Below are 115,343 nucleotides of genomic sequence, written 5' to 3' on the forward strand. Positions count from 1 at the left end.
TCCGCATCGAACTGGGTGAAATCGAAGCGCGTTTGCTGGCCCACAACAGCGTGCGCGACGGCGTGGTGCTGGCCGTGGATGGCCCGAGCGGTCAGCAACTGGTCGCGTACGCGGTACCGAGCGACAGCAGCCTGAGCCTCGAAGAGCAGGACGCTCTGAGCCAGGCGTTGCAGGACGTGCTCAAGGCGAATCTGCCGGAGTACATGGTGCCGGCGCAGTGGCTGTTCCTCGAGCAGTTGCCGCTGACCCCGAACGGTAAACTCGACCGCAAGGCATTGCCGGCACCGGACGCCAGCCAGTCGCAGCGCGATTACGTGGCGCCGTCGACGCCGCTGGAGCAACAACTGGCTGAAGTCTGGCAGGACATTCTCAAAATCGAACGCGTCGGCGTCACCGACAACTTCTTTGCCTTGGGCGGCGATTCGATCATCTCGATTCAACTGGTCAGCCGCGCGCGTCAGCAGGGGATTCGTTTCACCCCGAAAGATTTGTTCCAGCAGCAGACCGTGCAGAAACTCGCCAAGGTGGTCTCGGTCGATCACGCCGACTCCCTCAGCGACACCCCGGCGGACTATCCGTTGGCCCAACTGGATCAAGCGCAGCTCGATGCATTGCCGATGTCGGCTGACATGATCGAGGACGTCTACCCGCTGTCGCCGATGCAGGAAGGCATGCTCTTCCACACGCTGTCGGATAACGGCAGCAGCCTTTACATGCAACAGGTCAGCCTGCCGATCAAGGGCCTGGACGTGGAGCGTTTCCGCAAGGCCTGGGAGTTCGTGATCGTGCGTCAGGCGATTCTGCGCACCAGTTTTCATTGGCAGGATGGCTTGGCCAAACCGTTGCAGGTGGTGCATCGCCACGCGCCGTTGCAAATGCAGGTGCTCGACTGGCGCGAGCGCGACTTCAGCGAAGCGGCTATCGCCGAGTTCGCCAGCGATGACCGCGCCCTGGGCTTCGACCTGGCCGATGCGCGCTTGCAACGGATCACCCTGCTGCGCCTGAGCGACGATCAGTATCAAATGATCTGGACCAGCCACCACATCCTGATGGATGGCTGGAGCAGCTCGCGCCTGTTCGGCGAGGTTTTGCAGTACTACGCCAAGGGCGAAATCATCGGCGAGAACGGTCGTTACCGCGACTTCATCGCCTGGTTGCAGGCGCAGGATCAGGACGCTCAGGAGCTGTTCTGGAAGGCGCGTCTGGCCGTGGTCAACGAGCCGACGGCCCTGAGCCAGGCGATGCATCCGCGCCACAGCGTCGATGTCGCCGGCCACGATGCGATCTATTCCAATTGGGACAAAGCGCAAACCGCGGGCCTGTTGCAGTTCTGCCGCGATCTGCGCATCACCCCCAACACGCTGATTCAGGGCGCATGGCTGCTGCTGCTGCAGCGCTACACCGGCCAGCAGACGGTGACCTTCGGTGCCACAGTGTCGGGACGTCCGGAAAGCCTGGCGAATGTCGGCAACATGCTGGGTCTGTTCATCAACACCTTGCCGATCATTCAGACGCCGCAAGCGGATCAGCGTCTGGCGGACTGGCTGGGCGAAGTGCAGGCCTACAACCTCGACATTCGCGATTATTCCCAGGCGCCGCTGGCCGATGTACAACGCTGGTCCAACCTCGGTGGGCAGGCGCTGTTCGACAGCATCGTGGTGTTCGAAAACTTCCCGATCGACGACCGTTTGCAGGAAGAAAACGACACCGACCTGACCTTCGGCAAATCCATCGGCCATGGCGTGACCAACGTGCCGATGGACCTCGCGGTGATGCTCGGCGACGAGTTGTCGATCGAGTATCTGTACCTGCGCAGCCACTTCAGTGCCGACGCCGTTGTCGGTATTCGCCAGACCATGGAGAACACGATTGCCGCGATGTTGGCGGCACCGTACGAGCGCCTCGGCAACTTGCAGCGCCTGAGCAACGAGCAATGGCAAGCAGCACAGGCCTGGAGCGCCGAACCGGCTCACTCGCATCAAACGACCCTGTTGCCGGAACTGATCAGCCGTCACGCGCAACAGCAGCCGCAGGCGATTGCCTTGCAATGCGCGGGGATGAGCCTGAGCTACGGCGAACTCGAACAGCGGGCCAATCGTCTGGCTAACTGTCTGATCGAACACGGTGCCGGGCCGGAAGTAGTGATCGGCGTGGCCTTGCCGCGTTCGCTGGAGATGGTGGTGAGCTTCCTCGCCGTCCTCAAGAGCGGTGCGGCGTACGTGCCGCTGGATATTGAGTATCCGCCGGAGCGTCTGGCATACATGATCGAAGATTCGGGCATGGCACTGCTGCTGACCCAGAGCAGCCTGCGCGCGACGCTGCCGGCGCCGGAAGGTCTGCTGCGCCTGGAAATCGATCACCTTGATGAAAGCCGCTACGCCGACCACGTTCCCGACTGCCGCGTTCACGAGCAGGGTCTGGCGTATCTGGTCTACACCTCCGGTTCCACCGGGCGTCCAAAAGGCGTCGCGGTCACCCAAGGCCCGCTGAGCATGCACTGTCAGGCGATTGCCGAATTGTACGAAATGGACGCCAGCAGTTGCGAGCTGCACTTCATGTCGTTCGCCTTCGACGGCGCCCATGAACGCTGGCTGAGCACGTTGTACAGCGGTGGCCGTCTGGTGATTCGTGACGGCTGCCTGTGGACGCCGGAGCAAACCTACGAGGCCCTGCACGATTACGGCATCACCATCGCCTGCTTCCCGCCGGCCTACCTCAAACAACTAGCTGAATATGCGGCGGCCAGCGGCATTGCGCCGCCGCCCGTGCGGATCTATTGCTTCGGCGGTGATGCGGTGCCGGATCAGACTTTCGAGCAGGTCAAGGCTGCGCTGCGTCCCGAGTACTTCACCAACGGCTACGGCCCGACCGAAACCGTGGTCACGCCGATGCTCTGGAAAGTCCCGGTCAGCCAGCATTGCGAAGCGGCCTATGCACCGATCGGCCGCGCCGTCGGCGCGCGTTCGTTGTACGTGCTGGACGAGGATTTGAACCCGTTGCCGCCCGGTTTTGCCGGTGAGCTGTACATCGGCGGGTACGGTGTCGCTCGGGGTTATCACGGGCGTGCGGACCTGACCTGCGAGCGCTTTGTACCGAACCCGTTCGCGGCGGGCGAGCGCTTGTATCGCAGCGGCGATCTGGTGCGTTTGCGTACCGACGGTGTGGTCGATTACGTCGGCCGTATCGACCATCAGGTCAAGGTGCGCGGCTTCCGCATCGAACTGGGCGAAGTCGAAGCCAGTCTGCGCCAATTGCCATCGGTCACCGATGCACTGGTGATCGCCCGTGACAATGCCTCTGGCAAGCAACTGATCGGTTATGTGGTCACCGCAACTGGCGAAGACATCGGCGATGAACTCAAGGCTGGCCTGCGTGCTTCGTTACCGGAATACATGGTGCCGGCGCAGATCGTCTGCCTGGATGCTTTCCCCGTCACGCCAAATGGCAAGCTCGATCGCAAGGCGTTGCCGGAACCGGAATTCAAAACCGAGGAATACATCGCGCCGCGCAACGAGCAGGAAAGCTTGCTCGCGGACATCTGGGCGCAGGTGCTGCAGGTCGAGCAGGTGGGTATCAGCGATAACTTCTTCGAACTGGGCGGCGACTCGATTCTGAGTTTGCAGGTGATCTCCCGCGTCAGAAACCACCCGACGTTGCAGATGGATCTCAAGCTGCGCGACCTGATGCGTTATCAGACCATCGCCGGCATCGTCGAGCAGGAAGTGGCGAAGGAGGGCACGGCCCAGCCACAGACGGACGTCACGCAAGTGGCCACCGAGGGGCTGTTCAATCTCTTGCCGATTCAGGAGTGGTTCTTTGCCGAAGGCATGGCCGAGGCGCATCACTACAATCAGTCGCTGCTGCTGAGCGCGCGCCAGCCGCTGGATCTGGACGCACTGGAGCAAGCGCTGAGCTGGGTCGAGCAACATCACGACTCGTTGCGTCTGCGTTTCAGCCACGAAGGCGGACGCTGGTTGCAACGCTACTGTGACCTCAACGAACAGGGCGAAGTGTTGCTCTGGCGTCGCGAAGCGGACAACAGCGAGCAGGTCGAAGCGCTGGCCAACCTCGCCCAGCGCAGCCTGAAACTCGACGACGGGCCGGTCTGGCGGGTGATGCACGTCGCCTTGCCCGATGGCCAGGCGCGATTGCTGGTGTTGATTCATCACTTGGTGGTCGACACCGTGTCCTGGCGGATTCTGCTCGACGATTTGAAAGTGGCCTACGAGGCGTGCGTGCAGGGGCAGGAGCCGAAACTGCCGATTCGCACCAGCAGTTATCGTTCGTTCGCCGAGGCGTTACAGACCCAGGCGCCGGTGATCGCCGAGCAGGAACTGTCGTATTGGCTGGAGCAACTGGATCAGCCGGGCGTCGATCTGCCGTGCGACAACCCGCGCGGCAAAAACCTCGTGCGCCAACAAGCGCAGGCGCGGCTCAAACTGTCACGCGAACACACCGAACAACTGCTCAAACAGGCCCCGGCGGTGTACGGCACGCAGATCAACGATCTGCTGCTGTCGGCACTCAGTCGCGCGCTGTGCCGCTGGAGTCGACAACCGTCGGCGCTGATCCTGCTCGAAGGCCATGGTCGCGAAGACCTGTTCGAGACCATTGATCTGAGCCGCAGTCTGGGCTGGTTTACCAGCATGTTTCCGGTGCGTTTGCGTCCGGACAGCGATGACATCGGCCGTTCGATCGTCAACGTGCAGGCGCAATTGGCAGCGGTGCCGCAGAAGGGCATCGGCTACGGCGTGTTGCGTCATCTGGCGGGGGCCGAGGTGTCCCGGCAACTGGCCGAGCTGCCGCAAGCGCGGGTCACGTTCAACTACCTGGGCCAGTTCGACCAGAGCTTCGACGAGCAGGCGTTGCTGGTGCCGGCGCTGGAAGAAACCGGTGACAACTACAGCCTCAAAGCCAACCTGGGCAACTGGCTGGAAATTGTCGGCCAGGTCTATGACGGTCAGTTGGCCATGCGCTGCATCTACAGCAGCCAGCGGTATCGCGCCGGCACCATGGATGCCTTGATGAACGATTTCCAGCGTGAGCTGGAGGCGTTGGTCGAGCATTGCATGGCACGCGTGGGCTGATCGGCAATTGCACTGACTCTTGTGGGGGGCGTCGCCCGTGCGCGCCCCTTGTTTGCTCATACAAGGACCTTATCGATGTCGTTACACCCTGATCTGGAAGCCTTCCTCGACCTCGCTCAAGACAGCCAGGACGCCGGCCTGCCGGCCATGCACCAATTGACCCCGAGCGAAGCCCGGGCGACTTTCGAGCAGACCACGGCGCAGTTGCGCTGGCCTGTGCCCGAAGATCTGCACGTTACACCGGTCGACACCCTGGCTCGCGACGGTGCGCCATTGGCGTTGCGTCTATACCGGCCCAATGGTGCGTCTGCGCCGATGCCGGTGCTGGTGTATTTTCACGGCGGCGGTTTCGTCGTCGGCAGCCTCGACTCCCATGATGGTGTGTGTCGTGAATTCTGCCGACGTACGCCCTGTGCGGTGCTTTCGGTTGGTTATCGGCTGGCACCGGAGCATCGCTTTCCTACGGCGCTGGAAGATGGCGAGGATGCCTTGTCGTGGCTGGCGGAAAACGCTGCGGGCCTGGGTCTCGACACCTCGCGCGTAGCGTTTGGCGGCGACAGTGCCGGTGCTACCCTGGCCACCGTGCTGGCTGTACAAGCGGTGGTACAGCCGTCGACGGTGGCCATCGCGCCCAAGGTGCAGTTGTTGTGTTATCCGGTTACCGATGCGTCGCGCACTCATGATTCACGCTTGCTGTTCGGCGAGGGTTATCTGCTGGAGAACGATACGCTGGACTGGTTCTATCAGCACTATGCCCGCAGCCCGCAGGACTATTTAGACTGGCGCTTTTCGCCATTGCTGGCGGAGGACTTGCGTGGTGTGGCTCCGGCGATTGTGCTGTTGGCCGGGTTTGATCCCTTGCTGGATGAGGGGCAGGCTTATGCGGATAAATTGCGTGAGCACGGTGTGAGTGTTGAGCTTGAGCATTGTTCGGGGTTGACCCATGACTTGCTGCGTATGGCTTGCGTTATGCCTGATGTTTTGCAGGTGCATGAACGCCTGAGCCGGGTTTTGGCGCGGGCTTTGGGTTGATTGTGGTTTGGTGGTTTGGTGGTTTGGTTGGGGGGAATATCCGTTGCTGCGGGTGTTGCTGATTAGGGTTCCGCCCTTACGGCGGGTCACTTTTGGCAAACGCCCGGAATGCCGGCCCAGCCAAAAGTAACCAAAAGGTCTGTGCCCTGACGTTCGGCCCCTCGCTGAGGCTCGGGGTCCCTTCGTTCCGGGATTGATCCGGGGGCATCGCTTCCGGTTTGCTTCGCTGCACCTCCTTTCGATGTGTTTGGCTTCGCCAAACGGTCGCTGCGCTCCCACCCCCGGATCAACCCCTCCACTCAGCCTGCCGACGGGCTCCGAGATCAAGATCAAGAGCGGTACTCGAGCTTGCGCTCATTGTGTTGAGTGGGGCGGCATGCGCCGCGTGCGGGTTGTACTTGTTTTCTTGTGGGAGCTGGCTTGCCAGCGATGGCGGCCTGACAGCCGACCAAGTTTTGACAGATGTACTCAACCCCCTTGTAGGAGTTGCCGAAGGCTGCGATCTTTTGATCTGCTTGGCTTTGGCTTTGGCTTTGGCTTTGGCTTTGGCTTTGGCTTTGGCTTTGGCTTTGGCTTTGGCTTTGGCTCTGGCTCTGGCTTTTGACGTTGCTTTTGATCTCCAGACCCATCGGCAGGCTGAGTGGAGGGGTTGATCCGGGGGGGGGGAGCGTAGCGACCGTACGACGCAGTCGTATACAGCGGAAGGAGGTGCAGCGAAGCAAACCGGAAACGCTGCGCCCGGATCAATCCCGTAGCGAAGGAACCCGAGCCTTAGCGAGGGCCGTACGTCAGGGTAAAGCCTTTTTGGTTACTTTTTCGGCGTCTGGAAAAAGTGACCCGCCGTAAGGGCGGAACCCTAATCAGCAACACCCGCAGCAACGGATATTCACCCAACCCCCAAGAACATGGTCGGCCCAAAGGCCGCCAAAAAAAGCCAAAAAAAAGCCAAAAAAAAGCCCCACCAAGGCAGGGCTTTCTTAAAAGCGAAAAATCAGAAGTCAGCCTTCACCGACATCACGAAATTACGCGGATCACCATAAAAGTTACCGAACCCTTCGGTACCAATGGTCGAGTAGTAACGCTTGTCAAACAGGTTATTCCCGTTCAACGCAACCGACCAGGTGTCATCGATACGGTAGCCAATGCGACCGTTCCACACGGCATACCCGGCACCATCAATGTTGTCACCGCCCAAGGGCGAAGTCCGGTAGTTGCCCGTCTGCGCATTAACGCCAGCACCAATCGTCACGCGATCCAGCGGCCCGCTCAGGCTGTAGTCACCCCACACACGCAACAGATGACGCGGCACGTAGGAGTTATAGATCACGCCGTCTTGGGTGGCGTCAGCATCCTCCAGCACTTTGGTCTGGGTATAGGTATAGCCAGCCAACAATTGCAGGCGATCAATCACCTCACCGCTGACTTCAGCCTCGAAGCCCTGCGCGCGCACCTTGCCGGAGTTGATCGAGCAAGAGCTGTCTTCGCAGCGAGGGTCATCCTGAGCCGCATCTTTCTGAAGGGTGCGGAACAGGTTGAAGGAGCTGTTCAGACGTCCGTCGAACCACTCACCCTTGATCCCCAACTCGTAGCTCTGGCCAACCAATGGCTTGAGGGTGCTGCCATCGATAGTCTTGTAGGCGCCTTGCGGGGTAAAGATGTCGGTGTAGCTGGCATACGCAGTCAGGTTGTCGTTGAGGTCGAACAGCACACCGGCGAACGGCGTGACCTGCCCGGTTTCCGTGGACTTGGTGTTGACCTGGGTGCCCTCACCGCGGAAGTACTGCACCGAGTCGGTGTCGGACTTGTACCAGCTCACACGGCTGCCCAGTACGAGGGTCAGCGGATCGGCGAGTTTCAGGCGGGCGATGGAGTAAGCGCCGTACTGCTTGATGTGCATGTCCACCGGGCCGCCACGGGAGGCATTGGCCAGGTAGTAGCTTTCGTCCGGTTGCGGGATGTGGTGGTTGGGGTTGAGCACGTTCTGCCGTTGGGGCAGGGCGGCTACCGCGTAGAAGTCATCCTTGTGCGAGCGGCTGGCGTTGGCGCCGACCGTCAGTTCGTGTTGCTGGCCGAAGGCGTCGAATTTGCCATCCACGTAGGCATCGAAGCCGTAGTCGCGCTGGTCGTAGTCGTAAATGCTGCCCAGCATCAGCGTGTTGGAGGCGGTGGCACCGATCGGTACTGCGCCGCTCGGGAACGCGTATTCCATGTCCTGAGTGTTGCGCGAGTAGACGCCGGCGACCTTGAGCGACCAATCGTCGTTGAATTGGTGTTTCAGGTCGGCGAAGTAAGTGGCGCGTTTGCTGCGCTGGTTGTTCCACGCGGTGTTCAGGCACGTGGAGCGCTTGAGGTGCAGGTCGGAGCCGTCGGCGTAACGCGGCAGACCGCCCCAGCACGGCGTGGCATCGACGTCTTCCCAGGCGAAGCCCAGGCCCAGGGTAGTGTCGGGGCTGAGGTCGAAGTCTAGGGCGCCGTAGTAGATCTGGTCCTTGCGGCTGGCCACGTCATAGAAGTACTGACGGGTCTGTTCGGTGACCACGGCGCGACCACGGATGGTGCCAGCGTCGTTCAGCGGGCCGCCAGTATCGACCTGACCGCGATAGTTGTCCCACGTCCCTGCCGACAGCGACAGTTGCGTGTGCGCGGTGTCCTGGCCGCGCTTGCGCACGAAGTTGACGCCACCGGCTGTGCCGCCTGCGCCTTTCATCATGCCCGCCGCACCGCGCAGGATTTCCACGCGGTCATAGATGGCCATGTCGCTGTTGAAACTGTCGGCCTGTACGTAGCTGCTGCCCATATCCAGCGGCACGCCGTCGTACTGATATTGACCGGTCATGCGGAAACCGCGGGAGTAGAAATACTTGCCGCCCATTGGCGAGTCGTAAACGGTGATGCCCGGCGTCTTTTCCATCACCTGTTCGATGGTGTTGAGGTTCTGGTCGTCGAGCATTTTGCGGGTCATCACCGTGACCGATTGCGGTGTTTCCTTCAGCGAGTGCACACCCTTGCCGATGGTCACTGCGCCTGTAGTGTAGGAGTTGCTGCCCTCGGTGGTGGCGGTCAGGTGCTGGGCGTTGACGTTGGTCGGTGCCAACTCCATCGCATCGCCTGTGGTCGGGCCGAGTACCGTGACGGTATTGCCGTCGCGCTGATAGCTGATGCCAGTGCCCTTGAGGATGGCTTTGAGCGAGTCGTCATCCTGATACCGGCCGCTGAGCGGGCTGGAGCGCAGACCTTGCAGGTTTTCCGGGCTGTAGATGATTTGCAGGCTGGTCTGCTGGCCCAGCGCCTGGAGCGCCTGCGCGAGTGGCTGAGCCGGAATGTTCAGGGTCCATTCCTGCGCCTGGACGTAAGGGGCGGCAGCGACAGTCAGTGCCAGACCCAGACCGGTGCTGGCCAGTCGGGAGCTTGTCGCGCCGTGCATCAGCAGGGCTCGAGTCAGAGGGCGAAGCATGAAACGGGATGCGGACATGAGGTTAAGACCTTGGCAGGTATAGTTGTTAATGGTTCTTATTCATCTCATTAAGACGAGGAAGCCGCGGCAAACCGGAAAATTATTTTTTCCAGCCTGGCCACGGCCTCTTCAATCAAGCAGTTTGCAGTTCGCTTTTGACCTTGCCGGCCTCCATGCGCACAAGCTGATCGGCAACGTCGAAGTAACGGTCATCATGGGAAATCACGATGATGGTTTTGCCCAGACGTTTCAGGTCGGGCAACAGTTCGGTGTAGAAAATGCGCCGGAACGTCGGATCCTGATCCGCCGCCCATTCATCGAACACCAGCACCGGACGCTCTTCGAGCCAAGCGTTGACCAGCGCCAGTCGCTTGCGTTGGCCGGTGGACAAATCGGTGGTGCTGAAGGCGCCGTCGCGCACGCTGACCTTGTGCGCAATCTCCAGACGCTCCAGGTAGCGCGTGGCGTCCTGCGGGACTTCGCGGTCGCCCTGAATCAGATCATCGAACAGGTAATAGTCGGCAAAGATGGTGGTGAAGTTCTGCCGGTAATCATCGCGGTTGAGCGCGGTGATCGGTTGATCGTTGACGCGGATTTCGCCCTCGGTCGGTGCATAGAGACCCAGCAACAGTTTGATCAACGTGGTTTTGCCACAACCGTTTTCGCCGACAATGAACACGATGTCACCCTGTTCGATGCGCAGGTTGACTGGCCCCAGACGGAACGGTTCGCTGCCTTCCACTGGTGGGAAGGCGTAGCGCACATTGTTCAGTTCCAGACTGTTGACGACGCCGGGTTTCTTGCCCTGATCCTCCAGCAACAGATGCGGTTCGGGCGAGGAAAACTGCTCGCTCAGCTCGGCGATGCGGCGGAAGGCAATTTGTGCGCGGCTGATGATCGGCAAGGTGCTGACCAGATGTTCCAGCGGCCCCTTCATGTACAGCAGCACCAGGACAAAACCGCTCATCACCGCTTTATCGCCGCTAGGCCAGAAGGATTGCAGGGCCAGCGCCAGGCCGATCACCACGAAGAACAGCATCGAACCGAACGACTTGGCGATGACGAAGGTGTTGATCGATTTGATCTGGGTGTCGCAGATTTTTTCTGCGGTTTTCTGAATCCCGGCGACAAACATGCGCTGACGCCGTGGACGATGAATGCGCAGTTCCTTGGCACCCTCGGCAATCGCGTTGTAGTGCTTTTGCAGTTCATCTTCGCAATCACGGGCGGCGTAGAAACCGCGCATGCCCTTGGCCCGGGCAATCGCCTGAATGGTCGTGCCGATGGCGATGGCCACCAGCATCATCAGGAACATCGGCCACGACAGCATCGCCAGATAACCGAGGCAGCCGAGGGTGACGGTCATCGAAATCGCCAACGGCGCAAAGGCGAAGGCGAAGTCACTGATGGTGTCGACGTCGTGAGTCAATACCGGGATCAGGCGATGGCTGCGATAGCGTTCGATCTGGTCGATCGGCGCCGACAGCACTTTTTCCCCCAGTTCCTTGCGCAGCTTGGCAATGATGTGTTGGCCGACATAGTTGGTGCCGATGTCGGACAGAATCGTCGTCAGCAGCGCCAGTGCACACAGGCCGGCGAAGATCATGACTACGGTGCGGGTCAGGCCGTCGTCGGAGTGCAGGGCATTGTTGATGGTCGCCAGCAGCACAGTGACACTCAGGCCGCCGATCATGCCAAGCACGATGGACGCAGAGACGATCAGGCGGAAGGGCTTGAGCAGGGCGAACAATTCGTTGATCGCCCCACGCGTAGGCTTGGTCATGGAGGATTCCTGCTTCGATGCGGAGGGAGTGCCGGTACTTAAGGAAAACGAATGGTCACGGACTTTCTTTAAACGACCGCAGGTGGGCTGCGGTCGCGTGAGGCGGGATCAGAGGTCGCGCACTACTCGAAACCCGAGCCAGTCGCCCTTGCTGGTTGGCCAGCTGCTGTTGCGGTTGCCGGAACGGGAGAACACCGGCGCTTCGCCCCAGTCGTTACCGCGCATGACCTGGCGCTCGCAATTTTCCTGCGTCCATGGGCGACCGTCGCTCGGTACGTCGGAATAATCCTTGTGATAACAGTCGGCGGTCCATTCGTAGACGTTGCCGTGGGCGTCATAAACGCCAAACGCGTTGGCCGGGAAGGTGCCGGCCGGTGAGGTGAAGTTGTAGCCGTCGGCGGCGCCATAGGTGTTGGCGTGTTTGGATATCTGGTAGTTGTTGCCTTCATCGAACGGGAACGGGAAGGGCCCGGTGCTGCCACCGCGGGCGGCGTATTCGCGGATCGATTCGCTTTGCAGGCGATAAGCGTTGCCGGTCTTCTTCGACAGCCAGTCGATGTAGCCTTGGGCTTCAGCGACGTTCATGCACACGGCCGGATCGCGCGCCGTCTGTTTGAATTCGGGTTTGCCGGCCGTGCAGCGACGACCCGGACGATCATCGAAGTCATAAGGTTTGTTGCCGGTTTCGCGCACATACGCGTCCCATTCGCCCACCAGCACCTGGAAGCGGCTGATGGCGAACGGTTTGCTGAAGGTCACTTCGTGGCGTGGGCCTTCGTCCGGTTCGCGACCGACTTCGTCGTCCGGGGTGCCCATGGTGTAACTGCCGGTCGGCAACACCACCATTTCCGGGCAGTCCTTGCAGTCTTTGAACACTTTTCCGGGTGCCGGCGGGGTGGCAGCTTGAGCGGCGCCGGGCAACAGGCCGGCGCACAGCGCAGTCAGAGCCAGGGCGGGGAGCGCCTTGAAAGTGAAGCGGGTGTGAGGCTTTTTCATGAGTCGTCTCTGTGAAAGGAAAACTGGAGTCGAGGAATCAGGCGCGCAGTTTTTTACCGAGGATGTCCATGAACCGGTCGACTTCGGTTTCGTTGTTCAGCAGCCCTGGCGACGTACGAATCACCGGACCGACATCGCGGCTGACGGCATCGCAGATCACCCGGTTGTTCATCAGGTAAGCGGCCACTTCATCACTGTCCTGGCCCTTGACCCGGAAAAAGCTGAAACCGGCGGAAAACTTCGGATCGAGCGGGGTTACCAGTTCGATGTTCGACTGTTCGCGCAGGCGCTGTTTCAGGTAGCTGTTGAGCTGATGGATGCGGGCCTGCACGTCGGCCTTGCCCAGTTGCAGGTGCAACTTGAAGGCTTCGTCCAGCGCCCAGCGATGTTCGAAGGCGTGGTAACCGCCCGGGGTCATGGTGTTGGCGAACGTCGTGGCTTCGGAAAATGTCGGTACGCTGGGGCTGATGTACTTGAGCTCTTCGCTGCGGCTGCAAACGATGCCGGTGCCGCGGGGGCCGAACATCCACTTGTGGGTGCCGGCAATGAAAAAATCGCAGTTCATCTTCGCGAAGCTCAGGTCATCGACACCGAAGCCGTGCACCCCGTCGACCACGTAAATCAGCCGATCCTTGTCGTCGCGTCCGCGATTGTGTTCATCGACCAGACGCGAGATGTCGGCGATCGGCAATTTCACTCCGCTGCCCGAATGCACCCAGGTCATACCCAGCACACGGGTTTCGGGGCGGATGTTGCGGTTGATGGTGTCGAGTACCTGATCCAGCGAAATGCTTTGCGAAGTGTCGAACAGCTTGAGTTTGCGAACTTGTGTGCCGTCGCGCCGGCTACGGAATTCGAGAATGTTGCGGGTTGAGTAATGCTCGTGAACCGTGGTCAGGATCTCCTGATCCGGGCGAACATGTACGCCGCCATAAATCATCGCCAGGCCTTCGGTGGTGCTGCCGGTGAGAGCGATCTGGCTCGGTTTGGCTTGCAGGTACTTGCCGGCCCAGACCCGCACGTTTTCTTCGCGCTGCTCGGTGACGCCCAGGTCCCAGTCCATCGCCAGTCCCGGATTCAGATCCAGCGCTGCGCGATGGCGTTCGATGGCCTCGCGCACGGGGCGGGGATGTGAAGTGACCAGAAAGTTGGCGAAGTGAATGGCCTGCGGATCCTGATCGAACAACTGGCGCAATTGCGTCCATTTGTTGCCCGGCAGCGCAGGGTGAGGGGTGGCAGCGGTCGCGCACGCAAGGCTCGAACCCAGGGGCAGGGCAGCGGCGAGTACGCCGGCCTGTTTCAGGAATGTACGACGGTCAGTCATGGCTTGGCCGCATCCTGACGGGAAATCAGCGTGGGTTTTGCAGCCTTTTGCACTTGATCCCAAACGCGCAGGAAGTTGCCGCCCCACAGCTTGGCGATGTCCGCTTCGGAATAGCCACGCTGGATCAGCTCGGCGGTGACGTTGCGGATTTCGCCGACGTTTTCCCAGCCCTTGATGCCGCCGCCATCGTTGAAGTCCGAAGCGATGCCGACGTGGTCGATGCCGATCTTGCGCACGGTGTAATCGATGGCGTCGCCGAGATCCTTGAGGGTCGCTTTCGGCTCTTCTTCAAGAATGCCGTAGAGGCCGCTGGCGTATTGCCCGAGTTTCTGTTCGGACCAGGCGGTGATGATCGGATCGCCCGGCATCAGGGCCATGGCCAGGTTCGGCAGTGGCGGCAGGTCGAAGCGTGCGCGCAGGGCGTTGAGTTTGTCCTGGGTGCCTTGAGTCAGCGGTTTGAGGTACTGCGAAAAGCCGACCACCTGCACTACGCCGCCATTGTTTTTGATCAGTTGCAGCTCTTTGTCGCTGAGGTTGCGTGGAATATCCACCGCCGCTCGCGGCGCTGAGTGCGAGGCGACAATCGGCGTACGACTCAACTGCACGACTTGCTCCAGACCTTTGGTCGACATCTGCGAGACGTCGATGATCACCCCCAGGTCGTTCAAGCGATGCACGGCTTGTTTGCCGATGTCGGAGAGACCGTCGAGCGCGTCGGGAGAGTCATTGAAAAAGGGCAGCGGGCGCGAAGAGTCGGCCCAGCTGTTGTTACCGATATAGCTGAAGCCGAACATGCGCATGCCGCGTCCGGCCCACAAGTCCAGTTTGCTCAGGTCGTTGCCCAGTGGATAGGCGTTGAGCATGCTGATGAAAATCGCAAATTTGCCTTCACCGTGCAGACGGCGGAAATCATCCGGGGTATAGGCGATGCCGACCTGATTGGGGAAGTCGCGCACCATCCCGGAAATGATCTTGTAGCGCACTTCCTGCTGGTTGCGCGCTTCCTCGACAAAACCTTCGGTCGGGCGGTGCGGTGCATTCGGGCCGTTCCACATTTCCGGCCAGCCAAATACGGTCAGTGCCGCGCCGGACAGCCGTCCACGGTTGGCCTTGATCAGGTCGAACTGCCCCGAGCCATCCTTGTCGGCTTCGTTGCCGTGAGTGCCGAAGCTCAACGGCACGGTGATGTGGCTGTCGAAAGACAGGATGCGGTCCTGCAGTTCGGTCGCCTGCTTCATCACTTTGACCGGATAGCCGGTGTTGTCCCGAAACCAGTAATCCCAAGCCAGAAACCCTGCGCCGGCGCTGATCGCCAAGGCCAGCGGCAGGCCGATAAATAGAGCCTTTTTCGAACGCGGTTTTGTCATTGCCATCTCATTCAGGTTCGCCGTCGAGGTTCAGGCGCAGGGGCCTTTGCTATCTGGGAGGAACGAGCGGCGGAGCGGGTAATTTAGGGACGGAAGGTGAAAAGGCGACGGCGAATGCCGGGATCTTTCGCCGCGGCCATAAATTTCCTCGGCGAGCAAACGTTCTAGCTTGGATAAAGCCTGCTTCATGGCTGACACAGGTAGGGCAATGACGATCTCTCGACGCTGGTTCATGGCGGGCATGGCACTCACGGGCGCCGCGCTGCCTGCCGCTTTTTATGCACATCGTGAACTGACCCGTGAGGAGTTTCCGATCACCCCGGGAGAGGCCACGGTCGACCTGGCGGACACGGCCGGTCAGCAGTTGGCGGACAGTTTGCGCGGCGTTTGGGACATTCGTTTCACTGGTGCTGCCGCTGGACTGGATGGCTTGCCCAATGAAGGTCTGGAGCTGTTTCTCGACATTGCCCACCGTGGCCGCGGTTTGCGCGGTTATCTCGACACGGGGGCTAACCTGCGTTCCGAGGCGCCAGTGCGTTATCAAGTCATCGGCGATCTGGCGCCGGGTAATGGCGCCGAGATGTTCTGGCGTCTGATGCGCAGCGATGCGCCGCAAGCGCCGGCGGTGTACGAATTTAAAGTAAAACTGGACGAAGTCTGGGCCGCGTTCGGCAACGCTGGCAGCGGCACGTTTACCGGGCAAGTGCTGCGACTGGATCGCGCGCTGGGTCTACCAGAACTCGACAATCACTTCATCGCGATCAAGCGACGGTTTCCCGAAGCCCGAGAAAGAGTCGGGTTGAATCCGGCGTTTCTGGCGTGGCTGGTAGCGCCCGAACATCGGCTGTTCCATCAGCTCTGGCACGCGTCGCGGGACAAGTGGCACAAACTCTCCGAAAAAAAACGTGATGCGTTACGTGGTATCGGCTGGCAACCTGGCCCACGGGACAAGGAGCGTGATGCCCGTGGGCCGCGTAAGGATCGCAACGGCTCGGGCATCGATTTTTTCTTCATGCATCGACACATGCTGGGCAAAGCCCGTTCGATGCAAGACTTGCCGTCATGGCAGGCATTCCCCATGCCGCAGCCGGAGCTGGAGCGTGACCGTCAGGGCTTCGCCCGCTACTTCGACAATCACGACGGCAACGCATTGCCGCCAACGTGGCTGACCGAAGGCGACGACGAGTACACCAAGTGGGTCAGCGACATCAAAGCGGCCGAAACCTATCACAGTAATTTTCAGGTGTGGGAGTCGCAGTACCGCGATCCGCGCTACTTGTCGAAACTCACCCTCGGCCAGTTCGGCTCGGAAGTCGAACTGGGCCTGCACGACTGGTTGCATATGCGCTGGGCATCGGTGGCCCGCGACCCGTCCAACAACATTCCAGTGCCGATGGCGCGGGATCAGGCGGATTTCGCCGCGCGTTGGTATGCCCCGGAAAACGACTTTCTCGGCGATCCGTTTTCCTCCCATGTGAACCCGGTGTTCTGGCGTTTTCATGGCTGGATCGATGATCGGCTTGAAGACTGGTTCCGCGCCCACGAGCGTTTTCACCCGGGGGAAGTCAGTCGCCTCGAGGTCAACGGCGTGCCGTGGTTTGCGCCGGGGCGCTGGGTTGAGGTCGATGACCCCTGGCTGGGCCCCGACACTCACGGCTGCAGCAGCGTGCCCGGCCTGCAAGTCGGGCGCTCGGTAGAGATGGACCCGGAAACCATGAAGCTCGCCCTGCGCATCACCTTCGGTGACGAAGACAACATGGCCGACCTGTTCCGTAAGGTGCCGCAGCGGCCGTGGTACGCCAGGCATTTGAAGGTGAAAGGCCGGCAACTTTAAGCGTCACCCATCCGACACAACGCAATACCCCCTGTAGGAGCTGCGGCACGCTGCGATCTTTTGATCTTGTTTTTCTAGATCAAAAGATCGCAGCGTGCCGCAGCTCCTACAGGTTTTTGGTTCGGTAAAAGAGAGTGTGAGTGTTCGCTGTCAGATAACTTGCCAGCCACCACCCAGCGCCTTGTACAAGGCAATGCTCGCCTGCAGTCGCGACAGGCGCAGTTGCACGTTCATGTCCTGCGCCGCATACAAGGTGCGCTGGGTTTGCAGCACGGTGAGCAAGTCTTCGGCACCCGCCTGATAACGGCTTTGCGCGATGTCGAACGCGGTTTGCGCCTGACTCAATTCTTCGCTTTGCCACTGCCGTTGCTCATCGAGGCCACGGATGGTGCTCAGGGCTTTTTCGACATCGGCGAAGCCATTGATGATCGCCCCGCGATAGGTCTCCAGCAATTCATCCTGACGGGCCTTGGCCTTGTCGCGTTCGGCGCTCAAGCGCCCGTTGTTGAAGATCGGCGCCGTCAATCCGGATGACAGGTTGTAGAACGTTGTGCGCAGCAGATCCGCCGCCAGATCGGCACCGGTGCCGAGGCTGGCGGTGAGGGTGATTTTTGGCAGCATGGCCGCGCGGGCTGCGGTGACATCAGCCTGGGCCGCCGCCAGTCTGGCTTCTGCGCTGGCGATGTCCGGACGTCGACTCAGCAGATCGCTGGGCACGCCACTGGCGATGTTTGGCCACTGCAATTGCGCGAATGCCTGCTGAGGCGAGGACAGCGCCTGCACCGGTTGACCGAGCAGGGCGGCGAGGGTGATCAGCGCTTCGCGGGCCTGTTGCTGCACCAGCGGCAATTTACGCTGTTGCTCGGCCACCAGACTTTTTTGCTGGGCCAGTTCCAGCGCGGTGGCGCTGCCTGCGTCGAAGCGGGTTTGCACCAGGTGCAGCACGTTCTGCGCGTTGGCCAGATTGAGTTCGGCAATGCGCGCCTGCTCACGCAAGGCGAGCGCCTGGGTGTAGCTGTTGGCGACGCCGCTTTGCAAGGTCAGCTCGACCGTGGCGCGATCAAACTCACTGGCCTGCACACCGAACACGGCGCTGTCACGGGCGGCTCGTTTACCCCCCCAGAAATCGATTTCGTAACTGGCGCTCAGCTCGGCGTCGTAGTAATCCAGCGAGCGATTGTCCGGGCTGACATCCAGTTGGCTGTAGCCTTTGCCGTGCAGAAGCTTCTGCCGATTGGCATTGATTCCGGCCTTGAGTTCGGGCAGCAGCGGGGCCCCGGCAATCGTCGCGCTGGCCTGCGCCTGTCTGACGCGGGCAACGGCCGCGCCGAGGTCATGGCTGCCCAGTCGTGCCTGTTCGACCAGTTGATCGAGTTCGCGACTGCCGAACTGCGTCCACCATTGGCGATTGCTTTGCACCGCGCCGGGATGGTCTGGCGATTGCCAGGCGGGCGGTGATTGCACGCCGCTGTCAGGGCGTGGCGCAGGGCTGCTGCAGGCCGCCAGTAACAGGCTGGCGGCAAGGAATGTCAGTTGCGCTTTCATAGGTTGATCATTCACTGGTAAGGGCTGTGACCGGGTCGAGCCGGGCGGCTTTGCGGGCAGGCATGAAGCCGAAGATGACACCGGTGACCAGGGCGCAGGCGAAGGCGCCGATTACGGCCATCCATTGAAATGCGATTGCTACGCCGCTGAACGACAGAACGCCGCCGACCAGCATCGCCAGGCTGATGCCGGCAATGCCACCGACCACGGAGAGCATCACCGCTTCGGTCAGGAACTGGCGCAGGATGTCGCGCTGACGGGCGCCGGTGGCCATGCGAATGCCGATCTCGCGGGTGCGTTCACGCACGGTCATGAGCATGATGTTCATCACGCCGATGCCGCCGACCAGCAAGGAAATGGCGGCGATGGCGCCGAGCATCAGTGACAGCGTGCCCTGGGTGCGAGCCTCGGCCTGGATCATGGCGGCGTTGTTGGTCAGCTCGAAATCCTTTTTGCCGTTGTGCCGGCGTAGCATCGATTGCTCGATGGCCTGTTCGGCGTCTTTGACCTTGCGTGCGTCCCTGGCGGCGATCACGACATATTCCGGGTTGCGACTGCCGAACAGGCGCGTACTGGCCGCCGAGTACGGCACGGCAATCCGGTTGTCGCTGTCCGAGTCGCCGGAGCTTGAGCCTTTTTCCGCCAGCACGCCGAGCACCTGGAACGGAGCGTTTTCAATCAGGATGTATTGACCGATCGGGTCAGCCACGTCCTTGAGCAATTTGTCGCGAACCTTGGTGCCGATCACCGCGACTGCGGCGGCGCTGTCTTCATCGGCCTGAGTGAAGTAGCTGCCCTGTACCACCGGCCAATTGAAGATGATCGGGAAATTGGTGTCGTTGCCACCGACGTAGCTGGAGTGGTCGGCGTTGCCGAAGCGCACGCCGGCGGTCGAGCCGTTGACCGGCATGATTCGTTCCACCTGGGGCAGGGTTGCAAGTTCGGCAACGTCATCGAGGGTGATGATGCCCGGTGGCGTGCGCGGGTTGGGTGCCGCGCCGCTGAGGTAAATGATGTTGGAGCCGAACGCCCCCATTTGCGCCATCACCTGGCGTTTACTGCCTTCGCCGACCGCCAGCATCACCACCACTGACGCGACACCGATGACAATCCCCAGCAGCGTCAGCGCGGTGCGGAAACGGTTGATCCACATCACCCGCCAGGCCGCTTGCACGGCATCCAGCAGTTCGCCCTTCCAGGCACTGGTCTCGGTGCTGCCGGCGCTCAGGCGCTGGCGCAGATCCACTGCCTGCAAGGCGCCGGAATTGGCGGTACGGGCAGGGGCACCTGGTTGCTCGGCGGTATCGCTGATGATCAGGCCGTCACGAATTTCGATAATGCGCTTGGCACGTTGCGCCACTTCGCGATCATGAGTGATGAGAATCACCACATGGCCCTGGCTGGCGAGCTCGTCGAGCAGGGCCATGACTTCTTTGCCGCTGTGGCTGTCGAGGGCGCCGGTAGGTTCGTCGGCGAGAATGATGTGGCCGCCGTTCATCAGTGCTCGGGCAATTGATACGCGTTGTTGTTGACCGCCGGAGAGCTGGTGCGGGCGATTGCCGGTGCGGCTGCCCAGCCCCAGGCGTTCCAGCAATGCGCTGGCCCGGGCGTGTCGTTCGGCCGCAGGCGTGCCAGCGTAGATGGCCGGCATCTCGACGTTTTCCTGTGCGGAGCCGGACGGGATCAGGTGATAACCCTGAAACACAAAGCCGAATGCCTCGCGACGCAGCCACGCCAGTTCGTCGGTGTCCAGTTGCGCAACGTCTTCACCGGCAAAGCGGTATTCGCCGCTGGTCGGGCGATCGAGGCAACCGAGGATGTTCATCAGCGTCGACTTGCCGGAGCCGGAGGCGCCGACGATTGCCACGAATTCGCCGGCGTGAATCGACAGATCGATGCCGCGCAATACCTCCACCAGCGGGCTGTCGTTGCCGCCGTAGGCTTTGCGGATCTGGCGCAAGTCAATCAGGGGCGTTTGCATTCAGCCTCCGTTGCCGACAGCGGGAGCGCTGAGAATGTGATCGCCTTCGGCCAGGCCCTCGAGGACTTGTGTACGTAACCGGTCGCTGATGCCGGTGCGGACTTCGCGCGACTGGATTTCCCCGTTGGCTGCGACGATCTGCGCCAGTTGCCATTGCGGGCGCGAGCCCGGTTGCAAGGCAGTGCTCGGCACTGTCAGGGTGTCCTGCGCGTGTTGTGCGACGAAGAACACCTGAGCGGTCATGTCGGTCATGAGGGCGTTGTCTGTGTTGTCGACGTCGAGCAGTACGGTGTAGAGCACCACTCGCTCACTGCCACTGCGACCGCCGGTGGGGCTGCCGCCCTGATTTTGCTCAAGAGGGCGCGGGGGCACCGGCAGAATCTGCCGCACCGTGCTGCTCCAGCGCCGGCTGCCACCGCTGAGGGTGGTGAAGTAGGCGGTCATACCGGGTTTGACGTGGCCGATGTCCGCTTCGGAAACTTCGGCCCACACCGTCATTGGCGACAACCGCGCGATGCGCAGGATCAGTGGCGTCTGTTGTTGCGCGTTGAGTGTCTGGCCTTCGCGCGCGCCCACAGCGACGACGGTGCCGCTCATTGGTGCAAAGATGCGCGTGTAGCCGAGCTCCGCTTCGTCGCTGCGCAGGCTTGCCTGGGCCTGACGAATCTGTGCCTGAAACATGTCAATGCGTGCCTGGGTGGCGCGGACTTCGGCACGGGCGGTCTGCACGTCCTCCTCGCGGGTGGCGCCGCCGGCGGCGAGTTTCTGTTGGCGCTGGTATTTCTGCTGCGCCAGGTCGTGCTGAGCGCGCTGTTCCTGTAATTGGGCCTTGAGGTTTTCGATGGAGAAACGACCTGCGTCGAGTTTGGCTTTTTGCGTCGACGGATCGATTTCCACCAGCAGTTGGCCTTCCTTGACCGCATCACCTGCCTCGACGTGGATCTTCTGGATTTGCCCCGAGGCCTGCGCGCCGACGTCTACATAGCGTCGCGGCTGCAAAGTGCCCAGTGCTGTCACGCTGTTTTCGATATTGCTGCGGGTCACTTGTACGGTCGCCAGGTTGTCGCGTCCCGGCGGCAGGACTTGCCATGCGGCGACGGCGATCACGGGAATCAGACAAAGGGCGGCGAACAAGGCGCGTCGGGCGGGGCGGGGACGTTTCATGCAGGGTTCCGGCCAGTGGGTTCGGCCCGACGTTCAGCAGGTGCACGGAATGTTCGGGCACTTGAACGCTGTCGCAAGGCACGACAGAAACGGGGAGCTGTCATGTAAACGATGAATGTACGAGGGAATTTAAGCGCTAACACATCAGGTAACACGTGCCCGTCCGACACTATTCGGCAGGTATGTGGAAACAAGACTTTAAATCTATATGAGAATTACTATAAATTACGCACCTAAGTTGCCACTATCTTGCTACTGCCTGTCAGCGCAGGGCGGATGGGTGAGCCCAAGGACAAAAACCGCGTCGTTGCGGCCAGGAGTCATGTTGGAAAACTACTATCGCGAGCTGGTGTGTTTCCTGAACGCCAAGCTGGGCAACCGTCAGGTTGCCGAAGATGTGGTGCATGACGCCTATCTGCGGGTGCTGGAACGCTCCAGCGACACGCCGATCGAACAACCCCGGGCGTTTCTTTATCGCACCGCGCTGAATCTGGTCATCGACGATCATCGACGCAATGCCTTGCGGCAGGTCGAATCCCTTGAAGTGCTCGACAATGAAGAGCGTTATTTCACCCCGTCTCCCCACGGCACCCTCGATCACGGTCAACGCCTGGAGATGCTCCAGCGAGCGCTGGCAGAATTGTCACCGCTGTGTCGTGACAGTTTTCTGCTGCGCAAGATCGAAGGTCTGTCCCACAACGAAATTGCCGAGAGCCTCGGTATTTCCAAAGCGCTGGTGGAAAAACACATCGTCAACGCCATGAAACATTGCCGGGTGCGGATCCAACAATGGGACGCCCATTGATCCTTCCCCGTTAAATTTTTTTTCACCGTCCTCGTTCCTACTCAACAGACGACCTGCTGTCCTGCTTCGGGCCGGTCAGGTCATTCAGGCTTTATCCCCGAGGTTGAGGGGTTCATCCAGAGGACACTGGAAATGACACAGGCAATTGCATCGCCCATCGTTCACGACCTGATCGGCGTCGGTTTCGGCCCTTCGAACCTGGCGCTGGCCATCGCGCTGCAAGAGCGCGGGCCGACCCAGGGCGAACTGGATGTGCTGTTCCTCGACAAGCAGGCCAACTACAGCTGGCACGGCAATACGCTGTCGACCCAGAGCGAGTTGCAGATTTCCTTCCTCAAGGATCTGGTGACCCTGCGCAATCCGACCAGCCCGTACTCGTTCGTCAATTACCTCAAGTACCACGGTCGTCTGGTTGACTTCATCAACCTCGGCACCTTTTATCCGTGCCGCATGGAATACAACGATTACTTGCGTTGGGTCGCCGGACAGTTCTCCGGGCAGAGCCGTTATGGCGAAGAAGTGCTGACCATCGAGCCGGTGCTGCACAACCATCAGGTTGAAGCGCTGCGGGTGATTTCCCGTGGCAGCGACGGCCAGCAACATGTACGCACCACCCGTTCGGTGGTGGTCAGTGCCGGTGGCACGCCGCGTATTCCGGAGGCGTTCAAGGCGCTGAAGGGCGACAACCGTGTGTTCCATCACTCGCAATACCTGTCGCAGATGGCCAAGCAGCCGTGCGTGAACAATCAGCCGATGAGCATCGCGATCATCGGGGGCGGGCAGAGCGCCGCGGAAGCGTTCATCGACCTGAACGATTCGTTCCCGTCGGTGCAGGTCGACATGATCTTGCGCGGCTCGGCCCTCAAGCCTGCGGACGACAGCCCGTTCGTCAACGAAGTGTTTTCGCCGGAGTTCACCGATCTGGTGTTCCAGCAGAACAGCGCCGAGCGTGAGCGTCTGGTCAACGAGTACCACAACACTAACTATTCGGTGGTCGACATCGACCTGATCGAACGCATCTACGGCATCTTCTATCGCCAGAAGGTTTCCGGAATTGCCCGTCATGCGTTCCGCACCCTGACCACCGTCGAGAGTGCTACCGCCACCGAACACGGAATCGAGTTGGCGGTACGCAACAACGCAACCGGCGAAGTGACTGTGCGCAACTACGACGCCGTGGTACTGGCCACCGGTTACGAGCGTCAGATGCACCGCAAATTGCTGGCGCCGCTGGAAGAATATTTGGGCGAGTTCGAGGTTGATCGCAACTACAAACTGATCACCGACGAGCGCTGCAAGGCTGGCATTTACATGCAGGGCTTCTGCCAGGCCAGCCATGGTTTGAGCGACACGTTGCTGTCGGTGCTGCCGATTCGTGCCGATGAGATTGCTGGTTCTTTGTATGAGCATGGCAAGCATCGTGGGCATCGTTCGATGGCGGATTTGCTATTGGCGACTGCCAGCTAAAATCTGCGCCGCCTGCTACACCGCCATCGCTGGCAAGCCAGCTCCCACAGTATTTTGTGCGATGTCAGCTATCGCTTACTCAACACTGATCCCTGTGGGAGCTGGCTTGCCAGCGAAGGCGGCAGATCAGGCAACATCACCTTTGATGAGCCACCGCCTTCGCGAGCAGGCTCGCTCCCACATTTGGATCTTTGATGAATACAAAAACTGTGTTCGCAGGAGATTCCCTGTGGGAGTGAGCCTGCTCGCGATGGGGTCTTTGAAAACACCAGAATTTCACAATCCTGAACCCTTCCTGAAGAACCCCGACATTCCCCGCCACACTGCCTTTCACGGGTTTACTCTCCAGACATCGAGGCGTAAGCTTCGCGCGTTTTCATCAATAGCGGAGACCCACAGTGGGTACTTGTTCGAGTGACAGTTGTCGGCCGGTCTCGGTAACCGGCAGATTCTCGGCAAGATAACGCGCATTTTTTTGCCGTTGTCTCGCCGTAAAAGCGAGCAGCGGCATCCCGTGCATGGCCAGTCCTTGGTCATGTCTCGACGTCCTTCTCATCGACGCTGAACAGAGCGTGATGTCGACTTTAAAGTCGCCATCGCAGCCCTATCGACACGCCTGTCTTTTCTGATCGGCGCGCCATGCCTTGCCGTGCCGGTTTTCCCGGCGGACGAGGCGCGGTTGTACCTGCTTGACGGTTTCCCGGCTGACTATAGGGGCAACAGCCATGAAACTTACGCTCAAGGAATTTTTCGCAGGTTTTCTGCGTACCCGCCACATCGCCCGGCACTTCCGCCGCCTGGCGTTGCTGGAAACCATCAACGACACCACGGTCAGCCGTGAAGTCCCGCCAACCCTGGCCAATACGCTGGTCGATGCCGCGCAAAGCGACAGCTCGGCATTGCTGTCTTCACTGGGTACGCACTCCGATGGCCTTACCGATTTCGAAGTCGATGCACTGCGTGCGCAATACGGTCTCAATGAAGTCGAACACGAGCAGCCGCTGCCGTGGTGGACCCACCTATGGCACTGCTACAAAAACCCGTTCAACCTGCTGCTGACGCTGCTTGCAGTGATCTCGTGGCTGACCGAAGACATGAAAGCCGCCGTGGTGATTTTCTCCATGGTGGTGCTGTCGACGCTGCTGCGCTTCTGGCAGGAAAGCAAATCCAACCAGGCTGCCGACGCGCTTAAAGCGATGGTCAGCAACACCGCGACGGTGATGCGCCGTGATGCACCGCGAAGCGAGTTGCCGATCAAGCAATTGGTGCCGGGCGATCTGATCGTGTTGTCGGCCGGCGACATGATTCCCGCCGATTGCCGGGTGCTCAGCGCCAAAGACCTGTTCGTCAGTCAGGCCGCGATGACCGGTGAATCGATGCCGGTGGAGAAATTCCCGCGTCAGGCGGATCGCGATACACGCAATCCGCTGGAGCTGGACAACATCCTGTTCATGGGCACCAACGTCGTGTCTGGCACTGCGGTGGCGGTGATTCTCACCACCGGCAACAGCACCTATTTTGGTGCGCTGGCGCAGCGGGTTGGTGCGACTGATCGGGCGCCGACTTCGTTTCAGCAAGGGGTCAACAAAGTCAGCTGGCTGTTGATCCGGTTCATGTTCGTGATGGCGCCGCTGGTGCTGTTCATCAATGGTTTCACCAAGGGCGACTGGTCCGAAGCACTGCTGTTTGCACTGTCGGTTGCGGTCGGACTGACCCCGGAAATGCTGCCGATGATCGTCACCTCAACGCTGGCCAAAGGCGCGGTGTTTCTGTCGCGTAAAAAAGTCATCGTCAAACGCCTCGACGCGATCCAGAACTTCGGCGCCATGGACGTGCTGTGCACCGACAAGACCGGCACGCTGACCCAAGACAAAATCTTCCTCGCGCGTAACGTTGATGTCTGGGGCGAAGATTCTGACGACGTATTGGAACTGGCTTACCTGAACAGCTACTACCAGACCGGTCTGAAAAACCTGCTGGACGTGGCCGTGCTGGAACACGTGGAAGTCCACCGTGAATTGAAGGTCGGCACAGCGTTTCGCAAGGTCGATGAGATCCCGTTCGACTTCAATCGCCGGCGCATGTCGGTGGTGGTGGAAGGGTGCGGCCAAGCGCATCAGCTGATCTGCAAAGGCGCGGTGGAGGAAGTGCTGGCGGTGTGCAGCCAGGTGCGTCACGGCGACGTCGATGAAGCCTTGAGCGATGAATTGCTGACCCGGATTCGTCAGGTCACTGCAGCATTCAACGCTGAAGGCTTACGCGTGGTGGCAGTAGCGGCACGCTCGATGCCTGAAGGGCGCGACACCTACAGCCTGGCCGATGAACAGGAACTGACGTTGATCGGTTACGTGGCGTTTCTCGATCCACCGAAGGAAAGCACCGCACCGGCGCTCAAGGCTTTGGCCGAGCATGGCGTGGCGGTGAAAGTGCTTACCGGTGACAACGAGTTGGTCACGGCGAAAATCTGCCGCGAAGTCGGCCTCGCTCAGCAAGGCCTGCTGATGGGCAACGACATCGAGCGCATGAGCGATGCCGAACTGGCTGTGGCAGTGGAAACCACTAACGTTTTTGCCAGGCTGACGCCGTCGCACAAGGAGCGCATCGTGCGCATCCTCAAGGGCAATGGCCATGTGGTTGGTTTCATGGGTGATGGCATCAACGACGCGCCGGCGTTGCGCACCGCCGACATCGGTATTTCCGTGGACAGCGCGGTCGATATCGCCAAGGAAGCGGCCGACATCATCCTCCTGGAAAAGAGCCTGATGGTGCTGGAGGAGGGCGTGCTCGAAGGGCGCCGCACCTTCGCCAACATGCTCAAGTACATCAAGATGACCGCCAGCTCCAACTTCGGCAACGTGTTTTCGGTGCTGGTTGCCAGTGCGTTTATTCCGTTTCTGCCGATGCTGCCGATGCATCTGCTGGTGCAAAACCTGCTCTACGATATTTCGCAGATCGCCATTCCGTTCGACAACGTCGATGAGGAGATGCTGAAGAAACCGCAGCGCTGGCAGCCGGGCGATGTCGGGCGCTTCATGCTGTTTTTCGGGCCGATCAGTTCGATCTTCGACATCACAACGTTCGCCTTGATGTGGTACGTGTTTGATGCCAACACCCCGGATCACCAGACGCTGTTCCAGTCCGGCTGGTTCGTGGTGGGCCTGCTGACCCAGACGCTGATCGTGCACATGATCCGCACGCCGAAGATTCCGTTCGTGCAAAGCCGTGCAGCGCTGCCGCTGCTGGTGATGACCGGGATCATCATGGCGGTCGGCATCTTCCTGCCGATGGGGCCGCTGGCGCACTACTTCAAATTGCAGGCGTTGCCGTCGATTTACTTCGTGTTCCTGCCAATGATTCTGCTGGCGTACATGGCGCTGACTCAGGCGGTGAAAGGTTTCTACATCCGCCGGTTCGGCTGGCAATAACACCCAGGCTGCGATCCTTTGATTTTTTCAAGATCAGAAGATCGCTCCCCCTGTAGGAGCTGCCGAAGGCTGCGATCTTTTGATCTTGGTTTTTAGAAGCCAGATCAAAAGATCGCAGCCTTCGGCAGCTCCTACAGGGTATGTGTTTTCAGCCCCCAATAAGGGGCTGTGGTTTATTCAAGGATTTCATCATGCAAGCCATCAACAACCTCAACCTGAGCTCACTGCTCGACACCCTCGTCAGCCTCAGCGCAGCTTTCCTTCTCGGCGGGCTGATCGGCTTCGAGCGCCAATACCGGCAACGTACAGCCGGCCTGCGAACCAATGTGCTGGTGGCGGTCGGCGCGGCGATTTTTGTCGACATGGCCAACCGTCTCGCCGGGGCCGAAGGCGCGGTGCGTGTGGTTGCCTACGTGGTCTCCGGCATCGGTTTTCTCGGTGCCGGGGTGATCATGCGCGAAGAGGGCAACGTGCGCGGCCTCAACACTGCTGCCACCCTGTGGACCTCTGCTGCGGTCGGTGCCTGCGCCGGTGCCGACCTGCTGGCCGAAGCGGTGCTGGGCACGCTGTTCATCCTCGCCGCCAACACTTTGTTGCGGCCGATCGTCAATAACATCAACCGCCAGCCACTGGACGTGGTCTCGGCCGAAGTCACCAATATCGTCTACGTGATCGCCCGACGTTCACAGCAAAAAGCTGTGCTCGCCTTACTCGAAGCCGAGCTGGAACGCAGCAACTACCCGGCCAGCGACGTCGACGTGCACGCCTTTGGCGCCGATGAAGTCGAGATCGAAGCGACCCTGGCGACCACTTCGGTGGACGGCGATGAACTGGATGCACTGATCGCGCGGATCTCGACGTCGGCGCTGGTGGTGCAGGCATTCTGGAGTCCGAGTACCACTGAATGACGTTACCAAAGGCATCCGCTGCCTTTGATCAATCAAGTAAGCCACTCCGGGTCATTGCGGTGTGGCCTTCTTCTTGTTTGCCGCCAGAAAATCCCGCTCGTTTATCAGACTTGTCTTACATGTTTTACGGCGCCCATTGATTAGAGTGTTCCGCTGATTGGAAACATCTCCTACGGCCGCCGAAATCAATGTCCTACAAACACTGGCGAATTCTCGTTGCTGAAGAGCAACTCATCGCGCACAACCGAATCTGCAAGTCCCTCAATGAACTGGGATATCGCACGCTCACACCGGTGCGTTCGTTTCGTGAACTGCTGGGCGTGACCCATTACTCGTTCGAACCGTTCGAGCACTTTGATCTGCTGGTCATCAACGGTGAGCTGATCGCTGCCGCCGGGATTGATCCGGTGCGGTTTTTCCAGAGCAACTCGCAGATTCGTCACGGTGTGATTTATGACGCACGCCGTGGCCAGGCACAGGCAGAAACGATTTATGCCAACCAACGACGCCAGTTGACGCTGATCCGTACTGCGGATCGGCAAACCCTGGCTGCACTCCTCGAACAACTCGATATTTAGGATATTTCCTATGGGATTTGGGACTTTTCCTAACGAGTTCTACGCACAAACACAGGACACTTGTGTGAATTTCACCATCCGCGAGGCAATGATCATGCCCCTTCAGCCGCTTCGAATTCTGGTGCTTGAAGATCACGCGTTCCAACGCTCCGTTGCGGTCAGCATCTTGCAAAGCCTGGGGTGTCGGCAGATATACGAAGCCAGCGATGGTGCGCAGGCACTTGCCCTGTTGGAGGACATCGGCTGCGTCGACATTGCCTTGTGCGACTTGCAAATGGAGGGCATGGACGGCCTGCAGTTCTTGCAACGCGTCGGCGCGTCCGGGCAGGTCAAGTCGGTCATCATCAGCAGCTCGTTGTCGGTCGATCTGCGCCGGGCGGTACATCAAATGGTGACGCTGCTCGGTCTGGATCTGCTGGGCGATGTCGGCAAACCACTGCATACCCAGGTGTTGGCCGATCTGCTGGAAAAATATGTTGAGCGGCCGAGCCTTCGCGAAACAGCGTCGGCGGTTGTTACTCTGGCCAGTGAGGTGTCCGTGCGGCGGGCTTTGGCCGATGGGCAGTTGCATGCCTGGTATCAGCCAAAATTCGATCTGCGCAGCGGTGAAGTCTGCGGTGCAGAAGTGCTCTGCCGCTGGCTGCATCCAACCCGGGGCATTATTTCGCCCGCGCAGTTCATGCCAGTGCTGGAACGCTGTGGCCTGCTCGACGAGTTGTTGTTCTCTCAGCTCGATCAGGCTTTGGATATTCAGCGAAGCGCCCGGGAGCAGGGTTTCGTCCTGAATCTGGCGTTCAACCTGCAAGCCGTGCAGTTGGCCAGCGCTGAGCTGACCGCGACCCTCAAAGGCATTTTGGCGCGCCACGCCACCCAAGGCGCGGGCCTGACCTTTGAGCTGACCGAAAGCGGTTTGCTGGAGGCGCCGGCTACCAGCCTGGAAAGCCTGGTGCGGTTGCGGATGATGGGTTGTCGCTTGTCGATCGACGACTTCGGTGCCGGATTTTCCTCGCTGCAACGGCTATGTCAGTTGCCCTTTAACGAGATCAAGCTCGACGCTGATTTCATTCGTAACCTTGAACGTGAACCCCGTTGCCGCGCAGCGATCAGCAGCACTTTGGCGCTCGGCGAAACCCTCGGCATGACCGTGGTGATCGAGGGCATCGAGACCGATGCGCAACGCCGCGAACTGCTGGCACTGGGCTGCACGCAAGGGCAGGGCTACTGGTACGCAAGACCGATGGCCGGAACCGATTTGCTGAACTGGCTGCAACGGCGCAGTTATCAGCAGATCTCGGGCGAATGACGTTTTTTAGGAAAAGTCCTACAGAACCTGCCGTTGAGGTTGCGTAGTCTTGCCGCACCCAGAAACCTGATCACCGGGAGATTGACCATGATCAATAAAGCTCTGCGTATTCTTATCGCTGATCCGCAGCATTTTCACCGGATGAAAGTCGAGCGTCTGTTCAACAGCCTCGGCTACTACCGCGTTGCCCCGGTGCAGAGTATCGCCGAACTGTTGACGTTGGTGGACTACGGCTGTGAACCGTTCGACGTGGTGGTCATCAACGCTGAACTGGCGATGGGATCGCTGGATCTGCTGGGGTTTTTCCTCGACAACCCCCAGGTGCGTCATGCGCTGATCTACAACGAACCCTCGGCGCCGTTGCAGGTGAAATCAGGTTTTGCGCAGGAAAACGTGCAGATCAGTCATGCGGTGTTGCCCGGCGAGCAGGCAATCAGGCACTTGATGGCGCTGGTCGATGCGGCCAAATGGAAACAGGATGGCGTTGAGCAGCGTCGGGCATATGCATAAAAACACCCTCACCACAACTGTCAGATCTGACAGGTGATTTCCATTCCATTGCGTGTAACAGTCGCTGCGCAGCCATTGAGTCTGGATCAGCCGATCCCGGTGGTCTTATTGCCAGATTTTGTAGCGGGAGTGGAAATGAAGTCAGCGCTGATCGTCGACGATCACCCGGTGGTGCGCGCCGCCATCCGAATCGTGCTGCAAACCGAAGGTTTCAAGGAGATTCACGAGGCGTCCAGTGGCAACGAGGTGGTGCAACTGATCCGCGAACACCGGCCCCGGCTGGTCGTGCTTGACTTGCATCTGCCAGCACTCGACGGGCTGGACGTACTGGCCCGAATCAAGGCCAACGACCTTGCGTGCCGAGTTCTGGTGTTCAGTTCTCACGACCCGTTGTTTTACCAGGAACGTTGCCTGCGCGCCGGGGCGATGGCTTACGTAACTAAAACCAACCAATTGCAACAGTTGCACAAAGCGATACAGGCGGTGATGTCGGGCTACACTTATTTTTCCGCGATGCCCGACAACGTCAGCGTGTTGAATGCAGTGCAAGCCACGGAAAAACAGATGATCGATCAGCTCTCTGATCGAGAGTTGAGCATTTTCGTGCAACTGGCGCAGGGCAAGGCCAACAAGACGATTGCCGAGGACATGCACCTCAGTCACAAAACTGTCAGTACCTACAAAACCCGACTGATGAAGAAGCTCGGCATGGGTACAGCGGTGCACTTGCGCGATTTCGCCAAGCGCAATCATTTGATCTGAGTAGCCGGACATGAGCCAGGGAGGGCGTATCTGTTGGCTGTGGCTAAGCCTTGTAACCTCTTGCTGGGCGAGTGAAACGCCGCAGGTTCTTGAGGTGCTGACCCGGTCCGGCCTGGACCATGTCCAGGTTCGTCTGGACGAACATGACCGCCATTGGCTGCGTCAGCATCCGGTGTTGCGCATGGGCATTTCCGGTCGCGATTACCCACCGTTCGAGATCACCCGCAATCAGCATGAACTGGAAGGGCTCACGGCCGATTACGCCGACCTGCTGGCGCAACTGCTTGGCCTGAGAATCGAAGTCCAGCGTTTTGCCAACCGGGATGCGGTGATGGCGGCACTCAAACGTGGCGATCTCGATGTGCTGGGGACATCCAACAGCTTTGAGATCGCAGATCCTGCGATCGTTCTATCCCGACCCTATGCCGAAGATCAGCCAATGCTGGTTACCCGGCTCGAAGAGTCCATGCCGTTGGATCTCGCCGGCAAGCGTATCGCCATGGTCGAGGACTATATGCCGCTGGCGACGGTGCAGATGTTCTACCCCGAAGCGAGCGTGCAACTTTACTCCGCGGCAATGGATGCACTGGGAGCAGTGGCGTTTGGTGCAGATGATGTTTATCTGGGCGACTTCATCAGTGCCAGCTACTTGATCAACACCAATTATCGCAATGACCTGCGATTGGCCGGGCCCGCGGGGCTTGATGCCAATCCATTCGGCTTTGCGCTGATGCGCAGCGATGTGCGCCTCAAACGTCTCGTCGACAAGGCGTTGGCGGCGATTCCCATGGAGCACCGGCAGCGTATCGAACAGCGCTGGAGTGTCGGTCTTGCCGAGATGGCTGAACAAACACGGGTGCAGCTCAGTGCCGCAGAACAGCAGTGGCTGGATCAACATCCGGTGGTGCGGGTCGGCGGCATCGAAGATTTCGCCCCGCTGAGTTTTTTCGACGCGGATGCCCGTTTCAGTGGGCTTGCGGCGCAACTACTCAACCTGATCAGTCAACGCAGCGGCCTGAATTTCCAGATCGTGCGAGGGCTGTCGCTGGATCGCCAGATCGAGCAGATGAAGGCCGGTGAGCTTGATGTGTTGCCCGTGGTGACGCCCAGCAGTGAGCGTGAAAACGAACTGCAATTCACTCGGGCCTATCTGAACAATCCGTTCGTGCTGGTCAGTGCGACAACGGCGGCGAGCCCGCGCAATCTTGATGACCTGATGGATAAACGGCTGGCGATTTATCGCGGCCACCCGTTGCGCGGTTATTTGCAGGAGCGCGTATCGGCATTACGTTTTGTCGAAGTCAAAAGCCCCGCCGAAGGCATGGCGTTGATCGCCAGGGGGCAGGCAGACGCCACCGTGAGTTCCTTGCTGGTGGCTCGATTTCTGATCGCCCGTCATCATCGCGAGCGTCTGCGTATTGCCAGCACCATTGGCGATCAACCAGCCCGAATTGCCTTGGCCACCGCACCGCAGTCTTCCATGTTGCATTCGATCCTGAACAAGGCGTTGCTGAGCATCGCTCCGCAACAGATGGACGAACTGATTGCCCGCTGGGGCCATGATGTGGTGGTGGAAGAGAGCTATTGGCTGCGTCATCGCCGCGAGATCCTGCTGGGTTTTGCGGGGGCGGCAAGCCTGCTGTTGGCGGCGCTGATCTGGATCGGTTTTCAGCGCAGGCAGATCCGTCAGCGTCAGCAGTGGTTACAACAATTGCAGCAAGCCAAAGACACTGCGGACGACGCCAATCGGGCCAAAACCACGTTTCTGGCGACCATGAGCCATGAAATTCGCACGCCGATGAATGCACTGATCGGGATGCTTGAGTTGGCGCTCAAACGCGCCGATGAGGGCGTGACGGATCGCCTGGCCATTCAGGTGGCATCCAATGCCGGGCAACAGTTATTGGCACTGATCGGCGATATCCTCGACATCGCGCGCATTGAAACCGGGCATTTGTCCCTGGCCCCCGAGCGGGCCAACCTGCGGGAGCTGGTGGTGTCAGTGTGCCGGGTGTTTGAGGGGCTGGCGCGACAGAAGCGCTTGCTGTGGCATGTCGAGCTCGGTGCGCACAGCGATGTCGATGTATTGATTGACCCGACGCGCTTCAAACAAGTGTTGTCGAATTTGCTCAGCAACGCGATCAAGTTCACTGAGGAAGGTGAGGTGAGCTTGTGGCTGACGGTGACGGCGGTATCGGCCGAGCGACTGACCGTGAAAGTGCTCATCGAAGACAGCGGGATCGGCATCAGTGCGCAGGACCGGCAACGGTTGTTCAGCCCTTTCGTACAGGCGAGCAAAAACACTCAATCGGCGCGCGGTGGTTCCGGATTGGGCTTGGTGATCAGCCGCAGCCTCTGCGAAATGATGGGCGGCTCGTTGCACCTCGACAGCGAGCCGGGGCGCGGTACACAAGTGCAAGTCAACCTCGAACTGCCAATGCTGGCCGCCATCGCGCATGCCCCGGCATCACCGTTTACGCAGGATATGCCAGTGTGCTCACTGAGCGTTCTGGTGGTGGACGATCATCCGGTGAACCGTTTGTTGCTGTGCTGGCAGTTGAGTGAACTGGGCCACCGGACGATTGCCGCCGAAGACGGCCATGAAGGACTGGAACGTTGGCTGGCACAGCCATTCGACGTGGTCATCACCGACTGCAACATGCCGCGGCGCAACGGCTATGAACTGGCGCGGGCCATCCGTGACGAAGAAGCCGCTAGCGGCCGCGCGCCCTCTCTCTTGATCGGATTTACCGCCAATGCTCAGGTCGAGGAGAAGGTTCGTTGCATTGATGCCGGCATGGACGAGTGCCTGTTCAAACCGATTCGCTTGCACGACCTGCAGCAGGCGTTGACGGGTGCCAGCCAGTGCGACAGTGGTGTCGAACCGGTCGAGGGCACGACCCTGACAGAAATCGACCTGAGCGCGCTGGAGCAGATGGCCGGCAATGATCATTCGATGATTGATCGCCTGCGTGCAGAAGTTTTGCGCAGCCTGCACCACGACCTGCAACGCCTCTACGATCTGAACCACGAGAATGACAGTGACGGGTTGCGCGAACTGGCCCATCACATCAAGGGCGGCGCGCAGATGGTGGGGGCGGCGCGTGTGGTGTCGGCGTGCGCGGGTGTTGAACAGGCATGTATCGAGGCTGAAGCCGTTGCCGTGGTCAAGGCGATCCATACGCTGCGCGAGGCCATGAACAGCCTGGCGCAGCGTCTTCAGGGCTGAGCATTCAATCGCGCTGATTAATCCCAGGCAGGCGCAATGCCTTTGGGGCTGGTAAGGCGATGGCCGCGATCCAGCGTGGCGATTTGCGCCATGTCGGCATCGCTCAGCGTCAGGGCCGTGGCGCCGAGATTGCTTTGCAGGTTGGCGCGTTTGGTCGATGACGGAATCACCGCGTAACCCGACTGCATGGCCCAGGCCAGAGTGACTTGCGCCGGGGTGACGTGCAGGCGTTCGGCGATCTGCTGGATCAGAGGATCTTTCAGCACTTCGCCATAGGCGAGGGTCATGTATGAGGTGATGTGGATGCCCTGACTCCGGGCGAACTCGGCTACTTTGCGGTTTTGCAGATACGGATGCAGCTCGATCTGATTGGTCGCGATGTTGTCGGCGCCTACGGCAGCAATGGCCTGTTTCATCAGGTCGATGGTGAAGTTGGAAATACCGATCTGCCGGGTCAGGCCCAAACGCTTGGCTTCCAGCAGGGCCGTCATGAACTCTTCGACGGGCACTTGATCGTCCGGCGATGGCCAGTGGATCAACGTCAGGTCGAGGTAGTCGGTCTGCAGTTTTTGCAGGCTCTCTTTGAGGCTGGCAATCAGGCGCTCTTTGGCGAAGTTGGCAACCCAGATCTTGCTGGTGATAAACAGCTCTTCACGTGGGATGCCGCTAGCGGCGATGGCCTGGCCGACGTCGGCTTCGTTCTCGTAGATCTGTGCGGTGTCGATGACCCGATAGCCGAGCTCGAGGGCGGTGCTCACCGAATCGATGACCACCTGGCCTTGCAGGCGAAACGTACCAAGACCGAAAGCGGGAACAGACATGAAGACTCCAGAGGTTGCAGTGGGAATGGGGGGAGTATCCGCGTCTGCGGCCATGGGAAAAACCGTTGGCGGGGCAAAGCACTGTTGATCAGAAGTCATGAATCAATTCCGAGACCTGTGATGTCTGGCTTGGCCTCTTCGCGAGCAAACTCGCTCCCACAGGGAATTGTGTTGGTGCTGAATTCTATTTACACCCCCGAAACCTGTGGGAGCTGGCTTGCCAGCGATCGCCGCGACTCGGTCTTGAGGCTGTCGAAGTTCACTGTCCTCCAGATAGAACGCTGAAGCTGATTTTTGCCGTCTAGTGCAATCATCGTCATGCAATTAAGCTCAATTCATTGCGTTATTCACACCTTTGGAGCCAATCATGAAAAACATCATCGGTATTTACACCAGCCCTCGCGGCCATTGGGTCGGCGATGGTTTTCCGGTTCGCACACTGTTTTCCTACGACAACCTTGGCAAACACATCAGCCCGTTCTTGCTGCTCGATCATGCGGGGCCTGCTGAATTTACGCCTACCACCGAGCAGCGCGGCGTGGGTCAGCATCCGCACCGTGGTTTTGAAACCGTGACGATTGTTTACGATGGTGAAGTGCAGCACCGCGACTCAACCGGCAGCGGTGGCACCATCGGCCCGGGCGACGTGCAATGGATGACTGCCGCTTCCGGGATCCTGCATGAGGAGTTCCACTCGGAAAACTTCGCCAAAACCGGTGGCAAGCTCGAAATGGTTCAGCTGTGGGTCAACCTGCCGGCCAAGGACAAAATGGCTGCGCCGGGTTACCAGACAATTCTTGATCACGACATCCCGAGCATTGCGCTCAAGGACAATGCCGGTAGCCTGCGTTTGATCGCCGGTGAGTTCGACGGTCACACAGGTCCGTCGCGCACCTTTACGCCAATTGATGTCTGGGATATGCGCTTGAACGCTGGCAAGTTGCTGGCGCTGGATCTGCACGAAGGACGCAATACTGCGCTGGTGGTGTTGAAAGGTTCAGTGCAGATCAATGGACAGGAATCGGCGGAGCAGGGGCAACTTGTGTTGTTCGAGCGCGACGGCCGTCAACTGACTCTCGAAGCTGGAACCGACGCCGTGGTGTTGTTGCTGAGCGGCGAGCCGATCGACGAACCGATCGTTGGCCACGGCCCGTTCGTGATGAACACCGAGCAGGAAATCCACCAGGCCTTCGCTGACTTCCAGTCCGGGCGTTTTGGCCGAATGCACGGGTAATTCCAGCCACACCAAACCCTGTAGGAGCTGCCGAAGGCTGCGATCTTTTGATCTGGTTTTTAAAGATCAAAAGATCGCAGCCTTCGGCAGCTCCTACAGGGGGCTTAGTGTTTTTTTGAAGGCTGAAATCAATTACTCCTACACTGTCCCCAATCTGTGCGATCTTCGCGCGATTGGCCTTCGTCGGAGTTGTTTGATGCTGTCTCTGCTGACTGAACATCCGTTGTTTTGCGCGTTTATCCTGATCCTGCTCGATCTCGGACTTTGGCGTCTGATCAGTTCCCGTGGCAGTGAATGGAAACTGCTTGTGCGGGTGCTGATTTTCACGGTGTTCAGCCTTCTGCTGTTCAATGAAGGTCTCAATCCGATGGAGCCCGCGCCGTGGGCCGACAACGTTCCGCTGCACCTGGCGGCGACCGGGTTGCAGATCGGCTGGTGGTTATTCGGCGCGCGCACGCTGACGGTGTTGATCGGTGCAGTCATGATGCAGCGGGTCGGGCACACCGGGCGGCTGCTCCAGGATTTGCTCGGCGCGGTGATTTTCCTGATAGCAATCATCGCGGCATTGGCGTACGTGCTGGATCTGCCAGTCAAAGGAGTGCTGGCGACTTCCGGCGCGCTGGCGATCATCGTCGGTCTGGCCTTGCAGAGCACGCTGAGCGACGTGTTTTCCGGGATTGTCCTCAACACCACCAAGCCGTATCAGCTGGATGACTGGATTTCCATCGACGGCACCGAAGGCCGGGTCACTGATATCGACTGGCGTGCCACGCGTCTGCAAACCAGTCAGGGCAGCATGGCGGTGATTCCCAATTCGTTGGCGGCCAAGGCCAAGATCATCAACTTCAGTCGACCGAGCAACATGTTCGGCGTATCGGTCAGCGTGCAGGTCAGCCCCCATGCGCGGCCCCATTCGGTGATCGATGCGCTAGAGCGGGCGATGCAGGGCTGTCGGCAACTGCTCGACACACCCGCTCCGAGCGTTGCGTTGAAAAGCTCCGGCAGCAACGGCGCCGAATACGAGATCAGCGGTTTCGTCGCCTCGATGAGCGAGAAACGGCTGGTGCGCAATCAGCTGTTTGATCTGGCGTATCGGCACTTGCAGGCATCCGGGGTCAATCTGCTGTCGAGCGATGAAGGCAACGCACCGACCCAGTCGTCGCGACCGCGGGCGTTGCTCGACAGCTCACCGATCTTTGCGACGTTGCGCCAGGAAGAAAAGGACACCTTCAGCCAGAACATGGTCCTGCAGACTTTCCGCGCCGGGGAGGTGATTCTGGCGGGCGGGGAGGTCAGCGATCACTTGTTCATTGTCGAGTCCGGGGTGGTCTCGGTGACATTGAAACGTCACGGCACACCGTTCGAGTCCGGGCGCATGGGCCCGGGCGAAGTGATTGGCGAGGCCGGAATTCTCGCCGATACGTCGCTGCCGGCGGACTTCACGGCAAAAACCTTCTGCGCCCTGTATCGCATCGAGAAGTCCTATCTCAAACCGTGTCTCGATGCGCGGCACGACATCAACGATGCAATGACAGCGCTGTTTGATTACCGTCTGCACAAGGCGCAATCGCTGACCGAGGAAGCGCCCGTGGTGGTGCCAAAGAAAGGCTTTTTGCAATGGCTGCGCAGTCGCGCCTGAACCCTTCAGCGCTGTTGCCGCACGCCGTAGCGGAACGATTCAATGCAACCAGTGCGAGGCCGACAAGGTCAGAATTTTCACAACCTCTGGCACGAGCCCCGGACGATGAAAAACCTGCGGATCGCCACCTTCAACGTCAACGGCCTGCGCGCGCGGCTGCCCAATCTGCTGGAGTGGCTCAAACGCGAGCAGCCGGACATCGTTTGTCTGCAAGAACTCAAATCGCTCGACAGCGCGTTCCCTGCCGCCGACCTGGAAGCTGCCGGTTACGGCGCGATCTGGCACGGTCAGGCGGCTTGGAACGGTGTGGCGATCCTCGCCCGCGATGCGCAACCACTGGAGAGTCGGCGCGGCTTGCCCGGTGATCCCGAGGACAAGCACAGCCGTTATCTGGAAGCGGCGGTGCACGGCGTGTTGGTCGGTTGCCTGTACCTGCCCAATGGCAACCCGCAACCGGGGCCGAAATTCGATTACAAACTGGCGTGGTTCGAGCGGCTGATCAGCTACGCGAAAGACCTGCAAAGCAGCGATCACCCCGTCGTACTGGCCGGCGACTACAACGTCGTGCCCACCGACATGGACATCTACAACACCCGCTCATGGCTCAAAGATGCGTTGCTGCAACCCGAAAGCCGCGAGTGTTATCAGCGATTGCTGGATCAGGGCTGGACCGATTCGCTGCGGCATCTGTATCCCGAAGAGCGCCTCTATACCTTCTGGGATTATTTCCGCCAGCACTGGCAGAGCAACTCTGGCCTGCGCATCGATCATCTGTTACTCAATCCGGCGCTGAGTCCTTACCTGCACGAGGCCGGCGTAGATGCCTGGGTGCGCAATGAACCGCACGCCAGCGACCATGCACCGACATGGATTCGCATCGGTTCACGGAAAAAACGCTAGGGGCGATTGGTGAAATCAATTGTCGAATTCAGTGCCCGATACCGTATACATGGCGACCATCAACGCAGTGACCTGCGGCCCCATGCATAAGGACTGAGCAATGAGTGAGCCCCGCCTGACGAGTCTGAAACGGTATCTGCAACGCCTGGGTTTCGAGGCACCACCGCCGCCGACCCTGGAAACCCTGCGCGAGTTGCAATTGCGCCATACCGGCGCTTTCACCTTTGAAAATCTCGCAACGGTCACCGGCACTCCGGTATTGATCGATCTTGCCTCGATTGAGCAGAAAGTCTTGCACGGTGGTCGCGGCGGTTACTGCTACGAACTCAATCATCTGTTTTTTGCCCTGTTGCTTGAACTGGGCTTCGACGTTCGGGCCATCAGCGGGCGAGTGGTCATGAATCAGCCCGAAGGCACCTGGACCGCGCGCACCCATCGCTTGAGTCTGGTAACCCTCGGCGGCGTGCGCTACATCACCGATGTCGGCTTCGGCGGCATGGTGCCAACCGCACCGTTGATGCTGGATACCGAGGCCGAGCAAGCCACACCGCACGAGCCGTATCGCATCGAAAAACAACCCGACGGCTACATGCTGCGCGCCAATGTCGGGGGCGAATGGCGGTCGATGTACCTGTTCGATCTGCAACGCCAGGAAGACATCGATTTCACCATCGGCAACTGGTATGTCTCGGCGCATCCGCAATCACCGTTCGCCAATCGCCTGATGGTTGCGCGTACTGGCGATGGCTGGCGGCGTACATTGAACAATGGCAGTTTCGCGATCCACCGCATCGGCGCCGAGAGCGAGCGGCGTGATGTAGCGGATGTGGAAGATCTACTCGATCTGCTTGAGGTTGAGTTCGGGATACAGGTCGCGAGCCCAGAATTGTTGAGGCCGGTGCTCAGACGCCTTATCGAGTCGGGTCAGGGATCCTCAGCGTAAGCATCGACCTGGATCGTAAAGAGATTGATCTTGGCCCACGACTCTCGTTGCCCGACCTCTGTTTCCTCTGAGCCAATGCTGATCAGGTAGTTGATGCCTGTTGCCGGATCCTTGAAACCATTTTGGGTCGAGTCCCAGGAGCAACAGGCGCGCGTGATCGGCGATATCCCGAAGTGCTGTTCAAGGTACTGTTCGGCTTTCGAAGCATTGGCCCCGGATACTTCATAGCTGGCAGAAAATGGCTGGCCCATGCGGTCAAGCGCCTGCTTGCAGCCTTTGAATTCAACAAACGATGGCTTGTCTGCGAGCTTCGACAGAAAGTCATCACAGCCAAAGTCGGCACTGGCGCTGTTGGCAATTACCAACAACAGCGCGGGTATCAATCGGATCAGGAACAGCCGAATCATTTATTTCTCCACCAGCAGTTCGCCGACATATTTCCCGCCTTCACCTTTGACTCGCCGGCAAATGAGGTAATCGTAAACATCGTTCCATTTGATCAGCTCATAAAAAGTGACGCAGCCGTCGGACAAATGGCCGACATGGATGTAACGGCTACTGTTGCCTTTCGTGCCTTGCAGTTCGATTGGAAACCAGACATCCGTGCAATGCAGGCTGCCTTTGGTCTTATAGCCGCCGGTTGAAATGTTCCCGTGAGAGCGGTCGGGTGCCATGATCCGGTGGCGGCCGGGCGGGATCGGTGTGTATTGGCCACCCCACTGACTATTGAGTGTCACCTTTGCCGTGATGCCGTTGAAACTGACCTGGGCCCATTGCTGAAGGAGTTTACCCTTGAACTCCGATACGGCATGGGCCGGTGCGCCGGTGTATTTGACCTTCACAGTCGCCGGCCCTGTGGGCGGCGTGTCCATCAGGTACTTCAAGGCATTTTCGGTCTTCAGGCTGGCGGTCTGCCCGACGAATTCAGAGTTGCCATCGGCAATCCGGAAGTAGGTTCGACCACCTGACTCCTTGGCGAGGGTCACTTTGGTGAATTCGCACAGCGCGACGAGGGTGCCCTTCGGTTCGAGCTTTACGCTTAGCCAGCCGTTGTCGTCAGCGCGTTTGGTGTATTTGGTGACCACGGTAGACGGGTGGGTACTGCCGCCCTGCCTGTTCGAGGAGGCTAGATTATTGTTCAGGATCGCAAGCGCCATGCTGGTTACAACTCCTTCAGATAATTTTCAGCAGACTGGTTCCATCTGTTCAGGCCAGGTCGTCGGGTTCCAGATGCAACAGTTCGGTTGCCCTGGTGGAAACGCGTTGGGTCAGCCCCCGTTCATTGGTGACTCCGCGGAAAATCTTGCCTGAGGCGGTGGTGATTTTATAAGCGAAGTCCGGCACAGGCTCGCCGTCGGCGTCCGACAGGGTGAATTGCTCGTCGAAGCCGAGGTTGATCGGGGGGACTGGGCTGACCGCTGCGCCACCGCCACTTTGGCCAATGATGACTGTGCCGGAGCCGCCGACGATGACATCGCCGTGAGTGCCAAGGCTGCCTTGCGTAGCGGCATTTTTTCCGTTGATGAAGACCGTTGCCGAAATATTGCCACTGATTGTGCTGCCGCAAGAGGCAGGATCTCCGAGGCGCGCGGCTGGCAATCCATCGAAAAAAACGTCGGGCGAGCCGGCAGCGATTTTCTGTGCGGCATGCCCTGGGCAGTTTGTGGCGTCTGTAGCGCGTGCGGCTGGTTTTCCACTCATGCTGAATTCCTTATCTGATCCCGGAAAGGGTTTCCGTTAATCCCTACGGCATGCCGCCGATCCTGCCACGCGCCGAGGTTGAGCTCAATAGCTCTTCGCGGTACCGGTTTCGGACAACTCGAGATGATTTTTTGTATACAAAGCGATAGACACTTGTCGCGACTTTTGAATACAGTGTGCGCATAACAAAAACCAGGGAACCCCCCCACCATGAAAACGCCCCATGTTTCACACCAACGGCCCGAGGACGAAAACCTCGGGGTCGGCGCGAATATGGCTTACGGCCTGCAACATGTTCTGACCATGTATGGCGGTATCGTCGCGGTGCCACTGATCATCGGTCAGGCGGCCGGGCTGTCGCCCGCAGACATTGGTTTGTTGATTGCTGCTTCATTGTTTGCGGGGGGGCTGGCGACACTGCTGCAAACCCTGGGTCTACCGTTTTTCGGCTGTCAGTTGCCGCTGGTACAGGGTGTGTCGTTCTCCGGCGTTGCGACCATGGTCGCGATCGTCAGCAGTGGCGGGGAGGGTGGCTTCCAGTCGGTGCTTGGCGCGGTGATTGCCGCGTCGCTGATCGGGTTGTTGATTACCCCGGTGTTCTCGCGCATTACCAAGTTCTTCCCGCCGCTGGTGACCGGCATTGTGATCACCACCATCGGCCTCACGCTGATGCCGGTGGCCGCGCGCTGGGCCATGGGCGGCAATAGCCACGCGCCGGACTTCGGCAGCATGCAAAACATTGGCCTGGCGGCGGTCACGCTGGTACTGGTGCTGCTGCTGAGCAAGGTCGGCAGCTCGACCATCTCGCGCTTGTCGATCCTGTTGGCCATGGTGATCGGCACGGTGCTGGCGGTGTTCCTCGGCATGGCGGACTTCTCCAGCGTCACCACCGGCCCGATGTTCGGCTTCCCGACGCCGTTCCATTTCGGCATGCCGACCTTCCACTTCGCAGCGATCCTGTCGATGTGCATCGTGGTCATGGTGACGCTTGTGGAAACCTCGGCGGACATTCTCGCGGTCGGTGAAATCATCGGCACCAAGGTCGACTCCAAGCGTCTGGGTAATGGACTGCGCGCGGACATGCTGTCGAGCATGTTTGCGCCGATCTTCGGCTCGTTTACCCAAAGTGCCTTCGCCCAGAACGTCGGGCTGGTGGCGGTGACCGGGATCAAGAGTCGTTTCGTGGTCGCCACCGGTGGTCTGTTTCTGGTGGTCCTCGGCCTGCTGCCATTCATGGGCCGAGTGATCGCGGCAGTGCCGACTTCGGTACTCGGCGGCGCAGGTATTGTGTTGTTTGGCACCGTCGCCGCGAGTGGTATCCGTACGTTGTCGAAGGTTGATTACCGCAACAACGTCAATCTGATCATCGTCGCGACCTCAATTGGTTTCGGCATGATCCCGATTGCTGCGCCGAGCTTCTACGATCAATTCCCGAGCTGGTTCGCGACCATTTTCCACTCGGGCATCAGCTCGTCGGCGATCATGGCGATCCTGCTCAACCTGGCGTTCAACCACTTCACAACCGGTAACTCTGACCAGCAGTCGGTGTTTGCGGTAGCGGAGGAGCGAACTCTGCGCTATCGCGATCTGGCGGCGCTGCGTGAGGGTGACTACTTCTGCGACGGCAAACTGCATGACTGCGATGGCAAGGAAGTGCCGGTGATCGAAGTGGATGCAGATCACGACCATGGTCACGGTGCCCCGAAGGTGCAGGTGAAGAGCAGCGAACATGTTTGATCGCTGATCGAATAAAAAGGCCGATCTGTTGGAAGACAGATCGGCCTTTTCGTTTTCGTGGAGATCAAAAGATCGCAGCCTTCGGCAGCTCCTACAGGGGGAGTGCATTTCAAACTGTAGGAGCTGCCGAAGGCTGCGATCTTTTGATCTTTTCGAGCGCCCACAAAAAAGCCCCTGAACCTTTCGATTCAGGGGCTTTGCTATTTGGCTCCACAACCTGGACTCGAACCAGGGACCCAGTGATTAACAGTCACTTGCTCTACCAACTGAGCTATTGCGGAATTGGTGCGTATGTTACTGATTCAAAAAGAGAAGTCAAGCGTCTGTTGTTGAATTGTGCAATTCGCCAGGACGGACGGTGGTTTATCGGCGATTGGCGGTTACCAGAATCGCCTCAGGGGTCTACCATGGCCGCCCGGAAGTGGTCACACGCGCTGCCGGCCATTCGCCGAAAAGGTACGCGCCATGAATCACACATCACTGCACATCGAGGTGCTCGCATGACCACCGCTCAAATCAGCCTGCCAAAAGGCGTCGGCCCGCACGCCGAAAAACTCTTCGATGCAATCACCCAGGCCAGCACCGCTGAAGAACTGAACCGCGCTGGCGGCAAGGCTGAGGGTTTTGTCCTCGGCCTGGAAACTGCCAAGGCCATCAAAAGCCAGATCGCCGAATCGCTGTACGTTGTCTATGACGATGCCGCCAGCCAGCGTGCGAGCGAACTGGCTTAACTGCCGAAGGTGATGGTGCCCATCATCAGCTTGGCGTAAGCCGCGGTGGTCGCCAGTTGCACCAGCCACAAGGCCAGGCCGCCGAGAAACACCCCGGCCGCCACTTGCAACACTAGGCTTTTTTCGCGTTTGGCCGGGGCGCGGGGGATGAAGTCATCCAGATCGTCACGGTCGGCGCGCAGGTTGTCGTTTTTCATGGGTTTCTCGCAGAATTCTGAGGTGTTCACAAACCCTGTAGGAGTGAGCCTGCTCGCGATAGCGGTGTGTCAAGCAATGAAGCTGCAACTGACAAAGCGCTATCGCGAGCAGGCTCACTCCTACAGTTTGGATTTGTGTGCAGTTTAGAGGGTGTGGACTGTTTACCGGCACAAATAAAAACGGGAAGCCCGAAGGCTTCCCGTTTTTCATCACAATGCGAAATCAGATGACCTGAACAATCGCATCCGTTACAGCCTTGATGTTGCTCTGGTTCAGCGCAGCGACGCAGATACGGCCGGTGTCCAAGGCGTAGATGCCGAACTCGTTGCGCAGGCGATGAACCTGTTCAGTGGTCAGGCCGGAGTAGGAGAACATGCCACGCTGACGGCCGACGAAGCTGAAGTCGCGCTGCGGTGCTTTTTCTGCCAGCAGGCTGACCATTTGCTCGCGCATGCCGCGAATACGCAGGCGCATTTCCGCCAATTCCGCTTCCCACTGCGCGCGCAGTTCCGGGCTGTTCAACACGGCGGCGACGATGCTTGCACCGTGGGTCGGCGGGTTGGAGTAGTTGGTGCGGATCACGCGTTTGACCTGCGACAGCACGCGTGCGCTTTCTTCTTTCGACTCGCTGATGATCGACAGGGCGCCAACGCGCTCGCCGTACAGCGAGAACGACTTGGAGAACGAGCTCGAAACGAAGAACGTCAGGCCCGATTCTGCAAACAGGCGCACAGCCGCGGCGTCTTCGTCGATGCCGTCACCGAAGCCCTGATATGCCATGTCGAGGAACGGCACGTGACCTTTGGCCTTGACCACTTCCAGCACGTTGTTCCAGTCCGCCGGGGTCAGGTCGACACCGGTCGGGTTGTGGCAGCAGGCGTGCAGGATAACGATCGAGCCGTTCGGCAGGGCGTTGAGGTCTTCGAGCATGCCGGCACGGTTCACATCGTGGGTGGCGGCGTCGTAGTAACGGTAGTTCTGCACCGGGAAACCAGCAGTTTCGAACAGCGCGCGGTGGTTTTCCCAGCTCGGGTCGCTGATCGCCACAACAGCGTTCGGCAGCAGTTGTTTGAGGAAGTCGGCACCGATTTTCAGTGCGCCGGTCCCGCCGACGGCCTGAGTGGTGATAACGCGACCGGTGCTGATCAGCGGCGAGTCGTTACCGAACAGCAGCTTTTGCACGGCCTGGTCGTAGGCGGCGATGCCATCGATCGGCAGGTAACCGCGCGAAGCGTGTTGAGCGACGCGAATCGTTTCGGCTTCGATAACGGCGCGCAGAAGTGGAATTCGCCCCTCTTCGTTGCAGTAAACACCTACGCCCAGGTTGACCTTGGTGGTCCGGGTATCGGCGTTGAATGCTTCGTTGAGGCCCAGGATTGGATCGCGGGGTGCCATTTCGACAGCGGAGAACAGGCTCATTTTTGCGGCGGCTCTGAATGGGGAGTGGAGGGACGTGTCGCGCTCCAGCCGGATGCACTAGAGCGGTGCACAAACGGGGAGCTAGTATAGAGGCCATCACCGAGCAATGGCGACAGGCGATTCGGCTTTTAGGGTAAGTTTTTCCGATTATTTCTTGACCGTTAGTCGATTGAGCGTGTCAGAGTTTTTACCGGATGTAGGACGTTTGCCTTGAAAGCCAAGGCAATCGCCACCACATTCAGCACAATCCAGCTTTTTCTTGCGCGACATCGGTCGTTTGCGGTCGTCCCCGTGGTGTTCCGCTTTGCTCGGAACCCCGCGATCCCAGAGGTGTGTATGTCCGAATTCCAGCTAGTCACCCGCTTTGAGCCCGCCGGCGATCAGCCGGAAGCCATCCGCCAGTTGGTTGAGGGCATCGAGGCCGGGTTGGCGCACCAGACGCTGCTCGGTGTGACCGGCTCGGGCAAGACCTTCAGCATCGCCAATGTCATCGCGCAAATTCAGCGCCCGACTCTGGTGCTGGCGCCGAACAAAACCCTGGCCGCGCAGTTGTACGGTGAGTTCAAGGCGTTCTTCCCGAACAACTCGGTCGAGTATTTTGTTTCCTACTACGACTACTACCAGCCCGAAGCGTATGTGCCGTCGTCCGACACCTTCATCGAGAAGGATGCGTCGATCAACGACCACATTGAACAGATGCGCCTTTCCGCGACCAAAGCGCTGCTGGAGCGCAAGGACTCGATCATCGTTACCACGGTGTCGTGCATCTATGGTCTGGGTAGCCCGGAAACCTATTTGAAGATGGTGTTGCACGTCGATCGCGGCGACAAACTCGATCAGCGTGCGCTGCTGCGACGTCTGGCCGACCTGCAATACACCCGCAATGACATGGATTTTGCCCGCGCGACCTTTCGCGTACGCGGCGATGTGATCGACATCTACCCGGCGGAATCGGATCTTGAGGCTATCCGCATCGAATTGTTCGATGACGAGGTCGAAAGTATTTCCGCGTTCGATCCGCTGACCGGCGAAGTCATCCGCAAGATGCCGCGCTTCACTTTTTACCCGAAAAGCCACTACGTGACGCCACGCGAAACCCTGCTTGGCGCCATCGAGGGGATCAAGGTCGAGTTGCAGGAACGTCTCGAATACTTGCGCAGCAACAACAAACTGGTGGAAGCCCAGCGTCTGGAGCAGCGCACCCGTTTCGATCTGGAGATGATTCTCGAACTGGGCTACTGCAACGGCATCGAAAACTACTCGCGCTATCTCTCGGGTCGCGACTCCGGTCAGGCGCCGCCGACCTTGTTCGACTACCTGCCGGCCGACGCCTTGCTGGTGATCGACGAATCCCACGTCAGCGTGCCGCAGGTCGGCGCGATGTATAAAGGTGACCGCTCGCGTAAGGAAACCTTGGTGGAGTACGGTTTTCGGCTGCCGTCGGCGCTGGATAACCGGCCTATGCGTTTCGACGAATTCGAAGGCATCAGCCCGCAAACGATTTTTGTCTCGGCCACGCCGGGCAATTACGAGGCGGAACACGCCGGTCGCGTTGTCGAGCAACTGGTGCGTCCGACCGGCCTGGTGGATCCGCAAATCGAAATCCGTCCGGCGTTGACTCAGGTTGATGATCTGCTCTCGGAAATCACCAAGCGTGTGGCGCTGGAAGAACGGGTGTTGGTCACCACGCTGACCAAGCGCATGTCGGAGGATTTGACCGATTACCTCGCCGATCACGGCGTGCGCGTACGTTATCTGCACTCGGATATCGACACCGTCGAGCGGGTTGAAATCATCCGCGATCTGCGCCTCGGCACCTTTGATGTACTGGTCGGGATCAACCTGTTGCGTGAAGGCCTGGACATGCCGGAAGTGTCGCTGGTAGCGATCCTCGATGCCGACAAGGAAGGCTTCCTGCGCTCTGAGCGCTCGCTGATCCAGACCATCGGCCGTGCGGCGCGTAATCTCAATGGCCGGGCGATTCTCTACGCCGATCGCATTACCGGTTCGATGGAGCGCGCGATTGGCGAAACCGAACGCCGTCGCGACAAGCAGATCGCTTTCAACCTGGCCAATGGCATCACGCCTAAAGGCGTATTCAAGGACGTTGCCGACATCATGGAAGGCGCCACGGTGCCCGGCTCGCGCAGTAAGAAGCGCAAGGGTATGGCCAAGGCAGCCGAAGAGAACGCCAAGTACGAGGCCGAATTGCGCTCGCCAAGCGAGATCACCAAGCGGATTCGGGCGCTGGAAGAGAAGATGTATCAGCTTGCCCGGGACCTGGAGTTTGAAGCAGCGGCGCAGATGCGTGATGAAATTGCCAAGCTGCGCGAGCGTCTTCTGGCTGTTTGATCGTGCGGTGAATTATCCGGCCTCATCGCGGCCAGCGGGCCTGACAGACACAAACCTGGCTTAAATGCCGTGCCCGCTGGAGCGGGGCGGGTGTCGCCTGTTACCATTCGCCGCTTATTGATCTTTGCTTTTCATTCTTTTCGAGACATGCCATGACCACCGTCCGCACTCGCATCGCGCCATCGCCTACCGGCGATCCCCATGTAGGTACCGCTTACATCGCATTGTTCAACTACTGCTTTGCCAAGCAGCATGGCGGTGAGTTCATCCTGCGGATCGAAGACACCGATCAGTTGCGTTCGACGCGCGAGTCCGAACAGCAGATCTTCGATGCCCTGCGCTGGCTCGGCATCGAGTGGAGCGAAGGCCCGGACGTCGGCGGCCCGCACGGCCCGTATCGTCAGAGCGAGCGTGGCGATATCTACCAGAAATATTGCCAGCAACTGGTTGAGCTGGGTCACGCTTTCCCGTGCTTCTGCACGGCAGAGGAGCTGGACCAGATGCGCGCCGAGCAACAGGCGCGTGGCGAAACTCCACGTTACGACGGCCGCGCGCTGCTGCTGTCCAAGGAAGAAGTCGCTTCTCGTCTGGCCGCTGGCGAGCCCCACGTGATCCGCATGAAAGTGCCGAGCGAAGGCGTCTGCGTGGTGCCGGACATGCTGCGTGGTGATGTCGAGATCCCGTGGGACCGCATGGACATGCAGGTGCTGATGAAAACCGACGGCCTGCCGACGTACTTCCTCGCCAACGTGGTCGACGATCACTTGATGGGCATCACCCACGTACTGCGCGGCGAAGAATGGCTGCCGTCGGCGCCAAAACTGATCCTGCTTTACGAGTACTTCGGCTGGGAACAACCGGAGCTGTGCTACATGCCGCTGCTGCGTAACCCGGACAAGAGCAAGCTGTCCAAGCGCAAGAACCCGACCTCGGTGACTTTCTACGAGCGCATGGGCTTCATGCCGGAAGCGATGCTCAACTACCTGGGCCGCATGGGCTGGTCGATGCCAGACGAGCGCGAGAAGTTCTCGCTGCAGGAAATGGTCGACAACTTCGACCTCAAGCGTGTGTCCCTCGGCGGGCCGATCTTCGACATCGAGAAACTGTCGTGGCTCAACGGCCAGTGGCTGCGTGATCTGCCGGTGGAAGAGTTCGCCAGCCGCTTGCAGACCTGGGCGCTGAACCCGGAATACATGATGAAGATCGCGCCGCTGGTTCAGGGTCGCGTAGAAACCTTCAGTCAGGTTGCACCGCTGGGCGGGTTCTTCTTCGCTGGCGGCGTGAATCCGGATGCCAAGCTGTTTGAATCGAAAAAGCTCTCGGGCGATCAGGTTCGGCAGTTGATGCAGTTGATTCTGTGGAAGCTGGAAAGCCTGCGTCAGTGGGAGAAGGACAGCATCACCGCGACGATTCAGGCCGTGGTTGAGTCGCTGGAGCTGAAACTGCGTGATGCGATGCCGTTGATGTTCGCGGCAATCACCGGCCAGGCGAGTTCGGTGTCGGTGCTCGATGCGATGGAAATCCTCGGGCCGGACCTGACCCGCTTCCGTCTGCGTCAGGCGATCGACCTGCTGGGCGGTGTGTCGAAGAAAGAAAACAAAGAGTGGGAAAAACTGCTGGGCGCTATCGCCTGATCCCCTGTAGGGGCTGCGGCACGCTGCAATCTTTTGACGTTGGTTTTTAAAAACAGGATCGAAAGATCGCAGCCTGCGGCAGCTCCTACAGTCTGCGTAGGTTGTAAACCTCCCGAATTTACGGGGGGAGGGCGGTAAGTGATTGTTATGTCGGCAAAAAACTTTGAAATATTTTAAAAATAAGTTTGACAGCCCTCGGAAGCGCCATTAAGATTCGCCCCGTCCTCAGCGATGACATCAACGATGAGGGGCTTTAGCTCAGCTGGGAGAGCGCCTGCATGGCATGCAGGAGGTCAGCGGTTCGATCCCGCTAAGCTCCACCAATTTACACTTCAAGGTCTGGCCACACCGGCCTTGAAGCGATCAACACTCAGCGTTGATCAGTTGTATAGAAGGGTTTGCGTCCCCTTCGTCTAGTGGCCTAGGACACCGCCCTTTCACGGCGGTAACAGGGGTTCGAGTCCCCTAGGGGACGCCAGTTTTACAGAAGTGATGTTGCAAGATGTCACTCCGCCGCGAGGCGAAAAATCCGGGGCTTTAGCTCAGCTGGGAGAGCGCCTGCATGGCATGCAGGAGGTCAGCGGTTCGATCCCGCTAAGCTCCACCAATTTTACAAGTTCAAGGTCTGGCCACACCGGCCTTGAATCGATCAGATCTCAGCACTGATCAGTTGTATAGAAGGGTTTGTGTCCCCTTCGTCTAGTGGCCTAGGACACCGCCCTTTCACGGCGGTAACAGGGGTTCGAGTCCCCTAGGGGACGCCACGATTACCCGCTCTGCGGGATTTTATAAGGGTCATTCAATTATTGAATGGCCCTTTTGTTTGTCTGGCGTTTGGCCAACTCTCCTTTTTCCTTACACTGTGCTTCAGACCAGCGGTCATATCCTTGACTTGCAGAATATTATTATGCGAATAATATTCTAGTCGTAATATTCGGAGGCAACGATGAACGATAAAAAAGCTCAAACCCGCGAACGCATCCTCAAGGCTGCCAGCGCCGCACTGATCCAGCGCGGCCCGGCAGACCCTAGCGTGGGCGAAGTGATGGGTGCAGCCGGCCTGACCGTCGGTGGCTTCTATGCGCACTTCGAAAGCAAGGACGCGATGATGCTCGAAGCGTTCAAGCAGTTGCTGGGTCGGCGGCGCGACCTGATTGCCGACATGGACACCGAATTGACTGGCGAAGAACGCCGTGCGCTGGTCGCTGCGTTCTACCTGTCGCGCAAGCACCGCGATTCCAGCGAATCGGCCTGTCCGATTCCTGCCTCCATTGGCGAACTGGGCCGTTTGCCGGAGTCGTTCCGCATCGCGCTGAACGAACATCTGGAATTGATGATTGCGCAGTTGGCGTCCAGCCCTGAGGACACCGACAAAGCTTTGGCCGACGTGGCCTTGATGGTGGGTGGTCTGGCACTCGCAAGAGCGCTCGGCCCCGGAGACTTATCCGATCGATTGCTGCGCGCTGCCAAGTCGGCGGTGCGTTGACCTGAAGGCAGCACGCCTGAGGAGAGAGCGATGAACACGTTGAAGTGGGTTCGTGGCGTTAATGGCACCTTGGGCTGGATTGCACCGCAACGGGTGGCGAGCAAAATGCGCCTGGCGTTCATGACGCCGCGCACTCTGCCGCTGCGCGATTGGGAGTTGCCGCTGCTGGCCAATTCCGAACGGATCACTTTGCGCTTCGGCCTCTCCGCACTGCGCTGGGGGCACGGTCCGACGGTGTTGCTGATGCACGGTTGGGAAGGGCGACCCACTCAATTTGCTGCACTGATCACCGCACTGGTCGACGCTGGTTATACGGTGGTTGCACTCGACGGCCCGGCCCACGGTCGGTCGCCGGGGCGTGAGGCCAACGTTGTGTTGTTTGCCCGCGCCATGCTTGAAGCTGCTGCCGAACTGCCGCCCTTGCAAGCTGTTATCGGTCACTCCATGGGCGGCGCCAGTGCGATGCTCGCCGTGCAATTGGGCCTGCGTACCGAAACCCTCGTCAGCATCGCCGCCCCTGCTCGCATTCTTGGCGTGCTGCGCGGTTTTGCCCGCTACGTGGGAATGCCGCCCCGAGCGCGTTCCGCCTTCATTCGCCAGGTTGAGCAAGATGTCGGCATGCGTGCCGCCACCCTTGACGTCGCGCACTATCAACTGGATATGCCCGGGCTGATCGTGCATGCCGAGGACGACAATTTTGTCTCGGTCAAGGAATCGCAATTGATCCACGAATCCTGGTTCGACAGCCGCTTGTTGCGCCTCGAGAGCGGTGGTCATCAGCGCGTGCTGGCCGACCCTCGGGTGATTGATGGTGTGTTATCACTGCTGACCGGCCGCAGCCTTCAGGCGCGCCAATCGGCGTGAGCATCCGTTACACTGCCCCGGTTGAATAATCTGACCGGGAGTGGGGCATGGGCTGGGATCGGGCGACGCCGTTTACCATTGATCTGCAAGTGGGCGCCGAGGACATCGACGGGCTGGGGCACGCCAACAACGCGGTGTACGTGACCTGGCTCGAACGCTGCGCCTGGCGCCACTCGCAGCGTCTGGGGCTGGATCTGGTCGAGTACCGGCGGCTGGATCGCGCGATGGCCGTGGTGCGCCACGAGATCGATTACTTGGCGGCGGCCTATGAAGGCGACGAGCTGCAATTGGCGACCTGGATCGTCGATTGGGATCAACGCCTGAAAATGACCCGGCATTTCCAGCTGATCCGCCCAAGCGACCAGACCACGCTGCTGCGCGCCCAGACCACATTCGTCTGCATCGAACTGTCCACCGGCAAGCCCAAGCGCATGCCGGCGGAGTTCATCGAAGGCTATGGCCCGGCGATCCAAACCCCAGAATCAGCGTAAATCCCTGTAGGAGCTGCCGAAGGCTGCGATCTTTTGATGTTGGTTTTTAAAGACAAGATCAAAAGATCGCAGCCTTCGGCAGCTCCTACAGGTGGTCGTGGGTTTAACCTGCGCAATCCAGTAAACTGCCGCACGTTTTTCCTCAAGTAGTGTTTTCCCCATGCAAATTGCTCTGGCGCCCATGGAGGGGTTGGTCGACGACATCCTTCGCGACGTGCTGACCCGTGTTGGCGGCATCGACTGGTGCGTGACCGAATTTATTCGCGTCAATGACCAGTTGCTCACCCCAGCCTACTTTCACAAGTTCGGCCCGGAACTGCTCAACGGTGCCCGCACCGCGTCCGGTGTGCCGTTGCGTGTTCAGCTGTTGGGTTCTGACCCGGTGTGTCTGGCGGAAAACGCTGCGTTGGCTTGCGAACTCGGCTCCGAAGTGATCGACCTCAACTTCGGCTGCCCGGCCAAAACAGTCAATAAATCCCGTGGCGGTGCGGTGCTGCTTAAAGAGCCCGAGTTGCTCAATCAGATCGTCGAGCACGTGCGTCGCGCCGTACCTGCGCACATTCCCGTCACGGCCAAGATGCGTCTGGGCTTCGACAGCCCGGATGGCTCGCTGGTCTGTGCCACGGCGCTGGCCGAAGGCGGTGCCGAGCACATCGTGGTTCACGCCCGGACCAAAATGGACGGTTACAAACCCCCTGCGCACTGGGAATGGATCCCGCGCGTGCAGGAAGTGGTCAAGGTGCCGGTGTTCGCCAACGGTGATATCTGGAGCGTCGAGGACTGGCGTCGTTGCCGCGAAATCAGCGGCGTGGAAGACATCATGCTTGGTCGCGGCCTGGTTTCGAGGCCGGATCTGGCCAGGCAAATCGCCGCTGCACGCGCCGGTGAGGAAGTGGTCGAGATGACCTGGGCCGAGCTGCTGCCTCTGATCCAGGATTTCTGGCTGCAAGCCAAAGCGCAGATGACCGCGCGTCAATCGCCGGGCCGTTTGAAGCAGTGGCTGGCCATGTTGACGCGCAATTACCCTGAAGCGACCGAGCTGTTTACCGTGCTGCGCCGTGAGACGGAACCGGATCACGTCTCGCGTTTACTCGGTCTGCCGGTCGCCGAAGTGGCCTGAAAAAAATCTGCAAATACTCTCTTGAAATCAAATCAGCGGTCCCTATCTAAGGGTTACGCGATGCCGAATTCGGGTCGCGGAGATAAAAAACCTTGCTGATTGTTTTCAGGAGATTTGAACCATGAGTACTGCATTTTCCCTCGCGCCACTGTTCCGTTCCTCGGTGGGTTTCGACCGCTTCAACGACCTGTTCGAAACGGCCCTGCGCAACGAGCCCGGCAGCAGCTATCCACCCTACAACGTGGAAAAACACGGTGACGATCAATACCGCATCGTCGTAGCCGCGGCCGGTTTCCAGGAAGAAGACCTGGAGCTGCAAGTCGAGAAGGGCGTGTTGACCATCAGTGGTGGCAAGCGTGATGCCAACGAAGGCGTGACGTTCCTGCATCAGGGCATTGCCCAGCGTGCTTTCAAGCTGTCCTTCCGTCTGGCCGATCACATCGAGATCAAGGCTGCCGATCTGAGCAACGGTCTGCTGAGCATCGACCTGTTGCGGGTGATCCCGGAAGAAGCGAAGGCCAAACGCATCCCGATCAACGGGACGCAAAAACCGGTTCTGCAGCACTGATTCACGCGCAGACACACAAGCGTCTGAACAAGCGTTGAGCCGCTGAACGAAGGCCCCGATACGTCGGGGCCTTTTTTGTGTGCGCTGAAAACCGGCTTTGCCGCCCGGCGGCGGTTTCTCTACAATCCGCCGCAGTTTTGCCGACCTCCTATTACTCACTCGGTCGGCCTGGAGCCTTTTTCATGGATGAGATTCAACAGCGTTGGCTGTGTGCCCTGTCTGCACCGATGGCGGCGCTCAATCCTGGAGCCGGGTACGACGATCCGGCTTTCTGCGACGACAACTACATCGATCTTAAAGACAGCTGGGGCATCGACAACCGGCAGCAGTTGTTCGACATGATCGAGCGTATGGCCGATGACGGCCACGCCACGCACCTCGAAGCGGCTTATCGGGCGTGGCAGCGTTGTCTGCCGGGTGAGTGGCAGGCATTGCTTGAGCGCCTCGAATCGCGAGAGCGCATCCTGCATGAGTTTGCCAGTCGCACGTTTGGCAGTTGCGGGCCGGGTGGGATCTTGTCCTGGGACTACGGGCGGATGGGGTTTCTCTTGCGTTGCGCCGTGCGCAACCAGTGGATCGATCTGGTAGAAAGCAATTGGTTGCATGGTCGTCTGGCCGTCAGAGCGCAATACCATTACGGCAGCTGGATGGCTTACTTCAATGGCTTCCTTGTCGGCCGTTCCTTCTGGTGTTGCTTAAGTAAAAGTGACGATGAGCTGGCGTTTGAACTGGATCGACAAGGGCAGAGTTCGCATAACCTGCTGATTGCCCGTGGGCTCGACCGGAACATCCCGCAGTTCCTCGCGGACTTGCCTTGGCAGATGGCGCTTGATCTGTCGCAACGTCCCGAATCGCTCAAGGAGTTCGACTGGTCATGAGTTGCTGGATCCGCTTGGGCATCGAGCCCACCACCGACGAAACCCTCATTCGCAACGCCTACCGCACACGCCTGCCGGAACATCACCCGGAGACCGATCCCGAAGGTTTTCAGGCGCTGCGCATGGCCTACGAAAAAGCGCTGCGTCTGGCGCGCGAAGGCGATGAAGAAGAACCAGAAGAATTCGAGGAATACGCAGAGCCGGAACAGACAATCATCGAGGTGCCGCAGGCCTTCGTCGATTTCTGCGAGTTGCTTGACGATCCTCTACGGCGCTTCGACTTTGCAGCGTGGCAGGCGTTTATCCGAGGGCTGGATCAACTGCCGCTCGAGTCTCTCGATGACCTCAGTTGGGGCTTGTACCATCGGCTGGCTGACGCCGGGCCGCTGTCCTATCGTTGCGCGAACCTGTTGGCCGAGCGCATGGCCTGGGACCAGCAGTTGCTGGATCTGTCGTTCGACGACGCAGAGCGTGTCGAAGCATTTCTGCAACGGATCAAGGCGGGTGATCCGTTCGATACGGATCTGATGAGCGCCTGGTCAGAAGCCGCGCAGACCGAATCCCTGTGGTACGCGCGCAGTCTGGATTTCATCTTCTCTCAGCGTCCGCTCCATGAGTTCGCCGACTTTGCCAGTCGGCACACCTGCCTGCCGTTGCCGAACGATGAAATGTACATCAAGCGGTTAGTGACGCAGTTCACTCAGGCGGGCATGGGTGGTGCAGGGTGGCTGCAGTGTTGCGAAGAGCAGCAGGGCAAACATCCTGAGGATGTCGATTGGCTCTACCTGCTCGCCTGCCAAAGCACTCTACTGGGCCTGGACGATCAGGCGTGGCCGTGCTGGATCCGGCTCTGGCAGGAGCATCGTCATCCGAAGGCTGAAAGCCACTTGATGGCAATGTGCGCAGAACGTCAGCCTGACTTTCTGCCTCTGCTGATTCAGGCATTTGATCGAGCGCAGGTTTTCAGTGGCTGGTCCCGCGAGCTCGACCATGTCAGTCAGCAATATGGCAGCCCTTCACAAAGACCGGAAACCCTGGCGCGATGGCTGGGGATTGGCGGCCTCGAACTTCAGGGCCTGGCCAAGGCCTTCGTCGACTGGCGCATGGCCGACGATGAACTGCCGTTGCTGGCACTGTTGCTTGGCAACCATGACGACCCAAGGTTGCAGCGCCTCTATCGACATGCCTGGGCACTGCATCGCGGTGACGTGCCGCTGTTACAGCAAATGCTCGACGAACCGTTTTCGGTGGATGCCCTTGAGGCGTTGGTGCTGAGCGGATTCAAGCAACAGGCCGAGCAGCATGTGCGTTGGTTGACGCAAGCACCGATCCCGTTGGCGATGAGTGCCTACACCGATGCGAACGCGGTTTTGCCACAACTGCCCGAAGCCCTGAAAGAAGGTTTTGCGCACAGCCTCTGCCGACTCTGGTTACGCAGATTGCGTCCTTACAGTCGCACCGCGCTTGAGCGCATTGCCGAAGATTTCAAACTGAACGATGCGCGCGCCACCCTCGATTTGTCAGAGCTGGCGCTGCTGCTGCAACTGAGTCAGGGCGATGTAGAGTTGCCGTCGCCGGGGGCGGCTGAGGCGCTGTGGCAATGGCACGCTCAAACGCTGTTTCTGTTGGTGTTGCTGGGGCAAGCCGAGCGTTGGTTGCCATTGATCGACGTGCGACTGCTGGAGCAACTGCCTTACAACCCGGCCCATCCGCTCAGCCGGTTGCAGCCGTTATTGCAACGCTTGTTGCGTGAGCAGGGTAACTGCGAGGGCTTGCTTGGCCTGCTGCAAACGGCGGACCCGGTGCATGCGCTGCTGGCCCGACAAATGTGCGGTGTGCAGGAAGCGCTCGCCAGCCTGCGACTGTTGAGCAACGACCGCCTGTTCGAATGCATGCGCAGCGATTTGAGTGCATTTGACGACGATCTGCTTGGGCGGATGCTGTTGACGGCCGTGCTCTATCACTGCGGATTGTTCGACGCCAAACAGCGGCGCTTCCTGCTCGACAGAATGACTGAAGTCGTCAATCCCCAGGATTGGTTCGACGGTTTCCGCCACAGTCTGATCAAAGGCGAGCCAACGCGCCCACCACGCGAGGCTCTGGAAGACGAAGGCGTTTACGACATCGATGGGTTTTACCTGGCGCTCGACGTGCTCAAGGACCTGGTGCTTTACGGCAATGCCGGCGTGCCGCGCCAGAAAACCCTGATGCGCCTGCAACGCGCCAAGGACGATACGCAGAACGGGCTCGGTTTACGGTTTGCCTTCAGCGCATTGCTGTCGTGGTCGGAGCGCTTGTTGTTGGCCAAGGCCGACACACGTCCAGTTGCCGCCACGGCGTTCTGGCGTCTGGGCACACGGCTGGGGCGTGAGGCATTTATCGGGCAAGTGATCGGTATCGTGTTGCTGACGCCGCTGCTGGCATTGTTCAGCGGCTCAATGACTTCGGCCTTCGTTGTGTTGGCCGTGGCGCTGCTGCTGTTGCTCAGCGCCATGCTGCGGCGCCTGCACGACATGGGCCGCGGCGTCGCGACCTTTCTGGTGCTCGCGGGGCTGACACCGGTTTTGCCGTTTCTGCCGCTGGTGCTGTTCGGTTTTCCTGGCGAGAAGCTGCCCAATCGCTACGGCGTGCCACCGGAAAGTTTCCGTGAGGATCCTTTGTCCGGTGGGTTGCAGGCAGCGTTGCGCCGGCTCATTGGCTAGAGGCGCAACTCATCCAGCGCGCTGTTGAGCTGTGAGCGGTGGCTGGCGATCTCTGACGATTGCTGGCCGCCGAGCACGGTGGTGAAGCTGTGCAGCCATTCGGCAATGCGCTCGCGTTCCGTCCCCAGGCTCTGCATCCATGCGCGCTCCAGGCGTGCCAGCAGCGTGCGGTTGGGTAATGCATCGCGCGGGTGAACCTTGAGCGCGGCGAGCCGCTCATGACTGTTTTGTCGGGCTTGTTCATCAAGTCCGGTGGGGCTGCGGTCGATGCTGTGACTGTACCGTGCACCTGTTTCCAGCAGGGTGACGTCAACTTCGAGCAAGCCATTGATGTCGTAGCTGAAACGCACATCCAGTTGCTGGATGTGCTCGGTGGGCATCAGCGTGACATCGAAAGCGTCGATAAGAATGTTGTCGCGTACCCATGGACGTTCGCCCTGATACACCGCAATGCGGATTTTTTCCTGCCGCGGATGCGTCGTGTAATAGCGCTCCACCCGGGACGTTGGAATGATGGTGTTGCGCTCGATGATGGGCGAGAAGGCGCCTTCGATCCCCTTGCCGCGCATGGTCTCGATACCCAATGTGTAAGGGCAGACGTCCGTCAGGATCAGCTCTTCCACCGCACCGTCGCGCGCCTTGCACGCCGCTTGCGTCGCCGCGCCGAGCGCGACAATGGTGTCGGGATCCAGATGACGATAAGGCAGGCGCCCGAACAGCGTGGCGACCATCTGCTGCACCGCCGGCATTCGCGTGGCACCGCCTACCAATACCAGGCTGTCGAGATCACGCGGTTTGAGCCGGGCATCGCGCAGGGCTTGTTCGATCGGTGCGCGCAAACGGCCGAGCAGTGGCTCCCAGATCTTCACCGCAGCGGCTTCATCCAGCGACCATTCAAATGTCTTGTCGGCGTGGCGCCAGCTCAAATGCTGCGTGCCTTCACCGAGTTTGCACTTGAGCTGCTCCAGCGCGTCACCGAGGCTGGCCATGCCTTGCGCATCGACCATTGACGGGGTCAATTGCCAGGCCTTGAGGCAGGCCTGCAACAGCGCGGCGGTGAAGTCTTCGCCGCCGAGGAAGTTGTCGCCGGTGGACGCATGCACTTCGATCAGCGGCAGCGCATATTCCAGCACCGTGACATCGAAGGTGCCGCCGCCCAGATCGAAAATCAGCGTGCGTTCGAACTTCTGCTCATGCAGCCCATAGGCCATGGCGGCAGCGGTCGGCTCGTTGATCAGGCGCGTCACGGACAAACCAGCCAGCTCGGCGGCAAACAGCGTGCGTTTGCGTTGTTCGTCACTGAAATACGCCGGTACGGAAATCACTGCCTCGGATACCGGGTGGCCGAGAAAGGCTTCGGCGTCCTGCTTGAGTGAGCCGAGCACCAGTGCCGACAATTCTTCGGGGCTGAATTGACGACTGCCGAGTTCAATCTGCTTGTCGCTGCCCATGAAACGCTTGAAAGCAGCGGCGCTGCGTTCCGGGTGCGTAGTCAGTCGGGCGCGCGCGGCTTTGCCGACCAGAATCGTGTCGTCTTCATCGAGGCTGACCACCGACGGCGTCAGCACGTCGCCGAGGGCGTTGGGAATCAACCGGGCCTGACCGTCCTGCCAGACGGCGATAAGACTGTTGGTGGTGCCAAGGTCGATGCCCAGCAGGGCCGGGCGGGGGAGGGTTGCATCCTGCATGATTGATCTCGAAACGGCGCAAAAAACGCGACCCTACAGGTTGCCGCCAACACTGGCAATTGTTGGCCTGGTGCAAGCTGAGCGCGTTATGCCAGCAGCTTTTTCAAGCCCTCCAGCGGCAATGGCCGACTGTGCAGATAACCCTGATACAAATGGCAACCCAAGCCCTGCAAAAACGCAAGCTGCTCCGGGGTTTCCACGCCTTCGGCAATCACTTCGAGTTCCAGGCTGCGGGCCATGGCAACGATGGCGCGGATGATCTCTGCGTCGTTCGGGTCAGTGGTCGCATCGCGGATGAACGACTGGTCGATTTTCAACGTATCAACCGGCAAACGCTTGAGGTAAGTCAGCGATGAATAACCGGTACCAAAGTCGTCCATGGCGAAACTCACACCGAGCTTTTTCAGGCGGCGCATCTTGCTGATGGTGTCCTCCAGGTTCTGGATGACGATGCCTTCGGTGATCTCCAGTTTCAGCAGCGAGCACGGCAGGCCGTGGCTGACCATGCTGTGTTCGATACGCTCGACGAAGTCGTTCTGGCGAAACTGTCGCGGGCTGATGTTGACGCACAAGCTGAAATTGAGCGGGTCGACCAGTTTCAGGGCGATCAGTTGTTTGAACGCCGCACAGGCTTCATCGAGTATCCAGGTGCCGACTTCCAGAATCAGACCGCTGTCTTCCAGAACCTTGATGAACTCGGTCGGTGACTGTGCGCCGAGTTTCGGGTGGTTCCAGCGCACCAGGGCTTCGGCGCCGATGATGCGGTTGTCCTGCGCGTCGATTTGCGGCTGGAAATGCACCCTGAATTCGCCGCGCGACAGCGCCAGGCGCAAGTCGGTCTCCATGCGCAGGCGTTCGCTGGCCGCTTTCTGCATGGTGTTGTGATACATCTGCGTGGTGTTGCGCCCGGAATCCTTGGCTCGGTAAAGGGCAATGTCGGCACGCTTGAGCAGGTCGGTCGGGGTCGAGCCGTGATCGGGGATCAGCGCCACGCCAATGCTCGGTGTCACTTGCAGGCGCTGGCCGTCGAGGAACATCGGCTCCGACAGCAGTTCACGCAGGGTGTCGGCCAGTTCGCGTACCTGCAAGCTGACTTCATTGCGCGTGCCCTCCAGGCCGCTGAGCAACACCACGAATTCATCGCCGCCCAGGCGCGCCACCGTATCTTCCATGCGCACGCTGGCTTCGAGCCGCGCCGTGATGATCTTCAGCACGGTGTCACCGACCGGATGGCCGAGTGAATCATTGATGTGCTTGAAGTGATCGAGATCGAGAAACAGCAAGGCGCCGCGCAGGTTATGGCGTTTGAGCAGGGCGATCTGCTGGCTCAGCCGATCCATCAGCAACGCACGGTTGGGCAGGTTGGTCAGCGGATCGTGGTAAGCCAGATGACGGATTTGTGCTTCAGCGTTTTTCAACAGGCTGACGTCTCGGGCGGTCAGCAGCAGGCACGCCGTTTCATTCAGGGTGATCGGCTCCACCGAGACTTCCACCGTGAGGATTTCCCCGCGCTTGTTGCGCCCGAGCATTTCCTGATGGTGCACGCGGCCCTTGATCTGCAGTTCGGCGAGCAGGGCCGAACGCTGTTTTTCCTCGGCCCAGATACCGACCTGATGCACGGTTTTGCCCACCACTTCATCGGCGCGATAGCCGGTGAGGCGACAGAAGCCGTCGTTGACCTCCAGATAGCGGCCGGTGTCGCGCTCGGTGATGGTGATGGCGTCGGGGCTGGAGTGAAACGCCTTGGCGAACTTCTCTTCGCTGGCTTTCAGGGCCGCTTCCGAGCGTTGTTGCTGAGTGATATCGCGCAATGTGGTGACGATGCACGGTTGATCGCCGACGCTGATTTGCCGACTGGAAATCACGCAGGTTAACGACTGGCCGTCCTTGTGCTGGACGATGATCGCGACGTTGCTCAGGCCTTGTTCGCGGATCACCCGTTCGATGCGTTGCAGACTTTTCGCCGACGCGTCCCACAGGCCGATGTCTTCGGCGGTGCGGCCGATTACGTCGGTGGCGCTCCAGCCAAAGGTCTGGGTGAAACTGTTGTTGATTTCAATGAACTCGCCGCTGTCCTGACGGGTGACGCAGATCGGGTCGGGGCTGACCTGGAACAGCGTGGCGAATTTCTCTTCCGAGGCCACCAGACGTTGTTCGCGTTCGACCTGATCGGTGATGTCGAGCAAAGTGCCGGCCATGCGCAACGGCGCGCCGTTGTCGTCGCGATAGAGGCGGGCGCGGCTTTCCAGATAACGTGAGCTACCGTCGGGCAATTGCACGCGATACGTCAGTTGATAATTGCCCGCAGGGCCTTCGCGCAGACTGCGATAGGCGTCGCGCATGCTGTCGCGCTCCTCGCCGGGCACACCTTCGAAAAACTCGTCGAACGATTCATGGAAGGGTTTCGGGTCGAGTCCGTGCAATTGCGCGGCGCGCGCCGAGCCATAGAGCATGCCGCTGGGAATGTGCCAGTCCCAGGTGCCGAGCTGCGCCGAGTCCAGCGCCAGGTCGAGGCGTTCCTGACTGTCTTTCAAGGCGTGTTCCGCAGCTTTGCGCTCGGTGGTGTCGAGGAACGTGCTCAGCAGATAAGGCTGGCCTTCAAGTTCGACCTTTTGCGCGCTGAGGATGCCGTCATGGATCTGCCCGTTGCTGGCGCGAAACTGCACTTCCATGCTGATCAATTCGCCCTTGGCCTTGGTCTTCTTGACCAGTTCGCCGCGCTGCTCAGGGTGCACCCACAGGCCCAGTTCCAGAGTGGTGCGGCCAATCGCGCTTTGCACCGGCCAGCCGAACAGGCTTTCGAAATACTGGTTGGCTTCGCTGATCAGGCCGTCTTCCTGGCGGGTCAGCAGAACCATGTTCGGACACAGATGAAACAGTGTGGCGAAACGTTTCTCCGAGCTGCTCAGGGCTTGTTCGCGTTGCCGCTGGTGGGTGATTTCGCGAATCACCCCGATCATTCGGGGGCGGCCGTTTTTGTCTGGCAGCAGGCTGCCGTTGATCTCCAGCCAATGCAGGCTGCCGTCGGGCCAGCGGATGCGGTGATGCATCGCCTGTTCCAGCGGGGCGCCGGCAATCACCGCGTGGAAGGCACGGACGGTTTTCGCCCGGTCTTCGGGCGGCAGCAAATCCAGGTATTCGAGATCTGCCGGCAGCGGCTGGCGCGGATCGAAGCCGAACAATGCCTGCGTGCCCCGTGACCAACTGATCTGACCGCGCTCGATGTCCCAATACCAGGCGCCGAGCCGTGCGCCGTTGAGCGCTGCGAGCAATTGCGGCGCGCTCTCCCAGCTCTGCTCGGAATGTCGCGGGTCAATCGCTTGAATGCGCGGCATCGGCGGAATTCGGTCAACAGATTTCGGCATCGTTAACAGGCCTTGAGCGGGTGGTGGCATTTAGGCACAGAGACAGCGGCACTATAGGATTAGCACAAGTTAGCCCTGAGTCCCTGGCAGATCGATTTGTGCATCCAGCAAGGCCATAAACGCTCTTGCTGCATTCGATAGCGTCCGTTCGGTGTGCACGATATAGCCTAGCTGGCGACTGAGCTGTATGCCCGGCAATGCGATGCTTGCCACCTGTTCATCAAGCATGGTGCGCGGAAGTACGCTCCACGCCAGGCCGATGGAGACCATCATCTTGATGGTTTCCAGATAGTTGGTGCTCATCGCGATGTTCGGCGTCAGCCCTTGGGCCTCGAACAAACGTTGGACAATATGGTGTGTGAATGTGTTGCCGCCGGGGAAAACCGCCGGATGGCCGGCAATGTCCGCCAGACTGACGGCGCCGTTGCTGATCAGCGAATGCTCCGGGGCGACCACAAAATCCAGCGGGTCATCCCACACCGGCGTGGCTTTGACCAGCGTGTGCGGCTCGGGGGCTAGAGTGATAACCGCCAGTTCCGCGCGGCCGTGGAGTATTTCTTCGTAGGCCACTTCCGAATCGAGAAACTGAATATCCAGCGCGACCTGTGGGTAGCAGCGGGTGAACTCCCTTAATAGCGGCGGCAAGCGGTGCAGGCCAATGTGATGACTGGTGGCCAATGTGAGGCGGCCGCTGACTTCGCCGGTCAGGTTGGTCAGTGCGCGGCGGGTGTCGTCCAGCACATTGAGAATCTGATAAGCGCGCGGCAGCAGGGCGCGGCCGGCCTCGGTCAGGCCGACTTCGCGACCCAGTCGATCGAACAGGCGCACCTTGAGTTGCTGCTCCAGACCGGCGATACGCTTGCTGATGGCCGGTTGCGTCAGGTGCAGCCGCTCACCGGCGCCGGAGAAACTGCCGGTCTCGGCGATGGCGATAAAAGCATTGAGGTTAGCCAGATCCATGGTGGTATTCCAGTTGGTTATCCAAAGCATAAAAAATATGAATTTGAGTTATTTAATCTAACCCCATAGGATCGACCTCACAAGCCAAAGGGTTATTGAATCTCTCAAATACCCAGGGCATAGAAACAAGCTGATGAGGAACCGTCTGATGGCCGGCAAAACGCTCTACGACAAGCTCTGGGATTCGCATTTGGTCAAGCAGCGCGACGATGGCTCTGCGCTGATCTACATCGATCGTCACATCATTCACGAAGTGACTTCGCCGCAAGCCTTTGAAGGTCTGCGTCTGGCCGGGCGCAAGCCTTGGCGCATCGATGCCAACATTGCGACCCCGGACCACAACGTACCGACGACCCCGGAGCGCAAGGGTGGCATCGAAGCCATTGCCGACCAGGTCTCGCGTTTGCAGGTCCAGACCCTCGATGACAACTGTGATGAATACGGCATCGTCGAGTTCAAGATGAACGACGTCCGCCAAGGCATCGTCCACGTGATCAGCCCGGAGCAGGGCGCGACCTTGCCGGGCATGACCGTGGTCTGCGGTGACTCGCACACCTCGACCCACGGCGCGTTCGGCGCGTTGGCTCACGGTATCGGCACTTCCGAGGTCGAGCACGTGCTGGCCACTCAGTGCCTGGTCGCCAAGAAAATGAAAAACATGCTGGTGTCCGTCGAAGGCCAATTGCCGTTCGGCGTGACCGCCAAGGACATCGTCCTCGCGGTGATCGGCAAGATCGGCACCGCCGGCGGTAACGGCCATGCCATCGAATTCGCCGGCAGCGCGATTCGCGATTTGTCCGTCGAAGGCCGCATGACCATCTGCAACATGTCCATCGAAGCCGGCGCCCGCGTGGGTTTGGTGGCGGCGGATCAAAAGACTGTCGATTACGTCAAGGGCCGTCCGTTCGCACCGAAAGGCGCCGAGTGGGAGATGGCGGTCGAGTCCTGGAAAGACCTGGTGTCCGACGCCGACGCCAAATTCGACACCGTGGTCGAACTCGACGCCTCGCAGATCAAGCCGCAAGTCAGCTGGGGCACTTCGCCGGAAATGGTCTTGGCCGTTGATCAGAACGTGCCGGACCCGGCTAAAGAGATGGATCTGGTCAAGCGCGACTCGATCGTCCGCGCCCTGAAATACATGGGTTTGACCGCCAATCAGGCGATCACCGACATTCAACTCGATCGCGTGTTCATCGGTTCCTGCACCAACTCGCGGATCGAAGATTTGCGCGCCGCCGCAGTGATTGCCAAGGGTCGCAAGGTGGCTTCGACCATCAAGCAAGCCATCGTCGTGCCGGGCTCGGGTCTGGTGAAGGCGCAGGCCGAGTCTGAAGGTCTGGACAAGATTTTCCTTGAGGCCGGTTTTGAATGGCGTGAGCCCGGTTGCTCGATGTGTCTGGCGATGAACCCGGATCGTTTGGAGTCCGGCGAGCATTGCGCCTCGACGTCCAACCGTAACTTCGAAGGCCGTCAGGGCGCCGGTGGCCGCACCCACCTCGTCAGCCCGGCCATGGCTGCTGCGGCGGCGGTGAACGGTCGTTTCATCGACGTTCGTGAATTGATTCAGGGAGCACAGTAACGATGAAGGCATTTACCCAGCACACTGGTCTTGTCGCGCCTCTGGATCGTGCCAATGTCGACACCGACCAGATCATTCCGAAGCAGTTCTTGAAGTCGATCAAGCGCACCGGTTTCGGCCCGAACCTGTTCGATGAGTGGCGTTACCTTGATGTTGGCCAGCCGTATCAGGACAACTCCAAGCGCCCGTTGAACAAGGACTTCGTGCTCAACGCCGAGCGTTATCAGGGCGCCAGCGTATTGTTGGCCCGCGAGAACTTCGGTTGCGGCTCCAGCCGTGAACACGCGCCATGGGCGCTGGAAGAGTACGGTTTTCGCAGCATCATCGCGCCGAGCTACGCCGACATCTTCTTCAACAACAGCTTCAAGAACGGCTTGCTGCCGATCATCTTGAGCGACGCTGAAGTCGATGAATTGTTCAAGCAGGTCGAGGCTGAGCCGGGCTATCAATTGCAGGTCGATCTGCAAGCGCAAACCGTGACGCGTCCGGATGGCAAGGTTTACCACTTTGAGATCGATGCGTTCCGCAAGCATTGCCTGCTCAACGGTCTGGACGATATCGGCCTGACCTTGCAGGACCACGAAGCGATTGCGACGTTTGAAGCGAAGCATCGCGTGAGCCAGCCGTGGTTGTTCCGCGACGCGTGATTGATTCGAGATTGATGTAGTCAGGGCCGGCCCCATCGCTGGCAAGCCAGCTCCCACAGGTTTTGTGAACACCGCAAATTACTGTGGGAGCTGGCTTGCCAGCGATGAGGCCGGAACAAGCACCACAAGATTCAAGGAAAGTCCCCATGACCAGCACCGCCCAGCACAGTCAGGTTGTACAAAAGCAATTTGGTGAACAGGCCGCCGCCTACCTGAGCAGCGCCGTTCATGCGCAAGGCACTGAATTCGCCTTGCTACAGGCTGAACTGACAGGGCAGGGCGAAGCGCGGTTGCTGGACCTGGGGTGTGGCGCCGGCCATGTGAGTTTTCACGTGGCGCCGCTGGTCAAGGAAGTGGTCGCCTACGACCTGTCGCAGCAAATGCTCGACGTGGTGGCTGCTGCTGCCTTGGATCGCGGCATGAGCAATATCTCCACGGTCAACGGGGCCGCCGAGCGTCTGCCGTTTGCCGATGGCGAGTTCGATTTCGTCTTCAGCCGTTATTCGGCGCATCACTGGAGCGATCTCGGTGTGGCCCTGCGCGAAGTACGCCGGGTGTTGAAGCCGGGTGGTGTGGCGGCGTTCGTGGATGTGTTGTCGCCGGGTAGCCCGTTGTTCGACACTTACCTGCAAAGCGTCGAAGTGCTGCGCGACACCAGTCACGTGCGCGATTATTCTGCCGGCGAGTGGTTGCGGCAGGTCAGTGAGGCGGGTTTGCATACGCGTAGCACTGCGCGGCAACGTCTGCGTCTGGAATACAGCAGTTGGGTCGAGCGCATGCGCACACCTGAAGTGATGCGCGCCGCGATCCGCCAGTTGCAGCAGTCGATGGGCAACGAAGTACGCGAATATTTTGAGATTGATGCCGACGGCTCGTTCAGTACCGATGTGATCGTACTGATGGCCGAACGATAAGAATTTTCCGGGCGCGCCAGTTGAGGGCGCACCGACTGAAGACACGAGGAAAGCATGAGCAAGCAGATTCTGATTCTCCCAGGCGACGGTATTGGTCCGGAAATCATGGCCGAAGCGGTCAAGGTGCTGGAATTGGCCAACGACAAGTACAGCCTGGGTTTCGAGCTGAGCCATGACGTGATCGGTGGCGCGGCCATCGACAAGCACGGCGTGCCACTGGCCGACGAAACCCTCGACCGTGCCCGCGCTGCCGATGCCGTCCTGCTGGGCGCTGTCGGTGGCCCGAAATGGGACACCATCGAGCGTGACATCCGCCCTGAGCGCGGTCTGCTGAAAATCCGTGCGCAACTGGGCCTGTTCGGCAACCTGCGTCCGGCGATCTTGTACCCGCAACTGGCCGATGCGTCGAGCCTGAAGCCGGAAATCGTTGCCGGTCTGGACATCCTGATCGTCCGTGAGCTGACCGGCGGCATCTACTTCGGCGCGCCACGCGGCACCCGCACGCTGGAAAACGGCGAGCGTCAGGCCTACGACACCCTGCCATACAGCGAAAGCGAGATCCGCCGCATCGCCCGCGTCGGTTTCGACATGGCCATGGTGCGTGGCAAGAAGCTGTGCTCGGTCGACAAGGCCAACGTGCTGGCCTCCAGCCAACTGTGGCGTGAAGTGGTCGAGCAGGTCGCCAAGGATTACCCGGAAGTCGAACTGAGCCACATGTACGTCGACAACGCGGCCATGCAACTGGTGCGCGCACCGAAGCAGTTCGATGTGATCGTCACCGACAACCTGTTCGGCGACATCCTCTCTGACGAAGCGTCGATGCTTACCGGTTCCATCGGCATGCTGCCGTCGGCCTCGCTCGACTCCAACAACAAGGGCATGTACGAGCCTTGCCACGGTTCGGCGCCGGACATTGCCGGCAAAGGCATTGCCAACCCGTTGGCGACCATTTTGTCGGTGTCGATGATGCTGCGTTACAGCTTCAATCTGCATGACGCGGCCGATGCCATCGAGAAAGCCGTCAGCGTGGTTCTGGATCAAGGCCTGCGTACCGGCGACATCTATTCGGCCGGTTGCAACAAAGTCGGTACGCAGGAAATGGGCGACGCAGTAGTCGCCGCGCTGCGGAATCTGTAATCTCTCGGGCCCGCTGCGAAATTCAATACAAAGCAGCGGCCCACTTTTCAAGAAGGTGTAGTTGCGATGAAACGTGTAGGTCTGATCGGTTGGCGCGGTATGGTCGGTTCCGTGCTCATGCAGCGGATGCTGGAAGAGCAGGATTTCGATCTTATCGAGCCGGTGTTTTTCACCACTTCCAATGTCGGTGGCCAAGGCCCGTCCGTGGGCAAGGACATTGCCCCGCTCAAGGACGCTTACAGCATTGAAGAGCTGAAGACCCTCGACGTGATCCTGACCTGCCAGGGCGGCGACTACACCAGCGAAGTGTTCCCCAAGCTGCGCGAAGCCGGCTGGCAGGGTTACTGGATCGACGCGGCTTCCAGCCTGCGCATGAACGATGACGCGGTCATCATTCTTGATCCGGTCAACCGCAAGGTCATCGACCAGCAGCTCGATGCGGGCACCAAGAACTACATCGGCGGCAATTGCACCGTCAGCCTGATGCTGATGGGGCTGGGCGGTCTGTTCGAAGCCGGTCTGGTCGAGTGGATGAGCGCCATGACTTATCAGGCTGCCTCCGGTGGCGGCGCGCAGCACATGCGTGAACTGATCAAGCAAATGGGTGTGACCCACGGCGCTGTTGCCGAGCAACTGGCTGACCCTGCCAGCGCGATCCTGGATATCGACCGTCGTGTGGCTGAGGCCATGCGCAGCGAAGCGTACCCGACCGAACACTTCGGCGTACCGCTGGCTGGCAGCCTGATCCCGTGGATCGACAAGGAACTGCCGAACGGCCAGAGCCGCGAAGAGTGGAAGGCCCAGGCCGAGACCAACAAGATTCTCGGTCGCTTCAAGAGCCCGATCCCGGTCGACGGCATCTGCGTGCGCATTGGCGCCATGCGTTGCCACAGCCAGGCGCTGACCATCAAGCTGAACAAAGACGTACCGATCGCCGACATCGAAGGGCTGATCAGCCAGCACAACCCTTGGGTCAAACTGGTACCGAACCAGCGCGAGATCAGCATGCAGGAGCTGAGCCCGACCAAGGTCACCGGCACCCTGAATGTGCCGGTCGGTCGACTGCGCAAGCTGAACATGGGCACCCAGTATCTGGGCGCTTTCACCGTCGGCGACCAACTGCTGTGGGGCGCGGCCGAACCGCTGCGTCGCATGCTGCGGATTTTGCTTGAGCGTTGATCGTTTGAAGTCATAAAAGAACCCGTGCCTTGTGAGAGGTGCGGGTTTTTTTATGCCTGAAATTTCTTGAGTGTCATGTCTGGCCTCATCGCTGGCAAGCCAGCTCCCACAGGGGGCTGTGTGGGACACAGATGTTATGCACATACCTGAAACCTGTGGGAGCTGGCTTGCCAGCGATGAGGCCAGACCTGACACTGCAAATCCCGGCAGAAATTGCCTGTGCGCCAGTCACCCGGTAAAGTGCCGCTCCCCCCGTTTCGCCAGAGGCTCGCACCATGACCCAGACCCTTGATATTGCCGTGATCGGCGCCACCGGTACTGTCGGCGAAACCCTCGTACAGATTCTTGAAGAACGTAATTTCCCGGTCGGCAACCTGCACCTGCTGGCCAGCAGCGAATCCGCCGGCAGCTCGGTGCTGTTCCGCAACAAGAACGTGCGCGTGCGTGAGGTCGACGAGTTCGATTTCAGCAAGGTCAAACTGGTGTTCTTCGCTGCCGGTCCAGCCATCACCCTGAGCTACGCCGCCCGCGTTCACGCCGCCGGTTGCTCGCTGATCGACCTGTCCGGCGCCTTGCCGGCAGATCAGGCGCCGCAAGTGGTGCCCGAAGCCAATGCTGCTGTGCTCGCCGGCTTGAAAGCGCCGTTCCAAGTCAGCAGCCCGAGTCCGTCGGCGACCACTCTTGCCGTAGTGCTCGCGCCGTTGCTCGATCTGATTGATCTGCAATACGTCAACGTCACCGCCAATCTGGCTGTTTCTGCCCAGGGTCGTGAAGCCGTCGCCGAGCTGGCACGCCAGACCGCCGAGCTGCTGAACATGCGCCCGTTGGAGCCAAAGTTTTTCGATCGGCAGATGGCGTTCAACCTGCTGGCTCAGGTCGGCACGCCTGACGCGCAGGGCCATACGCTACTGGAAAAACGCCTGGTGCGTGAGTTGCGTCAGGTGCTGGCGCAGCCTTTATTAAAGATTTCCGCAAGTTGCGTTCAAGCCCCGGTGTTTTTTGGCGATAGCCTTAGCGTGACCTTGCAGTCAGCGCAGGCCGTCGACCTGAAAAAGGTCAATGCCGCGCTGGAAGCTGCGTCGGGCATTGAACTGGTCGATGCCGGTGATTACCCGACGGCGGTCGGTGACGCGGTGGGGCAGGACGTGGTCTATGTCGGTCGTGTTCGCAGTGGTGTCGATGACCCGGCGGAACTTAATCTGTGGCTGACGTCAGATAACGTGCGCAAAGGCGCAGCACTCAATGCTGTGCAGGTTGCCGAGTTGTTGATAAAAGACCTGCTGTAAAAGATACTTGGCAACAATTTGTCGACTGATTCTAGCTGGGCGCTATGCTTGGCCGAAGCAGTTGATAACGAGTCACCCTCCGGGACTTTCCGGGGCATCAAAGAAATGATCGCGCGCGGCAGTCTGTCGTCGTCGCGCGCAATGCCTTACGGCAGCGGTATTCAACATCTTCTCGCTGGCCGAGGAACGTTCAAACAAAGGATGAGGCTATGGTTCAAGTTCGCAAACTGGTGTTAGCAATAGCGGCCGCCTCGGCGCTGTCCTCCGGTATGGCGCATGCCCTCGGGCTCGGGGAGCTGACCCTGAAGTCGACCCTGAACCAGCCGCTGGTGGCTGAAATCGAGCTGCTCGACGTCAAGGATCTCACCGCTGCCGAAGTGGTGCCGAGCCTGGCCTCGCCGGAAGACTTCGCCAAGGCCGGCGTCGACCGCCAGGCCTTCCTCAATGATCTGACGTTCACGCCAGTGCTTAACGCCAGTGGCAAAAGCGTGCTGCGGGTGACCTCGAGCAAGCCACTGTCGGAACCGATGGTGAAATTCCTCGTCCAGGTGATGTGGCCGAACGGCCGCTTGTTGCGCGATTACAGCGTGCTGCTGGACCCGTCGAAGTTTTCGCCGCAGACCGCTGACGCCGCTGCGCAACCGGCGCCGTCGCAAACCATCACGGCGCCGACCACCGGCGCCACGCACTCGACGCAATACACCACCACCCCGCGCGACACCCTGTGGGAAATCGCGGCGAAGGCCCGTACCGGCGGCTCGGTGCAGCAGACCATGCTGGCCATTCAGGCGTTGAACCCGGATGCGTTTATCGGCGGCAACATCAACCGCCTGAAAGTCGGCCAGGTCCTGCGTCTGCCGGATTCGGTGCAAAGCACCGCGCTGCCACAGTCGGCGGCCATCGCTGAAGTCGCAGCACAAAACGAAGCCTGGCGCCAGGGCCGTCGTTATGTGGCCAAGCCTGGCACCGGTCAGCAGCAACTCGATGCGACCAACCGTGGTCGTGGCAATACTGGCGCTGCGTCTGTCGCGCAAGACAACCTGAGCCTGGTTTCCGCTGAAAGCGCCAAGGCCCGCGGCAAAGGCCCGGCGGGCGACGCCAAGGCCCTGAGCGACAAGCTCGCGGTCACTCAAGAAAGCCTCGACACGACCCGTCGTGACAACGAGGAACTGAAAAGCCGCATGACCGATCTGCAGAGTCAGCTGGACAAGCTGCAGCGTCTGATCGAGTTGAAAAACAATCAACTGGCGAAGATGCAGGCCGAAGGGCCGGGTGCTGCGCCAGGCGCCAATCCGGCGGTGCCTGCGATCACTGCCGAGTTGGCCGCCACACCGCCAGCGACACCGGCAGAAGCAGCGCCGACGCCGGAGTCGGCCATTGCACCACCGGCCGAGACGCCAGTTGAGCCAGTGGTCGAGCCGGTGGTCGAAACCACACCTGCCGCTGATGACGAAAAAACCTTCAACGAGCTGCTGACCAATCCGATCTTGCTGGGTCTGGTCGGTGGCGGTGCCGTGGTCTTGCTGTTGTTGCTGTTGCTACTGGCCCGTCGCCGCAAAGCTCAGCAGGAAGCCGAGAAGCATGTGCGCATGGCGCGCGCTCTGGCTGAGGAACAAGAGTTCTCCGCCGAGCACGATCTGCCGGAAAGCAGCTTCGAAGGTCTGGAAACCCCGGCCGCGAGCGTCAAGCTCAACACGCCGGCTCCAGCGCCTACGCCTGCGCCAGTAGTCGCCCCGATTGTGGCGCCAATCGTGATGGCCGAGCCAATCGCCGCACCGCTGGTTGCCCCGGCAGGCGAGCGCTCCGATGATGTCCTCGACAAGGCTCAATCGCACATTAACGCCGGACGTCTGAATCAGGCTGCTGCGTTGCTGGAAGAGGGCATCAGTCTTGAGCCGCAGCGCAGTGATCTGCGTCTGAAGCTGATGGAAGTCTATGGTCAGCAGGGCGATCGCGATGCTTTCGTAGGTCAGGAGCGTCAGTTGGTAGCCAATGGCGACAACTTCGCCAAGGTCGAAGAGCTGAAAAGCCGTTTCCCGGCCATGGCCGTAGCGGTCGCCGGTGGTTTGGCAGCCGCCGCCATCGCTGCCGAGCTGGACGCCCACTACGTCAAGGAATTGCTGCTGGATGAGCCAGAAGCGCCTGAGCCATCGCCAGTTGCGGACGATCTGGACAGCGCGTTCGACCTGAGTCTGGACGATCTCGACAACATCACTCCGGTTGAGCCGGCGCCAATCGTTGAGCCCGAAGCGCCGGTCGAACTGGACGAGTTCCCGTCGGACGACGATCTGAGCTTTGAATCGGTGCTGAAAGAGCAGACCGACATCAAAGAGAATCTCGATGATCTGTCGGATTTCGACCTGGATCTGGACCTTGGCGCTGAGCCGGCTCCTGCTCCGGCACCGTTGGCCGATGATGACTTCCTGCTGGATCTGGATGACGGCGTGAAGGATCTGTCGCCGGTAGAGCCACCCGTCGTCGCCGATGTGCCGCAGGATGATCTGGAGCTGCCAGCCGATTTCGACCTGTCGCTGGCTGACGAGATGGACTCCAATCCGGCGGCCGAGCCTGATGCATTTGCCGCCGAACTGGATGACGTCAACGCCGAGCTGGATCGCCTGTCGCAGAGCATTGCCGAGCCGACGTTCACCGAGGCCGATGCGGCGCTGGGTGATGATCTGGGTGAAGACGATTTCGACTTCCTCGCGGGCACCGACGAAGCAGCCACCAAACTTGATCTGGCGCAGGCCTACATCGACATGGGTGACAGCGACGGCGCGCGCGACATCCTCAACGAAGTGTTGACCGAGGGTGATGAGAAGCAGCGCGGCGAAGCCAAGGAAATGCTCTCGAGCCTTTAATAAATCTGCGGTAAACAAAACGGCAGCCCGGTGAGGCTGCCGTTTTTGTTTGGGGCGGAGTGTGTGTTGTTCTGGCTATTGTCATCGCTGGCAAGCCAGCTCCCACAGGTATTGTGTGCGCCGCAGAAACTGTGGGAGCTGGCTTGCCAGCGATGAGGCCCGATCAGGCGACAGAGATCTCTCTGGCATCCCCGGTCCACAGCCTTATAATGCTCGCCTTTGCAAAAACAGCAGGCTGTCCCACCTTGGCAAACATAGATAACCCGGTCGCCGAAATGGCCCCCGACGGCTTTTACCGCGTGGCGCTGGGCGTTGAATACAAAGGCTCGCGCTACAGCGGCTGGCAGCGTCAGTTAACCGGTGTGGCGACGGTGCAGGAAGCGCTTGAAAAAGCCTTGTCGAAAGTCGCCAACGCGCCCGTTTCCTTGCAGTGCGCCGGGCGTACCGATGCGGGTGTGCATGCCTGCGGACAAGTGGTGCATTTCGACACTCAGGTCGATCGCTCGCTGAAGGCCTGGGTGATGGGCGCCAACATCAACCTGCCTCACGACATCAGTGTCAGTTGGGCGCGGGTGATGCCGGCGAATTTCCATGCGCGGTTCAAGGCCATCGCCCGGCGCTATCGTTATGTGATCTACAACGATCAGATTCGCCCGGCCCATCTCAATGAAGAAATCACCTGGAACCACCGCCCGCTGGACGCCGAGCGCATGGCTGAGGCCGCGCAGTATCTGATTGGTACCCACGATTTCAGTGCGTTCCGTGCCGGCCAGTGCCAGGCGAAATCGCCGATCAAGAAGATGCATCACCTGCGCGTGACCCGTCACGGCAAGATGATCGTGCTCGACATCCGCGCCAACGCATTCCTGCACCACATGGTGCGCAACATCGCCGGCGTGCTGATGACCATCGGTGCTGGCGAGCGGCCGGTCGAGTGGATGAAAGAAGTGCTGGAAAGTCGCGAGCGCCGGTCTGGCGGTGTGACAGCGCATCCCTACGGTTTGTATCTGGTGCAAGTCGAGTACCACGACGAATTTCCGCTGCCCGAGCGTTTTATCGGTCCGCATTTCCTTACGGGTTTCTCCGAACTTGACGGCTGACGCCCTCGAACGCTTTTGTTACCATCCGGGACTTTCCCGGATTCTGCCTCGGAGTTTTTCTCGATATGTCAGCCGTTCGCAGCAAGATCTGCGGGATTACCCGCATAGAAGATGCGCTGGCCGCCGTCGAAGCCGGGGCTGATGCGATCGGATTCGTGTTTTACGCCAAAAGTCCGCGCGCAGTCTCGGTCCAGCAAGCGCGGGAAATCATCAAGGCCTTGCCGCCGTTTGTGACCACCGTGGGTCTGTTCGTCAATGCCAGCCGCTGCGAGTTGGGGGAAATCCTCGATGCCGTGCCGCTGGATCTGCTGCAGTTCCATGGTGACGAGACCGCCGAAGAGTGCGAGGGTTGGCATCGACCTTACATCAAGGCGCTGCGGGTCAAGGCCGGCGATGACATCGCCGCGGCTGTCGATGCCTACCCAAGCGCCAGTGGCGTGTTGCTCGATACCTACGTCGAAGGCGTGCCCGGCGGAACCGGCGAGGCGTTCGACTGGTCATTGATTCCGCAAGGTTTGAGCAAGCCGCTGATTCTGGCGGGTGGTTTGACCCCTGAAAACGTCGCAGGCGCCGTGGCTCGGGTAAAACCCTATGCAGTAGATGTCAGCGGTGGGGTAGAGGCGAGCAAGGGCATCAAGGATCACGCAAAAGTTCAGGCGTTTATCGGCGCCGTCAGGGGCATTTAGGCCTGTGCATGATGTGACGGCTGGCACACTGCCGCCGTCCACAGCTTGGTACAAAAGAGGCTGAGGGTTTTTGGGTTGTACGAAGGTCAGTTTTACTGACCCGGCCATCCTTGATCATCGCCACACATGAATTTAGCTGAAGGGCATACGCGGGGCTGCGAACCAGAGCGTTCGAGCCGCCGGTACTGGAGAAAGAAAGCATGAGCAACTGGTTAGTAGACAAACTGATCCCTTCGATCATGCGTTCGGAGGTCAAGAAGAGCTCGGTGCCTGAAGGTCTGTGGCACAAATGCCCGTCCTGTGAGGCTGTGCTGTATCGTCCGGAGCTGGAAAAGACCCTGGACGTTTGCCCAAAGTGCAACCACCACATGCGCATCGGCGCACGTGCGCGCATCGACATCTTCCTCGATGCCGAAGGTCGCAACGAACTGGGCGCCGATCTGGAGCCGGTTGACCGTCTGAAATTCCGTGACGGCAAGAAGTACAAGGATCGCCTGACCGCTGCGCAGAAGCAGACCGGCGAAAAAGACGCGTTGATTTCCGTCAGTGGCACCCTGCTGGGCATGCCGGTAGTGGTTTCGGCGTTTGAATTCAGCTTCATGGGCGGTTCCATGGGCGCCATCGTCGGTGAGCGTTTCGTACGCGCTGCCAACTACGCGCTGGAAAACCGCTGCCCGATGATCTGCTTCGCCGCTTCCGGTGGTGCGCGCATGCAGGAAGCCCTGATCTCGCTGATGCAGATGGCCAAGACCTCGGCGGTGCTGGCGCGTCTGCGCGAAGAAGGCATTCCGTTCATCTCGGTGCTGACCGATCCGGTTTACGGTGGTGTTTCCGCCAGTCTGGCAATGCTCGGCGACGTGATTGTTGGCGAACCTAAAGCCCTGATCGGCTTCGCCGGTCCGCGCGTTATCGAGCAAACCGTGCGCGAGAAGCTGCCGGAAGGCTTCCAGCGTAGCGAATTCCTGCTGGAGCACGGTGCGATCGACATGATCATTCATCGTCAGGAACTGCGTCCGCGTCTGGGTAACCTGCTGGCACAAATGACGGGTAAGCCAACACCGACATTCGTTGCTGCGCCAATCGAGCCGATCGTCGTTCCGCCGGTGCCTGCCAACATATGACCGAGCGCACCCTTGGCGAGTGGCTCGCCTACCTTGAGCAGTTGCATCCGTCGGCCATCGACATGGGTCTGGAGCGTTCGCAACAGGTAGCGTCCCGCATGGGGCTGGGCCAGCCGGCGCCTCGGGTGATCACGGTCACCGGCACCAACGGCAAGGGTTCGACCTGCGCTTTCGTGGCTTCATTGCTGCGGGCGCAGGGCCTGAGCGTTGGTGTCTACAATTCTCCGCACCTGCTGCGTTACAACGAGCGGGTGCAGCTCAATGGCGTCGAAGCCACTGACGCACAGCTGTGCGAAGCTTTCGCTGCGGTCGAGGCCGGGCGCGGCGAAACCTCCCTGACTTACTTCGAAATGGGCACCCTGGCGGCGTTTTGGCTGTTTCAGCAGGCCGGGCTCGACGCTGTGGTGCTGGAAGTCGGTCTGGGCGGGCGCCTGGACACGGTCAACGTGGTCGACGCCGATATCGCGCTGGTCACCAGCATTGGTGTCGATCACGCCGATTATCTGGGTGATACCCGCGAATCCGTAGCCTTCGAGAAGGCCGGCATCTTCCGTCAGGGCAAGCCTGCACTGTGTGGCGATTTGAATCCTCCGCAACCGTTGCTCGACAAGGCGCGTGAGCTGGCGTGCCCGTTCTTCCTGCGTGGGCGCGATTTCGATCTCGGCATCACTGATCAGAACTGGCAGTGGCGCGGTACCGATGCGCAGGGTCAGGTTGTCGAGCTGCATGATTTGCCGCTGCTCGATCTGCCGATGGAAAACGCCGCGCTGGCGTTGCAGGCGTATCTGCTGCTCGGTTTGCCGTGGAATGCACAGCAGATTGTGGCGGCCTTGCGGGCGACGCGAGTTGTCGGGCGTCTGGATCGCCGTTCGTTCGAATGGAATGGCAAGCGCCTGAATCTGTTGCTGGATGTTGGTCATAACCCGCACGCGGCGGAGTATCTGGCTCGACGTCTGGCCTCGCGGCCTCCGGTCGGCAAGCGTCTGGCGGTGTTCGGTCTGCTGGCGGACAAGGATCTGGATGGTGTTATCGGCGAATTGAATGCTAGTGTCGAGCACTGGGCCGTGGCGCCCTTGGATTCGCCGCGCGCACGTCCGGTTGCAGAATTACATGCGGCATTGCAGAACCTTGGCGCGTCGGTCACGTCTTACGACAGTGTTGCCGCCGCACTTGAAGGGCAGTGCGCAGTCGCAACCAGCGACGATGAGATTCTGTTGTTCGGATCATTTTATTGTGTCGCCGAGGCCCTTGAATGGCTGGCCCGGCGCTCCACGGAGGAAGCGGCAAATGGCTTTGCTGGATAAAGCGTACAAACAGCGCATGGTCGGTGCCCTGGTGCTGGTGGCGCTGGCGGTGATTTTCCTGCCAATGCTGTTTTCCCGTCAGGACGAACAGCGTCAGGTGACCGTAGAGGCCCCGGCTGCTCCGCATGCGCCTGCCGTGCCGCAGGTGCAGTTGGAACCGGTCGCCGTTCCCGAGCCGCAAGCCTTGCCGCAAGAGCCCGTGCCAAGCGATGACGAAATCGCCGAGCAAGTCGCGCCTTCTGCGCCGATCGCCCCGGCACCTGTTGTGCCGGCCCAGATCGCCAAGCCTGCCGCGCCGCCGCCGGTGTCCAAGCCGATTCCTGCGCCTGCCCAGCCGATCGCTTCAGCGACAACCAAGCCTGATACCACTCAGAGCCGCGTCGACGCCAATGGTCTGTCGGTCAGCTGGTCGGTGCAACTGGCCAGCCTGTCGAGCCGCGCCAGCGCCGAGAGTCTGCAGAAAACGCTGCGCAGCCAGGGCTACAACGCTTACATCCGTTCAGCCGATGGCAAGAATCGGGTGTTCGTCGGTCCGCTGATCGAGCGCGCCGAAGCCGATCGTCTGCGTGATCTTTTGAGCCGTCAGCAGAACCTCAAGGGTTTTGTCGTGCGCTTCCAGCCCGAGCGTGGCTAGGATCTATCGATTCGATTGAAATGCACTGAAAATCGCAGCTTACCGACAGCCATGCGCTCTGCTAAAATGCGCCGCCTTATCCGTCTGTAGGCTGCACTGTGCCATTTACCTGGGTTGACTGGGCGATCGTTGCAATCATCGCCATCTCCGCATTGATCAGTTTGAGCCGCGGCTTCGTCAAAGAAGCATTATCGCTGGTGACCTGGATCATCGCAGGAGTCGTCGCCTGGATGTTCGGTGGTTCATTGTCCGAGTACCTCGCCGGATACATCGAAACCCCATCGGCTCGCGTGATCGCGGGCTGTGCCATCATGTTTGTCGCCACGCTGATCGTGGGCGCAATGATCAATTATCTTATCGGCGAGTTGGTTCGCGTCACCGGGTTGTCCGGGACCGACCGCTTCCTGGGAATGGCCTTCGGCGCGGCGCGTGGCGTGCTGCTGGTGGTCGTCGCAGTCGGGCTGTTGAGCCTGGGGCCGGTACAGCAGGACGGGTGGTGGAAAGAATCTCAGCTCGTGCCAAAATTTCTATTGGTCGCCGACTGGTCCAAAAACCTGATTCTCGGGTGGAGCAGTCAGTGGCTTGCCAGCGGAATCAGCGTACCCGCTGAAATTCCGTTCAAGGAGCAGCTCTTGCCGTCGGCCAAAACGCCACAGTGAGTGTTGTTCAGTTCAGATCCATTAAGTAGGGGTTGCGTCGCATGTGTGGCATCGTCGGTATCGTCGGTAAGTCGAACGTCAATCAGGCGCTGTATGACGCGCTAACCGTGCTCCAGCACCGCGGCCAGGACGCTGCCGGTATCGTGACCAGCCATGATGGCCGGTTGTTCTTGCGCAAGGACAATGGCCTGGTGCGTGACGTGTTCCATCAGCGTCACATGCAACGCCTGGTCGGCCATATGGGTATCGGCCACGTCCGTTATCCAACCGCGGGCAGCTCGACTTCGGCCGAAGCCCAGCCGTTCTACGTCAACTCGCCTTACGGCATTACGCTGGCGCACAACGGTAACCTGACCAACGTTGAACAGTTGGCCAAAGAGATTTACGAATCCGACCTGCGTCACGTCAACACCAGTTCCGACTCGGAAGTGCTGCTCAACGTGTTCGCCCACGAGCTGGCCCAGCGCGGCAAGCTGCAACCGACCGAAGAAGACGTGTTCGCTGCCGTGACCGACGTGCACAACCGTTGCGTCGGCGGTTACGCGGTAGTGGCCATGGTGACCGGTTACGGCATCGTCGGCTTCCGTGACCCGCACGGCATCCGCCCGATCGTGTTCGGCCAGCGTCACACCGACGAAGGCGTCGAGTACATGATCGCCTCGGAAAGTGTTTCCCTGGACGTGCTCGGTTTCACCCTGATTCGCGACCTGGCACCGGGCGAAGCGGTCTACATCACTGAAGAGGGCAAGCTGCACACCCGCCAGTGCGCGACCAACCCGTCCCTGACCCCGTGCATCTTCGAACACGTCTACCTGGCGCGTCCGGATTCGATCATCGATGGTGTTTCGGTGTACAAGGCTCGCCTGCGCATGGGTGAGAAGCTGGCCGAGAAGATCCTGCGCGAGCGTCCAGAGCACGACATCGACGTGGTCATCCCGATTCCGGACACCAGTCGCACCGCTGCGCTTGAGCTGGCTAATCACTTGGGCGTGAAATTCCGCGAAGGTTTCGTCAAGAACCGTTACATCGGCCGCACCTTCATCATGCCGGGCCAGGCTGCCCGCAAGAAATCGGTACGCCAGAAGCTCAACGCCATCGAGCTGGAATTCCGCGGCAAGAACGTGATGCTGGTCGATGACTCGATCGTGCGCGGCACCACCTGCAAGCAGATCATCCAGATGGCCCGTGAGGCCGGCGCGAAAAACGTCTACTTCTGCTCGGCCGCTCCTGCGGTGCGCTTCCCGAACGTCTATGGCATCGACATGCCAAGCGCCCATGAACTGATCGCCCACAACCGTTCGACTCAGGACGTGGCTGATCTGATTGGCGCTGACTGGCTGATCTATCAGGACTTGCCTGACTTGATCGAAGCGGTCGGCGGCGGCAAGATCAAGATCGAAAACTTCGATTGCGCAGTGTTCGACGGCAAGTATGTCACCGGTGACGTCGATGAGGCGTACCTGGACAAGATCGAACAGGCTCGCAATGATCTCTCGAAGGTCAAGACCCAGGCGGTCAGTGCGATCATCGATCTGTATAACAACTGAGTTTCCACCGGCCCTGAGGGGCCGGTTTTGTATCTGGCAAAAGACTTTTTATTTATCGAGAACAGGCAAGGAGTGACAGCATGAGTCAGGAATGGGATGCCGGTCGTTTGGATAGCGACCTCGAAGGCGTAGCGTTCGATACCCTGGCCGTACGTGCCGGTCAGCACCGTACGCCGGAAGGCGAACACGGTGATCCGATGTTCTTCACCTCAAGCTACGTGTTCCGCACTGCCGCCGACGCAGCAGCACGGTTTGCCGGCGAAGTGCCGGGCAACGTTTACTCGCGTTACACCAACCCGACGGTTCGTGCGTTCGAAGAGCGCATTGCTGCGCTGGAAAGCGCCGAGCAAGCTGTTGCGACGGCGACCGGTATGGCCGCGATCATGGCGGTGGTGATGAGCCTGTGCAGTGCTGGCGATCACGTGCTGGTCTCGCGTAGCGTGTTTGGCTCGACCATCAGCCTGTTCGAAAAGTACTTCAAGCGTTTCGGCATCGAAGTCGATTATGTGCCGCTGGCAGAGTTGCCGGCGTGGGATGCGGCAATCAAGCCGAACACCAAACTGCTGTTCGTCGAGTCGCCATCCAATCCGCTGGCTGAGCTGGTCGATATCACTGCGCTGGCTGAAATCGCCCACGCCAAAGGCGCAATGTTGGTGGTCGACAACTGCTTCTGCACGCCTGCGTTGCAGCAGCCGCTGAAGCTCGGTGCGGACATCGTCGTGCACTCGGCGACCAAGTTCATCGACGGCCAGGGTCGTTGCATGGGCGGCGTGGTTGCCGGTCGTAGCGAGCAGATGAAGGAAGTCGTCGGTTTCTTGCGTACCGCCGGGCCAACGTTGAGCCCGTTCAACGCGTGGATCTTCCTCAAAGGTCTGGAAACCCTGAACCTGCGGATGAAGGCGCACTGCGCCAACGCCCAGCAACTCGCCGAATGGCTGGAGCAACAGGACGGTATCGAGAAGGTGCATTACGCCGGTCTCAAGAGCCATCCGCAGCATGAGCTTGCCCAGCGTCAGCAGAAGGGCTTTGGTGCGGTGGTGAGTTTTGAGGTCAGGGGCGGCAAAGAGGGCGCGTGGCGCTTTATCGATGCCACCCGGTTGATTTCGATCACCGCCAACCTCGGCGATAGCAAAACCACCATCACCCACCCGAGCACCACGTCCCACGGCCGTCTGGCGCCGCAGGAGCGTGAAGCGGCGGGTATTCGTGACAGTCTGATTCGCGTTGCGGTCGGTCTGGAAGACGTGGCTGATCTGCAAGCCGATCTGGCGCGCGGTCTGGCGGCGCTGTGATCGAGTTGTCCACTGCGAAAGCGGGTACCCATGGCCGCGTTGCGCTGGTCACGGGCGCCGCGCGCGGCATTGGTCTGGGCATCGCCGCGTGGCTGATCAGCGAGGGCTGGCAAGTGGTCCTGACCGATCTCGATCGTGCGCGCGGTTCGAAAGTGGCGAAGGTGCTGGGCGAACACGCCTGGTTCATCGCCATGGACGTTGCGGATGAAGGTCAGGTGGCACTGGGCGTGGCTGAAGTGCTGGGGCAGTTTGGTCGCCTTGATGCGCTGGTGTGCAACGCGGCGGTGGCTGATCCCCACAACATCACCCTGGAAAGCCTTGATCTGGCCTACTGGAATCGGGTGCTGGCAGTGAATCTCAGTGGGCCGATGCTACTGGCCAAGCATTGCGCGCCGTATCTGCGGGCGCACAATGGCTCGATCGTCAATCTGGCGTCGACCCGTGCCGGACAGTCCGAGCCTGATACCGAGGCGTACGCGGCGAGCAAGGGTGGGTTGTTGGCCCTCACTCACGCGCTGGCCATCAGCCTCGGGCCGGAGATTCGGGTCAACGCCGTCAGCCCGGGCTGGATTGATGCGCGGGACCCGTTTGCACGTCGTGCCGAACCGTTGGCCGATACCGATCACGCTCAGCATCCGGCGGGCAGGGTAGGCACGGTTGAAGATGTCGCGGCGATGGTCGCGTGGCTGCTGTCGAGGAATGCCGGGTTCGTCACCGGGCAGGAATTCGTCGTTGACGGCGGCATGACCAAGAAGATGATCTACAGCGAGTAGGGTGCGAAGCTGCGATCTCTGTGGGAGTGAGCCTGCTCGCGATAGCGGTCTTGCGGTTGATGGCTTCTTCAGGAATGACTCGATTTTGTCTTTTTCAGAAAAACTTCAATCCTGCTATTGACTTAGGTTCGCTACCTGCGTAAATTTCGCGGCCTCGGAGATGCAAACGGGTGATTAGCTCAGCTGGGAGAGCGTCTGCCTTACAAGCAGAATGTCGGCGGTTCGATCCCGTCATCACCCACCACTTCCGGGTAGCTTGCGAAAGCAAGAGGGTAGGCTGAAAGTGCCTGCACCGACGCGCAGCGGTAGTTCAGTCGGTTAGAATACCGGCCTGTCACGCCGGGGGTCGCGGGTTCGAGTCCCGTCCGCTGCGCCATATTTAACGAGTCAGACGCTGTCTGGTTCGCGATTGAAAAGCACCGAAGCTTTCAATCAAAACGAGTTACTTGAGCGAAAGCTCAAAGCGATACGCAGCGGTAGTTCAGTCGGTTAGAATACCGGCCTGTCACGCCGGGGGTCGCGGGTTCGAGTCCCGTCCGCTGCGCCATATCTGCCTCAAGGCCCACTGAACGCCTTGAAGCACCGAAAGCAACCATTGGTTGATTCGGAATCGATAGCAAAGACCCTGGTCGAAAGACCGGGGTTTTTTGTGTCTGAAATTTGACCTTCCTCTTTCCTCTCTCCTATTTACGTCCCTGCACGATACCCCTGTAGGAGCTGCGGCACGCTGCGATCTTTTGATTTTGATTATTAAAAAACCAGATCAAAAGATCGCAGCCTCGTTTCACTCGACAGCTCCTACAGAGTTTTGTATTCGCAAAGATCTTGCGCGCAGAGTTTTCTATCGGCTTGCTGCGGTGCCACGTCGCATTGATTTTTTGATTCTTTAGTCAGAATTATGTAACTGGTTGTTTGCTGCGAGCCAAGAAACCTTTAAAGTTAACCTTTCGGTCAGCTTTGCACTGTCAACACAGCTCTTTGCTTCGCCAGAAAGAGCTTCTGCAAGACTCGAGATTCCCAGTAGATAACCAGAAGGGCGGACAAATAACCGTCCAGAGGATGATCCATGTCCAACCGTGAAATATCCCGGCGCTCATTCCTTCAGGGCGGGCTGGTAGCGGGAGTGAGCGTCACGCTCACGCCGCTCAGCAGTCAGGCGCTGGCTGCCTTGATGGAAAACAGCGTCACCGTGCCGTCCGAGAAGTGGCTCGGCAACAACGGTAAGGCGCGTCAGCGTAACGATGCACTGTCCAAGGTCTGCGGCAGTAAAGTGTTCGCCCGTGACATCCGTTCCAAGGACATGCCGGGCTGGCCTGAACAGCAAGGCCACGCCATGCTGCTGAAAACCATCAAGGCTGATCGCATCTATGCCGGCTACGACCTGTCGTGGCTTGGCGCAGACTTGCAGCCGGATCGCATCGTTACCGCTGCTGACCTGGACAAGGACGGCATCGTCTTTCCGGAAGAGCACGCTCCGGATCCGCTGTTGCCGGAAGGCAAAGTGCCGATGTTCATCGGGCACCCGGTGGCAATCCTGATCTGGAACGATTTCGAGCGTTTCCGTCAGGCCAAGAACCAGCTCAAATTCAATGACAAGGCGATTCGTTACGGTGCTCAAGTGCCGTTCTACGAGCGTGACCCCTACGGCAGCTTCCGTTATGTGCGCGTCGGCGGCCCGACCTCGGCTGATGAAGACGAATTCGCCAGCCTCAAGGATTCGATCCTGTTCCCGATGCTGAAAAACCGCCGCCCGGTGTGGAATGCATCGCCGAATTTGCATGGCAACCTGACCGAGCGCGGATTGTTCTACGCCGATCGCATGAAGAAAGAGATCGACACGCCGCCGGACAACTGGCTGGTGTTCGATGAGCGCTACAAGACTCCGTCGATCGAGCCGGCCGCCATGGAGCCGGACAACGGCAACGGCTGGTATGACCCGAAGACCAAAACCCTGCACTTTGTCGTTGCGACCCAGTGCCCGCTGGAAACGGCGACCGATACCGCGAAAATGATCGCGCCGTCGCGCTTCGGCCTGGCCAACCTGAACATGCACCCGGGTTACACCGTGGGTTACGGTTCCAAAGACCACAACATCTTCGTTTACTACGCGGCCCTCGCTGCGCTGTACGGCGCCGGTGTGCCTGTGCGTCTGGCCAACGACCGCTACGAGCAGTTCCAGAGTGGCATCAAGCGTCACCCGTTCGACATTCGCTACCAATTGGCCGTGGACAAGAACGATTACAGCTTCAAGATTTTTCGCTCCGAAATGAGCGTCGACGGCGGTGGCCGGATCAACTACAGCCCGTCGGTAGCCGCAGTGGGTGCCACGGCAGCGCAGTCGATCTACTACATGCCGCAGAATGACCTGCAAGTTACCGCTTATCACTCGCGCGGTGTTGAAGCGGGTTCGATGCGCGGCTACGGCACCCTGCAAAGCATGGCGGCGACCGAAATGATGGTCGACGAAATCGCCAATCGGCTGGGTGTTGACGCGATCGATCTGCGTCGCAAGAACGCTCTGCGTTCCGGCATGAAAAACACCCAGGGTGCGATCCCGGCCGGTGCATTGCGCTTGCACGAGATCCTCGACAAGGCCTCGGTGCACGAAGTCTGGAAAAACCGCGACGCGATCAAGAAGCAGCGCGAAGCGGCAGACCCGGATAACTGGTATGGCGTTGGTTTTGCCATTTGCCAGAAAGACTTTGGCACCGGCTCCGAAGCGCCGATGGCCAGCATCGAATTCACTGCCGACGGTCGCATTACCCTGCGCCACATCGGCATCGAAATCGGCACCGGCATGTCCACTTCGCAAGCTTTGGTCGTTGCCGATTTCCTCGGTAGCCCGGCGCACGAAGTGAAAACTGGCGAAACCGAATGGAAGGAAATGCAGCTGATCACCAGCGGCAACCCTTACATCATGAGCCAGGCCGAGCAAGACAACCTGCTGCGCAACCCGCGCTGGGTGGGCAAATTGGCCTCGGCGTCGTCCGCGACCAACTCCGCTTACTACTTCAGCCACGCCACCCGTGAAGCGGCGCGTGTGTTGTTCAATCACGGTCTGTGGCCGGCGGCGCTGGAGATCTGGCGTCAGGGCCCTTATGGCGGCCAGGCCAACCCTTACGTGGTGCGACGTGAAGACGCGCATTGGGTCGATGGCAAACTGACCGCTAACGGCATGCAGCCGCTGAGCTTCGAAGAGCTGGCCAAGCGCGCGCACGAGCGTGGTTTGGTCACAGCAGCGACAGTCCACGGTTTCAACCGCTGGAGCTGGGCCGAGGCTGAGTACAGCATCGACGGCGTGAAAGAGCGTCTGCCGCTGGACGGTCTGGCGGTGAAGTATGGCGACGGGGCACCGAAGGCCAAGCAAGCGTTGATGAGTACTGCCGGTTTCCACTTGCTGGATCGTCAGAACATCAACTATCCGGTGACCCAACTGAACAACGCTGCCGTGACTTACTACAGCCCGGTCGCCACGCTGGTCGAGTTGAAGGTCAACAAAGGTTCGCTGGAAGTCGAAGTGCTCAATCACCATTCGTGGGTCGAGTGCGGGCGTGTGTTGGTCGAAGAACTCGTCAAGGGCCAACTTGAGGGCGGTATCGCCATGGGCATCGGCCACGCATTGATGGAAGAAATGCCGCTGTACGAAGGCGGGCCGGGGGAGGGTGACTGGAACTTCAACCGTTACCGTCTGCCGATGGCGCGTCACGTTGCGGTGTGGAAACAGACGGCGGAAATTCTGCCGCCGCTGTCGCCAAGCGATCCGTCCAAAGGCATCGCCGAAGTGGTGATGATCCCGGTAGTCGGTGCCATCGGTAACGCCGTGGCGCACGCCATCGGTAAACGTGTACGCGATCTGCCAATCACTGCTGCGCGCATCAAGGAGGCCCTCAATGGCTAACCGTCCGCTTCAACTGACCCTCAATGGTCAATCCGTCGGCCCGGTGGACATCCCTGATGACCTGCCGATGATCGACTACCTGCACGAATACAAGAATCTCACCGGCTCGCGCCTGGGCTGTGGTCAGGGTATCTGCCACGCCTGCGTCGTGATCGTCGACAACCCGGACGGCACCAGCGAAGAAGTGCGCACCTGCATCACCGGCGCGCATTACTTCGAAGGCAAGAAAGTCCGCACCATTGAAAGCCACGCCAAGCGTGACGAAGATGGTCAGGTCACTGAGCTGAATCCGATCCAGCAGCGTTTCGTCGACGAGTTCGCCTTCCAGTGCAGCTACTGCGCACCGGGCTTCGTCAATGCCGCGACCGTGCTGGTGGAAAAGCTGCAACGCCAGCCGATCGTCAAAAGCCAACTGGAACAAGTCATCGAGGACAGCCTCGGCCATCACATCTGTCGTTGCACCGGGTACGTGCGTTACTACAACGCTACCCGCAATGTGCTGACCGATCTCGGCCTGGTCAAGGAGGGTTAAGCATGAAGCTTTTATTGACCCGCCTGACCCTGGCGGTCGGGCTGGCTGCGCCGCTGTTGTTGGCGCACGCTGATGATCAGGTCAAGCGCGGCGAGTATCTCGCCCGCGCTGCCGACTGCGTGGCCTGCCACACAGCGCCGGGTGGTGCGCCGTATGCGGGTGGCCTGCCGATCGTCTCGCCGTTCGGCACGATCTACGGCACCAACATCACGCCGAGCAAAGAGCACGGCATCGGTTTGTACAACGATGACGAGTTCTTCGCTGCATTGACCGCAGGCAAGCGCCGCGACGGTGCGAATCTGTATCCGGCGATGCCGTACACCTCCTATCACCTGGTGCCGCGGGAAGATTCGGACGCGATCCATGCGTATCTGAAAACCGTTGCACCGATCGAGCGTGCGGCACCGGTCACCAGCCTGAGCTTTCCGTTCAACGTGCGTCTGGGCCTGATGGGCTGGAACATGATGTACGGCAAAGATGTGAAGCTGGATTCGGGCGAAGGCAAAAGCGAAGCGTGGAAGCGCGGCCAATACATGGTCGACGTTCTTGGCCACTGCGGCGAATGCCATACGCCACGCGGCCTGCCGGGCGCGATGCAGATGGACAAGCGCATGACCGGCGGCATCCTCAACGGTTATCTGGCACCGAGCCTGTTGGCCACCGATCTGGCCGCTCGCGGCTGGAATCATCAGGATCTGAGCACATTCCTCAAGCACGGCATGAGTGCGCAGGGCACGATGTTCAACGAGATGTTCCCGGTGTTCCACAACAGCACTCAGGGCCTGACCGATACCGATCTGGCGGCGATGGCCACGTTCCTGCTCGGTGATCAGCCGCCGGCAGCCAAAGCGCTGGTCGAAGTGCCAGTGGACAAACTCAGCGCGAGCGCCCAGCGTGGCCGTCAGGATTACTTGAACGTCTGCGCCGGATGTCACGCGGTCGGTGGCGAGGGCAAACCGCATATCGCGGTGGCCATGCGCGGCAACACCACGCTGCGTCTGGAAGATCCACGCAACTTGCTGCGCGTAATCGAAGATGGTATCGGCGAACAGAAGTTCTCCGGTTTCGAGCACATGCAACCGATGCCGGGTTTTGCCGACAAGCTCAGTCCTGAGCAGTTGACCGATCTGCTGAACTACCTGCGCCAAGGTTGGGGCGGTCAATCCGCCGAGCTGGCAGTGAGCGACGTGCAGAAGCTGCAAGCCGACGCCCCGACCATCGAGCACAAGGCGCACTGACATGCAGCATCTCGATCTGCAAGTGGTGCGACGTGCGCTGGAGTGGTCGGTGGCGGGGCAGCGCATCTGGCTCTGCACCGTGCTGACCACCTACGGCTCGGCACCGCGTGCGCCGGGTTCACTGCTGGCGGTGAATGATGGTGGACAGTGGATCGGGTCGCTGTCCGGCGGTTGCGTCGAGGAAGATTTTCTCGAACGCGTCGCCGAAGGTGCGTTTCTCGATGCGGTCAACGTTGTGCGTTACGGCGAAGGTGACGATCCGCGCTCGCGGGTCAGCCTGCCCTGCGGTGGCATTCTCGATGTGCTGGTAGAGAAATTTGACGCCGACTGCGAGGTGCAGGCGCATCTGCGCGAATTGGAGTCGGCACTGCTCGGTCAGCGTCGATTGATTCGCGAGGTCGATCTGGCCAGCGGTGCGCGCAGTCTGTTCGCTGATCGCGAGCAGGGTGCGCGTATCGAGCGGGAGATTGATCGGGTGCGGATCCGCATCGGTGCGGCGCAGCGTCTGTTGCTCGCCGGATATTCCAGCGTGGCGCAGGCCTGCGCCGAGTTTGCGGTCGGCCTCGGTTTCGAAGTGATCCTCTGCGATCCGCGCGATGAAGTGCTCGAAGGTGTGGTGCTCAATGGCGTGGAGATTCGGCGGCAACTGCCGTCGGTGTTCATTGCCGATGGAGGCTGCCATCGCGATACCGCGGTCGTGGCGCTGACCCATGATCCGCGCATCGACGATCTGGCGATGATGGAGGCGGTGCGGACCGAAGCGTTCTACATTGGCGTGATGGGCTCGCTGCAGACTTCGCAGAAACGCTTCGAGCGTTTGCGTCGGATTGGCGGGCTGGGAGAGGGCGAGTTGGCGCGGATTCACGCGCCGATCGGTCTAAACCTGGGCAGCAAGACGCCGGCGGAAATTGCGTTGGCGGTGCTGGCGGATATCTTGCGCATTCGCAGTGGGATTGCTCGGGATCAGCTCTGATACGGATTTTTAGATCCATCTGTGGTGAACGGATCTGTGGTCAGAGAGGGTATCTGGGGGTTAGGGGATTTATCTGTGGCGAGGGGATTTATCCCCGATGGGGCGCGCAGCGGCCCTGCTTTTGAAAAGCAGAGGACTGCTGCGCAATCCATCGGGTATAAATCCTCTCGCCACAAATGCTTCTGTGGTCAGAAAACCTGATCAGAACCCATATCTGTCGCGCAAGCCGTAATACCAGGCCCCCAGCGCCGCAAACGGCGTACGCAGCAGTTGCCCGCCCGGGAACGGATAGTGCGGCAGATCAGCAAACGCATCAAAACGCTCCGCCTGACCACGCAACGCCTCAGCCAACACTTTGCCGGCCAGATGCGTATAGGTCACACCATGGCCGCTACAACCCTGCGAGTAATAGATGTTGTCGCCCAGGCGTCCAACCTGCGGCAAGCGCGACAGGGTCAGCAGGAAGTTTCCGGTCCAGGCGTAATCAATCTTCACGTCCTTGAGCTGCGGAAAGGCCTTGAGCATTTTCGGGCGGATGATCGCTTCTATGTTTGCCGGATCCCGTGCGCCATATACCACGCCGCCGCCGAAGATCAGGCGCTTGTCGCCCGTCAGGCGGTAGTAGTCGAGAAGGTAATTGCAGTCTTCGACACAATAATCTTGTGGCAGCAGGGTTTTCGCCAGTTCCTCGCCCAGCGGTTCAGTGGTGATTACCTGAGTGCCGCACGGCATCGATTTGGCCGCCAGTTCCGGCACTAGATTGCCGAGGTAGGCGTTGCCGGCAACGATGATGAACTTCGCTCTGACCTTGCCTTGCGGCGTGTGCACAACCGGGTTGGCGCCGCGCTCGATCCGCACGGCGGGCGATTGCTCATAGATAGCGCCGCCCAGCGATTCGACCGCTGCTGCTTCGCCTAGCGCCAGGTTTAGCGGATGAATATGGCCGCCACTCATGTCGAGCATGCCGCCGACGTACTGATCGCAGGCCACGACCTCGCGAATACGACGTTGATCGAGCAGTTCAAGCTGCGTATGGCCGAAGCGTTCCCACAGACGCTTTTGCGATTCCAGGTGGCCCATCTGCTTGGCTGACAGCGCCGCGAACACGCCGCCGTCCTTCAAATCGCACTGTATGTTGTACTTGGCGACGCGCTCGCGAATGATCCGGCTGCCTTCGAAGGCCATGTGGCCAAGCAGTTGCGCTTGCTGCGGGCCGACGGTGCGTTCGATCACATCAATGTCGCGGCTGTAGCTATTAACAATCTGGCCGCCGTTGCGCCCTGAAGCGCCGAAACCGACTTTGGCGGCTTCCAGCACGGTCACGCGAAAACCGTTCTCCAGCAGAAAAAGGGCGGAGGACAACCCGGTATACCCGGCACCAATCACGCAGACATCCGTCTCCACATCATCCTGCAAGGCTGGACGTGCCGGTACGGCATTCGCCGACGCCGCGTAATAAGACTCTGGGTAAAGGGTGTTCGCCATCCTGCAGCCTCTGTTTAATATATTTTACGAGTGCGCCGATCCTACCCGAGTTGAAAAACCTCCGCCAGCCACGGAAAAATCTGTGTCGCTGGGTGGAAATTAAATATTTTGCATATTCATAGGGTTAGGTGAAAAAAAGGTGTTGACACCCCTCCGGAATTCCGTAGAATGCCGCCTCACAGCAGGCACGTAGCTCAGTTGGTTAGAGCACCACCTTGACATGGTGGGGGTCGTTGGTTCGAGTCCAATCGCGCCTACCAAACAAAATCCGCTCTGCTGGGCGGTCTAGAAGGGCTCACCGAAAGGTGGGCCCTTTTTTGTTGTCTGGGGTTTGCAAACCCTTTGCAAAATCCTCGCTTCAGAACACCAACTCGACACTCACCTCGACGTACGCTTACCTTCTCTTTCCAGATTGATGAGACGGCTTCAGCGCTAGCGCATATAGCCAGTCATTCCGTCGCGTCAAACTCTCATTCCTTAAAAATAGTGTGGATATTGAATGAGTTACGAGTTTTTTTAACCGACCGGTTATCGAAAAAATATTGTCGCTGAAGCGATTAATCAGTAATATCCGCTCCGCGTTCACCACCACGGTTTATGCATTTTTAATCCCAAGCTTCCATCAGCTGCTTGGGATTTTTTTTGCCTGCGATTTGGCTTTTGCAGCACTTCTCTATTGCGTTCCTCGGCGTCACCACTGGCGATGTGGCACGAGCGAATCTCCATTTTTTCGACTACTACTGACTGGCCGATTTTCAACTCTCTATAAAGGAGTGTGTCGATGCTGGGTCATTGGTTTCTCGCGGCTATTCATCTACTGGCTTTTGCCCTGGGCTTTTGGGCGGTACTGACGCGTGGAACGGCGTTCAGTCGTTTGGCGACCGGTGCGGGGGAGGTCAGGCGCGTGTTGCTCGCCGATAATCTGTGGGGCATCTCTGCGTTGATTCTGTTGATAACGGGCGGGATGCGTGCCTTTGGCGGGTATGAGAAGGGCACTGACTATTACCTTCACCAGCCACTGTTCCATCTGAAGATGACACTGTTTGTACTCATTCTGCTGATAGAGCTCGCGCCGATGATCACATTGGTCAAATGGCGCATCGCGTCAGCGCGCGGTACGGCACTCGATACCGGACGTGCAAAGTTGTACGCGCGAATCAGTCATGTCGAGGCGTTGTTGCTGATGCTGATGGTGGTTGCCGCCACCGGCATGGCGCGTGGCGTGACATTCGCTTAGGAGGGCGAATTCCCTGTGCTCTATCGGAATCGTCCGACAGCCAGCCTTTGGAATGGCCGGTAATATCGAGCGGTAACAAGGGATAGGGAGAACGAATCGGAAGGGGATAGGTGTGTCAGGCGCCGTGCCCAACAGAGTGGGGAGCGGGTGGCAATACGGCGCGTGTATCTCTAGCCAGTCATTGTGCTGGGCAAACGAACTGGCTACTGACTGCGATGCGGCTCAGGGTGTCTGTGGTTTGTCCGGAGCGGTCAGACCAGCCTGAATGCGCTGGTAGATCTCTTCACGGTGCACCGCAACGTTCTTCGGAGCGTTGATGCCAATTCGTACTTGCTGGCCGCTAACGCCCAGGATGGTGATGGTGATGTCATCGCCAATGTTTATGCTTTCACCGACTTTGCGGGTGAGTATCAGCATGGTCTTCTCCTTGATTGCTTTGTAGGGCACCTGATTCAGACAGTGCAGAGGTCGGTGGTACGTATAGATTAGTGCGAAGTCTCACGGTTTGGGTGCCTCTTTCTGACGCGCAGATGCGGCATTAATTCCCAGGGCGTAACTATACAGAGGCTGCAATCATCAATCTCGTTGTTTCGTGCCCATTTTGCGGGGCTCGCGAAGTATTTATGAATGGTAAGATCGCCGCTTTGAGATTTCCGAGGAAACCGTTGTGCGCAAATTGGTCTGGATGGTCGCGGCACTGGCATTGGCAGGATGTGGTGAAGGCAAGAGTGTAGACGCGCAAAAGCCGAAAACGGTGGTCGCGGCTGCTCCTGCGGTGGCCTCCGCTCCACAGTGGGATCTCGAGGTGCGCGGCGAAACGCCTCAGGCTGTCAGTGATCTGAGCGGCTGGCTGATCGAGCATGCGTTTGTTCCAACGGTAATCAAGGACAGCAGCGGTAAAGCGCGGATTCTGATTGGCCCGTTCAACACCAAGGCAGAGGCTGAAGCTCGTCAGGTGCAGGTCGATGCAGCATTGGTAAAGGCCAAAAAACAGAATATTGAATCGGTGGTGATCGAGCATCCGATCCAACCGTAAACTTTGCTTTCAGCGGAGCAGCCTAAAGGGCGTCGGATGCGATTCGTCTTATACGAGTCACTTACGATTTCTTGAAGGAGCTCCGCATGGCCTCCGCCAATCCCTACAAGCTCTTCAGTGCTGTGCTGCAGCGTAAAACCCTGTTGAGTCCGCACTTGATGCGGATCACCTTCGCCGATCCAGAAATTGCCAACATGGCCACCTGGGCACCCGATCAGCGCGTCAAACTTTTTTTCCCTGCCGCAGATGGCTCTCCTGCAAACCTTGCGCAGGAGGAAGGTTGGTACGCGCGTTTCCGTTCGATGTTGGCGAGCCGTCGCCCGGCGATGCGTACTTACACGATTCGTCATCTGCGTACCGAACAAGGTGAGGTCGACATTGATTTCGTCTTACACGGTGAAACAGGACCGGCTTCGCGCTGGGCGTTGCGAGCGCAGCCGGGCGAGTCGATGCAGATCCTTGCGCCTGACAACCGTTTTTCTGCGAAGGAAGCCGGAGGGTTCGAGTGGCGGCCGCCGAAGGCTCTCAAGCAAGTATTGCTGGTTGCCGACTCGACGGCGTTGCCGGCAGTCATGGGCATTCTTGATGAGTTGGCCGCCCTTGCCGAACCACCCCAGACGCAAGCTTTCTTCGAAGTCGACAGTGCACAAGACATGCTTCCAGTGCCCGACTGGCCGGGGCTTACAGTGCAATGGTTGATCCGTCAGCAGGCAGGTGCGACCGTCGCCGGGACGCTGATGGTTGAGGCGGTGCGGCAGGCGACCTTGCCAATTCATGCTTCGTCAGCGAACCAGGCCATCGAACTCGCCGAGGTCGATATTGATAAAGACATTCTTTGGGAAATCGCCAATACGGCCGAAGAAGGATTTTACGGCTGGATCGCCGGCGAAAGTGCGGCCGTCATGAGCTTGCGCAAATACCTGATCAAGGACTGCGGGATCCCTCGTGAATCGCTCAACCTGATGGGGTATTGGCGCTACAACAAATCTGGCAGCTAGCCACAAAAAAAGGCCTCGAACATAACGTTCGAGGCCTTTTTTGTGCTGCGATCAACCGCAGGCTTTCAGGTTTATCGGGCCGACAAATTCATTGCCGCGCCCCATTACGCACGCCACGCTCTGATTGCGCTGGCGTTCCCAGTCTTGTACCGGGTAGGTCTTGTCCCACGCCTCATACAACTGCCGATCCTGTTTCGACAGACGCAAGCCGTATTGCTTGCTCATGTAGAAATAGGTGCGGGCAATCATGCCGCGAATTGAAGGGCGGGGCATGACCTTCTTGGCCTTGAAGTCGACCTGGGTCAGGCAAGAGCCGTACTGACCGGATTGCACTGGCAGCCAGCCGTAGCTGAAATTGCTGCGATCGCCATTGACCTCGCCAATGCTCGGTACCAGGTTATGCAGGTCGGCTTCGGCCTTCTGGTAGGTTGGATCGTAGCGTGTGCAGTTCTTGCGTCCGCCTTCCTGCCAGCATTGGCGCTGATGGCCAAACTGCCAGGCGGGCACGATGTGCTCCCATTCGATACGTGACGCGCGCTTGGCATTTTTGCGCGGTACATAACCGCAAGCTTTCAAATCAACTCTGTTGCCAGTGTATTTGCAGCCGCAATAGAACTCGGTGGACTGCGGTGCGTACAGTTTCCAGGCGACCTTCTTGGCTTCAGAAAATGTGCGAGGTGCGCCCGCTTGGGCGCCCATGGCGATGAACAGCAGGAGCAAAGCAAAACAGCGGACAATCATTGAATCAATCTTCCTTCGGCACAACCCAAAAAATCTGCACGCCACCATCGTCGCGGTAGGCGAGGGTGACGTTGTCGTTCTCGTCGATTTCCTCGAGCAGGCGCTCCCAGTCATCCATCGGCTCGTCCGGCAGGCGGAAGATCAGTGCGGCTTTGGCTTTCTGTGCGGTGGGGGAATTGATGATTTTTTGAACGCGCATACCCATGCGTTCATAAGCGTCAGGGGAGGTGGCCACGAGGTTATCCTTATTAAGCTGTACGTGCATACAGTATTTAACTGTAAGCATTTTCGCAACTGCTTAAAATTCAAGAAAATCCTCTGACAGCGCTTTTCCTGTTTTGGTGTAGGACGAGTCGAAATTTTTGTAGGGAAGATGCACGGAGATTTGTAGGCGACGCACCACCCGCGAATCAGGCGGGTGGTGCGAGGATTGCCCCATCAAGAGTTGATCGGGCGAGGGTCAATCAGTATTCCCAGAACATCCGTTGCAGCTCTTTGCTGTCGTTGGTTTTGGTCAGTGCGACCATCGCCAGGATGCGGGCTTTTTGCGGGTTCAGGTCGTGAGCGACAACCCAGTCGTACTTGTCGTCAGGTTGTTCGGCATTGCGCAGAACGAAGCCGCCAGCGTTGACGTGGGACGAGCGGATGATTTGCACGCCATCTTTACGCAGGGCTTGCAGTGAAGGGACTACGCGCGAGGACACCGAGCCGTTACCCGTGCCTGCGTGGATGATGGCTTTGGCACCGGATTGGGCGAGTGCCTTGTAGGCGGTATCGCTCACGTTGCCGTAGGAATAGGCGATTTCTACGTCAGGCAGGCTCTTGATGTTTTTGATGTCGAACTCGGAATCCATGGTGTGACGCTTGGCTGGCAAGCGGAACCAGTAGGATTTGCCTTCAACCACCATGCCCAGTGGGCCCCAGGCACTTTTAAAGGCCTCGGTCTTGATGTTGATCGTTTTGCTCACGTCACGACCGGACTGGATTTCATCGTTCATGGTCACCAGTACGCCTTTGCCGCGAGCTTCTGGGCTGCTGGCCACTGCTACGGCGTTGTACAGGTTGAGCATGCCATCAGCGGACATGGCGGTACCCGGACGCATCGAGCCGACGACGATAATTGGCTTATCGGTCTTCTCTACCAGGTTAAGAAAGTAAGCGGTTTCTTCGAGCGTGTCGGTGCCGTGGGTGATGACGATGCCGTCGACATCTTTGCTGTCAGCCAGCTCGGCGACGCGGCGGCCCAATTGCAGCAGGTTGTCGTTAGTGATGCTTTCCGAGGCGATCTGCATGACTTGTTCGCCACGCACGTTAGCCAGTTTGCTCAATTCGGGAATGCCGGCAATCAATTGCTCGACGCCGACTTTGGCCGCTTGATAAGTGGCGCTGTTAGCTGCACTGGCACCGGCCCCGGCAATGGTGCCGCCGGTAGCGAGAACCACGACGTTGGCGAGTTTGGTCTGAGTTTCGACTTCTTTGGCCTGAAGGGCAGTCGGCAGGAGCAGGAGGAGGGCCAAGGCGCCCGGAACGAAGGTGTTGAAAGCAGATTTCATTATTTTTCTCTCTAGTAGTGAGACAGTGCTGATGCAGGTTCATCTAGATGCGCCCCGAGCCGATCTGGATGCCGGGGTACGGTGAAGGGAGCAGGATCTGTACCAGCCGTACTATGCGTCAGAGAAATGTTTAACCTGATGATTTACATCAATATTTTTTTATTCTAAAAATAGCGTCTGGCGTCGGATATCCGGTTTTCCGAACAATGTGAGCTTTCATGTTCGGCTCTCCGAAAAGGACTACTGCTTCTGTCGAACGAATCGGGTTGCCGTTTCTGGAATGGGTGCTAAAGAATCCTTCGCGCTGGCCGATGCGTGTTCAGGGAAACTAATATTTAGGGAGTTCTCATGTCACTGACGATCGGTTTATCAAATCCCGCGGCTGTCACCATCGGCGGCAAGACTGCTGCGACGATCAATGCATTGAGTGAGGCGGAAGCGGACGCTTCCGCTGAGGCGCTGGGCACTGAGAAAGAAGCGAGCAATCAGGTCCGAACCGGTGGTCCCGCGCAGGAAGACAGCAAAGCTGAAAGCGGCGACAACCTGAGTATCACGGTCAAAATGCTGCTGAAGCGGATGCAGGAATTGCAGAAGCAACTCCAGGAACAGCAGCAGCAACTGGCTGCGGCCCAAGCTCAGAGCTATCCGACTCCGGAGGCCAAATCCCAGGCGGTCATGTCCATTCAGGGGCAGATCATGCAAACCAGCGGCGCGCTGACGGAAGTCGCGGGTGCGCTGCTCAAGGAGATGTCCAAGGACGCTACAAGCGGTAACCTGGTCAGCACAACGGCCTGAGCAACGGAGAGCGAGTTGGAAGACTCGTCCTACAATAAATGGCGATTTCCGATTGTTGACAAATCGCGGCGAGGTTCGCATAGTTCGATCTACGCAAACGTTTGCGCGGCTTCGACGGGGTAGTACTCCATCGTTGGAAGCGCTATAGCTTACGCCAGCGCAAGCGTTGCTCAAAATAATCATAAGATCGGAGTGAACCCATGAAGCTGCCATTCGCTGGACGTCTTCTTGCTGTCGCTATGCTGGCTGCCACAGCCGCTGCATTACCCGTCTCTTCGGCGTTCGCCGAATCTGCTGAAAAACCCAAAGTCGCACTGGTCATGAAATCCCTGGCCAACGAATTCTTCCTGACCATGGAAGATGGCGCCAAGGCCTACCAGAAAGAACACTCTGCCGATTTCGACCTGATCTCCAACGGCATCAAGGACGAAACCGACACTGCAGGCCAGACGCGCATCGTCGAGCAAATGATTCTGGCGAAGGTCAATGCTTTGGTCATCGCGCCTTCTGACTCCAAGGCCATGGTGCCGGTGATCAAGAAAGCCGTCGATGCCGGTATTACCGTGATCAACATCGACAACCAGCTCGATCCGCAAATCGTCAAAAGCAAAAACATCAGCGTGCCATTCGTAGGCCCGGACAACCGCAAAGGTGCGCGTCTGGTTGGTGAATATCTGGCCAAACAGCTGAAGGCCGGTGACGAAGTCGGCATCATTGAAGGCGTGTCCACGACCACCAACGCCCAGCAGCGTACCGCTGGCTTCAAGGATGCGATGGAGGCGGCGCAGATCAAGGTGGTTTCCCTGCAGTCCGGCGACTGGGAGATTGATAAAGGCAACAAGGTTGCCGCGTCGATTCTCAGTGAGTACCCGGATGTCAAAGCGTTGCTGGCCGGTAACGACAGCATGGCAGTCGGTGCCGTTTCCGCCGTGCGTGCTGCGGGCAAGGCAGGCAAGGTGCAGGTTGTCGGCTACGACAACATCAATGCCATCAAGCCAATGTTGAAGGACGGTCGCGTACTGGCGACTGCCGATCAATATGCCGCCAAACAAGCTGTGTTCGGTATCGAGACCGCGCTGAAAATCATCAAGGGCGAGAAGGTCGACAGCGGTACCAATGGCGTGATTGAAACGCCGGTCGAACTGGTCACCAAGTAAGTCCTCTGGCGATACAACGGCGCTCGTCCGCCCGGGCGAGCGCATGGAGATTTTTATGTCAGTTTCCGCTCCGAACGCTGTCCTCTCGGTCAGCGGTATCGGTAAGACCTATGCGCAACCGGTGCTCACAGGCATCGATTTGACGCTGATGCGCGGTGAAGTACTGGCGCTGACCGGCGAGAATGGCGCCGGTAAAAGCACCCTGTCGAAGATCATTGGTGGCCTGGTTACCCCGACCACGGGGCAGATGCAGTTCCAGGGCAAAGACTATCGCCCGGGCAGCCGTACCCAGGCTGAAGATCTCGGCGTGCGCATGGTCATGCAAGAACTCAATCTGTTACCGACATTGTCGGTGGCGGAGAACCTGTTTCTCGACAACCTGCCGAGCAACGGCGGCTGGATCAGCCGCAAGCAATTGCGTAAGGCAGCCATCGAAGCCATGGCGCAGGTAGGGCTCGACGCGATCGATCCGGACACGCTGGTCGGCGAATTGGGTATCGGGCATCAGCAGATGGTCGAAATCGCCCGCAACCTGATTGGCGATTGCCATGTGCTGATTCTCGACGAGCCGACCGCGATGCTCACGGCGCGTGAAGTCGAAATGCTTTTCGAGCAGATCACTCGCCTACAGGCACGCGGCGTCTCGATCATCTACATATCCCACCGTCTCGAAGAGTTGGCCCGAGTCGCGCAGCGCATCGCTGTGCTGCGAGATGGCAACCTGGTGTGCGTCGAGCCGATGGCCAATTACAACAGCGAGCAACTGGTCACGCTGATGGTCGGCCGCGAGCTGGGCGAACACATCGACATGGGCCCGCGCAAGATTGGCGCCCCGGCGTTGACGGTCACAGGCCTGACTCGTTCCGACAAGGTGCGCGACGTCTCGTTCGAAGTGCGTGCCGGGGAGATCTACGGGATTTCCGGCCTGATCGGAGCAGGGCGCACTGAACTGCTGCGGCTGATTTTTGGTGCCGACGTCGCTGACAGCGGCACAATTGCACTGGGCTCGCCCGCGCGAGTGGTGAGCGTACGTTCGCCGGTCGATGCGGTGCGCAATGGCATCGCGTTGATCACCGAAGATCGCAAAGGCGAAGGCTTGCTGCTTAGCCAATCGATCAGCGCCAACATTGCCTTGGGCAACATGCCGGAAATTTCCAGTGGTGGTTTCGTCAACAACGGCGACGAAATCTCACTGGCGCAACGACAGATCGACGCGATGCGCATCCGCAGCTCGAGCCCGACACAGTTGGTTTCGGAACTGTCCGGTGGTAACCAGCAAAAGGTCGTGATCGGTCGCTGGCTGGAGCGTGATTGTTCGGTGCTGCTGTTCGATGAACCGACCCGTGGCATCGACGTCGGTGCCAAGTTCGACATCTATGCCTTGCTCGGTGAGCTGACGCGCCAGGGCAAAGCGCTGGTGGTGGTATCCAGTGACCTGCGTGAATTGATGCTGATCTGCGACCGGATCGGTGTGTTGTCGGCCGGGCGTCTGATCGATACCTTTGAGCGCGACAGCTGGACCCAGGATGATTTGCTTGCTGCCGCGTTCGCCGGCTACCAAAAACGTGATGCGTTGCTCAACGAAGCGGCGCCTAGGGATCTCCCATGAAAACTGCATCTCCTGCCAGCAAGCGTAGTGGCAACTTTTACGGACTGGGCACCTATCTGGGGCTGGCCGGTGCACTGCTGGCGATGATTGCGCTGTTCTCGGTCTTGAGCAGCCACTTTCTGTCCTATAACACTTTCAGTACGCTGGCCAACCAGATTCCCGACCTGATGGTGCTGGCCGTCGGCATGACCTTCGTGTTGATCATTGGCGGCATCGATCTGTCGGTGGGCTCGGTGCTGGCACTCGCGGCATCAACGGTCAGCGTGGCCATGCTCGGTTGGGGTTGGAGCGTGTTGCCGGCGGCGTTGCTCGGTATGGCGGTGGCGGCATTGGCGGGCACCGTGACGGGTTCGATTACCGTGGCCTGGCGGATTCCTTCGTTCATCGTTTCTCTCGGTGTGCTGGAAATGGCCCGTGGTCTGGCTTACCAGATGACCGGCTCGCGCACGGCTTATATCGGTGATTCGTTTGCCTGGCTGTCGAACCCGATCGCTTTCGGTATTTCACCGTCGTTTATCATTGCCTTGCTGGTGATTTTTATTGCGCAGGCAGTTTTGACGCGCACCGTGTTCGGTCGTTACCTGATCGGTATCGGCACCAACGAAGAAGCGGTGCGGCTGGCGGGGATCAATCCAAAACCCTACAAGATTCTGGTGTTCAGCCTGATGGGCCTGCTGGCCGGTATCGCCGCGCTGTTCCAGATTTCTCGCCTGGAAGCGGCGGACCCGAATGCCGGCTCAGGCCTGGAGCTGCAAGTGATTGCCGCGGTGGTGATCGGCGGCACCAGCCTGATGGGTGGACGCGGTTCGGTCATCAGCACGTTCTTCGGTGTGCTGATCATTTCCGTACTGGCGGCCGGTCTGGCGCAGATCGGTGCAAGCGAACCGACCAAGCGCATCATCACCGGTGCGGTGATTGTGATCGCGGTCGTGCTCGATACCTATCGCAGCCAACGCGCCAGTCGGCGGGCTTGAAACATGGCGACAATCAAGGATGTGGCGGCGCTCGCGGGAATTTCCTACACCACCGTGTCTCACGTGGTGAACAACACCCGACCGGTCAGTAAGGAAGTCCGGCTGAAAGTCGAGGCCGCCATCAAGAGCCTCGACTACGTGCCGAGTGCGGTGGCGCGCTCGCTGAAGGCCAAAACCACTGCAACCATTGGCTTGTTGGTGCCCAACAGTCTCAACCCGTACTTCGCCGAGTTGGCGCGGGGCATTGAGGATTACTGCGAGCGTAATGGCTACTGTGTGATTCTCTGCAACTCCGATGACAACCCGCAAAAGCAGCGCAGCTACTTGCGTGTCTTGCTGGAAAAACGCGTCGACGGTTTGATCGTCGCGTCGGCCGGCGGTGACAGTGGTCTGGCACAGGGGCTGGCCGGCGTGAAGACGCCGATGGTGATTGTCGACCGTGGACTGGATGGCGTGGATGCCGATCTGGTGCGCATCGACCATGAGTACGGCGCTTACCTCGCCACCCGTCATCTGTTGGAGCTTGGCCACCGCGATATCGCGACCATTGGTGGCCCTGCGAGCACCAGCGTGGCGCAAATGCGTCAGGCCGGTTTTTGTCGGGCGCTGAAAGAGGCGGGCATCGAAGTGTCGCCAGCGCGCATGCTCGAGAGTGATTTCACCAGCACCGGCGGTTACAACGCGGCGACGACGCTGCTTGCGAAAGATCCGCCGAGCGCAATTTTTGCCGGGAACGACATGATTGGCATCGGGGTGCTGCGAGCGGCGGCTGAGCGCAAGGTGCGAGTGCCGAGCGAGCTGTCGGTGATCGGCTTCGACGATATCCAGATGAGCCGTTACGTGTACCCGGCACTGACCACCGTCGGCCAGTCGATCCTGCAACTGGGCGAGATGGCGGCTGAAGTGCTGCTGCGAAGGATTGCTACCCCAGGCCTGGTCACTGATCAACGGATCGTGACCCCGAGTATTGTCTTGCGCGAATCGACTGCGCCGCTGTCCGGCGTGTTCACCGAGTACCGCTGAAACCGAATTGACGAGTAGTGATGTATGCCAGCAAATGTAGTGGTAATAGGCAGCCTGAACATGGATCTGGTAACCCGGGCGCCACGGCTGCCCCGGGGCGGTGAAACGCTGATCGGACATTCCTTCGCCACCGTCTCTGGCGGCAAGGGCGCCAACCAGGCGGTGGCTGCCGCGCGCCTGGGCGCTCAAGTGGCGATGGTCGGTTGCGTTGGTAGCGACGACTACGGCGTGCAGTTGCGAAACGCGCTGCTGGCCGAGCAGATCGACTGTCAGGCGGTCAGCGTCGTCGAGGATTCGAGTGGCGTGGCGCTGATTGTGGTCGATGACAACAGTCAGAACGCGATCGTGATTGTCGCCGGTGCCAACGGCGCCATGACGCCGGCGGTGATCGACCGCTTCGATGCTGTGTTGCAAGCAGCCGACGTTATCATCTGCCAGCTCGAGATTCCGGATGCAACCGTGGGCCATGCGCTCAAGCGTGCGCGTGAACTGGGCAAGACCGTAATCCTCAATCCCGCCCCTGCCAGCCGTCCATTGCCGGCAGACTGGTTCGCAGCCATCGATTATCTGATTCCCAACGAAAGCGAAGCTGCTGCCTTGAGCGGGTTGCCGGTTGATTCGCTGGAAACTGCAGAAAGCGCGGCAAGTCACCTGATCGCGATGGGCGCAGGAAAGGTCATCATCACCCTTGGCGCTGAGGGCTCGTTGTTCGCCAACGGCAAAGGCTTCGAGCATTTCCCGGCGCCGAAAGTGAAAGCGGTCGATACCACGGCGGCGGGGGACACCTTCGTCGGTGGTTTTGCCGCTGCGCTGGCCGCCGGCAAGTCCGAGGCCGAAGCGATCCGCTACGGGCAGATTGCCGCCGCTCTGTCGGTTACTCGCGCCGGCGCGCAGCCTTCCATTCCAACCATGTCCGACGTACAGGCCTTTAAACCCGCATGAAAAAGACTCCTTTGCTGAACGTCGCGCTGTCGCGACTGATCGCATCTCTGGGCCATGGCGACATGGTGGTGATTGGTGATGCCGGCTTGCCGGTGCCGCCGGGTGTCGAGCTGATCGATCTTGCGCTGACCCATGGCGTCCCGGACTTCGTCAGCACCCTGAAAGTCGTGCTCAGCGAGATGCAGGTGGAAAGCCATGCGCTGGCCAAGGAAATCTTCGACAAGCAACCGACGGCGTTGCCCGTGCTCGACGCGTTGAATGAAGAAGGCGCACTGGGTCGTCGCGATCTGCTCAGTCATGAGCAATTCAAGGTTCTTAGCCGACAGGCACGAGCGATTGTTCGTACAGGCGAATGTCAGCCGTACTGCAACATCGTTCTGGTGGCTGGTGTAACGTTCTAACTTTCGATTTCACATGCACAAGGAATGCGCCATGCAACGCTATGCTCAAAAACTGCACCAACTGCTCCGGAGTCTGCTGCTTTTGTCCCTGATATCTGCAACCGGCGCTCATGCGGCGGAAAAAATCGACCTGATCATCGACACCGATCCGGGTGCCGACGACGTGGTTGCCTTGCTGTTCGCGCTGGCTTCGCCAGACGAGTTGAACATCCGTGCGCTGACCACCGTGGCCGGCAACGTACGCCTCGACAAGACTTCGCGTAACGCGCGTCTGGCTCGCGAGTGGGCAGGGCGCGAGGATGTACCCGTCTACGCCGGCGCGCCGAAGCCGCTGATGCGTACGCCGATCTACGCCGAGAACATCCATGGCAAGGAAGGCCTGTCGGGTGTCACCGTGCACGAACCGAAAAAGGGCCTGGCTGAAGGCAGTGCGGTCAATTATCTGATCGATACCCTGAAAAAAGCCAAGCCGCACAGCATCACCATTGCCATGCTTGGCCCGCAGACCAACCTCGCACTGGCTTTGATTCAGGAGCCCGAGATTGTGCAGGGCATCAAGGAAGTGGTGATCATGGGTGGTGCGCACTTCAACGGCGGCAACATCACCCCGGTGGCGGAATTCAACCTGTTTGCCGATCCGCAAGCGGCTGAAGTGGTACTCAAGAGCGGCGTGAAGCTGACCTATCTGCCACTGGACGTGACCCACAAGATTCTTACCAGCGATGCGCGTCTGAAGCAGATTGCTGCGCTCAACAACAACGCGAGCAAAATTGTCGGCGACATCCTCAATGAATACATCAAAGGGGATATGGAGCATTACGGCATTCCGGGTGGCCCGGTGCATGACGCAACTGTCGTGGCTTATCTGCTCAAGCCAGAACTGTTCACCGGTCGCTCGGTGAATGTCGTGGTTGATAGTCGTGAGGGGCCGACCTTCGGTCAGACCGTCGTCGATTGGTATGACGGTCTCAAGGCTCCGAAGAATGCATTCTGGGTGGAAAATGGCGACGCTCAAGGTTTCTTCGATCTGCTGACCGAACGCCTGAAACGCCTGAAGTAAAACCCCGCCCGCAGGTGCCAGCCTGCGGGTTTATTCCCCCAGCGCGTGCTCGGTCTGTTCGATCGGGTACCGCTCGAAAATCTGCTTGATGAATTGCTGGGCCGCTTCGGTGCCCAGCTCTTTGACCAATAGATCGATACCAATAAGCGCCAACTCTTCGGTGGACCCCGGGCTGTAGGAACTGTGTCCGTCTGCCCATTTGGCTTTGATGTCGGCGTCGATGCTTACACTGGTCATGATGAGGCTCGAAAAGTCGGGAGGTCTGTGTGCCGAGTTAACCATTTTGTCGGGCATTTGGCACTGCGACTTAGGCATGAGCGGAGCGCTATGCGACACTTGGTCTTTTCCGGCGAATCCAAGGACAGTGCTGTGCAGATCGATTTGAATACCCCTGACGGCCTTACGCTTGATGCTGTGCGTCGATTGCTGGCCTCGGCCAGCGATGATGAACACACGCAGTTGCGAGTGACCAAGGGCGGTATGGCTTACATCTCTTCAGGTGTGACGGGCGGGCAGGATATCGATGGCTTGTTGTTTCGACTGGAAACCTGGGCCAAGGGGTCGGGTTACGTTGGCAATGTCGCGGCCAGTGACGAGGTGTGGGTGATGCAGATTTTCAACGCGCTCAAGGAAAACTGGCCAAATCCGCCCTATGACTACATTGACGTCTACTGAGCTCGTTAATATTCAGTCACGATTCATTGAAGAGCCGCGTGCGCCTCTCAGGCACACTCTGCGTTTTTCCGATTGTGGGGCAGGGTGATGGCATTTGTCATGAAACCAAACGCCGGATCGGCGGTCGCACGATCTCAGCTAACTATTTGAAAACAAGGAGGCTTCATGCCTTTGAAGTTCGCATCACTGGGTGCACTAATGGCCGTTGCCATGTTGGCCGGTTGCAGCACAACCTCCAGCGAGTCGGCAAAGGATCCTGTTGCGACCGAAGCCGGTCATAGCCGCTGTGAAGCAACGGCTGCGGAGTTCGCCATTGGCAAGAAAGCTTCGCCCGCCCTGTTGGAGCAGGCCCGCGCCAAGGCCGGCGCGCAAAACGCCCGCTTCCTCAAGCCGGATGACATGATCACTCTGGAATACCGCTCTGATCGCTTGAACCTGAATACCGACAACAGTCTGGTGGTTACTCGCGTCAACTGCGGCTGATAGCCGGCAGCTTTTGTTGCAGGCATAAAAAACCCCGTCACATGGACGGGGTTTTTTTAGTGCGCGTAGAAATTACTCTGCGCGAACTTGTGCTGCTTGCATACCCTTTTGGCCTTTCTCAGCCACGAAGGAAACGGTCTGGCCTTCTTTCAGGCTTTTGAAACCGTCGCTTTCGATAGCTTTGAAGTGTACGAACAGGTCGTCACCGCCACCTTGAGGAGTGATGAAGCCGAAGCCTTTTTCATCGTTGAACCACTTAACGGTGCCGGTTTGGCGATTAGACATGGTGTATCTCCAAGAAACATATATTTTTCAGTACTGTGCTGCTCAGGCCAACTGGGCACACCGGGATATCATAGTCGAAATGTTCACTTTGTAACCCCCCGGACGTGCTGTTTGCCAATCAGTCGTGTTTTCTTTACGAGGCTTTTCGTCTGAAAGCCCCGGTTTAAAAGGCTTTCATCCAAAAGTAAAGACTATAAAAAAACCTGTAAAACCTGCATAAATCGATCAGAAAAGCTCAAATCAGCAGCTTTTTCTCAGGTTAAACCCGGCCCAAAATGAATTTTTTGTCACTTTTTCGCCGGGGTGTTGGCCTTGCATTTGGCAATCTGGCCCAGTGCTTTCTGTTGCAGTTCAGGCGTTGCCTTGTTGTCCATCAAAGCCTGAATGTCACTCGCCGGATAAGACTTGATGGCATCAGCGCCACACGCGCAGTGAGCCTTCGCCGCTGCAGCGCCGATCTGAGGCGTCGCGGCCTGCGAGCATTGCGCCATGTATTTCTCACGTTCGCCCTTTGGCCAGTCTGCGTGAGCGCTCAACGGCAGCAGCAGAACGATAGGGGCGACTACTGCGAACAGTTTATTCAGACGCATGGAAGGATGCTCCTTGTGGGTCAATGTCTTGTTATCTGATGGCTGAATGGCCAATCAAGTTCAGCACTCTGGCATAAAACGGACGATTTGCCTCACGGCAAGCCCAGAGTACATCGGCGACCGTTCATCTGTGCTAGCATGCCCGACTCGGGCGTTTGCAGGCTTCGGATGACCTTTGGTCCCGGCAGCGGCGGCGCACGAAAATTCCCGATTTGAATCCCAGTCACTCTGGTTCGGTTTTCCGGTTGGCCGCAAGGCTCCTGCCGCTGTAAGGCAGGCGTTCGTCATTGAATGGCCTGGATCGGATCTTGTACTGGCTCATCCCAACCCACGTGACCTTTGGTAGGGGTCACCACTAGGAGAGGAGGCGCCATGCCAACTATTACTCTTCCCGACGGCAGTCAACGTTCATTCGATCATCCGGTTTCCGTAGCCGAGGTCGCCGCATCCATTGGTGCTGGTCTGGCCAAAGCCACTGTGGCCGGCAAGGTCAATGGCCAATTGGTCGACGCCAGTGACATCATCGACAGCGACTCGACGCTGCAAATCATCACGCCAAAGGATGAAGAGGGGCTGGAGATCATTCGCCACTCTTGCGCCCACCTGGTTGGCCATGCGGTCAAGCAGTTGTACCCGACGGCTAAAATGGTCATCGGCCCGGTCATTGACGAAGGCTTCTATTACGACATCGCCTTCGAACGTCCTTTCACTCCGGACGACATGGCTGCCATCGAGCAGCGCATGCAGCAGTTGATCGAGAAAGATTACGACGTCATCAAGAAAGTCACTCCGCGCGCCGAAGTGATCGAAGTGTTCAAGGCTCGCGGCGAAGACTACAAGCTGCGTTTGGTCGAAGACATGCCGAACGAGCAGGCCATGGGCTTGTACTATCACGAAGAATACGTCGACATGTGTCGCGGCCCGCACGTGCCGAACACTCGTTTTCTGAAATCCTTCAAACTGACCAAGCTGTCGGGCGCTTACTGGCGCGGCGATGCCAAAAACGAGCAATTGCAGCGCGTTTACGGCACTGCATGGGCTGACAAGAAGCAGTTGGCGGCCTATATCCAGCGTATTGAAGAAGCCGAAAAGCGCGATCACCGCAAGATCGGCAAGCGCCTGGGCCTGTTCCACACTCAGGAAGAGTCCCCGGGTATGGTGTTCTGGCACCCGAACGGCTGGACTCTGTACCAGGTGCTCGAGCAGTACATGCGCAAGGTGCAGCGTGACAACGGCTACCTTGAGATCAAGACGCCGCAAGTCGTTGACCGCAGCCTTTGGGAGAAATCCGGGCATTGGGCCAACTACGCCGACAACATGTTCACCACTCAGTCGGAAAATCGCGACTACGCCATCAAGCCGATGAACTGCCCGTGCCACGTGCAGGTGTTCAATCAAGGCCTGAAAAGCTACCGCGAACTGCCGATGCGTCTGGCCGAATTCGGGGCTTGCCACCGTAACGAGCCATCGGGTGCGCTGCACGGCATCATGCGCGTGCGTGCGTTCACTCAGGACGATGCTCACATCTTCTGCACCGAAGAGCAGATGCAGGCCGAGTCCGCTGCGTTTATCAAGCTGACCATGGACGTTTATCGCGACTTCGGCTTCACCGATGTCGAAATGAAGCTGTCCACTCGTCCGGAAAAACGCGTTGGCTCCGACGAATTGTGGGATCGCGCGGAAGCTGCATTGGCCGCAGCCCTCGACAGTGCGGGCCTTGCGTACGATCTGCAGCCGGGTGAGGGTGCGTTCTACGGTCCGAAAATCGAGTTCTCGCTCAAAGATTGCCTTGGCCGTGTCTGGCAGTGTGGTACTCTGCAGCTCGATTTTAACCTGCCTATCCGTCTGGGAGCCGAATACGTCTCCGAAGACAACAGTCGCAAGCACCCGGTAATGTTGCACCGGGCGATCCTTGGATCCTTCGAACGATTCGTCGGAATCCTGATCGAGCACTACGAGGGTGCATTCCCTGCGTGGCTTGCTCCGACCCAGGCAGTGATCATGAACATCACTGACAAACAGGCCGATTTTGCCGCCGAGGTTGAAAAAACTCTCAACGAAAGCGGATTTCGTGCCAAGTCTGACTTGAGAAATGAAAAGATCGGCTTTAAAATCCGCGAGCATACTTTGCTCAAGGTTCCCTATCTCTTGGTTATCGGGGATCGGGAAGTCGAGATGCAGACTGTCGCTGTGCGTACTCGTGAAGGTGCTGACCTGGGCTCGATGCCCGTCGCCCAGTTCGCTGAGTTTCTCGCGCAAGCGGTTTCCCGGCGTGGTCGCCCAGATTCGGAGTAATTACTATTAAGCGTGAAATGAGACAAGATAAACGAGCTGCACCGAAAGCCCCGATCAACGAGAATATCTCGGCACGCGAGGTTCGGTTAATTGGGGCTGAAGGTGAACAGCTTGGGATTGTGTCAATTGAAGACGCGCTTCTTAAGGCTGAAGAGGCCAAACTGGATTTGGTGGAAATTTCCGCCGATGCAGTACCCCCTGTTTGCAAACTGATGGACTACGGCAAATCGATCTTCGAGAAGAAGAAGCAGGTTGCCGCGGCCAAGAAAAACCAGAAGCAGATTCAGGTTAAAGAAATCAAGTTTCGTCCAGGGACGGAGGAAGGGGATTACCAGGTAAAACTGCGCAACCTGGTACGTTTCCTGAGTGATGGGGACAGGGCCAAGGTATCCTTGCGATTCCGCGGCCGTGAGATGGCCCACCAGGAGCTGGGGATGGAACTCCTCAAGCGAGTTGAAGGTGACTTGCTCGAGTACGGTTCGGTCGAACAGCATCCTAAGATGGAAGGACGCCAACTGATCATGGTCATCGCCCCGAAAAAGAAGAAGTAATCAATAGGGCACGGCAGGCCTTCTGATTATGTTTATCAACTGAATGCGGAGTACCGAACATGCCAAAGATGAAAACTAAAAGTGGTGCTGCTAAGCGGTTTCTGAAAACTGCTAACGGTATCAAGCACAAGCACGCTTTCAAGAGCCACATCCTGACTAAAATGTCGACCAAGCGTAAGCGTCAACTGCGCGGTAGCAGCTTGCTGCATCCGTCGGACGTTGCAAAAGTCGAGCGCATGCTGCGCCTTCGTTAATTTTAGTCAAGAATAGAGGAAGTAACTCATGGCTCGTGTAAAGCGTGGCGTCATGGCGCGTAAGCGCCACAAGAAAATTCTGAAACTTGCTAAAGGCTACTACGGTGCACGTTCGCGCGTATTCCGTGTTGCCAAGCAAGCGGTTATCAAGGCTGGCCAATACGCCTACCGTGACCGTCGTCAGAAAAAACGTCAGTTCCGCGCTCTGTGGATCGCTCGTATCAACGCTGGTGCTCGTGTTAACGGTCTGTCCTACAGCCGTTTCATCGCTGGCCTGAAAAAAGCGTCCATCGAGATCGACCGTAAGGTTCTGGCTGATCTGGCAGTGAACGAAAAAGCGGTGTTTGCTGCGATTGTCGAGAAAGCTAAAGCCACCTTGGCTTAAGTACCCCCGACAATCACCCGGCCTCACTTCCGTGGGGCCAGGTGGTAAACGTCTTAAATAGGGGAAGAGCCTTCAAGCTCTTCCCCTATTTTGTATCTGGAGTCTGTACATGGAAAACCTGGATGCGCTGGTCTCTCAAGCACTAGAGGCTGTGCAAAGCGCTGAAGATATCAATGCCCTGGAGCAAATCCGGGTTCAATACCTTGGCAAAAAGGGTGAATTGACTCAGGTGATGAAGACCCTGGGGAATTTGCCAGCAGAAGAGCGTCCGCAAGTCGGCGCCCTGATCAACGTTGCCAAGGAACGTGTTACAGGCGTTCTCAATGCGCGCATGGCCCTGTTTGAAGAAGCCGAACTGGCTGCCAAACTGTCTGCCGAATCCATTGACGTAACGCTGCCGGGCCGTGGCCAGACCTCTGGTGGTCTGCATCCGGTTACGCGGACTCTGGAGCGTGTTGAACAGTTCTTCACTCGCATTGGCTACGGCATTGCCGAAGGCCCTGAGGTCGAAGACGACTACCACAACTTTGAAGCGCTCAACATCCCAGGCCATCACCCGGCCCGGTCGATGCATGACACCTTCTATTTCAACGCCAACATGTTGCTGCGCACCCATACCTCGCCGGTACAGGTCCGCACCATGGAATCGAAACAGCCGCCGATCCGCATTGTCTGCCCAGGCCGTGTGTACCGCAGCGACTCCGATATCACCCACTCGCCGATGTTCCACCAGGTCGAAGGCCTGCTGGTCGATCGCGACATCAATTTTGCCGATCTCAAAGGCACCATCGAAGAATTCCTGCGGGTGTTCTTCGAGAAAGAGCTGGCCGTACGCTTTCGTCCTTCGTACTTCCCGTTCACCGAGCCATCCGCTGAAGTCGACATGGAATGCGTGATGTGCAGCGGTAAAGGCTGCCGTGTCTGCAAGCAGACTGGCTGGCTGGAAGTGATGGGTTGCGGCATGGTTCATCCGAACGTGTTGCGTATGTCCGGCATCGACCCGGAAGAGTTCTCCGGCTTTGCCTTCGGCATGGGCGTCGAGCGTCTGGCCATGCTCCGTTACGGCGTGAACGACTTGCGTCTGTTCTTCGACAACGACTTGCGGTTCCTCGCGCAATTTCGCTAGTCGTAACGAATTCTTAGGAGAGCAGGATGAAATTCAGTGAACAATGGCTGCGTGGCTGGGTTAGCCCGCAGGTAGATCGCGACGAGCTGGTTGCTCGTCTGTCGATGGCCGGTCTTGAGGTCGATAGCGTTACGCCGGCCGCCGGCGTATTCAGTGGCGTGGTCGTGGGCGAGGTGCTGAGCACCGAGCAACACCCTGATGCCGACAAATTGCGCGTTTGCCAGGTCAGCAATGGCGCGGAAACCTTTCAAGTTGTTTGCGGTGCGCCAAACGTGCGTCCGGGCTTGAAGATTCCGTTCGCCATGATTGGTGCCGAGCTGCCGGGCGACTTCAAGATCAAGAAGGCCAAGCTGCGCGGCGTCGAGTCCAACGGCATGCTGTGCTCGCAAGCCGAATTGCAAGTCGGTGAAGGCAACGACGGCTTGATGGAACTGCCGGCCGATGCCCCGGTGGGTGAAGATTTTCGTGTGTATCTGGAGCTGGAAGACGCCAGCATCGAGGTCGATCTGACCCCGAACCGTGGCGACTGCCTGTCCCTGGCCGGTCTGGCCCGTGAAGTCGGCGCGCTGTATGCCGCTCCGGTCACCCGTCCAGTGGTGCTTGCCGTTCCTGCCGTGCACGATGAAGTTCGCTCGGTAGAAGTGCTGGCGCCGGCCGCATGCCCGCGTTATCTGGGGCGTGTGATCCGTAACGTCGATCTGTCCAAGCCAACGCCGCTGTGGATGGTTGAGCGTCTGCGTCGCGCCGACGTGCGCAGCATCGACGCCGCCGTCGACATCACCAACTACGTAATGCTTGAGCTGGGCCAGCCGCTGCACGCATTCGATCTCGCTGAAATCAATGGCGGCATCCGCGTGCGGATGGCCGAAGAGGGCGAGAAGCTAGTGCTGCTCGACGGTCAGGAAGTCAGCCTGCGTAGCGATACGCTGGTGATCGCCGACCATACGCGTGCCCTGGCAATTGCCGGTGTAATGGGTGGCGAACACAGCGGTGTCTCTTCGACCACTCGCGATGTATTCCTTGAATCCGCGTTCTTCGATCAGATCGCAGTCGCTGGCAAGGCTCGTTCATACGGCCTGCACACCGACGCGTCGCATCGCTACGAGCGTGGCGTCGACTGGCAGCTGGCCCGTGAAGCCATGGAGCGCGCCACTGGCCTGCTGCTGGAAATCACTGGCGGTGAAGCCGGCCCGATTATCGAGACCGTCAGCGAGCAACATCTGCCGTCGATCGCGCCGATCACCCTGCGTGCGCAGCGCATCACCCAGATGCTTGGCATGGAAATGGATTCGGCACAGGTCGAGCGTCTGCTCAGCGCCTTGGGTCTGAACATTTCTGCTGATGGAGCAGGGCAGTGGCGCGTAGAAGTGCCAAGCCATCGCTTCGACATCAGCCTGGAAGTTGATCTGATCGAAGAGCTGGCCCGTCTGTACGGTTACAACCGCTTGCCGGTTCGTTACCCGCAGGCGCGTCTGGCGCCACAAGCCAAGGCTGAAGCGCGCAGTGATCTGCCAGAACTGCGTCGCCTGCTGGTCGCTCGCGGTTATCAGGAAGCGATCACTTACAGCTTCATCGATCCACGGCAGTTCGAATTGTTCAACCCGGGCGTCGAGCCGCTGTTGCTGGCCAATCCGATCTCCAACGACATGGCTGCCATGCGTTCGTCGTTGTGGCCAGGTCTGGTCAAGGCGCTGCAGCACAACCTGAACCGCCAGCAAGATCGCGTGCGTCTGTTCGAAAGCGGCCTGCGCTTCGTTGGTCAGCTCGAAGGCCTGAAGCAAGAGCCGATGCTGTCCGGTGTCGTCTGCGGTAGCCGTCTGCCGGAAGGCTGGGCGCAAGGTCGCGACACTATCGACTTCTTCGACGTCAAGGCTGACGTGGAAGCAGTGCTGGGCTTCGCCGGCGCGCTGGATTCGTTCACTTTCGCTCCGGGCAAACACCCGGCGCTGCACCCGGGTCAAACCGCGCGCATTGAACGTGAAGGGCGTGAAGTCGGTTTCATCGGCGCCATCCACCCGGAATTGTCGAAAGCCTTGGGTCTGGACCGTCCGGTCTTCGTTTTCGAGCTGGTTCTGGCTGAAGTGGCGCTCGGTAAAATGCCGAAATTCCACGAGTTGTCGCGCTTTCCTGAAGTGCGTCGTGACCTTGCACTGATCGCGCACAAAGACGTCGCAGCCTCGGCTGTACTGGACGTAATCCGTGAAAATGCAGGCGAATGGCTCACAGATCTCAGGCTGTTTGACGTATATCAGGGTAAAGGTATTGATCCTGATAGAAAAAGCCTTGCAGTTGGCTTGACCTGGCAGCATCCATCGCGCACTCTTAATGACGATGAGGTGAATTCGACGACGCAAAATATCCTCACCTCGCTCGAACAAAGGTTGAACGCCACGTTAAGGAAGTGACGTATGGGGGCTTTGACGAAAGCTGAGATGGCGGAACGTCTGTATGAAGAGCTGGGCCTGAACAAGCGGGAAGCCAAGGAATTGGTGGAACTGTTTTTCGAAGAAATCAGGCACGCTCTTGAAGACAACGAGCAGGTCAAATTGTCCGGTTTCGGCAATTTCGACCTTCGGGACAAGCGCCAGCGGCCTGGCCGCAACCCGAAAACGGGGGAAGAAATCCCGATCACGGCTCGCCGTGTGGTCACCTTTCGTCCAGGGCAGAAGTTGAAGGCCCGAGTTGAGGCTTATGCTGGAACCAAGTCATAACGACGAACTACCCGTCATCCCGGGCAAACGCTACTTCACCATCGGTGAAGTCAGCGAGCTGTGTGCCGTAAAGCCACACGTGCTGCGCTACTGGGAGCAGGAGTTTCCTCAGCTCAACCCCGTCAAACGCCGCGGAAACCGCCGGTATTATCAGCGCCAGGACGTGCTGATGATCCGGCAGATCCGCGCGCTCCTTTACGATCAGGGGTTCACCATCGGCGGCGCACGCTTGCGCCTGTCCGGCGATGAAGCCAAAGACGACACCACCCAATACAAGCAAATGATCCGCCAGATGATCGCCGAACTCGAAGATGTGCTGGTGGTACTCAAGAAATAAAAAGCTGCGTTTGAATACTTCCAGTTTTCAAAAGCTTGCGATATATTCTTGAGCGTTCTTCGAGGTGAAGAGCGAGATGCAGAATCAGTCGGGGCGTAGCGCAGTCCGGTAGCGCACTAGCATGGGGTGCTAGGGGTCGAGTGTTCGAATCACTCCGTCCCGACCATATTTTTCAATGACTTAGCCCAACTCTAGCCAGTCGGGCTTTTTCATTGGTGGGGAGTTTTTCGGGACTTCATCCAATTTTCCTTTTCAAGATCGTCAGCACCGGCCCGCGTGAGTCTGTTGCTGATACCATATTTGCAGCCTCAATCAGATGCCCGAGCTCGGCGCCCGAGTAGTGACTGGTGATGCTGCCGTTCTTGTGTCCCAGCAAAGCCTTTCGGTCTTCCTGAGTGACACCTGCCGCCCGAAGGCGACGGCCAAACGTGTGCTTCAAATCGTGCACCCTGATGGATGCATACCCTGGGTGAGCGGGGCGAAGGTTTTCCTCCTGCCAGAGTTTCGCCGCTCTCACCCGCGCTTTTTTCCAAGCCGAGTCGTTCATGCGATGAAGCGCGTTACCGTTGTAGGGAAAAACCCAGTCCTTACTCAGGCCTCGCTGTTTGTCGATGATCGATTTGGCCACGGTGTTGAGCACGACCAATCGCTCGTCGCCGTTCTTCACGCCCGATCGCTCGTTGCGCCCGCCGAAGTCTGACGGAATCAGGAACACGCTGGTGCCAAGCTCTGGCACTGATATCTCCCAGTCCCACCTCAATTTGCAGACCTCTTGCTCGCGACATCCTGTGTTCACCTTGAACAAGGCCATCGTTTGCAGGTGCGCCGGCAACTCTCCAAAAAGGATCGACTGCTCGTCCCATGTCATTGGGTAGGGCTCGCGAACCTTTTTCTTTAAGTCCAGCTTCGCAAGCATCGGCACCGAATCAAGCCAAGGCCTGCGCTCTTCGTCCCGCCACTTCCTTGCACAAAGCGAAAGAACCCGAATTACCCGTTCGATTGAGATGTTGATCGTACGAGGTGCCACCGGCTTTAATTGCTTCCCGCACGGCAACACCATTCCTTTCAAACGATCCTTCACGAACGGCTCAAGTGCCTGGTCATCGATGTGGGTCAATGGCAGGTCTTTGAGATAAGGGTGCAAGTGCTTCAGGTGGTGCGCCGTCAGTTTGATTGACGGCTGATCCTTGCTCTCGATCAAAAACCTAGTTGCTGCTTCTTCCCAAGTTCTGGTTCGGCGCACGCCATACACCTTTTGCTGCCGAAGCTGCTCGAGGCGATGAATCAGGTACTGC

The 115,343-nt window shown here is 59.1% G+C and carries 96 protein-coding genes and 10 tRNA genes (3 of these 106 only partly in view); 77 read left to right on the forward strand and 29 right to left on the reverse strand.

What is annotated here, in order from left to right:
* On the forward strand, positions 1–5,087 hold the final stretch of the coding sequence (locus ACA061_RS09140) for a non-ribosomal peptide synthase/polyketide synthase (RefSeq protein ID WP_497301223.1). The gene continues 7,240 nt to the left of window position 1, outside the view; the window shows 5,087 of its 12,327 coding nt (coding positions 7,241–12,327); the start codon falls outside the window, past its left edge; it ends in the stop codon at positions 5,085–5,087.
* 75 nt (positions 5,088–5,162) lie between these two features.
* On the forward strand, positions 5,163–6,119 hold the full coding sequence (locus tag ACA061_RS09145) for an alpha/beta hydrolase (RefSeq protein WP_042558563.1): 957 nt from the start codon (positions 5,163–5,165) through the stop codon (positions 6,117–6,119).
* Positions 6,120–6,448: 329 nt separating this feature from the next.
* On the opposite strand, the gene ACA061_RS09150 is transcribed toward ACA061_RS09145, so the two are convergent.
* From ACA061_RS09150 to pvdM, 6 genes are all read right to left on the reverse strand, one after another.
* The gene (locus tag ACA061_RS09150) at positions 6,449–6,748 is read right to left on the reverse strand and encodes a hypothetical protein (RefSeq protein ID WP_497301224.1); all 300 of its coding nucleotides are present in this window, start codon (positions 6,746–6,748) and stop codon (positions 6,449–6,451) included.
* Positions 6,749–7,110: 362 nt separating this feature from the next.
* Positions 7,111–9,591, reverse strand: coding sequence for a TonB-dependent siderophore receptor (locus ACA061_RS09155; RefSeq protein WP_497301225.1), 2,481 nt, complete (start codon positions 9,589–9,591; stop codon positions 7,111–7,113).
* A 115-nt stretch (positions 9,592–9,706) separates the two neighbouring features.
* A complete protein-coding gene (locus ACA061_RS09160; RefSeq protein WP_210555572.1) occupies positions 9,707–11,356 on the reverse strand; it encodes a cyclic peptide export ABC transporter in 1,650 nt (549 codons plus the stop codon).
* A gap of 108 nt (positions 11,357–11,464) precedes the next feature.
* The gene (gene pvdO, locus ACA061_RS09165; RefSeq protein ID WP_150601402.1) at positions 11,465–12,352 is read right to left on the reverse strand and encodes a dihydropyoverdine dehydrogenase; all 888 of its coding nucleotides are present in this window, start codon (positions 12,350–12,352) and stop codon (positions 11,465–11,467) included.
* 37 nt (positions 12,353–12,389) lie between these two features.
* A complete protein-coding gene (pvdN, locus tag ACA061_RS09170) occupies positions 12,390–13,676 on the reverse strand; it encodes a pyoverdine-tailoring periplasmic protein PvdN (protein ID WP_210555573.1) in 1,287 nt (428 codons plus the stop codon).
* Positions 13,673–15,043, reverse strand: a complete 1,371-nt coding sequence (gene pvdM, locus ACA061_RS09175; RefSeq protein ID WP_210555574.1) for a dipeptidase — start codon at positions 15,041–15,043, stop codon at positions 13,673–13,675. Before pvdM ends, pvdN begins: the two co-directional genes overlap by 4 nt.
* A 208-nt stretch (positions 15,044–15,251) precedes the next feature.
* Here pvdM and pvdP point away from each other — a divergent pair, with 208 nt between their 5' ends.
* The gene (gene pvdP, locus ACA061_RS09180) at positions 15,252–16,877 is read left to right on the forward strand and encodes a pyoverdine maturation tyrosinase PvdP (RefSeq protein WP_210555575.1); all 1,626 of its coding nucleotides are present in this window, start codon (positions 15,252–15,254) and stop codon (positions 16,875–16,877) included.
* Between the two features lie 150 nt (positions 16,878–17,027).
* On the opposite strand, the gene ACA061_RS09185 is transcribed toward pvdP, so the two are convergent.
* Genes ACA061_RS09185 through ACA061_RS09195 form a run of 3 tightly spaced genes read right to left on the reverse strand, consistent with a single transcriptional unit; the run spans position 17,028 to position 21,567 of the window.
* Positions 17,028–18,422: an efflux transporter outer membrane subunit gene (locus ACA061_RS09185; RefSeq protein WP_497301227.1), complete on the reverse strand. Its 1,395-nt coding sequence runs from the start codon at positions 18,420–18,422 to the stop codon at positions 17,028–17,030.
* Positions 18,423–18,429: 7 nt separating this feature from the next.
* On the reverse strand, positions 18,430–20,403 hold the full coding sequence (locus ACA061_RS09190) for a MacB family efflux pump subunit (RefSeq protein ID WP_497301228.1): 1,974 nt from the start codon (positions 20,401–20,403) through the stop codon (positions 18,430–18,432).
* Complete coding sequence (locus tag ACA061_RS09195; protein WP_150601407.1) at positions 20,404–21,567, reverse strand: efflux RND transporter periplasmic adaptor subunit; 1,164 nt, start codon at positions 21,565–21,567, stop codon at positions 20,404–20,406.
* 322 nt (positions 21,568–21,889) lie between these two features.
* Here ACA061_RS09195 and ACA061_RS09200 point away from each other — a divergent pair, with 322 nt between their 5' ends.
* The 9 genes from ACA061_RS09200 to ACA061_RS09240 all read left to right on the forward strand — a co-directional run bounded on the left by ACA061_RS09200 (position 21,890) and on the right by ACA061_RS09240 (position 34,554).
* Positions 21,890–22,372, forward strand: a complete 483-nt coding sequence (locus ACA061_RS09200; protein WP_150601408.1) for a sigma-70 family RNA polymerase sigma factor — start codon at positions 21,890–21,892, stop codon at positions 22,370–22,372.
* Positions 22,373–22,504: 132 nt separating this feature from the next.
* The gene (locus tag ACA061_RS09205) at positions 22,505–23,839 is read left to right on the forward strand and encodes a lysine N(6)-hydroxylase/L-ornithine N(5)-oxygenase family protein (protein ID WP_150601409.1); all 1,335 of its coding nucleotides are present in this window, start codon (positions 22,505–22,507) and stop codon (positions 23,837–23,839) included.
* Between the two features lie 725 nt (positions 23,840–24,564).
* On the forward strand, positions 24,565–27,264 hold the full coding sequence (gene mgtA, locus ACA061_RS09210) for a magnesium-translocating P-type ATPase (RefSeq protein ID WP_210555580.1): 2,700 nt from the start codon (positions 24,565–24,567) through the stop codon (positions 27,262–27,264).
* Between the two features lie 191 nt (positions 27,265–27,455).
* A complete protein-coding gene (locus tag ACA061_RS09215) occupies positions 27,456–28,172 on the forward strand; it encodes an MgtC/SapB family protein (protein WP_150616682.1) in 717 nt (238 codons plus the stop codon).
* 188 nt (positions 28,173–28,360) lie between these two features.
* On the forward strand, positions 28,361–28,750 hold the full coding sequence (locus ACA061_RS09220) for a hypothetical protein (RefSeq protein ID WP_150616681.1): 390 nt from the start codon (positions 28,361–28,363) through the stop codon (positions 28,748–28,750).
* A gap of 64 nt (positions 28,751–28,814) precedes the next feature.
* On the forward strand, positions 28,815–30,053 hold the full coding sequence (locus ACA061_RS09225; protein ID WP_497301231.1) for an EAL domain-containing response regulator: 1,239 nt from the start codon (positions 28,815–28,817) through the stop codon (positions 30,051–30,053).
* Positions 30,054–30,140: 87 nt separating this feature from the next.
* Positions 30,141–30,563 carry a chemotaxis protein CheY gene (locus tag ACA061_RS09230; RefSeq protein ID WP_497301233.1) on the forward strand — a complete coding sequence of 141 codons (423 nt, stop codon included), beginning with the start codon at positions 30,141–30,143 and terminating at the stop codon, positions 30,561–30,563.
* Positions 30,564–30,698: 135 nt separating this feature from the next.
* On the forward strand, positions 30,699–31,325 hold the full coding sequence (locus ACA061_RS09235) for a response regulator transcription factor (RefSeq protein ID WP_150616679.1): 627 nt from the start codon (positions 30,699–30,701) through the stop codon (positions 31,323–31,325).
* A 10-nt stretch (positions 31,326–31,335) separates the two neighbouring features.
* Positions 31,336–34,554: a transporter substrate-binding domain-containing protein gene (locus ACA061_RS09240; protein ID WP_497301234.1), complete on the forward strand. Its 3,219-nt coding sequence runs from the start codon at positions 31,336–31,338 to the stop codon at positions 34,552–34,554.
* Positions 34,555–34,571: 17 nt separating this feature from the next.
* On the opposite strand, the gene dkgB is transcribed toward ACA061_RS09240, so the two are convergent.
* On the reverse strand, positions 34,572–35,375 hold the full coding sequence (gene dkgB / locus ACA061_RS09245; protein WP_497301235.1) for a 2,5-didehydrogluconate reductase DkgB: 804 nt from the start codon (positions 35,373–35,375) through the stop codon (positions 34,572–34,574).
* 367 nt (positions 35,376–35,742) lie between these two features.
* Here dkgB and ACA061_RS09250 point away from each other — a divergent pair, with 367 nt between their 5' ends.
* From ACA061_RS09250 to ACA061_RS09265, 4 genes are all read left to right on the forward strand, one after another.
* Positions 35,743–36,609 (forward strand): pirin family protein, encoded by an 867-nt coding sequence (locus ACA061_RS09250; protein ID WP_497301236.1) that lies wholly within the window; start codon positions 35,743–35,745, stop codon positions 36,607–36,609.
* Positions 36,610–36,805: 196 nt separating this feature from the next.
* Positions 36,806–38,248: a mechanosensitive ion channel domain-containing protein gene (locus ACA061_RS09255; RefSeq protein WP_497301237.1), complete on the forward strand. Its 1,443-nt coding sequence runs from the start codon at positions 36,806–36,808 to the stop codon at positions 38,246–38,248.
* Positions 38,249–38,353: 105 nt separating this feature from the next.
* Positions 38,354–39,148, forward strand: coding sequence for an exodeoxyribonuclease III (xth, locus tag ACA061_RS09260; RefSeq protein WP_150601420.1), 795 nt, complete (start codon positions 38,354–38,356; stop codon positions 39,146–39,148).
* A 100-nt stretch (positions 39,149–39,248) separates the two neighbouring features.
* A complete protein-coding gene (locus tag ACA061_RS09265) occupies positions 39,249–40,091 on the forward strand; it encodes an arylamine N-acetyltransferase family protein (RefSeq protein ID WP_210701595.1) in 843 nt (280 codons plus the stop codon).
* On the opposite strand, the gene ACA061_RS09270 is transcribed toward ACA061_RS09265, so the two are convergent.
* From ACA061_RS09270 to ACA061_RS09280, 3 genes are read right to left on the reverse strand one after another with little or no spacing between them, the layout of a single operon-like run.
* Positions 40,073–40,498 (reverse strand): DUF4952 domain-containing protein, encoded by a 426-nt coding sequence (locus tag ACA061_RS09270; RefSeq protein ID WP_210555587.1) that lies wholly within the window; start codon positions 40,496–40,498, stop codon positions 40,073–40,075. The genes ACA061_RS09265 and ACA061_RS09270 overlap by 19 nt on opposite strands.
* Complete coding sequence (locus ACA061_RS09275; protein ID WP_497301239.1) at positions 40,499–41,248, reverse strand: hypothetical protein; 750 nt, start codon at positions 41,246–41,248, stop codon at positions 40,499–40,501.
* A gap of 49 nt (positions 41,249–41,297) precedes the next feature.
* On the reverse strand, positions 41,298–41,792 hold the full coding sequence (locus ACA061_RS09280) for a PAAR domain-containing protein (RefSeq protein WP_150594673.1): 495 nt from the start codon (positions 41,790–41,792) through the stop codon (positions 41,298–41,300).
* A gap of 210 nt (positions 41,793–42,002) precedes the next feature.
* Between ACA061_RS09280 and ACA061_RS09285 the strand changes: the two genes are divergently transcribed.
* The gene (locus ACA061_RS09285; protein WP_150601424.1) at positions 42,003–43,529 is read left to right on the forward strand and encodes a nucleobase:cation symporter-2 family protein; all 1,527 of its coding nucleotides are present in this window, start codon (positions 42,003–42,005) and stop codon (positions 43,527–43,529) included.
* 205 nt (positions 43,530–43,734) lie between these two features.
* Here the strand turns inward: ACA061_RS09285 and ACA061_RS09290 are convergent.
* Positions 43,735–43,810 (reverse strand) — tRNA-Asn (locus tag ACA061_RS09290).
* Between the two features lie 219 nt (positions 43,811–44,029).
* Here ACA061_RS09290 and ACA061_RS09295 point away from each other — a divergent pair.
* Positions 44,030–44,260 carry a hypothetical protein gene (locus ACA061_RS09295; RefSeq protein ID WP_042558588.1) on the forward strand — a complete coding sequence of 77 codons (231 nt, stop codon included), beginning with the start codon at positions 44,030–44,032 and terminating at the stop codon, positions 44,258–44,260.
* Here the strand turns inward: ACA061_RS09295 and ACA061_RS09300 are convergent.
* On the reverse strand, positions 44,257–44,457 hold the full coding sequence (locus ACA061_RS09300) for a hypothetical protein (RefSeq protein WP_150601425.1): 201 nt from the start codon (positions 44,455–44,457) through the stop codon (positions 44,257–44,259). The genes ACA061_RS09295 and ACA061_RS09300 overlap by 4 nt on opposite strands.
* Before the next feature lie 223 nt (positions 44,458–44,680).
* Positions 44,681–45,877: an amino acid aminotransferase gene (locus tag ACA061_RS09305; protein ID WP_497301241.1), complete on the reverse strand. Its 1,197-nt coding sequence runs from the start codon at positions 45,875–45,877 to the stop codon at positions 44,681–44,683.
* A gap of 336 nt (positions 45,878–46,213) precedes the next feature.
* Here ACA061_RS09305 and uvrB point away from each other — a divergent pair, with 336 nt between their 5' ends.
* From uvrB to ACA061_RS09370, 13 genes are all read left to right on the forward strand, one after another.
* Positions 46,214–48,229: an excinuclease ABC subunit UvrB gene (gene uvrB, locus ACA061_RS09310; RefSeq protein ID WP_115147583.1), complete on the forward strand. Its 2,016-nt coding sequence runs from the start codon at positions 46,214–46,216 to the stop codon at positions 48,227–48,229.
* Positions 48,230–48,381: 152 nt separating this feature from the next.
* The gene (gene gltX, locus ACA061_RS09315; RefSeq protein WP_497301242.1) at positions 48,382–49,863 is read left to right on the forward strand and encodes a glutamate--tRNA ligase; all 1,482 of its coding nucleotides are present in this window, start codon (positions 48,382–48,384) and stop codon (positions 49,861–49,863) included.
* Between the two features lie 247 nt (positions 49,864–50,110).
* Positions 50,111–50,186, forward strand: a tRNA-Ala gene (locus ACA061_RS09320).
* 79 nt (positions 50,187–50,265) lie between these two features.
* A tRNA-Glu gene (locus ACA061_RS09325) sits at positions 50,266–50,341 on the forward strand.
* Positions 50,342–50,394: 53 nt separating this feature from the next.
* A tRNA-Ala gene (locus tag ACA061_RS09330) sits at positions 50,395–50,470 on the forward strand.
* Positions 50,471–50,551: 81 nt separating this feature from the next.
* Positions 50,552–50,627: transfer RNA gene (locus tag ACA061_RS09335), tRNA-Glu, on the forward strand.
* A gap of 182 nt (positions 50,628–50,809) precedes the next feature.
* Positions 50,810–51,349, forward strand: a complete 540-nt coding sequence (locus ACA061_RS09340; protein ID WP_150594676.1) for a TetR/AcrR family transcriptional regulator — start codon at positions 50,810–50,812, stop codon at positions 51,347–51,349.
* A gap of 30 nt (positions 51,350–51,379) precedes the next feature.
* Entirely contained in the window at positions 51,380–52,213 is an 834-nt protein-coding gene (locus tag ACA061_RS09345; protein ID WP_497301243.1) for an alpha/beta fold hydrolase, read from the forward strand.
* Between the two features lie 47 nt (positions 52,214–52,260).
* Positions 52,261–52,704 carry an acyl-CoA thioesterase gene (locus tag ACA061_RS09350; RefSeq protein ID WP_210555590.1) on the forward strand — a complete coding sequence of 148 codons (444 nt, stop codon included), beginning with the start codon at positions 52,261–52,263 and terminating at the stop codon, positions 52,702–52,704.
* Positions 52,705–52,864: 160 nt separating this feature from the next.
* Positions 52,865–53,824 carry a tRNA dihydrouridine synthase gene (locus ACA061_RS09355; RefSeq protein ID WP_210555591.1) on the forward strand — a complete coding sequence of 320 codons (960 nt, stop codon included), beginning with the start codon at positions 52,865–52,867 and terminating at the stop codon, positions 53,822–53,824.
* Between the two features lie 121 nt (positions 53,825–53,945).
* Positions 53,946–54,392, forward strand: a complete 447-nt coding sequence (locus ACA061_RS09360) for an Hsp20 family protein (protein WP_210701604.1) — start codon at positions 53,946–53,948, stop codon at positions 54,390–54,392.
* A gap of 182 nt (positions 54,393–54,574) precedes the next feature.
* On the forward strand, positions 54,575–55,270 hold the full coding sequence (locus ACA061_RS09365; protein WP_497301245.1) for a DUF1266 domain-containing protein: 696 nt from the start codon (positions 54,575–54,577) through the stop codon (positions 55,268–55,270).
* The gene (locus ACA061_RS09370) at positions 55,267–57,972 is read left to right on the forward strand and encodes a DUF805 domain-containing protein (protein WP_497301246.1); all 2,706 of its coding nucleotides are present in this window, start codon (positions 55,267–55,269) and stop codon (positions 57,970–57,972) included. The genes ACA061_RS09365 and ACA061_RS09370 overlap by 4 nt, the downstream gene beginning before the upstream one ends.
* On the opposite strand, the gene ACA061_RS09375 is transcribed toward ACA061_RS09370, so the two are convergent.
* The 3 genes from ACA061_RS09375 to ACA061_RS09385 form a co-directional block, all read right to left on the reverse strand.
* Positions 57,969–59,660 (reverse strand): molecular chaperone HscC, encoded by a 1,692-nt coding sequence (locus tag ACA061_RS09375; protein ID WP_150616667.1) that lies wholly within the window; start codon positions 59,658–59,660, stop codon positions 57,969–57,971. The genes ACA061_RS09370 and ACA061_RS09375 overlap by 4 nt on opposite strands.
* Before the next feature lie 86 nt (positions 59,661–59,746).
* A complete protein-coding gene (locus ACA061_RS09380) occupies positions 59,747–63,025 on the reverse strand; it encodes a sensor domain-containing protein (protein ID WP_150601432.1) in 3,279 nt (1,092 codons plus the stop codon).
* A gap of 69 nt (positions 63,026–63,094) precedes the next feature.
* Positions 63,095–63,985 carry a LysR family transcriptional regulator gene (locus ACA061_RS09385; RefSeq protein ID WP_047300450.1) on the reverse strand — a complete coding sequence of 297 codons (891 nt, stop codon included), beginning with the start codon at positions 63,983–63,985 and terminating at the stop codon, positions 63,095–63,097.
* Between the two features lie 148 nt (positions 63,986–64,133).
* Here ACA061_RS09385 and leuC point away from each other — a divergent pair, with 148 nt between their 5' ends.
* From leuC to ACA061_RS09500, 23 genes are all read left to right on the forward strand, one after another.
* Complete coding sequence (leuC, locus tag ACA061_RS09390) at positions 64,134–65,564, forward strand: 3-isopropylmalate dehydratase large subunit (RefSeq protein WP_150601433.1); 1,431 nt, start codon at positions 64,134–64,136, stop codon at positions 65,562–65,564.
* Positions 65,565–65,566: 2 nt separating this feature from the next.
* Positions 65,567–66,211, forward strand: a complete 645-nt coding sequence (gene leuD / locus ACA061_RS09395; RefSeq protein WP_150594686.1) for a 3-isopropylmalate dehydratase small subunit — start codon at positions 65,567–65,569, stop codon at positions 66,209–66,211.
* Between the two features lie 146 nt (positions 66,212–66,357).
* Positions 66,358–67,125 (forward strand): class I SAM-dependent methyltransferase, encoded by a 768-nt coding sequence (locus ACA061_RS09400; protein WP_497301247.1) that lies wholly within the window; start codon positions 66,358–66,360, stop codon positions 67,123–67,125.
* A 54-nt stretch (positions 67,126–67,179) separates the two neighbouring features.
* Entirely contained in the window at positions 67,180–68,262 is a 1,083-nt protein-coding gene (gene leuB / locus ACA061_RS09405) for a 3-isopropylmalate dehydrogenase (RefSeq protein WP_150616663.1), read from the forward strand.
* 66 nt (positions 68,263–68,328) lie between these two features.
* Positions 68,329–69,441: an aspartate-semialdehyde dehydrogenase gene (gene asd / locus ACA061_RS09410; protein WP_150601435.1), complete on the forward strand. Its 1,113-nt coding sequence runs from the start codon at positions 68,329–68,331 to the stop codon at positions 69,439–69,441.
* A gap of 275 nt (positions 69,442–69,716) precedes the next feature.
* Positions 69,717–70,727: an aspartate-semialdehyde dehydrogenase gene (locus tag ACA061_RS09415; RefSeq protein WP_150601436.1), complete on the forward strand. Its 1,011-nt coding sequence runs from the start codon at positions 69,717–69,719 to the stop codon at positions 70,725–70,727.
* Between the two features lie 209 nt (positions 70,728–70,936).
* Positions 70,937–73,588, forward strand: a complete 2,652-nt coding sequence (locus tag ACA061_RS09420) for a motility hub landmark protein FimV (RefSeq protein ID WP_497301248.1) — start codon at positions 70,937–70,939, stop codon at positions 73,586–73,588.
* Positions 73,589–73,863: 275 nt separating this feature from the next.
* On the forward strand, positions 73,864–74,688 hold the full coding sequence (gene truA / locus ACA061_RS09425; protein ID WP_150601525.1) for a tRNA pseudouridine(38-40) synthase TruA: 825 nt from the start codon (positions 73,864–73,866) through the stop codon (positions 74,686–74,688).
* A 65-nt stretch (positions 74,689–74,753) separates the two neighbouring features.
* Positions 74,754–75,374, forward strand: a complete 621-nt coding sequence (locus ACA061_RS09430; RefSeq protein ID WP_042558611.1) for a phosphoribosylanthranilate isomerase — start codon at positions 74,754–74,756, stop codon at positions 75,372–75,374.
* A 200-nt stretch (positions 75,375–75,574) separates the two neighbouring features.
* Positions 75,575–76,495, forward strand: coding sequence for an acetyl-CoA carboxylase, carboxyltransferase subunit beta (gene accD, locus ACA061_RS09435; RefSeq protein ID WP_042558612.1), 921 nt, complete (start codon positions 75,575–75,577; stop codon positions 76,493–76,495).
* Positions 76,492–77,799, forward strand: a complete 1,308-nt coding sequence (gene folC, locus ACA061_RS09440; protein WP_150601438.1) for a bifunctional tetrahydrofolate synthase/dihydrofolate synthase — start codon at positions 76,492–76,494, stop codon at positions 77,797–77,799. Before accD ends, folC begins: the two co-directional genes overlap by 4 nt.
* Complete coding sequence (locus ACA061_RS09445; RefSeq protein ID WP_150616660.1) at positions 77,783–78,433, forward strand: SPOR domain-containing protein; 651 nt, start codon at positions 77,783–77,785, stop codon at positions 78,431–78,433. Before folC ends, ACA061_RS09445 begins: the two co-directional genes overlap by 17 nt.
* Positions 78,434–78,531: 98 nt before the next feature.
* Positions 78,532–79,092, forward strand: coding sequence for a CvpA family protein (locus ACA061_RS09450; protein WP_042558615.1), 561 nt, complete (start codon positions 78,532–78,534; stop codon positions 79,090–79,092).
* A gap of 41 nt (positions 79,093–79,133) precedes the next feature.
* Positions 79,134–80,639: an amidophosphoribosyltransferase gene (gene purF, locus ACA061_RS09455; RefSeq protein WP_150616659.1), complete on the forward strand. Its 1,506-nt coding sequence runs from the start codon at positions 79,134–79,136 to the stop codon at positions 80,637–80,639.
* Positions 80,640–80,719: 80 nt separating this feature from the next.
* Positions 80,720–81,931 (forward strand): O-succinylhomoserine sulfhydrylase, encoded by a 1,212-nt coding sequence (locus ACA061_RS09460; protein WP_210555599.1) that lies wholly within the window; start codon positions 80,720–80,722, stop codon positions 81,929–81,931.
* Positions 81,928–82,704 carry an SDR family oxidoreductase gene (locus ACA061_RS09465; protein ID WP_150616657.1) on the forward strand — a complete coding sequence of 259 codons (777 nt, stop codon included), beginning with the start codon at positions 81,928–81,930 and terminating at the stop codon, positions 82,702–82,704. The genes ACA061_RS09460 and ACA061_RS09465 overlap by 4 nt, the downstream gene beginning before the upstream one ends.
* A gap of 168 nt (positions 82,705–82,872) precedes the next feature.
* Positions 82,873–82,948, forward strand: a tRNA-Val gene (locus ACA061_RS09470).
* 55 nt (positions 82,949–83,003) lie between these two features.
* Positions 83,004–83,080 (forward strand) — tRNA-Asp (locus ACA061_RS09475).
* A 94-nt stretch (positions 83,081–83,174) separates the two neighbouring features.
* Positions 83,175–83,251: transfer RNA gene (locus ACA061_RS09480), tRNA-Asp, on the forward strand.
* A gap of 519 nt (positions 83,252–83,770) precedes the next feature.
* Entirely contained in the window at positions 83,771–86,602 is a 2,832-nt protein-coding gene (locus tag ACA061_RS09485) for a xanthine dehydrogenase family protein molybdopterin-binding subunit (protein ID WP_150616656.1), read from the forward strand.
* A complete protein-coding gene (locus tag ACA061_RS09490) occupies positions 86,595–87,134 on the forward strand; it encodes a (2Fe-2S)-binding protein (protein ID WP_042558620.1) in 540 nt (179 codons plus the stop codon). The genes ACA061_RS09485 and ACA061_RS09490 overlap by 8 nt, the downstream gene beginning before the upstream one ends.
* A 2-nt stretch (positions 87,135–87,136) precedes the next feature.
* On the forward strand, positions 87,137–88,372 hold the full coding sequence (locus tag ACA061_RS09495) for a c-type cytochrome (RefSeq protein WP_497301251.1): 1,236 nt from the start codon (positions 87,137–87,139) through the stop codon (positions 88,370–88,372).
* A 1-nt stretch (position 88,373) separates the two neighbouring features.
* Positions 88,374–89,345: an XdhC family protein gene (locus tag ACA061_RS09500; protein WP_210555601.1), complete on the forward strand. Its 972-nt coding sequence runs from the start codon at positions 88,374–88,376 to the stop codon at positions 89,343–89,345.
* Between the two features lie 201 nt (positions 89,346–89,546).
* On the opposite strand, the gene ACA061_RS09505 is transcribed toward ACA061_RS09500, so the two are convergent.
* Positions 89,547–90,830, reverse strand: coding sequence for an NAD(P)/FAD-dependent oxidoreductase (locus ACA061_RS09505; protein WP_497301252.1), 1,284 nt, complete (start codon positions 90,828–90,830; stop codon positions 89,547–89,549).
* A 183-nt stretch (positions 90,831–91,013) separates the two neighbouring features.
* On the opposite strand from ACA061_RS09505, the gene ACA061_RS09510 reads away from it, so the two are divergent.
* Together ACA061_RS09510 and ACA061_RS09515 are read left to right on the forward strand one after the other, a co-directional pair.
* Positions 91,014–91,090, forward strand: a tRNA-Val gene (locus ACA061_RS09510).
* A 521-nt stretch (positions 91,091–91,611) separates the two neighbouring features.
* A complete protein-coding gene (locus tag ACA061_RS09515; protein WP_497301253.1) occupies positions 91,612–92,067 on the forward strand; it encodes a DUF2214 family protein in 456 nt (151 codons plus the stop codon).
* Positions 92,068–92,289: 222 nt separating this feature from the next.
* On the opposite strand, the gene csrA is transcribed toward ACA061_RS09515, so the two are convergent.
* Positions 92,290–92,484, reverse strand: coding sequence for a carbon storage regulator CsrA (csrA, locus tag ACA061_RS09520; RefSeq protein WP_003179932.1), 195 nt, complete (start codon positions 92,482–92,484; stop codon positions 92,290–92,292).
* A gap of 250 nt (positions 92,485–92,734) precedes the next feature.
* Between csrA and ACA061_RS09525 the strand changes: the two genes are divergently transcribed.
* Together ACA061_RS09525 and ACA061_RS09530 are read left to right on the forward strand one after the other, a co-directional pair.
* On the forward strand, positions 92,735–93,103 hold the full coding sequence (locus ACA061_RS09525; RefSeq protein ID WP_210555604.1) for an SPOR domain-containing protein: 369 nt from the start codon (positions 92,735–92,737) through the stop codon (positions 93,101–93,103).
* 86 nt (positions 93,104–93,189) lie between these two features.
* Entirely contained in the window at positions 93,190–94,101 is a 912-nt protein-coding gene (locus ACA061_RS09530; RefSeq protein WP_497301255.1) for a siderophore-interacting protein, read from the forward strand.
* Between the two features lie 51 nt (positions 94,102–94,152).
* Here the strand turns inward: ACA061_RS09530 and ACA061_RS09535 are convergent, their stop codons facing one another.
* From ACA061_RS09535 to ACA061_RS09545, 3 genes are all read right to left on the reverse strand, one after another.
* Positions 94,153–94,842: an endonuclease gene (locus ACA061_RS09535; protein WP_150616650.1), complete on the reverse strand. Its 690-nt coding sequence runs from the start codon at positions 94,840–94,842 to the stop codon at positions 94,153–94,155.
* Between the two features lie 4 nt (positions 94,843–94,846).
* Complete coding sequence (locus ACA061_RS09540; protein ID WP_497301256.1) at positions 94,847–95,128, reverse strand: DUF1654 domain-containing protein; 282 nt, start codon at positions 95,126–95,128, stop codon at positions 94,847–94,849.
* Between the two features lie 178 nt (positions 95,129–95,306).
* Positions 95,307–96,395, reverse strand: coding sequence for an asparaginase (locus ACA061_RS09545; protein WP_497301258.1), 1,089 nt, complete (start codon positions 96,393–96,395; stop codon positions 95,307–95,309).
* A gap of 348 nt (positions 96,396–96,743) precedes the next feature.
* Between ACA061_RS09545 and ACA061_RS09550 the strand changes: the two genes are divergently transcribed.
* The 8 genes from ACA061_RS09550 to ACA061_RS09585 all read left to right on the forward strand — a co-directional run bounded on the left by ACA061_RS09550 (position 96,744) and on the right by ACA061_RS09585 (position 104,356).
* A complete protein-coding gene (locus ACA061_RS09550) occupies positions 96,744–97,190 on the forward strand; it encodes a hypothetical protein (RefSeq protein ID WP_210555607.1) in 447 nt (148 codons plus the stop codon).
* Positions 97,191–97,390: 200 nt separating this feature from the next.
* Positions 97,391–98,347, forward strand: a complete 957-nt coding sequence (locus tag ACA061_RS09555) for a sugar ABC transporter substrate-binding protein (RefSeq protein ID WP_150601453.1) — start codon at positions 97,391–97,393, stop codon at positions 98,345–98,347.
* Positions 98,348–98,402: 55 nt separating this feature from the next.
* Positions 98,403–99,956, forward strand: a complete 1,554-nt coding sequence (locus ACA061_RS09560; RefSeq protein WP_150601454.1) for a sugar ABC transporter ATP-binding protein — start codon at positions 98,403–98,405, stop codon at positions 99,954–99,956.
* On the forward strand, positions 99,953–100,930 hold the full coding sequence (locus tag ACA061_RS09565) for an ABC transporter permease (protein WP_150594716.1): 978 nt from the start codon (positions 99,953–99,955) through the stop codon (positions 100,928–100,930). Before ACA061_RS09560 ends, ACA061_RS09565 begins: the two co-directional genes overlap by 4 nt.
* A gap of 3 nt (positions 100,931–100,933) precedes the next feature.
* On the forward strand, positions 100,934–101,953 hold the full coding sequence (locus ACA061_RS09570) for a LacI family DNA-binding transcriptional regulator (RefSeq protein ID WP_497301260.1): 1,020 nt from the start codon (positions 100,934–100,936) through the stop codon (positions 101,951–101,953).
* Positions 101,954–101,977: 24 nt separating this feature from the next.
* Positions 101,978–102,895: a ribokinase gene (gene rbsK / locus ACA061_RS09575; protein WP_150616644.1), complete on the forward strand. Its 918-nt coding sequence runs from the start codon at positions 101,978–101,980 to the stop codon at positions 102,893–102,895.
* Positions 102,892–103,296: a D-ribose pyranase gene (gene rbsD, locus ACA061_RS09580; RefSeq protein WP_210701624.1), complete on the forward strand. Its 405-nt coding sequence runs from the start codon at positions 102,892–102,894 to the stop codon at positions 103,294–103,296. The genes rbsK and rbsD overlap by 4 nt, the downstream gene beginning before the upstream one ends.
* Before the next feature lie 31 nt (positions 103,297–103,327).
* Positions 103,328–104,356 carry a nucleoside hydrolase gene (locus ACA061_RS09585; RefSeq protein WP_150616642.1) on the forward strand — a complete coding sequence of 343 codons (1,029 nt, stop codon included), beginning with the start codon at positions 103,328–103,330 and terminating at the stop codon, positions 104,354–104,356.
* Positions 104,357–104,386: 30 nt separating this feature from the next.
* Here ACA061_RS09585 and ACA061_RS09590 read toward each other — a convergent pair whose 3' ends face one another.
* The gene (locus tag ACA061_RS09590; protein ID WP_047300630.1) at positions 104,387–104,593 is read right to left on the reverse strand and encodes a hypothetical protein; all 207 of its coding nucleotides are present in this window, start codon (positions 104,591–104,593) and stop codon (positions 104,387–104,389) included.
* Between the two features lie 132 nt (positions 104,594–104,725).
* Between ACA061_RS09590 and ACA061_RS09595 the strand changes: the two genes are divergently transcribed.
* Both ACA061_RS09595 and ACA061_RS09600 read left to right on the forward strand, forming a co-directional pair.
* Complete coding sequence (locus ACA061_RS09595; protein ID WP_150616767.1) at positions 104,726–105,031, forward strand: hypothetical protein; 306 nt, start codon at positions 104,726–104,728, stop codon at positions 105,029–105,031.
* Positions 105,032–105,196: 165 nt separating this feature from the next.
* On the forward strand, positions 105,197–105,514 hold the full coding sequence (locus tag ACA061_RS09600) for an I78 family peptidase inhibitor (protein WP_150601461.1): 318 nt from the start codon (positions 105,197–105,199) through the stop codon (positions 105,512–105,514).
* A 72-nt stretch (positions 105,515–105,586) separates the two neighbouring features.
* Here the strand turns inward: ACA061_RS09600 and ACA061_RS09605 are convergent, their stop codons facing one another.
* Both ACA061_RS09605 and ACA061_RS09610 read right to left on the reverse strand, forming a co-directional pair.
* Positions 105,587–105,799, reverse strand: coding sequence for a cold-shock protein (locus tag ACA061_RS09605; RefSeq protein WP_007905882.1), 213 nt, complete (start codon positions 105,797–105,799; stop codon positions 105,587–105,589).
* A gap of 287 nt (positions 105,800–106,086) precedes the next feature.
* Positions 106,087–106,389 (reverse strand): hypothetical protein, encoded by a 303-nt coding sequence (locus ACA061_RS09610; RefSeq protein WP_150601462.1) that lies wholly within the window; start codon positions 106,387–106,389, stop codon positions 106,087–106,089.
* Between the two features lie 372 nt (positions 106,390–106,761).
* Between ACA061_RS09610 and thrS the strand changes: the two genes are divergently transcribed.
* The 9 genes from thrS (at position 106,762) to ACA061_RS09655 (ending at position 114,214) form a co-directional block, all read left to right on the forward strand.
* Positions 106,762–108,684, forward strand: coding sequence for a threonine--tRNA ligase (gene thrS / locus ACA061_RS09615; RefSeq protein WP_042558692.1), 1,923 nt, complete (start codon positions 106,762–106,764; stop codon positions 108,682–108,684).
* Positions 108,684–109,235 (forward strand): translation initiation factor IF-3, encoded by a 552-nt coding sequence (gene infC / locus ACA061_RS09620; protein ID WP_176469887.1) that lies wholly within the window; start codon positions 108,684–108,686, stop codon positions 109,233–109,235. The genes thrS and infC overlap by 1 nt, the downstream gene beginning before the upstream one ends.
* A 59-nt stretch (positions 109,236–109,294) precedes the next feature.
* Entirely contained in the window at positions 109,295–109,489 is a 195-nt protein-coding gene (gene rpmI, locus ACA061_RS09625; RefSeq protein ID WP_002553160.1) for a 50S ribosomal protein L35, read from the forward strand.
* Positions 109,490–109,517: 28 nt separating this feature from the next.
* Entirely contained in the window at positions 109,518–109,874 is a 357-nt protein-coding gene (gene rplT / locus ACA061_RS09630; protein WP_042558693.1) for a 50S ribosomal protein L20, read from the forward strand.
* Positions 109,875–109,983: 109 nt separating this feature from the next.
* Positions 109,984–111,000: a phenylalanine--tRNA ligase subunit alpha gene (pheS, locus tag ACA061_RS09635; protein ID WP_003226365.1), complete on the forward strand. Its 1,017-nt coding sequence runs from the start codon at positions 109,984–109,986 to the stop codon at positions 110,998–111,000.
* 26 nt (positions 111,001–111,026) lie between these two features.
* On the forward strand, positions 111,027–113,405 hold the full coding sequence (pheT, locus tag ACA061_RS09640; protein ID WP_210555610.1) for a phenylalanine--tRNA ligase subunit beta: 2,379 nt from the start codon (positions 111,027–111,029) through the stop codon (positions 113,403–113,405).
* A gap of 3 nt (positions 113,406–113,408) precedes the next feature.
* Positions 113,409–113,711, forward strand: coding sequence for an integration host factor subunit alpha (ihfA, locus tag ACA061_RS09645; protein WP_002553164.1), 303 nt, complete (start codon positions 113,409–113,411; stop codon positions 113,709–113,711).
* Entirely contained in the window at positions 113,692–114,048 is a 357-nt protein-coding gene (locus ACA061_RS09650; RefSeq protein WP_003179985.1) for a MerR family transcriptional regulator, read from the forward strand. The genes ihfA and ACA061_RS09650 overlap by 20 nt, the downstream gene beginning before the upstream one ends.
* An 89-nt stretch (positions 114,049–114,137) precedes the next feature.
* Positions 114,138–114,214 (forward strand) — tRNA-Pro (locus tag ACA061_RS09655).
* Between the two features lie 69 nt (positions 114,215–114,283).
* Here the strand turns inward: ACA061_RS09655 and ACA061_RS09660 are convergent.
* A protein-coding gene (locus tag ACA061_RS09660; protein ID WP_497301915.1) for a tyrosine-type recombinase/integrase crosses the window boundary here: on the reverse strand, positions 114,284–115,343 show its 3' portion. The gene runs 104 nt beyond the window's last position; the window shows 1,060 of its 1,164 coding nt (coding positions 105–1,164); the start codon falls outside the window, past its right edge; its stop codon occupies positions 114,284–114,286.
* On the reverse strand, positions 115,333–115,343 hold the final stretch of the coding sequence (locus ACA061_RS09665) for a hypothetical protein (RefSeq protein ID WP_224450796.1). It continues 403 nt past the right edge of the window; the window shows 11 of its 414 coding nt (coding positions 404–414); its start codon lies beyond the right edge, outside the window; its stop codon occupies positions 115,333–115,335. Before ACA061_RS09665 ends, ACA061_RS09660 begins: the two co-directional genes overlap by 115 nt.

Source organism: Pseudomonas sp. LBUM1668 (assembly GCF_059695715.1).

What these genes read in the sequence shown, in the direction of transcription:
- ACA061_RS09555 (WP_150601453.1), top strand. Translation starts at nt 97,391, where the DNA reads ATGAAGCTGCCATTCGCTGGACGTCTTCTTGCTGTCGCTATGCTGGCT.
- rpmI (WP_002553160.1), top strand. Translation starts at nt 109,295, where the DNA reads ATGCCAAAGATGAAAACTAAAAGTGGTGCTGCTAAGCGGTTTCTGAAA.
- pvdM (WP_210555574.1), bottom strand. Translation starts at nt 15,043, where the DNA reads ATGACAAAACCGCGTTCGAAAAAGGCTCTATTTATCGGCCTGCCGCTG.
- ACA061_RS09155 (WP_497301225.1), bottom strand. Translation starts at nt 9,591, where the DNA reads ATGTCCGCATCCCGTTTCATGCTTCGCCCTCTGACTCGAGCCCTGCTG.
- ACA061_RS09545 (WP_497301258.1), bottom strand. Translation starts at nt 96,395, where the DNA reads ATGAAATCTGCTTTCAACACCTTCGTTCCGGGCGCCTTGGCCCTCCTC.
- leuD (WP_150594686.1), top strand. Translation starts at nt 65,567, where the DNA reads ATGAAGGCATTTACCCAGCACACTGGTCTTGTCGCGCCTCTGGATCGT.
- ACA061_RS09215 (WP_150616682.1), top strand. Translation starts at nt 27,456, where the DNA reads ATGCAAGCCATCAACAACCTCAACCTGAGCTCACTGCTCGACACCCTC.
- truA (WP_150601525.1), top strand. Translation starts at nt 73,864, where the DNA reads ATGGCCCCCGACGGCTTTTACCGCGTGGCGCTGGGCGTTGAATACAAA.
- pheT (WP_210555610.1), top strand. Translation starts at nt 111,027, where the DNA reads ATGAAATTCAGTGAACAATGGCTGCGTGGCTGGGTTAGCCCGCAGGTA.
- ACA061_RS09570 (WP_497301260.1), top strand. Translation starts at nt 100,934, where the DNA reads ATGGCGACAATCAAGGATGTGGCGGCGCTCGCGGGAATTTCCTACACC.
- ACA061_RS09590 (WP_047300630.1), bottom strand. Translation starts at nt 104,593, where the DNA reads ATGACCAGTGTAAGCATCGACGCCGACATCAAAGCCAAATGGGCAGAC.
- ACA061_RS09550 (WP_210555607.1), top strand. Translation starts at nt 96,744, where the DNA reads ATGTCACTGACGATCGGTTTATCAAATCCCGCGGCTGTCACCATCGGC.
- ACA061_RS09610 (WP_150601462.1), bottom strand. Translation starts at nt 106,389, where the DNA reads ATGCGTCTGAATAAACTGTTCGCAGTAGTCGCCCCTATCGTTCTGCTG.
- ACA061_RS09495 (WP_497301251.1), top strand. Translation starts at nt 87,137, where the DNA reads ATGAAGCTTTTATTGACCCGCCTGACCCTGGCGGTCGGGCTGGCTGCG.
- thrS (WP_042558692.1), top strand. Translation starts at nt 106,762, where the DNA reads ATGCCAACTATTACTCTTCCCGACGGCAGTCAACGTTCATTCGATCAT.
- ACA061_RS09255 (WP_497301237.1), top strand. Translation starts at nt 36,806, where the DNA reads ATGCTGTCTCTGCTGACTGAACATCCGTTGTTTTGCGCGTTTATCCTG.
- ACA061_RS09515 (WP_497301253.1), top strand. Translation starts at nt 91,612, where the DNA reads ATGCTGGGTCATTGGTTTCTCGCGGCTATTCATCTACTGGCTTTTGCC.
- pvdO (WP_150601402.1), bottom strand. Translation starts at nt 12,352, where the DNA reads ATGAAAAAGCCTCACACCCGCTTCACTTTCAAGGCGCTCCCCGCCCTG.
- ACA061_RS09150 (WP_497301224.1), bottom strand. Translation starts at nt 6,748, where the DNA reads ATGGGTCTGGAGATCAAAAGCAACGTCAAAAGCCAGAGCCAGAGCCAA.
- mgtA (WP_210555580.1), top strand. Translation starts at nt 24,565, where the DNA reads ATGAAACTTACGCTCAAGGAATTTTTCGCAGGTTTTCTGCGTACCCGC.
- folC (WP_150601438.1), top strand. Translation starts at nt 76,492, where the DNA reads ATGACCGAGCGCACCCTTGGCGAGTGGCTCGCCTACCTTGAGCAGTTG.
- ACA061_RS09220 (WP_150616681.1), top strand. Translation starts at nt 28,361, where the DNA reads ATGTCCTACAAACACTGGCGAATTCTCGTTGCTGAAGAGCAACTCATC.
- pheS (WP_003226365.1), top strand. Translation starts at nt 109,984, where the DNA reads ATGGAAAACCTGGATGCGCTGGTCTCTCAAGCACTAGAGGCTGTGCAA.
- ACA061_RS09305 (WP_497301241.1), bottom strand. Translation starts at nt 45,877, where the DNA reads ATGAGCCTGTTCTCCGCTGTCGAAATGGCACCCCGCGATCCAATCCTG.
- ACA061_RS09265 (WP_210701595.1), top strand. Translation starts at nt 39,249, where the DNA reads ATGAGTGAGCCCCGCCTGACGAGTCTGAAACGGTATCTGCAACGCCTG.
- leuB (WP_150616663.1), top strand. Translation starts at nt 67,180, where the DNA reads ATGAGCAAGCAGATTCTGATTCTCCCAGGCGACGGTATTGGTCCGGAA.
- rbsD (WP_210701624.1), top strand. Translation starts at nt 102,892, where the DNA reads ATGAAAAAGACTCCTTTGCTGAACGTCGCGCTGTCGCGACTGATCGCA.
- ACA061_RS09400 (WP_497301247.1), top strand. Translation starts at nt 66,358, where the DNA reads ATGACCAGCACCGCCCAGCACAGTCAGGTTGTACAAAAGCAATTTGGT.
- ACA061_RS09350 (WP_210555590.1), top strand. Translation starts at nt 52,261, where the DNA reads ATGGGCTGGGATCGGGCGACGCCGTTTACCATTGATCTGCAAGTGGGC.
- leuC (WP_150601433.1), top strand. Translation starts at nt 64,134, where the DNA reads ATGGCCGGCAAAACGCTCTACGACAAGCTCTGGGATTCGCATTTGGTC.
- csrA (WP_003179932.1), bottom strand. Translation starts at nt 92,484, where the DNA reads ATGCTGATACTCACCCGCAAAGTCGGTGAAAGCATAAACATTGGCGAT.
- xth (WP_150601420.1), top strand. Translation starts at nt 38,354, where the DNA reads ATGAAAAACCTGCGGATCGCCACCTTCAACGTCAACGGCCTGCGCGCG.
- ihfA (WP_002553164.1), top strand. Translation starts at nt 113,409, where the DNA reads ATGGGGGCTTTGACGAAAGCTGAGATGGCGGAACGTCTGTATGAAGAG.
- ACA061_RS09565 (WP_150594716.1), top strand. Translation starts at nt 99,953, where the DNA reads ATGAAAACTGCATCTCCTGCCAGCAAGCGTAGTGGCAACTTTTACGGA.
- ACA061_RS09370 (WP_497301246.1), top strand. Translation starts at nt 55,267, where the DNA reads ATGAGTTGCTGGATCCGCTTGGGCATCGAGCCCACCACCGACGAAACC.
- ACA061_RS09340 (WP_150594676.1), top strand. Translation starts at nt 50,810, where the DNA reads ATGAACGATAAAAAAGCTCAAACCCGCGAACGCATCCTCAAGGCTGCC.
- pvdN (WP_210555573.1), bottom strand. Translation starts at nt 13,676, where the DNA reads ATGACTGACCGTCGTACATTCCTGAAACAGGCCGGCGTACTCGCCGCT.
- ACA061_RS09375 (WP_150616667.1), bottom strand. Translation starts at nt 59,660, where the DNA reads ATGCAGGATGCAACCCTCCCCCGCCCGGCCCTGCTGGGCATCGACCTT.
- ACA061_RS09380 (WP_150601432.1), bottom strand. Translation starts at nt 63,025, where the DNA reads ATGCCGAAATCTGTTGACCGAATTCCGCCGATGCCGCGCATTCAAGCG.
- ACA061_RS09345 (WP_497301243.1), top strand. Translation starts at nt 51,380, where the DNA reads ATGAACACGTTGAAGTGGGTTCGTGGCGTTAATGGCACCTTGGGCTGG.
- ACA061_RS09355 (WP_210555591.1), top strand. Translation starts at nt 52,865, where the DNA reads ATGCAAATTGCTCTGGCGCCCATGGAGGGGTTGGTCGACGACATCCTT.
- ACA061_RS09460 (WP_210555599.1), top strand. Translation starts at nt 80,720, where the DNA reads ATGAGTCAGGAATGGGATGCCGGTCGTTTGGATAGCGACCTCGAAGGC.
- ACA061_RS09415 (WP_150601436.1), top strand. Translation starts at nt 69,717, where the DNA reads ATGACCCAGACCCTTGATATTGCCGTGATCGGCGCCACCGGTACTGTC.
- ACA061_RS09185 (WP_497301227.1), bottom strand. Translation starts at nt 18,422, where the DNA reads ATGAAAGCGCAACTGACATTCCTTGCCGCCAGCCTGTTACTGGCGGCC.
- ACA061_RS09585 (WP_150616642.1), top strand. Translation starts at nt 103,328, where the DNA reads ATGCAACGCTATGCTCAAAAACTGCACCAACTGCTCCGGAGTCTGCTG.
- pvdP (WP_210555575.1), top strand. Translation starts at nt 15,252, where the DNA reads ATGACGATCTCTCGACGCTGGTTCATGGCGGGCATGGCACTCACGGGC.
- ACA061_RS09650 (WP_003179985.1), top strand. Translation starts at nt 113,692, where the DNA reads ATGCTGGAACCAAGTCATAACGACGAACTACCCGTCATCCCGGGCAAA.
- ACA061_RS09275 (WP_497301239.1), bottom strand. Translation starts at nt 41,248, where the DNA reads ATGGCGCTTGCGATCCTGAACAATAATCTAGCCTCCTCGAACAGGCAG.
- ACA061_RS09250 (WP_497301236.1), top strand. Translation starts at nt 35,743, where the DNA reads ATGAAAAACATCATCGGTATTTACACCAGCCCTCGCGGCCATTGGGTC.
- dkgB (WP_497301235.1), bottom strand. Translation starts at nt 35,375, where the DNA reads ATGTCTGTTCCCGCTTTCGGTCTTGGTACGTTTCGCCTGCAAGGCCAG.
- ACA061_RS09300 (WP_150601425.1), bottom strand. Translation starts at nt 44,457, where the DNA reads ATGAAAAACGACAACCTGCGCGCCGACCGTGACGATCTGGATGACTTC.
- ACA061_RS09530 (WP_497301255.1), top strand. Translation starts at nt 93,190, where the DNA reads ATGGCCTCCGCCAATCCCTACAAGCTCTTCAGTGCTGTGCTGCAGCGT.
- ACA061_RS09500 (WP_210555601.1), top strand. Translation starts at nt 88,374, where the DNA reads ATGCAGCATCTCGATCTGCAAGTGGTGCGACGTGCGCTGGAGTGGTCG.
- ACA061_RS09270 (WP_210555587.1), bottom strand. Translation starts at nt 40,498, where the DNA reads ATGATTCGGCTGTTCCTGATCCGATTGATACCCGCGCTGTTGTTGGTA.
- ACA061_RS09160 (WP_210555572.1), bottom strand. Translation starts at nt 11,356, where the DNA reads ATGACCAAGCCTACGCGTGGGGCGATCAACGAATTGTTCGCCCTGCTC.
- ACA061_RS09200 (WP_150601408.1), top strand. Translation starts at nt 21,890, where the DNA reads ATGTTGGAAAACTACTATCGCGAGCTGGTGTGTTTCCTGAACGCCAAG.
- rplT (WP_042558693.1), top strand. Translation starts at nt 109,518, where the DNA reads ATGGCTCGTGTAAAGCGTGGCGTCATGGCGCGTAAGCGCCACAAGAAA.
- gltX (WP_497301242.1), top strand. Translation starts at nt 48,382, where the DNA reads ATGACCACCGTCCGCACTCGCATCGCGCCATCGCCTACCGGCGATCCC.
- ACA061_RS09540 (WP_497301256.1), bottom strand. Translation starts at nt 95,128, where the DNA reads ATGCTTACAGTTAAATACTGTATGCACGTACAGCTTAATAAGGATAAC.
- asd (WP_150601435.1), top strand. Translation starts at nt 68,329, where the DNA reads ATGAAACGTGTAGGTCTGATCGGTTGGCGCGGTATGGTCGGTTCCGTG.
- ACA061_RS09235 (WP_150616679.1), top strand. Translation starts at nt 30,699, where the DNA reads ATGAAGTCAGCGCTGATCGTCGACGATCACCCGGTGGTGCGCGCCGCC.
- ACA061_RS09230 (WP_497301233.1), top strand. Translation starts at nt 30,141, where the DNA reads ATGATCAATAAAGCTCTGCGTATTCTTATCGCTGATCCGCAGCATTTT.
- ACA061_RS09295 (WP_042558588.1), top strand. Translation starts at nt 44,030, where the DNA reads ATGACCACCGCTCAAATCAGCCTGCCAAAAGGCGTCGGCCCGCACGCC.
- ACA061_RS09285 (WP_150601424.1), top strand. Translation starts at nt 42,003, where the DNA reads ATGAAAACGCCCCATGTTTCACACCAACGGCCCGAGGACGAAAACCTC.
- ACA061_RS09560 (WP_150601454.1), top strand. Translation starts at nt 98,403, where the DNA reads ATGTCAGTTTCCGCTCCGAACGCTGTCCTCTCGGTCAGCGGTATCGGT.
- ACA061_RS09430 (WP_042558611.1), top strand. Translation starts at nt 74,754, where the DNA reads ATGTCAGCCGTTCGCAGCAAGATCTGCGGGATTACCCGCATAGAAGAT.
- ACA061_RS09280 (WP_150594673.1), bottom strand. Translation starts at nt 41,792, where the DNA reads ATGAGTGGAAAACCAGCCGCACGCGCTACAGACGCCACAAACTGCCCA.
- ACA061_RS09240 (WP_497301234.1), top strand. Translation starts at nt 31,336, where the DNA reads ATGAGCCAGGGAGGGCGTATCTGTTGGCTGTGGCTAAGCCTTGTAACC.
- ACA061_RS09360 (WP_210701604.1), top strand. Translation starts at nt 53,946, where the DNA reads ATGAGTACTGCATTTTCCCTCGCGCCACTGTTCCGTTCCTCGGTGGGT.
- ACA061_RS09420 (WP_497301248.1), top strand. Translation starts at nt 70,937, where the DNA reads ATGGTTCAAGTTCGCAAACTGGTGTTAGCAATAGCGGCCGCCTCGGCG.
- ACA061_RS09605 (WP_007905882.1), bottom strand. Translation starts at nt 105,799, where the DNA reads ATGTCTAATCGCCAAACCGGCACCGTTAAGTGGTTCAACGATGAAAAA.
- accD (WP_042558612.1), top strand. Translation starts at nt 75,575, where the DNA reads ATGAGCAACTGGTTAGTAGACAAACTGATCCCTTCGATCATGCGTTCG.
- ACA061_RS09490 (WP_042558620.1), top strand. Translation starts at nt 86,595, where the DNA reads ATGGCTAACCGTCCGCTTCAACTGACCCTCAATGGTCAATCCGTCGGC.
- ACA061_RS09600 (WP_150601461.1), top strand. Translation starts at nt 105,197, where the DNA reads ATGCCTTTGAAGTTCGCATCACTGGGTGCACTAATGGCCGTTGCCATG.
- purF (WP_150616659.1), top strand. Translation starts at nt 79,134, where the DNA reads ATGTGTGGCATCGTCGGTATCGTCGGTAAGTCGAACGTCAATCAGGCG.
- uvrB (WP_115147583.1), top strand. Translation starts at nt 46,214, where the DNA reads ATGTCCGAATTCCAGCTAGTCACCCGCTTTGAGCCCGCCGGCGATCAG.
- ACA061_RS09145 (WP_042558563.1), top strand. Translation starts at nt 5,163, where the DNA reads ATGTCGTTACACCCTGATCTGGAAGCCTTCCTCGACCTCGCTCAAGAC.
- ACA061_RS09190 (WP_497301228.1), bottom strand. Translation starts at nt 20,403, where the DNA reads ATGCAAACGCCCCTGATTGACTTGCGCCAGATCCGCAAAGCCTACGGC.
- ACA061_RS09195 (WP_150601407.1), bottom strand. Translation starts at nt 21,567, where the DNA reads ATGAAACGTCCCCGCCCCGCCCGACGCGCCTTGTTCGCCGCCCTTTGT.
- ACA061_RS09445 (WP_150616660.1), top strand. Translation starts at nt 77,783, where the DNA reads ATGGCTTTGCTGGATAAAGCGTACAAACAGCGCATGGTCGGTGCCCTG.
- ACA061_RS09485 (WP_150616656.1), top strand. Translation starts at nt 83,771, where the DNA reads ATGTCCAACCGTGAAATATCCCGGCGCTCATTCCTTCAGGGCGGGCTG.
- rbsK (WP_150616644.1), top strand. Translation starts at nt 101,978, where the DNA reads ATGCCAGCAAATGTAGTGGTAATAGGCAGCCTGAACATGGATCTGGTA.
- ACA061_RS09535 (WP_150616650.1), bottom strand. Translation starts at nt 94,842, where the DNA reads ATGATTGTCCGCTGTTTTGCTTTGCTCCTGCTGTTCATCGCCATGGGC.
- ACA061_RS09385 (WP_047300450.1), bottom strand. Translation starts at nt 63,985, where the DNA reads ATGGATCTGGCTAACCTCAATGCTTTTATCGCCATCGCCGAGACCGGC.
- ACA061_RS09505 (WP_497301252.1), bottom strand. Translation starts at nt 90,830, where the DNA reads ATGGCGAACACCCTTTACCCAGAGTCTTATTACGCGGCGTCGGCGAAT.
- ACA061_RS09205 (WP_150601409.1), top strand. Translation starts at nt 22,505, where the DNA reads ATGACACAGGCAATTGCATCGCCCATCGTTCACGACCTGATCGGCGTC.
- ACA061_RS09365 (WP_497301245.1), top strand. Translation starts at nt 54,575, where the DNA reads ATGGATGAGATTCAACAGCGTTGGCTGTGTGCCCTGTCTGCACCGATG.